We start from the raw sequence: 114,357 nt of genomic DNA, 5'->3' as shown, positions 1-114,357 counted from the left end.
TGAAAGAGAAACCAATGTCGGCGGCCCCTGGCCGAACGGCGTGGTGAAGGTGTTTGTGCCCGAGGGGCTGGACAGGGAATATGTACAGACCGTGCGCGCGACTTTCCGCCGCTGGGAACACTGCGTTCTGGAATATTGGGGCACGCAGCTGATCAAATTCGTTGAAGTAGGCGCGGCGGGTAACGGCGTGGCCACCCTCAATTTCGCCAGCAACTCTGCGGATATTGGGTATTTTCCCGGCGCCAGCACCAAGCTGGGGGTTAATGGCAAAGCCAATATCAAATCGCTGCCCCATGAAGTAGGACATGCTTTGGGGTTGGCTCATGAGCACGAACGCGATGATGCGCCCGAGAGCGTGCTCCACACCTGGGGGGCCAACAAAATGGCGTTGGACGCCTACAAGCTGAACAAGCGCAACAGCACCCGCAAGTTTGAAACCTATAGCACCGACTTCGATCCCAAATCCATCATGATGTATGCGGATCAGGCGGTGGTGCTCCTGGATTCCGTCGACAATACCCGCTACGGCGGTTGCAAGATTGATCCCGGCCATGTGGTCAGCGGCGACTGGAACCCCAGTATGGGCGATCTGGAAGTGCTTGGCCGCATTTATCGGCACTATTCCACGATTTAGATTTCCCGTTGCGCAGCGCGGCGGCCAATGCCTTAACCATCAACCATCAACCATCAACCATCAACCAGCCGCCTTGGCTGCTGCTTCAGATCGTCCGGACTGACTCCCGCTCAATAATCCTGTGCGGGATGATCACGCTCTCGGCTTCCAGGGTTCCGGCGGCTGACATGTCCAACAACATTTCCGTCGCACGGCTGCCCATGGCGAACAGCGGCTGATGTAACGCAGTGAGCGGCGGCGTCGCCATTTCCGCGATGCGGGTGTCGTCGTAAGCGATGATCGACAGGTCATCCGGGGTGCGGAGGCCATGGCGGTGAGCGCAGGACAACGCGCCCATGGCCAATTCGTCGCTGGCGGCGAATACAGCGCTGAACTGGCCTGGTTTGTCCTGCAGTAATCTTTCCATGCACAGCGCGCCGCTGTGAAATCCGAAAGATTCAAATTCCGCCCGAAATCGAATCAGCGATTCATCGACGCTGAGGCCATGGTCTCGCAGCGCTTGAACATAGCCCTCAATGCGGGGTGCGCCGGCGATCAGATCGGCGCGGTCGCCGCTGATCATGGCGATGCGGCGGTGGCCTTTGTCGATGAGATGGCAGACGGCGCTGTAGGCGGCCTGCTTGTCATCCACTTTCACGTAGGGGAAGGGATAGGAGTAGGACAGGGTGGAAATCAGCACGACGGGCAGGTTCAGACTCAACAGCGCTTTGCTTTTCTCCGGCGTCATGTATTCGCTGACCGCGAGCACGCCGTCTACTTGCTTCTCTTTCAGCGTTCGCACGTATTCCTGAGAACGGTCGCCGGAATAATTGGTGTTGCAGACGATCACACTGTAACGCTGCTCTTTCGCCACGGATTCGATTCCTTTGAGGATCTCCGCCGCCAGCATGCCGGAAACGTCCGGTAACATGACCCCGATAGTATGGGTTTTTTTACTGACCAGACCCCGCGCCACTGCGTTGGGACGAAAGCCCATTTCGTCGATGGCGGATAACACTTTTTTGCGCGTGTCGTTGGAGTAACCGCCCAGGCCATTGATCACCCGGGACACGGTGGCGATAGAGACGCCTGTGCGTTTGGCGACGTCTTTGATAGTGGTTTTCATGGCTTTAAATTCGCCTTAAAACATCATGGATTGGGTTTGTTGACGTAAACGTTTACGTTGCCTAGCATCCGCTAAAAATCCCGTAATAAGTATGATTATTCATATTTATATAGAAAATCATGCTTTGTTTGAAACAATTTTAGTTAATCGTTTACGTTCAAGCAGATGAGGTGTAAGCCATGGCGGAGAGTAGTGCAATGCAGGGACAAATGCGGCCTTCGGATTGGAGCGACGGCGGCGTGATCTATCAGATTTATCCGCGCAGTTTTTGCGACTCCAACGGCGATGGCGTCGGGGATTTGAACGGCATTACGGAAAAGCTGGACTATATCGCCAGCCTGGGCGTGGACGCCGTGTGGATTTCGCCATTCTTCAAGTCCCCCATGAAGGACTTCGGCTATGACGTGGCGGACTACTGCGACGTCGACCCCATCTTCGGCACGCTGGCGGATTTTGATCGCATGCTGGCGGCGATGCATGACCGTGGCCTGAAGCTGCTGATCGATCTGGTTCCCTGCCATACTTCTGATGAACATCCCTGGTTTCAGCAAAGCCGCTCTGACCGCAGCAATCCCAAGGCGGACTGGTATGTGTGGCGCGACGCCAAGCCGGACGGCAGTCCTCCCAATAACTGGCGCGCCCACTTCGGCGGACCTTCCTGGACCTGGGACGGTCGCCGCGCCCAGTACTATCTGCATCACTTCCTGCCGGGCCAGCCCAACCTGAATTACCGCAATCCGGCGGTGACGGAAGCCATGCTGGCGCAAGCGGAATTCTGGTTCAAGCGGGGGGTGGACGGCCTGCGCATAGACGCTATCGCCACGTTGGCTTACGACCCTGAATTGAGGGATAACCCGGCGCGGGATCTGGATGATCCATTCAGGCAATCCGCTGCGGCGCGCGCCAACCCGTTTCATTTACAGCACCATCGGCACTCATTCAATCAACATGAGGAGGTGGTGGCGTTCCTGACTCGTCTGCGGGCCTTGGCGGATCGTTATGAAGGTCGTTTTCTGCTCGGCGAGGTAGGCGGTGACGGTATGGCGGTAAGCGCTGAATACACAGCGGGCGAAGACCGTCTGCAGTCCTGTTACAACTTTTCCCTGTTGGGCGCGCCCATCAGCGGCCGGGTGGTGAAGGACATTGTAACGGCGGTGCTGGCGGAGGTGGGGCCCGGCAAGCTGACTTTCGCTGTAGGCAACCACGATGTGATGCGGGTGACATCGCGCTGGGCGGCCGAGGCGTCGCCGGCGCAGCAACAGACTTTGGCGAAAACCGCGCTGACCTTGCTGATGACGCTGCCGGGCAAGGCCTGTGTGTATCAGGGCGAAGAGCTGGGCCTGACGCAGGCGGACCTGCCTTATGAACTATTGCAGGACCCGGAAGGCATTAATGGCTGGCCGCACGCCAAAGGCCGCGACGGCTGCCGCACACCGATGCCCTGGCGCGATGATGTCGCTGGCGGCGGCTTCAGCGTTGGGAAGAGCTGGTTGCCATTGCCTGAAGAACATCTTGCTGCGGCGGCGAATCGTCAGGAAGACGCGGCGGATTCGGTGCTGCGCTATACCCGACAGGCGCTGGCGCTGCGCAAAGGGCGGCCGGAGCTGCGTCGGGGACGTACGGAGCTGCTGAACGCTCCGGATGAGTTGTTTGTCATTTTGAGAAAAGAAGGCGATGGCCAGGTATTAGGAATATTTAACCTGTCGCCTAAGGCGCAGACGTTCGCCTTGCCTGGAAAACGCTGGAGTGAGCCATTACTCGCTTCTGAAGCGACTGTCGCCAATGGCGTCGTCACACTTCCCGCCTTCTCCTGCTGCCTGTTGGAGAATGTGAAATAGTCGGCGCTGAATCCGACATATAGGGTCGTACTGCTTGCGAGGATGAACATACCGCATCACCCGATTCCGCTTCAGAGAGTACATACAGGAGGGAAGCGGGTTGAATGCGGAGAATCAACGCATAAAGGAGGACCCATTATGAAAACCCCGCTGATAGGATTGACGCTCATACTGGAGGCCGGCGCTGTTCTGGCGCAGCCTCTCGCTACAGATATATACGGCCGCCCGCTGGGCGATGATCGCCTGACTCCGCCCATGCTGGCCCCTCGCTTCGCCACCGTCGAAGCCATGAAATTCACCGTCGAAGAAGACTCGGGATTCACGGTCGGCGCCGCCTACAAACCCGGCAAAACCTGGATTGACGCCGTCGGTTTTGGCGACGTGGACGGTGACGGCGACATGGAGTTGGTGGCGGTTTCTTCTTTTTACTTCGATGCAGAAAACGACTACAGCGTTTTCGTCTTTCATCCCACTGTCGCCGGTCTCGGTGAACCCTCCCGCATTGGCTATCAGGCCACCGGCGACCGGAACGGGCTGTCTATCGCCGATCTGGACGGCGACGGCGCAGAAGAGATTATTGTCGGTCATGGTCAGGGCCTGACTGCTCTTAATCATGACGGCGCGGGCGGTTTCCAGGCCTCTCTGGTCGGCTCTGCAGCGGCGGACACACTGGATGCGGTGGATATCAATCGCGATGGTATTCCGGATCTGATCGGGCTGCCCTGGTCCGCGCCGGCGACGCAGTATTTCGGCGCTGGCGACGGCTCCATCGCCTATCAAACCACCCTGGCCACCCATGTCAGCGGTTATAACGATCAGGCGCTGGGAGACTTCAACCACGATGGGGTGATGGATCTGGCGATTATTTCCGGGCAGGGTTCCGGGCCGGATTTTTCACTGCATTTGCATGATGGGGCCGGCGCCTTTACTGCCGCCATGCCTTTCTATCTGGATCTGAACGATAGCGCCAGTGGCGTCGCTTCCGGCGACTTCAATGGCGACGGCCGGGATGATCTGGTTATCGCCAGAGGGCGTAACTCGCCGACGTATCTGTGGGTTTATACGCAGAACTCAGCCGGAGCCATGGATACGGCTGTGAAATTGACCTCTTATGACATTCCAGAAACCCTGCGCGCAGCGGATCTGGACGGCAATGGATACGATGACATCCTGGTTTTACACGGAGGCTGGAACACCTTGGGCGTGTATCTGAATGGACCCGATGGTTTGGGCGAGGAAATCCGCGTGAGCATTCCCTATGCAAGCCACTACGATCCGGAAGGCCTGGCGGTGGCTGACACGGACGGCGACGGCTGTCCGGATATGATCGCCATCGCCGACTACAACCAGGGCGTGGTTCCGGTGACGTTCAAACTCTGTAAAACACCGCCGCAGCCGACTACCGGTTCGTTGGAAGGCAGTATTGGCTGGGAGCCGGTTTACCATGAAGTGACCGTTTCCGGCGGTAAGATTGACGCACAACTGCGCTTCTCCGGCAGACGTAACGATATGGACCTGTACTTGTACAGCCCCGATGGCGCGCTGGTGGCCAGCGCCGCCACCAACGAAGCGCCGGAAAAGCTGAGTTATGACACTGAAGGCGTCGCGGGAACCTACAAATTCAAGATTGTGTCGAGAAAGTCCCGTGTGGCCAACTTCAGCCTGGATTATGTCTATCTACCCTGAGAAGTAAGTCTGCAGGCCGAGCAAAAACCATGAAAAAGGCGGGGTGACCCGCCTTTGTTCGTGTTGCGCCCGGTTGACTGGTTCTAACTCTAAATCAGAGCGACAACCAGTATTTGTCGGGAATATTGCTGGTGGCGTCACTGAGAGATTTGTTCTCCTCAATGCGAAACACCTTGCGACCTTCCATTTTCTGTAACGAATCCTTCACCAGCGGATGATTGTTGAAGAACTCCTGGAAGGCGTCGTAGTGATCCGTGAAGGCGGTGTTCAGTACGTTAATCAGATCCTGACGCTTGGGCGACACGAAATACAGCATGGGGAGTTTGTAGACCACCAGGATTTTGTCGTCCACCAACATATTCTTGTCGCTGCAAACATAATCCGCGCCCAGATTACAGCGTGACGCCAGCTCGCCGTAGGGCTCGATGATGGAGCGGGGGAACAGGTCCGCCCTGCCGCCGTCAATCATTTTAAACAGGTTGTCGAAGGTTGAGTTGGTCTGCATTTTGGTGAAACCGCCGCCCACCAGAATGGGGATGTCGCCCCAGCCCTGGCCTTGCACCACGCTGAACTCTTTTAACTGATCGAAGGTCATGTCTTTGGACAGCTTGGCGCTGGTTTCCTTGTTGGTGATAAACACCCGGTGACCCAGCAGACCGCGTAAAATGGGGAAGCGGACCGGCGGCACGCGTTCTTCTATTTCCGCCGTGGCGCCCAGCCAGTCAATATCGTAAGAACCGTCCTTCAGCAGCATTTCCCGACGGGTCTGCGCGCTGGAAGGTTGGAAGGAGATGAATTTAGCGTCGGTTCCGGTTTGTGCGACAAGAAACTTGAGCAATTCAAGCGCGTATTGATCCAGCGTTGAGCCCTCTCTCAGGGCGACATGACGAATTTCCATCGTCTCTGCGCGGACGGAAACAGTGAAGACAGAGATCAATACAGCGATGAGGAAAGGTCTGATCATAACTGTGCCTCGGCATGGATATTAGATTTGTTTTGGATGTCGGTGAACATTCATAGAAAAGTGTAGCAGGCGCGCTGGCATTGGGCGTTAAACAGAGGGGGAAAGTGGTGAGTTTATATTTATGAACTGGCTATGCGAATGGGGCGCCCGTCGGTTTGGGCGATTGGAAATAGGGAGCAGGGCGGAGCTGACAGCGGGCGTCGCTACCGCTGATAGATAGCTGACGCCATTGATAAGGCCAGTTCAGAATCACGCATAGGCAAACATAGGCGTGTGCCTGAAAGTCTTGTCGTACTCTAATTCAGTCATCAACTTAGCTATATCTGATTCCTCTAAAATTTTTACTATGAGCAACCAGCCGTCTCCGTATGGATTGCCGGCGTCTATGGAAGGATGGTTATTGACGGCAACGATATAGCCGGAAACGGGTATGTAAAAAGGCAGGGCTTCGCCACTCTGGGTTTCAAGCGTCCCAATCTGTTCTCCGGTGACATACACCTTGTTGTAGTCCACATCACAGGACAGTTTTATAGCGCCTTTTAGACCTGATACAAACTCTGTTACGCCAACGATAGCAAAGCTGGCTAGAATGCGGACCCATTCGTGACATGAATAGTATTTTAGTGTGGATAGAGTCCCAGACATGATGTCTCCTGGTCGGTTACAGCATTTAGGGGTATTAAATTGGCAGGTGGGGGGAAAACCTGAGAGAAATGCCGGTAGCGATACCCGAGCGCAAGCGGTAGCAAGATGCCAGTGCAAGGTGCATCTCTTACCCTATGCCTTATTCATGGGAAAAGATATCTTTTGTGTGTTTGTTGATCATATTCTAATGCGGCATTACCTAAGCCTCGGCGAGGGATGAGCATATTTCCGTTGTTTTCTTGAGTCACTGTCTTCTCCTCCCGAGACGTAAGCTTCTGCATTGGGCAAGTCGGCTCTTTTGAACTAACTTTTCTGAAGTGGGGTGTCTCACGACGATCTGTTTTTCAGGAGGAAATCAGCGTGAAAAAACGTTTCCTATTGTGCCTTGTCTGCCTCTCTCAGGCGGCGATGGCGGGTAAGCGCGATGTGGATTCGCTGTTTGAATATCTCCGGATCGATCGCGATATTCCGTTGTATGAAATGCCGCGAGCGGTGCGTCAGCGAATAGAAAGCATTGCCGAGCAAGTAAGGACCAGTCGCGAGGATGGGCTGATCATGGAGCGCAGCAGTTATACAGACCTGAAAGCCTACGTCGAGGATTTGCTGAGCGATTTGGATGTGGGGTCCGGCGCAGTCTATGTTTGCCCGCCTCTGGAGATTTATGCGCAAGGTGATCGGCGCATGCCCGATGGCCGCATACGTCGCGATACAGTTGGACGCATCAGTGTGACCAGCGATTGCCGCTGGTTCGGCGGCGGCGACAATGGGCAGACCGGCTGGCTGGATATCGATAAGTTCTGGAATTGCTCCGGCAATGTGCAGTACGACTACGGACAGGCGTATATTGAAGCGGGGGCAAAGTCAGTCAAGGTCGCGGACACGGAGTATTATTCAGTTTACCCCCTGGAAGAAAGTCACGACGTGGTGGTGTACGGTCAGGTTTCACCCTCTCGCTGCATACGCTGTTGCCCTTGACGCGTCCCGCGCCTTTTACCATCGGAGCGCCTCTGCTCTGGTTGGACGCGCTGCGGCTGAATCTCAGGCGTCCCGCAACAGGCTGGCCGGTTTGATTTGCAGACGCCGCATTAAATAGCGCGCGCCCAAATTCAGCGTGATGGCGCTGACGCTGAATGCGGTGACAAAGCCCAGCCAGATGAGGTCTTCTGAGGGCAGTTTCAGGCGTAGATGCAACAGGGGCAGAGCGATGGCGGAGCCCAGCGCCACGGCGAAGAGAGACGTGATTAACGCCAGCAGGGCGTATTCCATATGCAGACCGCGCTTGATCACCGACATCCTGGCGCCGAGAGAGTGCAATACGGTAGCGTCGTAAACCTGGCGGGCGCGTCCGGCGGCCATGACGCTGGTCAGCACTAATAAGCTGGCGGCGAGACTGACGCCCGCCACTACCGCCAATCCGGCGCCAGCCTTGGCCAGCAGTTCCCGCGCCGTGGTCAGCAGGACGGCGGTGCGTACGGTGATGACATTGGGGGCGATCTGAGCGACATGGTTTTGCGCCGATAACGCGTCAGCGTCACTCATATAGGCGGCCCCCACATAGCGATGAATGAAAGACTCCAAAGCGCCGTCAGCAAGAATGCCTTCAAACCAGAATCGGGTTTGCAGACCCTTTTGGCTGTAGATGGCGGCGACTTCCGCCTCCAGCTCGCGGCCTTCAATCTGAAAACGAATGACGTCGCCCAGTTGCAGACCAAGTTGTCGCGCCTCCCGGTCCTCCATCGCCAGGTTGGGAAGTCCCGCCTCGCTCAGGGGCGCATCGTCCGGCCACCAGGCGCCTTCAACGACGGTAACGTTGTCGATGTTATCGACGGAGTAGCTGAGCTTGTATTCATCCTGCTGAGTGTCGCGCAACCGTTCCAGATCCTGGCTGAAACGTTCGTTCAACGGACTCCCGTTGATGCTGAGAATACGCGACCGCACCAGCGGGGCCATATCAAGACGGGCCTCGTGGGGGCCTTGTATGGCGGCGACCACCTCATCGTACTGATAGGGAAAAACGTCATACAGCACCAACGCGGGAGACTCTTCTGGAATAGTGGCGTGAATGGCCCGCACCAGCGCGGCTACCACCAGTGTAGACGCCACCAGCAACGTCAGCGCGGAGCCCAGTGATAGCAACGACGTCCGTAATGGCGCATTGGGGCGGTGCAGATTGGCGACTGCCAGCCGCAGGGTGAAACGCCCGCTGAGAACGGGATGACGATCCAGCGCCGAGGCGCTGCGTCGCAGCAAGCGCACCAGGATATCCAGCAATATCAACAGCAGCCCAACGACTAAAACGAAGCCGACGCCAAACAAGGGATCGGGCAGTGCGGTGAGCACCAGCGCGATAATCGCTCCGGCGCACAACAGGGTCGCTATTCGCCAGAGGGAGGAGGGGCTGTTAGTTTTGGCGTCGGTCCCTCGAAACAGGGCGGCCGGAGACGCGGCGAGGGCTCTCCCGATAGCGGGCAGGGCGAAGGCGTAGGCGGTAAGTAAACCAAAGGCGAAGGCCGCCAGACTGGGCGCGGCCAACACGCTGGCGGAGGCGGCGATGGGAATTTCCGTCGCTGCGGCTTCCGCGCCAAGCAGGGCCATTGCCCCGCCCAATGTGGCGCCGGCCAGACTGGCTCCGCCCGCCATGATGCCGGTCTGGAGCAGGTAAAGCGCCGCCAGTCTTCCGTTGCGCAAGCCCAGCGCGCGTAAGGTGGCGATGGTCTTCAGTTTGCCCTGCAGATAAGCCTGGATGCTGTTGAATACGCCTAAACCGCCGATGAACAAGGTGCTGAAGCCGATAATGAGCAAGCCGGAGGCGATCTGATCCAGACGTTCGGAGATGCGGCGACTGCGGTCTTCAAAGGTGCGCACCTCCCAGGGTTGCTCAGGAAAGGCCTGATAAAATTGCTCGCGCCAGATCAGCGAGGGCGTGCTGGTGCGAACCCGGTATTCATAATCCACCCGGCTGCCGGGCTGTATCAGGCCGCTTGCCTGCAGCGCGTCCTGGGACAGCAACACCGGCGCGCCCCGCCAATTGGCGTTCAGATTACGATCAGGCTGTTTCAGCGTCAGTGCGCGCACTTCCAGCGTCAGTGAGCCGACTTTGACCTTATCGCCGACGCGGAGGTTGAGTTTGTTCGCCAGACCGGGATCGATCGCCGCTCCCCAGTGTCCATTGGCGAAGGCGGTGACTTGCGCCAAGTCCGCAACCGGCTCCAGGGTCAAATCGCCATAAAGAGGGTAGTTGGCGTCCGTGCTTTGCAGCTCCACCCGCAGGAAAGACCCATCCGGTCCGCCCAGCATCGTGTCGAGTTCCGTCACCAGAGAGATGTCGCCTCTGGTGCGCATCCAGTCCAGTGTCGCCAGCGGCAGCGGCGCATTGCTGTCCACTTCCAGATCACCGCCCAGCAACATGCGGGTATCCGCCAGCAAGGCGGCGCTGATCATACGGTACAGTCCGCCTGACGCCGCCACCAGGGTGACGCCGAGCAGCAGGCAGGCGCAGAATACCCATAGCGACTGACCGCTGGCGCGCAGGTCTCGCCAGGCCAGTTCAAGCAGGAAGCGCATGAGGCTCCTCCACCAGTTTGCCTTCATGCAGGCGCAGCACCCGGCTGCAGCGTTTGGCGATGGCTTCGTCGTGAGTCACCATCAACAGCGTGGCGCCGGCTTCGCGATTGAGATCGAACAAGATGTCGCTGACCTTCTCGCCGGTGTGCAAATCAAGGTTGCCGGTAGGTTCATCCGCCAGCACCAGTTTCGGAGCGTGCACCAGAGCGCGGGCGATGGCGACGCGCTGCTGCTCGCCGCCGGACAACTGCGAGGGATAGTGACTTTCCCGTTGCGCCAGCCCGACTTTCCCCAGCATGTCCCGGGCCCGTTCGCGGGATTGCGGGTGTCCGGCGATATCCAGAGGCAGCGCTACGTTGGCGAGGGCGGTGAGGCTGGGAACCAAATGAAAAGACTGGAAAATGATGCCGAGTTTGTCGCGCCGCATATCCGCCAGACCATCCGCATCCAGCGCCGATAAGACCGCTCCGTCCAGGCGAATTTCACCTCGTTCCGGTTGCTCCAGGCCAGCCAACAGGATCAGCAGGGTTGTCTTCCCGGAGCCGGATGGTCCTATAATGGCTACTGTTTCACCGTCGGCGATGGCGAGGTCCACCCCGGAAAGCACGTTTAAACGGCTGCTCTCCAGCGCATAGGACATGGTCAGATCGTTCAGTTCAATCATCGGTTCACCGGTTGGGATATTGGGGCTGCGGGCTATTTCAGGCGCGCCAGAGGCGGTCCCAGAACAACATAGACCCTAGCGGTAATCACTGACTGACGGGGGCGCGGGCATCGAATAAAAAGCCAAGTCGGCGACTGCGCCCTTTATCTCTGCAGCCATGTTAGTAAAAATAGACCTTACACCTCTAGAGACCAAAATGTTCCTTCTACATACGAGAAACCATCATGGAAATAATTAAGACCCTGGGCGAGTTCATCATCGACCGGCAGAAAGACTACCCGGACGCCAGCGGCGAACTGACCTCGCTGTTTTCCTCCATCCGTCTGGCGGCGAAAATTCTGCACCGTGAAATCAACAAAGCGGGTCTGGCCGATATCACCGGCGCCGCGGGCGACGAAAACGTGCAGGGCGAGCAGCAGCAGAAGCTGGACGTGTACGCCAACGAGCGTTTCAAAAATGCGCTGGCGCAGCGCGGCGTGGTGTGCGGCATCGCGTCTGAGGAAGAGGAACAGTTTGTCCGCTTTGAAGAAACCAAGAACCTGGGCGGCAAATATGTGGTGTTGATCGATCCTCTGGACGGTTCCTCCAACATCGACGTCAACGTGTCCGTTGGCACCATTTTCTCGGTATATCGCAGAGTTTCTCCGGAAGGCGAGCATGTGACCGAAGAGGACTTCCTGCAGCCTGGGCACAAGCAGATCGCCGCGGGTTACATCATCTACGGCTCCTCCACCATGCTGGTGTACACCACCGGCAACGGCGTCAACGGCTTCACCTATGACCCGACCATTGGCGTATTCTGTCTGTCCCACCCGAATCTGCGCATTCCGGAAGACGGCACCATTTATTCCATTAACGAAGGCAACTACATTCACTTCCCTGAAGGGGTGAAGAAGTACATCAAGTTCTGCCAGGAAGAAGACGAGGCCACTCAGCGCCCCTACACTTCTCGTTATATCGGCTCGCTGGTGTCTGACTTCCATCGCAACCTGATCAAGGGCGGCATCTATCTGTACCCCACCTCCAGCCGCTATCCGGAAGGCAAGCTGCGTCTGCTGTACGAATGCAACCCCATGGCGTTCCTGATCGAACAGGCTGGCGGCAAGGCCATCGCCAATCCGGGTCAGCGCATTCTGGATATCGAACCGAAAAAACTGCACCAACGCTGCCCGCTGTTCGTCGGCTCGCCGAAGATGGTGGATAAGCTGGAGCAGTTCATCAGCGAACTGGGCTGATCACGACTACCGCTTCTTGTAAAACGGCCCCAGGCGGGCCGTTTTCTTTTGTGCGGGATTATAGGTACAGGCTGGCGTATCGCTGCGGCGCCGCCAGGGTTTTGAGCATATCTAAAAACACAGTCTTCAGATAGGAAGAGAGCATTCCGTCGCCATGATCGACGGCGTGAAGGGCTCGGGCGTAAGCCGTCAATTCCTGTTGCGTCGCATCGTCGAGTGCGGCGACCTTTTCGTACAGCTTGTCCGCAAGATAGTAAAGCCAGATATTCTCGACACTGTCGTCATCAACCGCGTCGAGTTGCGTTGGGTCGACTTTCTTGGCCCAGGTTTTCGCTTTCGCCGTCAGCCATTTCAACAGCGCGTTGAACTCTTTCTGGGCGTTTTTGGATAAGGTGGCGTACTGACGCCGCTCCTCGGCTTTGGCCAAGTCCAGAGAGGAAGGGGGGAGTTCTTCGAGGCGCGCGCCAGAGTGCTGGAGTAAGGCGACGATGGCTTGATGCCCGCGTTCGGCGGCTTCAGATATCGCGGTGGCGCCGTCTGCGTCCTGCAACTCGGACTGTGCGCCATGGGCTAGCAAAATTTCCACGATGCGGATATGTCCTTTAAAGCAGGCCGCCATTAACGGCGTGCGTCCGCTGCTTTCGGACTGGTTCACCCTGGCTCCGCGTTCCAGTAACAGCGCCGCCATCTCCTCACTGCCTGCGTGGGCGGCGAGCATCAGGGATGTCCAGCCGTCAAGACGGGCGGCGTTGACATCCGCTCCTTGCATCAGCAATCGCGCAGCCAGTTCCGGCAAATGATAGGCGGCGGTTTTCATCAAGGGACTGGTTCCATCATCCATGGTGAGGTTGACGTCCGCGCCAGCCTCCAGCAGACGCTCGACAATCTCAGGATGCCGCCATTCCACCGCCATAGCCAACGCGGTGGCGCCCTGCTTACCCTGGATGTTCACGTCCGCGCCCTGCGTCAGCAGATAGTCGACCATATCGGCGTCGCCAGCGGCGCAGGCGATAATCAACGGGGTGCTACGCTCCGTGGCGGCGAATGGACTGCGCGTATTCAGGTTGAGTTCCGGGTTCTCCTGAAACAGCTGGCGTAGGCCTTGCAGATCCTGCTTCACCGCTGCATGTATCACCGCTTTGACTATATCCACCAGATGACCCCACCTGTTATCTGCTTGATAGGGTCATCAAAGCGGAAAGCGGTCGCCAATGCAATACACCAAAGATCAGCGTTATTTGTATTCGCCTTTGCGGGATTCCTGCAGGTATTTGTCGTAACGGCCATCTGCAATCACCTTCTTCAAGCCGCGATTGAACGCGTCGAGAAGGTGTTGGGCATTAGGCGTTTTCTTGCTGATCAAAACCGAGTATTTGCGTGGCTCCAGGGTTTTGGGGTGGGGGATCAACTTATCTCCAAAGCCGAAACGTGTGATGCTTTCTATGCCGACTTCAGTATCCTCCAGCACGATATCCAGGCGCCCGGCGGCGAGCTTTTTGTAGTTGCCTTCTTCATTGCCGATGCGGTCGATTTTGACTACGCCCTGAGTTTCCAGCTCTTCAATGCCATAGGCGTAGCCGATGATGCCGCCGATTTTATATTTGGCCAGATCTTCCGGCGCACTCCAGTCAATGGGATTGTCTTTGTTATAAAACAAAGAGGTGCCCAGCGTCGCCACGGTATCGGAATAATAAAAATCCTTGGCGCGCTCGTCGTTATAACCCCAAATCAACGTCCCTTCGAACTTGCCTTCTTTGGCGTCCTCATAACCGCGCTTCCAGGGGAGAAATACATAATCCACCTCGATGCCTTCCTCTGCAAATGCATCCTTGACGATCCGGGACATAAATCCGTGATGCTTCAAATTCTCAGACAGATAAGGCGCCCATTCACCGTTCGCCAAAGTAATCTTCTCCGCCTGAGCAAAGGAAGTGATTAGACACAAAACAACACTGACAATTAACGCTTTCATATCATTCTTGCCTAATTCAACGTGCAGTTAGAAAAAGGAAGCCAAAGCGGCCGCCAACCTTCAGCGCCTTAAACTTGGCGTTATTAGGAAAGTATAGACATTAACTGCGAAAGCAGGCGCAGCCACGTCTGAGGCTGAACAAATCCAGCTGCTGGCAAATGAAAGAAGTAGATGTCTGGCCATCAATATGCCTATGAGCAGAGCATTCCCCAGTATTTCAATAGATAAGCGGTTCGAAAAAAGTGTGAAGGGATAGCCAGACGAAAAACGCCATCCTCGTACAAGCATAGGGAGTAACCCCTACTTCCCTGTGCGATAAAAATAACACTTACGAACTTAACAAGGATCTATGGAATGTCAGTTCACAGAATAAATGGAATACCCGAATTTTTCGCATATATGAATACCTGGGCTGGTGCGGATGGCTGGTATGTCGTTGGCGGTTGTGCGGCCTGGATGCATATCGCCAGAGCGCCCAGAAACATGTCCGAAGGCGTGGATGAGTACCGGTCTATCTTCCCCAACGATATTGAAGTGGTGGTGGCGCCTTCAGCCAGGGAGAGGATTATCCAGTCATTGGAGGGCAAAGAATTGGTGGTCGCTGTGGGCAGCTTTGGCGATCTGGCGGTTGACCTGATCGGCGGCGCTCAGGACATGATGGCGGAAAAAGTGAGTGACTGCGTGCATATTGCAGGCGGGAACGTGCTCAATATCGATGACATCATCAGGGCATATGAAGGGTCAGGCAACCCCGCCAAACTGGCAAAACGTAAAAAGCGCATCGCTATGCTGAAATGCATCAAGAACCATCTTGAACTGAATCAAGACAATATCGATAGCCAGAAGCCGGCTAAAACGTTGTTTGAGGAAATGTTTGCGAGGACGAAGGGGTAAGTCGCTTTCCCAGAGAATCTCGCTCATGTTTATGGAGCTTGCGCGATAGCGAGCTCCATACTTCTACAGCATAGCTTTGAGTGGTAATAGACGGGTCGAGCATACTATTAATCCGGCGCCGATATAAGCATGATACAATGCCCGCATGATTATAGATGACGCTCGCTCATTACCTGCCGCCGCGCAGGAAGAAAAAAGAAAACAAGCCGTGCGACTGCGCAAGCAGGGATACAGCTATCACGAAATAGCCGATAAGGTCGGTGTCCATAACCTGACGGTGGGGAAATGGATCAGAGCTTATGAAGCGCAAGGGTTTAGCGGGATTAAGTCAAAGCCCCGCGGACGAGAGCCCGGTTCGGGACAGCGACTGACGCTAACCCAGGAGAACCGGATCAGGCTTTTGATTACCGATAACAGCCCGGATCAGCTCAAGCTGGAGTATGCGCTTTGGACCCGTAAGGCGGTGCAGCAGCTCATTGCGCAGGAGACGGGAGAACAGCTGGCGATCCGAACGGTCGGCAATTATCTGGCCGCCTGGGGTTTCACGCCACAGAAACCGGCGAAAAAAGCGTATGAGCAAAAAGGGACGAGCCAAGGCGGAAGGGGCTGAGATCTATTGGGGTGACGAGACAGGGCTGCGAAGCGACGCCCAGCATGGGCGGGGCTATGCGCCCCAAGGGAAAACGCCGGTGATTCGCCTGAACGCCAGGCGGGAGTCGGTCAATATGATCTCGGCGATCAGCAACCAGGTCAAAGTGAGGTTTCAAATCTATGATGGAACGATGGACGCGGAGCGATTGACAGGGTTCATGAAGCGGCTGATCAAAGACGCCAGACGCAAGGTTTTCCTGATACTGGACAATTTGAGAGTCCATCACGCCAAGGTGGTGAAAGCCTGGCTTGAGGAGAACCGGGACCATATTGAAGTATTCTATTTACCCGCCTATTCCCCGGAATTGAACCCGGACGAATACCTGAATTGTGACTTAAAAGCGGGAGTTCACAGTGGTAAGCCAGCGCGAAAGAAAGGGGACCTCAAAAAGAAAATCCGATCACATACGTGTATGTTGCAAAAGAAACCTGCGAGGGTGAAAAAATACTTTAATAGCCGTCATTGTGGAACTATTTCCGACCCAATCTACAATCAGCTATGATTGAAATGCCGCAGCGACCCAATCGAGTCTATAACCCCGTATGATATTCTAATAAAGTTAGGTCATATTATAGCATTGACTCACTCACCATCCAGACGACAGCCTGTTGAATCAGCGCGGTATTATCTTTGATGCCGAGTTTACGCTTTATGTGCTCTTTATAGGTATCGATGGTTTTGATGCTGAGATTAAGTTTGTGGGCAATTTCTTTGGTTGAAGAGCCTTTGCCAACCATCGTGAAAACTTCCAGTTCTCGTTCAGAAAGAATGCACTCAGGCCTTGAGTCTCCGTTTTCTGCGTTCGCCAGATGACGCTTAGCGATAATATTGGAGAGCTTGGGGCTCATATAAAACCCGCTGTTTAAAAGCTCTCTAATGGCGTTGATAAGACTTCTTGGGGTTTCCTCTTTACAGATATAACCGTTGGCGCCGGCCCTTAAACTTCTTTCGCCGAAGAAACTCTCACTGTGCATCGACGCAACCAGAATCTTTACGGAATGAGAGATCAGCCTCAGCCTTTTGATTAACTCCAGGCCGTTACCGTCGACCAAATTCAGATCTACGATAACAACATCCGGTTCGTATGCTTTAAATAGCTCTAGTGCGCTGTTAATTTCACTGGCTTCGGCGCATACGCTCATATCACCTTCTTTATTGATCAGGCTGGTCAACCCGTCGCGAAATATGGGGTGGTCGTCGACAATCAGCACTTTAGGGGACATTAGTTTATTCTTGCTCAGGTGACTTAATTTCGTTCTATTGGCTTTCCACAACCACTTTAAAGGAAATGTTTAGTGGCAATAACTGAGCTACGTCAATAATGTGCACTCGACGTGAGAACCTTTTCCCTTATTACTTAACACTTCCACGTCGGCCCCGATGACATGAGCGCGGTACTTCATGTTTTCAAGGCCTTTGCCGGACAAGCTGAAGGGTAATCGGGCGGACCTGGAAGTGGACTCCATGCCTGAACCGTCATCTATAACGGAAAGTTTGATAAATTCAGAAGTCTGTTTGATTTTTACTTGGATGAGCTCCGCTTTGGCGTGCTTTATCGCGTTATGCAGCGCTTCCTGGGCAATGCGATAAAGCTGGGTCGCTACGCGAGAGTCCTTGATGGCGACATCATTTGGGCATTCAAGCGTGATCTTTGCGTGACTGTATATCTGGCTGGAATCCACCAACCACTGAAGCGCCTCTTTAAAGTCATTATCATCCATCCGCAGTGGGGACAAATCATTCACAATGGTGTGAATTTCACGCCCTGTCGTTTCCAGTTTTGCGCTCATATCCGCCAATGCTTGAGCGAGGGGCGGAGCGATTTTCTCCAGTTCAGTAGATAGAGAGATGGCTTTTAAAGCGATGCCCACTACGGTTTGTCCTATAGTGTCATGAAGCTCTCGACCGATTCTATTGCGTTCCTCTTCCGTTCGCTGCAACAGAACTTTTTCAAGCTCAACCCGCTCACTCATATCCCGAATGATGCAGGTAAACGCATTTTCTTTATCAATTCTGTTGCTGCTCAGGCTGATAGGAAACAGGTAGCCGCCTTTGCGTCTCGCCGATATGTCCATGACGCATCCAGTGGGGCGGTTATCTATCTGGTGTAGTAATTGGTTGATGTTTCTAAGTAGAGTTTCCGTCTGTTGCGTGGGTATAACCAGAGAGATATTGCCGCCGATGAGTTCATCAGAGGAAAAACCGAACATTTCTGCCGAAGCCGGGTTGACGCTTTCAATCTCGCCCTGATTGTTAATGGTGATAATAGCGTCGGTGGCGGTGTTCAGAATTGTGTTCAGGCGGTTAAAACTCATCTGGATCTGGCGCATTCTTTCTGCTACTAGCGTCTCCAGTTCTTCATTGAGCCTTTTCAACGCCTCCTCAGCCAGTTTTTGGCTGGTGATATCGACCATGACCATAAGGCAGCGGTCTTTGTCAGCGCTAGTGACGCTTTCTACGCGCGTCACGGTTTGAGTGGGTCGCCCTTTTAGCGTTAATTCCGTTGCTTGCTTGAGTCCGGTGGAAAAAACCGCTTGGCGATGCAAATAGTAGGCATCCTGTGAGGCGGGTGAGATAAAGGCGGCGAGGGCGGCTCCAGGCAACTCGTTGCGACGGGCGTCGAACAATTCCGACGCTTTGAAGTTGGCGTCCAGAATTTTCCCTGTCTGATCAATCGTCACATAAGCGATTGGAGCCATGTCATAAAGCTGGAGGTATTGATCTCGGGCATTGGAAAGTTGCAATTGCGTATGCCGCAGCTCTTCGTTTTGAGTTTCCAGCTCAATTTGATGCACCTGGAGTTCATGCACCAGACGCTGCAATGTTGACTCGTCGCCCGGTTCATCGTCGGGCGCAAAAGACTTGGGCGTTTCTGAATGAAATAAGTGCACTGCGTAGTTTTTCAGGCTTTTATTAATTGACCTGAGCGGCGATTTGAGTTTCATAGCTAATTTGTCTCCCTGACATCTTGCCCATTCCTTAATAAATTTGTTTATATGCCATTACCTACATGGCAATGATATTGCCATGTAGGTAATCAGGCGCGTTCATGCGCCTGCGCGGCGGCGAGCCGCGGGATTAATAGTTAGGTCTGATGGTAATTAAGATGTCTCCCGATTCAGGATGTATTCGGCGGCCAGCCAGGCCCAAGACGGTTGAGACGACATCCTCCGAGTTAAGCGAAACTTCCAGATTATTGAAAGGGACGCTGGCCTCTTTCAATTGTTCCAGGGCGGACTTAAGCTCGGCGTGATCCCGGAATGCCTGGACGACGTCATAAATGGACATATGTTCAACACTTGCCCTATCCAGGTTGAAAAGTTCATAAAAGGCGCTGTTCGCAAAGCGAATTGTCAGGTTAGCATCAAGCGCCAGTATGGGGTCCGGCAGCGCATTAACCGCCGCCGTGAGGTAGCTTAATTGCGTCTCGGTTTGTTTTAGGCTACTGATGCCTAAAAAGGTGCAGACCAAACCATTGATGGCGTTGCCTGTAGTGCGATACGGCGCCATTCTCATCGAATACCATTCACCGGAGCTGGTGGCGAACTCGATTTCTATTGGCTCCAGCGTTTTCAATACTTGTCGGCCGTTTACGAGAAGGGTCCGGTAATCGAGATTATTCAACGCCAGTTCACTGATAGGGCGCCCGACATCCCCCTCTCTCAACGTCACTATTTTATTTGCCTGCTCGGTGAAGCGATTAATGCAAAGGTTATCGTCCAGGAAAATAGTGGCGATATCGGTGCTGTTCAATAAGTTTTGCATATCGTCATTGGCTTGTGACAAGGATTCCAGTTTGGACTGAAACTCGTTGTTGACGGTAGAAAGTTCCTCATTGAGAGACTGCATTTCTTCTTTCGATGTTTCCAGCTCCTCATTTGCGCTTTGCAGTTCTTCGTTAACGCTTTGCAATTCTTCATTGGAGGTCTCCAGTTGCTCAACCAGATTCTGGTAAAACAACTGCATCATGCCCAGCTCTTTGCGAAGCCAGACGACCTCGTTGTCTTTCTCAACGCTTTCGGCGATATCTCTATTGGCTGGAATGCCCCAGTCACTCTTGTCTGAAACGATGTCGCCTGGAACGGGGATCGTCTCATTGAGGGGACCGAGCATGACCAGCAGAAGTCCATGTAACGCCGCAGGCTCTTGAATGCGTTCTACGGACAGTTTTACCGACGAAGGTGGCTGAGTGATATTGGCGATACGGTGCACCACGGGACACTCTTCAGCAGCAGCCTGATGCATGGCGGAAACCAGTTCCATACGCAGTCCCGGGCGAGCCATTTCGAGTATGTTGTTGCGGGGGCGTCCCTCATTTGGTTCCAGGTAGGCGCCAGCTTTCCCGTGTATATAACAAATGTCCCCGAGATAATTAATGATGACGCAAACCGGAGCGAACCGGTTAACCAGCATTCTCAAAACCGCACTGGAAAATGAGGGCGTCTCCTGAGCGTAACGCTGGCCAATGCCCAGCCTGTCTACCGTAATATTGCTATTTGGCTCCAACCTTAACCCCATATTCGGCAGGTAGTTGATATCTGGAGAAAGTTTGTGTCTGTATATCTTATGCTTCTTATCCACCGCCTCGAATAACAGAGAAGAGTCGCCGATGGATTCGGATGGCCCCAGCACTAATAAACCTTCCGGAAGCAATGCGTAGTGCATTAATGAAAACAGCTTTCTTTGCATTTCCGAGCGCATGTAAATAAGGAGATTACGGCAGGAAATCAGGTCAATTTTGGTAAAAGGAGGGTCTTTAATAATATTATGAACCGCGAACACCATCATATCGCGGATGGGTTTATTCACCTTGTAGCAATCGCCTTCCAGAGAAAAGTATTTCTGCAATCTTTCGTGGGATATTTCACTTTGGACGTCTTTGTCGTATACCCCTTTGCGTGCGATATTGATAGCGCTGGCGTCAAGATCTGTAGCGAAGATCTGGATACGGGGCGGGAACTCCATCTTCTCCAGTATCTCCGTGATAATAAAGGCCACTGTATAAGCTTCCTCGCCGGTCGAACAGCCGGGCACCCACACACGGAACAAGCCTCCTTCCGACCTTTTGATCAACAACTCCTCCAATGCGCCTTTGGAAAGACTGCTCCAGACGTCGGCGTCGCGGAAAAAGCTGGTCACCCGGATGAGGAACTCTTTAAAAAGCTGGTCCAGTTCCTGAGGCTCCGATTTCAGATAGTTCACATAGCCGTGGGCGGTATGCAGCCGATGACGGTTCATTCGCCGTTCAATACGCCGGTACAGGGTATTGGTTTTGTAAAGGGAAAAGTCGTGTCCTGTGCGCGCCAGCAACAACGCGAAAATCTGCGCCATGACTTCATCTGGAAATTGCGTCGTCAGTTCTTTGTTGGAGACCAACGATTTGCCGATAGCGGTCATGTATTCTTCCAGTACGCCTGGCATGTCTTCTGGAGACAGCACATAGTCCGTCAACCCCGTTGCAATCGCACTGGCCGGCATGCCGGCGAATTCGGCGACGCCCGGATCTTCGGCGATAATCAGTCCCCCTTTTTCCTTGATGCTTCGTAGCCCCAGCGTACCATCGCTTCCGGTGCCCGACAGAATGACGCCAATGGCGTTGTCGCCATATTCTCTGGCGATTGAGTGGAAGAAATAATCGACGGGATGATGCTTTTCGACATTTTTTTCTTCATCGAAAGGCGTAATCACAAACACGCCGTTTTCCACACCCAGCATGCCATTGGAAGGGTTGATGTAGATATGATCCGGCTTCAGCGACTGTCCATTTTGGGCGACATTTATGGGTAATTCCGTCTGGTTGCTCAGGAGCTCCGGTAAGATGCTGACATGACCGGCTTTTTGGTGCGTAATGATGATAAATACAATTCCGGTCCTCGCCGGCATGCCGCTGAACAAACGTTTAAGCGCTTCCAGCCCCCCGGCGGAGGCGCCCACTGCCGCCGCATAAAAAGTCGGTGTTGAATTAGTATCCACACCTGTGGGAGCTGATACGTCTCTATTAAAAGTCATAATCGTTTATTAATTGCTCGCTTCTGCTCAGATATACTTCATAACGCCAATCAAGGTGCGGCCTATAGGGGCATTGTGTGCCGATAAGAACCATAAGTCGATATAATTAGCTGCAACTGTAATAGATTTCCGATTCCAGCAAAGCCGGTCGTTAAATGCAGTAAAATGCTCTGAAAAATGCGCTTTTACCGTGCATAAGACAGATGGGAAGAATGAGTGTTTTATGTTTCAGCACCCGGCTGGACAGAGTGTCACATAAGAGGTCGGCGCGGCGAAGCCTAATGTTTGACCTGGGGCCGCCAAATGCAAGGAGTAAGCACAGATTAACCACGTATATTTATTTAACGAGAGGGGGCGTATTTCTATATATGGATGAAATCAGTACGCTGTTTTTGGCGTTGTTCTTCACCTTATAAAGCATTTCGTCAGCAACTTGAATATATTCTTTCATGGAAACGCCATTGGCTTCGAATACCGCGACGCCAATGCTAATCGTTACTTGCTTTTCCTTGAAAACATCGGACTCTACGGCTCGTCTTATCCGTTCCGCCACTTCAATGGCGACATTGGAGTCCGCATCAGGTAACAGCGCCAAAAATTCATCGCCGCCGTATCGACCGACAATGTCCATTCCCCGCATGCTTTGACCGATAATATGGGCGATTTGAACCAAGACTTCGTCGCCGCCAATATGCCCGAATTCGCTGTTGATCTCGCTAAAGTCATCCACATCCATCATCAGCAGCGCGAAGCACCCGTTTTTTCGCCTGACGCCTTCGATGGTTTTCTCCATCATTTTCATCGCAGCATTACGATTGAACAGTCCGGTTAAACCATCAAGAAGAGACATTTCCATGCATCGAATCAAGACATCTTCAGCCACCAGAATATAGTCAGCGCCATTATTTTTGGGGGATTTATTGGAAAGGTAATCGAGCGCAGCGACAAAAAAGCCAGGATCGCGATCGAGCGCGCAGGTCAGTTCAATTTTATGATGCAGAATGCCATTCCAAAGCTTAATCGAGTCCGTTTCCGAGTAGTGACGCCCCGTGAGATGTTTCATGAGATATTGATGCGCCGAGTACTCAGATCCAACTGTGTGGCGATACAGATTACGCCACTCTTCCCGAGAAATGGCGTCGTTGCCTGTAAGTCCGCGAATCAGGCGCATTGCAACCGCAGTATCCGAAGGGGCTCCAAAGATATTGGCCGATAATTTATTCATTGCTTCCTTCCTGTTCGTGCATCCGTCGCGCGCTCCGTGCAATGAGAACATTATAGTATGGCGTTCCGCCGTATCAGATCAGGGCGCTGGCGGGAATGGCATCGGGGTAGCCCCCATACCTGTACCTGTATAAGCGCCTAACCCAACGGTAAAACGCCGTTATTGGTTGCGAGGAATCTGGCGTAATCGTTCGCGGACAGGGGCCGGCTGAATTGAAAGCCTTGTCCTTCATCACAGAGGTAGCTGCGTAGAATATTAAGTTGTTCAAGCGTTTCCACACCCTCGGCAATGACTTTCTGACCAAGATTTTTCCCCATGCCAATGACCGCGCTGACAATGGTGGCGTCATCTTTTTCCGTTGTCAGATCGCGTACGAAAGACTGATCTATTTTTAGCGTGTCAATTGGCAATCGCTGGAGATAACTCAGGCTTGAATAACCGGTCCCGAAGTCGTCGATGGAGAGGAGTACGCCAATGGATTTTAGCTCGTCTAACACATTAATGGATGACTTTATGTCATGCATGAGGATGCTTTCGGTCAACTCCAGCTTCAGCAATCCGGCGGGCAGCTGGTACTGCGCCAGTATGTCATTGATGCTATCCAGAAAGCCTTTGTTTCTGAACTCCAGCGCCGAGATATTCACTGAAATCGGCGTCGAGCGGCATCCCGAGTCCCGCCAGGCCTTCATCTGACGACATGCTTCGTTCAACACCCAGCGTCCAATTGAAATGATGAGTCCGCACTCCTCTGCGATCGGTATAAACTGAGCCGGTGGAATGAGCCCGCCGCCAGGGTCGCGCCAGCGGATCAGCGCTTCTGCGCCAGTAATTTCTCCGGAAATCAGTTCTACCTGGGGCTGATAGTGCAAGATAAACTCGCCCTCTTTTAAGGCCTGGCGGAGCTTGCTCTCCAGAAGCAGTCGCTTGCTTGCGCGAGCATTCATGTCGGCTCTGAAGAACTGGTAGCTATTACGACCGCTTTTTTTGGCGTGATACATGGCGATGTCCGCATTCTGCATGATGAACGCCATCTCGCTTCCATCATCTGGGTAAACGCTGATGCCGATACTCAGACTAACGTGGAGTTTATGATCGTTGATTAAATGAGGGGCGCAGAACGCCGCTGTCAACTTCTCGGCGACATGGGCGGCGTCTTCCGGTTTGTCCAGTTCGCTTAGCAGTATGACAAACTCGTCGCCGCCATGACGGCTGACTGTGTCTGTCGCACGTACGCAGGCCACCAGTCTCTCAGCAACAGAGCGAAGCAGCTGGTCGCCCACGCCATGCCCCAGAGAATCATTGACCAGTTTGAAAAAGTCCAGGTCAATAAACAGTATGGCTATCTGCTTGGCGTTGCGTTTGGCCTGATTGACGGCGGAGGAAAAGCGCTCCTCCAGTAACGCGCGGTTGGGCAGCCCGGTAAGGGCGTCATGCTGCGCCATATGCGACATTTCCTTGGCCATTGTCCGTTCCGCCGAAACGTCATGAAACACGATAACCGCCCCGGATACTATGTCATCGCCATCGTGAATTGGTGCGATAGAGTCATCAATAAAGAGCTCTACGCCATCACGTCGAACCAGGATGCAATCCTCCGCCATCCGTAATATGCAATTGTTCTCAATAACCTGCCGTATGGGATCGGCTGCATTCGACTGAGGCTGGTCGTTGATTAATGTGAGCACCATGGAGGAGGGCTGGCCCAGAGCGTCTTTGTATGACCAGCCTGTCAGGCTCTCCGCCATCTTATTCAGGTAAATCACATTACCTTGCAGGTCTGTCGCCAGCACAGCGTCCCCTATGGAGTTTAAGATCTGTTGGGCGCGCTTTTCCCCTTTGGCCAGTAAGTTTTCTGCGGCCAGACGAGCAACCAGTAACATTAACGCTCGCGGCAGCCAGTAGGCGTCAACGTGATTCTTGGCGAAAAAGTCAATCCTTTGACGCACTTCAGGCTTCACCAGGGTTTCCGCCGCCTGCTGCTCCTTTGGCGTCGCACACATGATCAAGATAGGAATTCGGGGCGCTATCCCCTGTAGTTGCGCCAGCGCTTTAACGCCTCGGTGAATTAATAAAGACGCGTCCAGCAATATGACATCCGTATTTGAATATTTGTGTTTGAGTGAAGCAGGGGGCGCATGGGTCCAGATGATGTGAAAAGGATATTTGCTGTCGGCATGCAAAATATCCAGAATTCTCCGCGCATCGGCGGCGCATTTTTCTATTAAGAGTACGGTAATGGGTTTGTTGGGAGGATAAGAAGAGTCATTTTCGTCTCCCCGTAACAGAGCGCTGGCCAGTGCGCCGGCGTCGCTTTTAGAGTCGACGCCGGCGGGCTTTTTGGGGGTAGACGCTACAGTCGCTGTCTCTGCCTGCGCCACCAGTAAAAAGTGGGGCTTGGCATGCGATCCAAGTTTGATCGAAGAGTCCTTTGATAAGGTGGACGATTTGGTGGCCTGATGTAGCTTATCCATAATGCGATTCTTTCAGTGGCCCTGTTGGCGCATCATCCATCCAACAAGGCTTCCGTTTTGTTTAAAAGATGTGCGTTATGTTCAGTCTAACTATCGAGGCGATCGATATCGGTACGGTGGCTAACATAGTCGGATTTATCTCCGTGCAGGCGCGTCCCTGCGCCAGAATAGCGCGATGCCAATATCATTTGCGCTGACAAGCGCGCCTGTTTCTCAATCAGGCCACGACGATCTCTCCGTATCTTGGTAAGCCAACATTCTGAAATAACTGTCGGAAAATAGGCCTGATGCTGCCCGCATGAAGGGGACTTTCTCCAATACGCCCCCACCGATTGACGCTCCTGAATACCGCCCCCGTCGATAATGCAGCGATGTCCAACCAGCTCTTATAAGCCTGAATAGGGCACAAATGGCGTGGTTCTATGGTCTTATAGTATTTCAGGCGCTTACGTCCGGTTCCTTTATAGCGGGATATAAACACGGAGATGTGTTCCTTGGAGTTTAAATTAACGTCTTCGACACAAAGTCGGCTAAGTTCTTCATCTTGCAGCCCAAACCAGAAGCTGAGTAGAACAAGCGCTTTATCACGGGTTTGCCGTAGCATACGACGGCGGTCGCCATGCACTTTGGCTTCCATGGCGGTTCTATCCAGCCATTGCGCAAGCTGCGACAACTGCTCGATCTGGATCAGACTCACCTGTCTGTTTCGGTGGGGATGTAACTTCTTTATCCCCTCCAAGGCTTTTTTCACCGTAGACGCCTGTGTTGGATCGGCAAAGCCGTTCCTTTGATGCCATTGAGCGATGTCCGTTAGACTTTTCTTTAGCGTTGCAAGGCTCAGCGTTTCAGCGTTATCGAGCAGATATTTTACGACAGCGCTTGTTGTCATTGGCGTTTGTTTTCTTTCATCCTTGGTTAAAACGCAGCTTGCTTTAGGGCGGCTGGATGGCGTGTTAATTGAGTTGGAGATGGGGTAATAAGATAAATATATCATGGCTATATGACGTGTATGCGTTGTTGAAAGGTTTAGAGGGATGAATAATGGTGAACGCCCACAATATTCAGGCGCTTGTGGGCGTCATATGAAAGCCTTAACAGCCTGTTTTGCCTGGAACATATGGCATTAGTTATTTTCAATAATGAATAGAGCGTTTTTGGAGTTAGGAACTTGATGCTTGAGAAAGACCAATATTCAGGTCAAAACTTGGCTCCAGTCTATATTTCTGGATTGTTTCTATGATTCGCTCCGGGCGTCCCCAGTCAACCCAGTCAAGATTGGTCATGCGTACAGATAAACAGTCAGAGACTGCGCATCTCAAAAAGCTTCGATACATGTCGCTCTTGGAAAGATGATAATAGGCGTGAGAAATAGCTGTTGTTATGTAATCGCTACCTTCTTTATATCTACTAAAGTGGCTGATTACTTTATGAATATGTTCGCAGCGTTCATATAACCCGGTTAGATATTTTGAGCATAATCGCCATAATGTTTTCGCTTTACAGGCAATGATGGATGTATTCCAAAGCGCATTGCGCCGGTATAGTCGATGCACCAGCGAGGATGTTGGACGAGTGTGAATGGCGAGCACTTGAGACAGCTCATGTATTTCACCTTCCATGAGCGGGTCATGATCAGACCGACTGGATGTTTCAAGCCAGCCATAATCCGGGTTGCCCCAGGTGGCTTCCGCGCCAAATAGAATCACCTTGTCCTCGTACCGCTCAGTTAAATCCAGTGTGCGTCTGGCGAGCAAAGAGAAGGCGTTTTCCTGGTGAATGTAATGATCGGAGGGAAGAACGATAATTGACGCGTTCTCATCCTGCGCCAGAATATGGGCCAGCGAAACCATGATGGAAGGCGCGGTGCCGCAGTTTACCGGCTGATACAAAATGCTTCCAGGTGAGTTCCCTTCAAGGTATTCATCAAAGTATTTTTTCTGGCTGACCAAAGTAGTGGTGATAATGTTTTTCCTGAAAACGAGTCGCTCCGCTCTTTCCCATGCCTGGTCCAACAATGTCTTATTTCCGTTGAAGCAGCAGAATTGCTCTGGCCGCTCATGCCCAAACCAGTGAAGGGTATTTTGCTTCATGAATTTGCCGTCGCCGCCGGCTAAAACAATTGCCCAATGATTGTCTCTTTTGGGATGAGTTTTCGTGACGATAGAATCATTTACGATGTTATCCGGATTATAAATACGCATATCCAGTCTCCTTTTAAATTTTTATTCTATAATGCTGGTTAAGGCCCCCTCTTTTTTGACGCATCCTATTACTAAATCAATAAAATCGGTATCAGGATATTGGACATGATGCTATGGGGCATTCCCCTATAACTTATTGAAAATAGTTAATGCGTATATAATATTTGCAAATTGTGTTTTTGTTGCCTAAGACTATTAATTATACAGGATGTTAATAGGGCGGCTCGCAATGAACTTCCGGCTGAGGACTCTTTTATCTATAACGCTTGCCGGTGTGGTTATCGCTACAATAGGAGTTGTGAACTGTATTGTTGACTATAAATCTTCGCAAAGCCTCCGTCGGGAGCTATACCATAAAATTACCAGAGTCTCCTATCAAATGGCGGATAGACTGGATGGGGGCATGTATGAGCGGTTGCGGGACTTGATCAATGTTTCAGCTTTGCCAACAGTGCGTAATTTATACGGGGCTAGATATACTGAACAAATTAATATTCTGGAAACACTGAAGAGGACCTATGAGCCTTATATTTGGTTAGGGTTGACGGATAGAAACGGTATAGTGCTGTGCGCCACAGGAAAGCTGTTGGAGGGGGCGGACGTTTCAGATAAAACCTGGTGGAAGGAAGGTGTACGCGGCCCTTTTGCGAGCGATATCGATGATATTGAAAGCATTGGATTAAACGATATAAGTCAGGCTCACTTGCTCTCGCATCGCTATATCAGTCTGGCGGCGCCAATTCGGGATGCGGAAGGCGCTTCCATTGGTGTAATGGGCGCCTTCATTAGCTGGGGATGGGTTAACTCACTTGCCGAGAGTGTGCTGCAGCACCATAGCCAACAGTTGGAGCTGCTGGTGTTGGCCAGTGACGGCGCAGTGTTATTGGGGCCTCCCGCGCTCATGAACACAAGGCTGATGCTGCCTGAGTCACTGAAAGCCGAAAAAAATGCGTTAGTGGACTTGCCGGACGGAAAACAATACCTGATGGGCTACAGTGAAACCAAAGGATTTCTGGGTGATCCTGGTAAACGCTGGGTGGTGATCGCCAGACAGGAATCCGTTGCGGCGTTGAGACCGATACATAACCTCAGCGAAGCAATTTGGCGCTGGGGAATCGTGGTGTCTGTTTTCTTCGCAATCGTCGGCTGGTTTATCTCGGAATTAATTTCAAGGCCATTGAAAAAACTGGCGATTTTCGCCAATGCTCTCAGGCTCGGTAGTGCGGAATCGGCTTATGGCGTGACCATCCCCGGTCCCAAGGAAATTCAACTGGTGGCCGCCGCAATAGAGGATATGGTGGAACGAATAAGAAGCAGGGAAACGGCGCTTGAAAGGCAGTTCGGTGAAATTGACTTGCTTTATGAAGGCTCGCCAATTGGCATCGCCATGGTTAATCAAGACCTGAGTTGCGTGCGAATGAACAGCAAGCTGGCGGAATGGTGCGGTCTTATAAAAAAAGAAGTTATAGGACGCAAACTCAGTGAGTTTAAGTCAGACCTGATGGCGAGCTATGAAGATACGTTAAAACAGACCATCGCCAGCGATGCGCCGGCTTTTAATGTCGAAGCGTCGCTACGCAAGGCCTGTGACAAGAGCGTCATGCGCAGTTTTGTCGCGACCTGTTTGCCCTTGCGAAGCAGGGGCGGTCACGCCTCCGTGGGCGCAGCGCTGCTTATTTCCGAAATGACGGCGCAAAGAGAAGCGGAATATCTCGCCACTCATGACATGCTAACCGGTCTGGCGAACAGGCGCTTTTTGACCGCATTCCTATTCCAGGAACTCGCGCTGGCGCATCGCAACAGTAAAAAGGTGGCGCTGTTATATCTGGATCTGGATCAGTTCAAAAAAGTCAATGACACCCACGGACACAAGGTTGGCGACGCTCTGCTGAAGGAAGTCGCCCTCCGATTAAAAAGCGTTGTGCGCGAATCCGACATGGTGGCCCGTATCGGTGGCGATGAATTCGCCGTAATCGCTCTCGACCATAATAATCGCAACGATTCTGCGCGTTTGGCCAAGACTATCATCGTCACTTTATCCAAGCCGTATGCTTTTGAAAATATGTTGGTGAGGACGTCGCCCAGTATCGGAATAGCCGTGTATCCAGACAACGCCAATGAGGCGCCCGACCTGATTTGTTGTGCGGACGAGGCGATGTATGAGGCGAAAAAAAATGGGCCGGGGCAGTACCGATACTATGCAAGCCGATATCAACGGCAAAGTGGGTGACGCGGATGGCGACCGTCAGGCCGCCTGTCTGGAAAGATTATTGTTGTAGGACGCGCCGGTTTCCAGCGACCCTTAGCTGTCCAACAGATGTTTGGCGGCAAACGTCAGGCCTTTTGAGTTGACTCTTTTTACGCCATACACATTTTTCGCGATTTCAATAGCTAGCGCTTTTTCCGCTCCGCTTCCAAGGTCGCCGCTCAGCGTCACGACGTGATGGTGGGTTAACACACTGATTTTCGAGCCTGATACACTGTTGCAATACAGCAGTACCGCTTTTACTTTGGCGGTGATCCATATGTCGGACAGGTAATGGCCAAGCTCATCCGAGTATCTCTTGATACTGGCGTCCCCATCTGGTTGCCTGGCTTTTCCGGGGTTAATAATCAGGGCGTTATCGACGCCGATGACGCCCTGAGTGTGAATAGCCACCGCTTTGGCGAATTTTTTGGCGGCTTTGTCGCCAGCGGTTCCTGTCAACGTCACTTTGCCGGCGATAGTGCTTACCTCCGCGGCAATGCTGTCAGCGTAGCGACAGGACAACAATTTTGACTTTACCGCCGCGCTGATTGTGACATCATCAATAATATCCCCATAGCTGCGGTCTTCCATGTGAGGGGTGAGGACCGCGTCCTCGACGACGACAATCTGGTCCTCTACGGTATGGATCCCCTTCACCCCCAGAGCAATTTGCTTCGCCAGATCTTTATTGACCTCTTCATCCACCTTGCCGCTCAAAAGAGCGCAACCTTCGTGAACGGAAACTTTCAGATCAAGCGCGCGTAAGTAGGGACTTAAGGCGAAAGTTGTCCAGATTTGAGTTTCCAAACGTGTCTCATTGATGCGATCAGAAATTGCGCTCACGCTTTTTGTCTTCATCTCTGGAGCGCGCTGCTCAGCTAACTTGTTCATATGGCCTCCTGCGTATACGGCACTGCAATGAATGATGCGGTGCGTAAGACGGAACTATAAAAGTAGAAAACACATCCCGTCGGTACGGCAGCCCACGTAAGCCAGCAGGGCGTTTTCGCGGCCTTCTGTATGCCTCCGTACAGACTGAAGGGCGATATAAAATCAACAATGCAGGTAGGCGCTAAGCGGACTCTTTGCGCTATGTCGTAGCTTGTCAGTACCCAGTACGCACCAGGCAGTATCCGTACTGAAAGTCCGAACCTTTATTATTCATTATGCGTACACAGGAGAGTCGCTATGTTATTACTATTACTACTATGCATCTTGATTGGAATTGTTCTCGGCTTCGGCGCAGGCAAGGTAGCGCGCAGCTCCAATCAGGGGATTTTGATTGATATGGGAACCGGCGCAATCGGCGCCGCTATCGGAGGAGGGGCTTATTCCACTTTTTCGATCGCCGGAGCCGCCTTGTATACCACCTATAGCCTTCTAGCTGCAGCGACCGGAGCAGTTATTTTGCTGCTGGTTTGTCATGGTGTTTACTACGCTATCGCCCATAGCTCAGACCACACAACCCCACCAAAAACGCACTGATCGAAGAAAGCGGATGAACCATCCGCTTTTGTATGCATTCTGGCGGGCGGCGTAGACGTTTCAATGCGTCGCACCGTCAGACTTATCAGCCCTGGTTAAATCTGCGAGGAAGTCGATACCGTCACTGGGCTTGGGATTCATGCCTTTCAGGTATTTTAATAGGTCGCTGTCAGTAGAAAGCACCAGTGTGGAGTTTTCCGCCATAATCGATCGGTAAGCCTGCATGGTGCGGGTAAATTCATAGAAATCCACAGCATCCTTGCTTTGATTGTAAGCACGGGAGTAGATATCGGTGGCTTTGGCGTCAGCAAGGCCTCGAATTTCTTCAACCTGACGATAGGCCTCCGACTGAATCTTATTGAGGTCACGCTCCCGATTGCCGCGGATGCGGGCTGCCTCGCCATTGCCTTCGGAGAGAAAGCGCTCCGCGATCTGGCGTCGTTCGCTGATCATACGATCATAAATTTTGGGACGGACACTTTCGTTGTAATTGATGCGTTTAAAGCGAATGTCCAATAGCTCAATACCAAACACGCGAACTTTTTCCGCGCCCGCCTGAAAGATTTCCGCTTCGACAAGCTGCCGCCCTTTTTGTATCGGAGCCAAGGCGCCCATGTTCAGCTCCTGGCTCGATCCGGTGAGCAGTGTATCGCGCAGTGGCGAGCGATTCTTGGTGGTGCGGATAATTTCGATAAGCTCATGCTTGGCGACGGCGTTACGCGTTTCACTTCCCAGTATGTCGTCGAGACGGGATTGGGCGCTGCGCTCATCCCGCAGTCGCAGAAAATACTGCAGGGGGTCGATAATCCGCCAGCGGGCGTAAAGGTCTACAGAGATATAGAGCTTATCTTTGGTGGGCATGTCGGACGGGCTTCCGTCCCATTCCAGCACCCGCTTATCGATAGGATTGACCTCCTGAATAAAAGGCGCTTTGATTTTCAGTCCCGCGTCAGTAATCGGCGCTCCCACTGGTTTGCCGAATTGTGTGATGATCACTTGCTCAATTTCACTCACCGTGTATAACGAATTGAACAGAGCGCTTCCCCCAACCGCCAACAGCGCCAGGGTGGCGAAATAGGATTTACCTTTCATGGCTGGATACCAATGCCGGATTGTTGAGATTCAGAAGGGGAAGAATGCCGCTACTACCCCCATCGACTATGATCTTGCTGCGGACACCCGGCATCACTTCTTGCAGTGTTTCCAAGTAAATACGTCGCCGGGTGACTTCAGGCGCTTTGCTGTACTCTTTGAATAAGGCGTTGAAGCGGGCGATATCGCCTTCAGCCTCATTAATACGTTTAAGTCTGTAGCCGTCGGCTTCACGAATGCGCTGATCTTTTTGACCTTGCGCCAGGGGGATAACTCTGTTGTATTCCCGACGGGCTTCGTTGATCAGTTTCTCTTTTTCCTGTTGCGCCTGGTTTACCTCATTGAAGGATTGCTGAACTGGCTCCGGCGGATTGATATTTTTCAGTTGGACCTGGTCGATACTAAGGCCCATGACGTATTGAGTCGCAAGCTCTTGCATCTTGATAAGGGCCTGGCTTTCTATCTCCTGGCGGCCAATGGTAATCACTTCGTCCACGGTGCGATCACCCACCACTTCGCGCATGACGGACTCAGAAACATAACGCAGAGTTTCGCTGGGTTCTCGAACCTCAAACAAAAACTTCACAGGATCGGAAATCCGATACTGAACCACCCATTCGACCAGGGCGGCGTTCAGATCGCCAGTGACCATCTGAGTCTCTCGCATAGCGTCCCGCAGATGGGGGCTCTGGTATGGATCGGTGGCGCCCGGAGTTATAAATCCGAACTCCTGCTTTAACTGTCGTTTCACGGGCACAATGGTGGCGGTATCAACTTGAAATGGAATTTTAAAGTGCAATCCGGGAGGGACTTCTTTGAGGTATTTGCCAAAGCGCTGGACAATGGCGACGGAGTCGCTGGGAACGGTGTAATAAGCTGTCCAGCCGCTAACTGTCGCCAGCAGCAGGAATATGGGCAAGAGATAACCGCCCAGTCCGCCCTTTGGCATCATGTCGCCGATGAGGCGTGTGGTCTGATGGAAGTGCTTTTCCACCTCTCTACTGAGTCCCTTGGGCTGCGCCCACGGATCTGGCTCATCGTTTTGGTATGGCCTGGTCATGAGTATACGCCTTCATCAGTTTGGCAAGACTGTTAGCGCAAGACTAAATAAAAAATGGCCTCGGAGTCAGTGCGTTACCGTACATAGCCATTAAGACGGGTCGGGTGAGATGTGTAGATCAGGGAGGGGAATTACGACCGCTGAAATCAATGCTGAAGCTGCACACCGGGGCGTAAGTTTTGCCCCCGTGTGCTTGAGAACAGACGTCAGGCGAGTCTTTGGCGATCTATCAGATGATCGTATCGCCCTCGATGACGCGGACCTTATAACGAGACTGCAACCAGCCTAACTGATTCACCGTCCTTCTTTCCATTAACTGGCCTCGATCCAGCAACCATAATGGAGCTTGCTCCACAATGAGTCAGCGTTGCTTGTCCGCATCTTTAGCGGGCTTGCTTCCCTGAGGGTTCACCGGTTGCTGAGGACGTTGCGGCTGCGCTTTGGGCTGCTGCGGGTGATCCTTTTTCGGTTGATTTGGTTGGGGGTTCATATTGTTACCTATACGGACATAGTCCTGTGTGCTGGTAGGGCGCCACGTCAAAACCTGATGTCTGGGTGGCGGCTTGAGCGCTATTAACGACTGGCTCTAGCCCCATACTGGCGGATTATTGCCTGCGCATCGGTTTGCTAGCGAACATTTGGACGTCATTAAATGAAGAAAATAGGCGGCGTCGCTTTGATGGCGAACCAGGAGCAGGCTTGCGGGTAAGCATCAGGGGGACTTCACTTCCTGAAAGGACACCATGTGCTGCAAGTGTTCATCCCAAAGGCTCGCTTTAAAGCACTCGGCAATGTCTTTTGGAGCAAGTGAGGTGGTTACTGGCGATTGGAGTTCCGGAATGGCCGCCATGGCCTCAGGAAGGCGGTAGAAAGGAATCCTGACGTTGAGATGATGAATGTGATGGTAGCCAATGTTGCCGGTGAACCACTGCATAACTTTATTGAGCTTCATATAACTTGAGGATTCCATCGCCGCCCGATAAAAAGACCATGCTTCGGGTGAAATAATATGCATGCGTTTGAAACTGTGCTGGGCGAAGAAAAGATAGGAGCCCAGCGCACAGGCGACCGTCATGGGGAGTATGACCACGAAAAAAGCGGCATTGAAACTGGCGAACCAACACAGAGCTGCAATCAGACCGGTGTGGACTGATATCGACAGCAGCGAGTCCCAATGCTGCATGGGGTAACGAAGTAATGGCAGCAAACAGATACTGAAAGCAAATACAGTGAGGTAGCCCGCCAGTATTGACAATGGGTGGCGCTCGATACGGTATTTAAGTCGCTCCAGCTTCGAGGCGGCTCGCCACATTTCCGTCGTCATAAGCGGAAATGCCCCTGCGCTGGTCGCATTAATCATGCCCACATGGCCGTGATGATAGTTGTGGCTTTTTTTCCAGGAACGAGTGGGGGTAAGGGCGAACGCCGCGTAGACGTGAAACATAAGCCAGGCCAGACGGGAATTCTGTAGTATGGCGCCATGCATATAATCGTGATAGGTGATGAAGGTCCTGACCATCAGCAATGCTCCCAGCAGCGACAAGATCCCTTGCAACGGCCACCAGGGCGCCAGACCTGCGCAGGTCAACACAACGAACAACAAGATAAAGGTCGTACTGACATGCTTCCAACTCGTCGAAGGGACTTCCCGAGCGAAGGGTTGTGTGGCGATAAGCAGATCCTTTCCCACCCGAATGTCTGCGCTGTGTTCTGGTAGCACTGAGCCATCTTGGGGCAATTCTGACTGCACTGGAAAAGACATATCGCTCTCCTGTGTGCTTCCTGGTTTGGTTAACCCAGTGACTGCGCGTTGAACTGGCTTGCTCCGGGCGCGTTTCAGAGAGAGGCGGTGTGACTGTCGTTCAACGCTATGCAGATGGCTAAAATAATACTCATATCAACGTGCCGGTGATTAAGTCAGGCAACGCCTAAATCAACCGCATTATTGGGAAGGCTATGCGTGAGTAAGCGATCGGTCTCTTTTTTTACCACGGCATAGCATTCACAGCATTGTTTCTCAAGCTCCGCTCGGTTGAGGACGGTGATATGACCGCGGTGGTATTCAATAATGCCTTGCTTTTGCAGCTTGCCGGCGGCCTCTGTCACCCCTTCGCGACGCACCCCCAGCATATTTGCGATGAGTTCCTGAGTCATGGTCAACTTGTTGTCTGAGAGACGGTCCAGGGACAGCAGCAACCAGCGGCATAGCTGCTGATCTATTGAATGATGCCGGTTACAGACGGCGGTTTGCGCCATCTGCGTAATGAGCGCCTGCGTATAGCGCAGCATCAGTTGCAATAGTTCGCTGTGGCGATTGAACTCTTCCATGATCCTTGGTCCCGGCATGCGATAGGCGGAACCGGCGCTTTGTACGATCGCACGGCTGGGCGTGCTTTCGCCGCCCATGAAAACGGCGATGCCGATAAGCCCTTCATTGCCCACTACGGAAATCTCCGCCGACGCGCCGTTCTCCATGACGTAGAGCAGCGAGACGATGGAGTCGGTTGGAAAATAGATGTGACGCATGGCGGCGCCGGATTCATAGAGCACTGCGCCGAGCGGCAGGTCAATCAACTCAAGATGGGGGCGAAGTCGGTTAAGGATGTGGGTGGGGAGGGCGGCTAAGAGGTGGTTCTGTTGTAATCTGGGAAACATATACTCATCCATTTTCATCCATTGGCGTCGATCGAATATAGGGGGCGGCGAATACTGATTCTTATATTGTACATTTCGTTGCTTATTATTGTGCGGGAGACTTTGAAGCTATGGTCTGGATCATTGCGAAAGCTTTTTCATTAACAGTGGCCTTCATGCTAAGCCATTAATGATCTATGGATAATCAGGCGAACTCTGAAAATCTCATCGGGCGCCGCCCCATAGAGACAGACCCTGTTTGCTTTTTGTCAAAGCTGAAACGCCTCCAGGGCTTATTTCCGCGCTGGCAAAGACAGCGCAAGAGGAGGGGAGCTTCAGACCCCTCCTTACTGACTTGAAATCAAAGCGCTAAATCAGGCGACGATTAAGACTTACACTTATCTAAAAAGCCTTTAACCTGCTCATCCGCTTCGTCGCGGGTAAGCGCGTAGCGTTCCTGCACCAGTCCCGCCAATTTCTGCGCATTCCCTTCCGACTTCAATATCTCATCTTCAGTCAACTTGCCCCAGGCGACTTTTGCGGCCCCGACATGTTGATTCCACTTTCCCTTAATAGCGTCAATGCTGGCGGATTGTGTCTGTTGTTGCGGCGTCATCTGTTTCGCCTGCTGGGGGTGTTGTTGCGACCCTTGCGCATTTTTTTGAGATTGACCCTGGGGGGATGATTGTCCCGCTTGCGGAGATGTTTTCTTGTCATCATCCCTGGCGGCGCCTTTACTTGTATTTTGATCGCTTGGCTTGTTCATATTAATCTCCATTTATTCCGACGACTTGCCGGTGTGACAGCCATAATAGAGATTGCTCCAACCTGTAGTCGGTGCGTTAGCGCACCAAAAGCCTTTATTCCAATACGCTGAATTCTCCGCCGTCAGAGTCTGATAGCAGCTACAGGCGGCGGCTTCAAGTCTGTGGCGATCCAGTATGGATATTTCACCGCGTGTATAACGAATCAACTCATTGCATTGCAACGCTTTGGCGGCGATGCTGATGCTGCTTCTACGCACGCCCAGCATCATCGCCAGAAACTCATGGGTAAGGTGAAAATGGTTTTCCTGTGTATGGTCAAGTGCGATCAGGAGCCAGCGAGCCAAACGGGCTTCTACTTTATGGAAGTGAACGCAGGCGGCTTCCTGAGACAACTGTACGATCAGCATGTAAAGGTAATGGTTCAGCGTGCGTCTCAGGCAGGGAGTGTCCTGTAATAGTCTGCGAAACTTGCTGGCGCGCAAGCGCAATCCGATGCCGGCGCGACATACAATGGCCTGAGTCGGCGCAGTGGCGATCCCTAACGCCAGTGTCGCGCCAAACATGCCTTCGTTACCCACCAAACCTATGATCAAAGACTTTTGCTCTTTTACTTTGGCCATCAGGGAAATCAAGCCGGTAAAGGGAAAATATACGTAACGGTAATTCTGGCCAGGGTCGCAAAGTTCGGAGCCTAACGTGAACTTCATAAGTTCACCCTGTTCGATAATTTTATTGCGCTCCCTGCCAGGAAGATGCTGTAGCAAGTGATTGTGGGCGACGCCTGTTGTGGTGGACATGGGAGGATCCTCAGTTTATGAGCAAGGGCCACAGAGGAGAATGGATAGGCTCCGGCAGCCTTGTCATCAGTCTGAAGATAAGCGGCGCGTGTTGTCTGTACGGTGCGGAACAGAATCTAATTTTGTTTTACGCCAGCGCAACGCACACTTTTTGCTCAATAGGAAATACGGCTGGGCCAAACTGGTTATAGATCGCCACATCGGCTGCGTCCCTGCCATAGCCAATCGCCACATAGCCGCCTCGTTTAGACATCTGAGTTGCGTCGAAGGTATACCAGCGTCCGGCAACGAAGGCTTCAAACCAGGCGTGTAACTCCATAGGGCGCAAGGCGTGTAAATACCCCACCACCATGCGGGCGGGAATGCTCAGGCTGCGGCAAAGGGCGACGCCCAGGTGAGCAAGGTCTCTGCATACGCCAATCTGTTTTTGATTCACTTCAATCGCTGACAGCGGCGTTAAGCTGCTTCCTGGTTGAAATTTAATGGTTCTACGTAGCCAGCTTTCAATTTCCGCCACCTGATCGTAGCCGGGGTCCTGATTCAAGGTAATTTCACGCGCCATGTCATTAAAACAGTCAGACTCGCAGTATCGGCTGGGCAACAAGTACTTCAGGACATTGTCGGGCAGGCGTTGGACGTCGATAAAGGCGCCTCCGGGCTCCTCGTCAACATGATCGGAAGTCATGATTCTGGCGGAAGTATGGATTTTAAACGTCCCAGGCGGCGCCACCAGTCTCTGACAAAGATTGCCGTAGTCGTCTGTAAATTCGAAAACGGGAACGCTTGGGAAGAGTAAGTATTCTTCGGAGGCGATCCACTGTTGCGCGCCGCTTCGTGGGCGCAACATTAAGATAAATGGCGTGGGAACTGCGATGTCGAATAGGAGTTCACAGCTTGTTTTTAACCACATTGGCGAGGTCTCCGGGAAGGAGGCTTAAGTGATGTCCGTTACCCGGACATTCACCTCCATTGATGAACCAGGAACGCCAAAAAAGTCGCCCGCGATAGGAGGGATCGATTCTGGCAATCTGGCGACAGCGACAGCGATGTGCTCAGCTCCGACAATCGTTCCCCGGGTGGGGTCAAAGCCTTTCCAGCCGGCGCCGGGAATGAACACCTCCGCCCAGGCGTGCGTGGAGCCCACTTGCATCGACATGCCGTTGACATAGATGTAACCGCTGACGAATCTGGCGGCGAAGCCCAGCCGTCGGGCGGAGGCCATAAAAAGGTTGGCGGAATCCCGACAGGATCCTGAGCCAAGATAGAGGGTGCGTTCCGCGCTCTGAACGCCTTCCTCCTCGCGTTTTCGGTAGGCGATAGTCTGGAAAATGTGGTGGTTTAATCGCAGTAGCAGACTGATGGTCTGAACTGTTTCGCCATGCCGCCACAGCTTGTTGATCCAGTCGGACAGCCCAACGTTATCAGCGCCGCACGCGTCATCGATGTAGGGGGCGAGCACCGCTCTGTCTTCATCCAAATAGTGAAATGGATAGTCGACGGCGTAGTCCGCCACCAGGAAATCAAGGGGAGCGAGATCGTATTTCTGTATGAGGACTTCGCTGTATATTCTCAACCGTTTCACTTTGTCGATAAAACTGGCGACGGAAACGGAATTTCCCTCCACGTCACGATGCCAGCGCAGGGTCGCAGGAGGGGATATATCCAGCCTGGAGGACTCAATCCGCAATTCATGACCCTCTCTGGGGCGCAGCCGCAGTGTATGCGGGTACAACTGTACCAAGCCGGAGAAGGAATAGGTTGTCTCATGCCCGATCTTGTATCGCTTCATACCGAAATACGCCATCCTGTGTGGTGAGGTGAGATCGTCAGAATCGGGCGCCAGCCGTCGTTGCGGACGAGGGGCGGTGAAACCGCAGTATATTAATCCGGCAGGCAAATAGCATCCTTCTATTTGCCTGCAACGACAGGGCCTGCACATGTCAGGCCCTGTCTCACATACAGGTCAGTGCGGTAGCGCACCGACTACCGTCATTCTCGAGTATATGCTCGTCTTTCCAATGTGAAACAGGTAACAGGAGGTGCAGACATGGACAAAAATAAAGTTGAGGCCGAAGACGCTTCGCCAACGGCGGCCGCAAACTCAGAAAGCTCGACAAAAGAGGCTAACAGCTTCATTAAAGACAGCTGGATAACCATGAAGGTTAAATCCTCGTTGTTTCTCGACAAAAAGTCGCCCGGACTCAGCGTCGGAGTGTGCACTAAAGACAGTGTGGTGACGTTAACCGGCCACTTGCACAGCGCCGGTGAACAAATAGCAGCAGTGAAAGCCGCCAAGAGCGTGCGCGGGGTAAAAAAGGTAGAGACGAAAGGCCTGACCTTTGATCCCGATGTCGTCATGAGACATTAGATGCCGAATACCTGGGCAAGAAAACTCTGCTCCTCCCACCCTGTTCAAGGAACGCTTTCCAGAACGCAGGCGGTTACCTCTCAGCACTGAACTCTGGCGGCGTTCTGTAGGAACCTGCGCTTTTTTGTCTGTGACTAAACAAGATGCTGACGGCAAACCAAACCTGACGCCGACATAAGAAGCATGCTTATCGAATAGCGATTATGTACGAGGCGCAAGGCAGTCGCCCCCACCCTTAAAATGGAGACTCTGACATGAAAAGAGTAACTGCATTTCTTTCTGTGACCACATTAACCATAGGACTGGCGAGCTGCGCAAGCCGTACACTGCTCAGCGACCAAGCCGCATACCAACAATATCCCGTTCTACCTGAACTAAACGCACAGTTGACGCAAGGGCGAACTGACGATTTGAACGTATTGTCTCCGCAGCGTTTTAGTATGGCGTCCAAGTCTTATCAGGACGCTCTTGATCGGGGAAAAGCAGGCGATTCCAAAGCGGACAGTATCGCCAGGCAGGGACTGGCGGCGCTGGGCTCAGCCAGGGAAAACGCGCAACTTGCGGCCTATCATCTGGATGAGGTGTTTGCCGCACGCAAGAAAGCCTTAACGGCTAATGCAGATAAAGTGACCCCGGACATCTTTCGCCAGGCTGAAAGCGGCATGGTCAAGCTCACTGGGCTGATCGAAAAAGGTAATCTGGAAGAAGCCAAAGCTGGGCGCGCAGATATAGCCAGGCTGTACTCGAAAGCGGAGTTGGCCGCTTTGAAAGGCAATATCGTGGATCAGGCCCGTGACGCCATCACCGCCGCCAAGCGCAGAGATGTTGATAACCTGGCGCCTAAGACCATGGCGTTGGCGCAAGAAGAATATCAACTTGCCCTAAAGACTCTGGATGCGGATAGAACGGATACGGAAAGAGCGCAGGTTCACGCGCAAAAGGCGCTTTGGAACACGCTGCGGGCTGAGCATATCGCAGATATGATCACTCACTTCGAAGAATCGGATTTCAATGAGGAAGACAAAGTGATTTGGTATCAACAACAGGTAGCCAACATCGTCGCACCCGTGGTGAGCGACGCCTCATTTGATCTGTCTAATAAAGAGTTGGTAAAAGATTTAAATGCGCAATTAGCGGGTATTTTAAGTAAAAATGCTTCATCAGAGGTTGCATTGGAGAGAGCTAATGATAGAGCGCAGACCATGGCCTCAGAAAAAAAGGATATCCTCACTGAGCAAAAGAAAGCGGCGCAACGGGATCAGGCGATTAAGGAAAAGTTCATCGCTATTCAGTCGCTTTTCAGTCAAAAAGAGGCGGAAGTGTATAGGCAGTTGGATAACGTGTTAATACGGGCATACGGCTTTAATTTCCCTTCCGGTGAGAGCGAGATTCAAGGTGAAAACTATATCCTGGTGAATAAAATCATCGAAGCGATTCGTGAATTTCCGGGAGCCGCCATTGTGGTGACGGGCCATACAGATGACCGGGGTAGTACGGATATGAATCAGCTGTTGTCTGGTCAGCGTGCGGAAGTCGTTGCGCGTATTCTGGCTGAAATCGGACGCATACCCGCCCAGAAAATCTCGGCGCAGGGATATGGTGAGCAGCAGCCTGTCGCCAGTAATGAGACCGCTCAGGGCAGGGCCAGCAATCGTCGGGTGGAAGTGCTGATTGTGAATCCCGAGGACCTTGGGCAATAGCCTGGCGCGCGCTTGTTGTCTGGGCGCGCCATCGCCAGCTTGATGGTTGCGACGTCAGCGACGTCCGGCGTCCGCATCCATATCAGGTTGTTTACGTGATGGAACACTGCCGAACACCAGATCCCAGAATACACTGGTTACGCCGAAAAACACCGACTTGCCATCAGATTGGTGGTGCATTGCATGTAAATGTTTGCGACGTCTCAGCCAAGGCCCGTTCGCACGCCAGTGGTGGATGGCGTGATGGGTGACAGAGTAGGCGAGGTAACCGGTTACAATGCCGAACGTTAAAGCGCAGGCTCCCCACCGATCACTGATGATCCAGGCGGGAAGAAAGATCAGCACGAAGATCAGAGAGGCGCTCAATATGGTGGGCGCGCAGATCAGCGCCCTTGGGCGACGATGATGTTCAGCATGCCAGGTGCGAAACAGCGGCATGCCATGGAGGACAAAACGATGCAGCAGGTACTCAATGAGCGTCCATCCCATCAGGCCAACAAATATAAGCATCGCCAGCTCGGGGCGTTGCGGTCGTGGGCTTACTGATGTCAGTGCGATTCCCAGTGCAACGAAGGTAAGGAAATAGAGAACAAAGTCGGCGGCGTAGGCAGTTTTGCTGTGTTCCAATCTAAGTATATTCATAGGAGACCTCAACGCAGTGAGCACAATTGAAACAGCTTCACCTAAAGGGCGATGTCTATCAGACGTTCAGCCGTTCTGTGGCCGCTATTTCATATTGGTGGAGATGGATGTCAGATTAACCAGACCCTGACCTGTCGTCTGTACGGTGGCGTACATCTCTTCAAGACCGCTTAATGAAATGGCGAGGCGGGTGAAATAAGTCTGACGACCTGCGGGCTGGCCATTGTGCAGGTCAGTTAACATCTACATGAAACATCACGGCGCGAAAAAGGGGAGTATCTCTTTGGCAGTGCGCGCATTAAAACAGTGAGGACGCCTCTTATGCTGGTAACTTTTAAAACAGACGCCTATTCCAATGTGAATTTATTCGGGAATATTGCACAAACCTTCCTCAAGATAATGGGACATAGCGGGACCGTACCAGGATCACTTTCAGCCGCCGAAGTACCGGCGGCGCTAGATCGGCTTTCCAGGGCGATAGCAAGCGAGCAGTTCTCACAACCATCCGCGGAGGCCGCAAATGATGACGATGATGAGCCGACAGTGAGTTTGAGAAACCGGGCTCTGCCGCTCATTGAACTGCTAAAGGCGGCCGAAGACGACAACGCCGCCATCATGTGGGAATAATCGCGCCGAAGTGGATTAAGTCTATCGGTTGGGGCTCTGTGCCTCCGCGCAGGCGCATCCATGCGCCTGATGATTAATATGCCAATATCATTGCCATGTTAATAATAAAGTAGCGCTTGAGCCCCGGCTGGAGACAATGGCTCATATTCGATCACTTCAGTTTCATCGCCGCGTTGACAGATTTAACCCCGTCCACATTCCCCGAAACTTTGATGGCCTTGTCGATATCCGCCTGGGAGTTAACAAAACCGCTGAGTTGGACTATGCCTTTGTAGGTTTCAACATTGATTTCCGAGCTCTTCAACGAAGGCTCATTGAAGACCGCCATAATTACCTTCGCGGTCAACACGCTGTCGTCGATATATTCGCCAGTGCTTTCCTGGTTTGAGGTTGTAGAACAACCCACCCAAAAGGCCAACGTCATAGCCAGTAAATAGATGGTAAAGCGTTTTTTAGATGTCATGTTCAGAAGCTCCCGATAAGTAGGGCTGACGTTGTTTAATGTCAGCGGCTAAAAAGATGGTTCATTACGCTCAGACTCAACCTGGCGCTGGGAGTGTTCCTGTCTGCGGCTGTTTGGCCACGACAATATTGCGCCCTACAACCGCTCATTGCGATTCTCCCAGCGCCATCATTTCCCCATAGATGCTACGCCAATGCGCGCGCCTGTCTGTGCGCCGACGAACACAGCTATGAGCACGGTTTTCGAGCGAACTGACGCCTGTACGTTATCGTACCGACAAGGGCGCAGGATGCGTCCATGATGAAAGCTGAAACTAAAACCGGTGACTGGATGTATACAGTCGCTGAGATACGAATTATTCAGGAGGTTTTATGCCAGCCCCACTGTCGCTCATTCAAATGGACGCCTTAATCGCGATGCAGTTGAAAAACGGTGAACACTGGAAAGAGGCGCTATTGAAAGTTTGGGATGAACACGGCGATGACCATAACCCAGTCCTGCGCCACCTACGCGATACGCTGGGAGTAAAAGGACTTCAGCAAATCCATTTCTGATGACGCTATCAGCAGGTTTGAGTAAGCTCAAATCCCGAGGGATACATTTTTTTCTTGATGCCGAATATATATTCGGCTAAAGTGACTCTTATGAAACCTAAAGATGAGAGAAAACTTGAAGCCGTGATTACCGCCACCTGCCGCTTGGCGACAGAACGCGGACTCTTCGGCTTGACCCTGGCTCAGATTGCCAAAGAAGCTGGCATTGGCACCAGTACGCTTTATGTTTATTTCCCAGACAAAGAAACGTTGTTCAATGAAGTCTATCGTCAGGCCAAGAGAGAGGCTCTGGACTTCTACTCCACTGGCATTGACCAAACCCTGCCGCTAAAAAGCAAAGTGCGCAATGTATGGAATAAGATACTCGATCACCGCCTGCAACGCTTTGATAAGGTGACCTTTATGGAACAGTTTGTCGGTTCATCCTTCATGAGCGATGAAAGCCGCGCCTTTGTCGAACGACATGGTGAAGGACTGATACAGATTGTTGTAGAAGGGCAGAAAGAGGAAATCCTAAAACCGATTCCGATTCTTTTTATTAGCTCGCTATTTTTCGGGTCGATCCGCGAAACTGCGCGCCTTATTCGCGCCAGTTCGATCACTGATACCGAAGAAGCCCGTGAGATTGCCTTCCAGCTCTGCTGGGATGGCATACGATCCTAGGTATTTTTTTAACTTATAACCGAATATATATTCGACAAAGAGGAAATATTATGATGACTGAAACTAACCCTGTTGTTCTGATCACCGGCGCCTCAAGCGGAATCGGGCATGCGTCCGCTGTTTTGTTCGCTGAACGGGGCTGGAATGTTGTTGCGACCATGCGTAAACCGGCAGATGGCGGAGAGCTGACTCAAAATCCAAACATTAAAGTGCTTTCGCTTGATGTCACCGACCCTGCCTCGGTGGAGGCCGCTGTGGCCGAAACCCTCAATCAATTCGGACGTATTGATGCGCTCATCAATAATGCCGGTTACGGATTATTCGGACCATTTGAAACCGCCAGTGATGAACAAATCCGCCGCCAGTTCGCGACCAATGTCGATGGCATTTTCACAGTCACGCGGGCGGTTTTGCCGACAATGCGAAATCAGGGGAGTGGCGCCATTATCAATGTTGCTTCGCTAGGCGGGATTATCCCTCTTCCTTTTTTCTCTCTTTATAACGCGACTAAATTCGCCGTGGTTGGATTTACCGAAGCTTTGTCCTATGAGCTCGCTGCATTTGGTATCCGCGCCAAGACCATTGCGCCAGGTGGCGTGGCCACCGATTTTGCCGGTCGCTCCATGGCGCGAACTTTCGGTGACGGAGAGAACCCCTATAGCGCCAATCTTACTAAAGCGCTAACAGCAATGAGTGAGCGTCGCGGTAACTATTCCACACCTGAGACAATTGCCGAGGTTATATACACGGCAGCGACTGATGAGACAGGCAAAGTCATGTATCTCGCAGGACCCGACGCAGAACAGGGGTTTGAATTGCATCGAAGCCTTCCGGAAGAGAAGAGATTAGGGATGATTCGCCAACACGCAGGCTTGTGACGGACACGACCTGACATGACAGAGGAGGATATACGATGAAAGTGGGTATTATCGGCGCTACGGGAATGCTGGGGCATCATACGGGGGCGGCATTGTTGTCGAGAGGTCATGAAATTGTCGTCATTCATCGCAGAGGTTCCGATCTCAGTAAAATCAAAGATCTGCGGTTTGAATCAAGAATTGGTGATCTTCAAAATGCTGAAACTTCTACACGGATCGCTCGTTTCATCTCGACGGGAAAACTCGACAACAGTATTTTTGTTCATAGCGGTCTTATGTGTTGATTGACTTGTTTGGCGACAACAAATCAACCAGATACGCCGCTTCTTTTCAAACTTGCCGAACACCAGATTCAGTTATAACTCGCAGGCGAAGTGAAGCTTTTGCTGGAAAGCAATGACGAAACAGAGGTAACGATTCACGTCACGTCACGTCACGTCACGGATAGGGGAGCGGGAATACCTGCTGGTAAAATTGAAAGTATTTTTGATGAGTTCTACCAGCTCAATAATCCGGAGCGGGATCGTACTAAAGGACTTGGTCTAGGACTCTCTATCGTGAAGCGGCTGACGCAATTAATTGGATCTGAAATAAGCGTGGACTCTCAGTTGAAACAGGGGGCTACGTTTACATTCAGTTTGCCATTGGGTGACCCGAACTTGGTGAAGCAAGAAACTTGCATCGATTATTTCCCCAATCAGAATTTATCCGGCAAGCAGATTCTGCTCATTGATAACGAGGCGGATATCAGACATGCGATGACCAAAGCGCTATCAGCCTGGGGGTGCGATGTATCAAGCTGCCAATCCAAGATGGAGGCGCTTGAACTGTGCAAGGGAGTTATTCCTGACCTGATTATCGCGGACCTTCGACTACGGGAAAATCTTACTGGAATTGACGCCATCAACAGCATTCGAGCCTTACTGAATGGTGAAATTCCAGGACTTCTGATCACCGCCCCGGAGCATCTCAGCGAGGCTGCGCAGAGCGGATATAAGTTACTGCATAAACCATTAAAACCCGCCGAACTGCGCCTGAACCTTTTGCATATATTCAGGGCGACTCCGGCCAGCTCAAAACAAGCTGTTTAGAAAATGGAACCTCCTGGGGCCGCTCAAAACAGACAATCACCCCATATAGCTTCTGAGAAAATTATTGGAAGCTTAGCAGAGGCATTTTACGCTGATCCGACGATGGTCTATTTGTTTCCTGACCATGAGAAGCGAATGTCGCGACTGCAAACCCTTATTTCCGTGATCACGAAGGTCATCATTCAACAGCGAACCATGTACGCGGATCATACTCATCAGAGCGTTTGTCTATGGCAACAGCCCCGCGTTAGCTGGCAAAGTATTTTCTATCAGGAATTACTTTGCGCGACCTTACTCTATCGTTTAGCGCCCGCGGCTAAGCGAATCGTCCAGCTCCACTTCGTACAGCAAAAAAATCGCCCCAAGTATGCGCACTGGTACCTTTTTATGGTTGGCGCTAAACCCGCCGTGCAAGGAAGGGGGCTTGCGACGGGATTGATACAGCCGGTTTTGCAGCATTGCGATCAACAGGGCATATCGGCATATCTTGAGTGCTCAAAAGAGACGATCAGCTTTTATCTCCGGTTTGGCTTTCGGGTGTTTAAGGAAGCAAAAATAAAAAATGAACTCACTTTGTACAGCATGTTGCGAGCGCCAGGGCAGACGCAAGAGCGCATCTGAGATAAGAAATGCGGTGATGGAGTCAGTACAGACGTTTAATAAAAGAGGAGGAGAAAATGGCGCGCCCGAGAGGATTCGAACCTCTGACCTTTGCCTCCGGAGGGCAACGCTCTATCCAGCTGAGCTACGGGCGCTTTAGGGCAGGTTGTAATGTGGAGTCCCTTCGAGACTCAACAAAACAGGGTGCATATGATAGGTAGATTGTCGTTTTCTGTCTATGTCTGAATCGCGTTTGACGCGATTTTTCTTGATTTCTCTTCTTTTATTCCGATCCATGGCGAAGATTCTGGCCATGCGTTGTTATGGCCGTTGGATCTGGTTGTAGATCACCCCCTTCTTTTATTTATGCGTATTTATGCACCACTTTGATAATGGTCAGACGCTTGAGTGGCGCGAATAAGGGCGTCAACAACGATGCCCGTGACTTATCAGGCTGATGGTTCTTACGTTAAATCAGCAGTTTAGGGCGTGGCATATTTTATGCTGAACGATTATAGAAGCCTGTCATTGATGCTGTGGATCGGCGCGCTGAGGGATGGGTGCTTTTTACTGAGCTTAAAACACTACCGTAATAGTAGGAGTGGACAATGCAATCAGGTCTGGTTAGTACTTGGCAAGACGCAACGGCCTCTTTCATCTTTGCCGATAGCCCCGACGCCTCCATCCTCGCAGCTTTGGCGTTAGGAGCGATGGTATATGCGGCGCTGCGTGTCGCCTCCACAAGGCTCGCGCAGAAAAAAGTCTATATCAAACGCCGGGACGATTGAAGCGATCAGGCAGGGCGGGCTTGTTTTCCCCTGCCTTTTTTTAGCCTGCGCCAGTCAACCGTCGCGTTGACCCACGCCCAGCAACAAGGAGTCTAGGGATGGTTGATTTTCAGATGACCCGCGCCGCCGCGCACTTAGGTTTGCAGGTGGTCGCTGTGGCGTTAGAGGATGTGAAAACAGGGACTACACGCCTTATCTGCATGCGCTAAGAAAAGTGAAATTGGCGCAGGCGCTGGCGATGTATCGGGGTTGTGATCTGGACTCTGACCCCCATATTGGCGGCTATCGTCGGTTAAAGGAGTCGGTGGCGCGATCCTGGAAACGCTTCCCGGTCTCTGTGGAAAACCTGATCGGAACCCTGCGGCGCAATGGCGATATTCCGTTAATCAGCCCTGTGGTGGATATCTACAACCTGATGTCTTTGGAGCGAAGAATTTCCATTGGCGCTCATGATATCGACAGGCTGGATGGCGACGTGCGCCTGGATATCACCCGGGGTATAGAGATGTTCGCTCCCTTGGGGAGTGAGGATCAGGCGCGAACGCCAGTAGGGGAGTTTGCCTACCTGGACGCTGCTGACCGGGTGCTGTGCAGGATGGATTGCCGACAATCCAGGGAGACTTGTCTACAGCCGTCGAGCCGTAGGATGTTATTGATTTTTCAGGGGCATGCCGACATGGCCGCGGAGAGTGTACGCGCCGCCGCCAACAGCTGTATCGACCTTATCCTGACCTACTGCGGCGGCGACTGCACGCAACGCTTCGAATGCCTGCATGAATGAGGTTTATGGAGTATTTCCTCGGCGGAAATATATTCCTTTTGGCGCAGTGCAACGGCCCGATATCCACTTTACAATCGACTTATATTCATTGCAGTCCATATTTACAGACACATACTGGAGTAACGCATTCATGGATCTTAGCTGTTTCAAAGCCTATGACATCAGAGGCCGCGTGCCTGACCAGCTGAATAACGATATCGCGGAACGGATTGGCCGCGCCTATGTTGAGGTGACCGGAGCTAAGAAAGTAGTGGTTGGCTATGACATCCGCCTGTCCAGCCCCGCGATGGCTGAAGCCCTGAGCAAGGGGTTGATGGCGGCCGGCGCCGATGTTTACGACATCGGGCTGTGCGGTACAGAGCAGGTGTACTTCGCGACTTTCTATCACAAAATGGACGGCGGCATCATGGTTACCGCCAGCCACAACCCTCAGGATTACAATGGCATGAAGCTGGTTGGCGTGGACTCCCGCCCAATCAGCTCTGATACCGGCCTGCTGGATATCAAAGGCAAAGTGCCGGGCGAATTCAAAGACGCCGAGAAGCCAGGTTCCTATCACAAACTAGACACCCTGGAAGCCTATATCCAGCATCTGCTGACCTATGTCGACGCTTCCGCGTTGAAGCCAATGAAGGTCGTGGTCAACGCGGGCAACGGCGGTGCGGGCTTGGTGATTGACGAGCTGGAAAAACACCTGCCGTTCACTTTCGTCAAAGTGCATCACGAGCCAGACGGCCACTTCCCGCATGGGGTGCCTAACCCTCTGTTGATGGAAAACCGCGACAGCACCCGCTCTGCGCTGCTGGAATCCGGCGCTGATTTTGGCGTGGCCTGGGACGGCGACTATGACCGCTGCTTCCTGTTTGATGAAACCGGACGCTTCATTGAAGGTTACTACATCGTAGGCCTACTGGCGGAACAATTGCTGAGCAAGCATCCTGGCGCTGGCATCATCCACGATCCGCGTCTGGTGTGGAATACCATCGACGTGGTCGAAGCGGCGGGCGGTAAGGCTATTCAGAGCAAAACCGGCCATGCTTTCATCAAGCAACGCATGCGTGATGAAGACGCTGTGTACGGCGGCGAGATGAGCGCGCACCACTATTTCCGTGATTTCGCTTACTGTGACTCTGGAATGATTCCCTGGTTGATGGTGGCGGACCTGATCAGCGCTACCGGCAAGTCGCTGTCCAGCCTGATTGATGATCGCATGAAAAAGTATCCGGCCAGTGGCGAAATCAACCGTACCCTGGAAGATGCGGGCAAAGTGTTGAAAGCAATCGAAGATGAATACGCGCCTGAGGCGAAATCCGTGAACTTCGTGGATGGCCTGAGCGTGGAATTCGATGACTGGCGTTTTAACCTGCGTATGTCCAACACCGAGCCTCTGGTGCGCTTGAATGTGGAATCTCGTGGGGATCAGGCGTTGATGGAAGCGAAGACTGCGGAATTGCTGGCGAAAATCGACAGTATCTGATTCGGCTGAGCTAGCGGTAAAAAGTCAGATACAGAAAAGGCCGGCGTTCTTCGGAGCGCCGGCCTTTTATTTTATGCGTGACCCGTCCTGAATAGATCAGGGAGCGCGTTTCCAGGAAATATCCACCAGCTTGCCGGCTTCAAAGCGCAGGATGAACAGCGTCTTGTTCGGCTGCAGATAAATCCAGCGCTCAATTTTAAACTCCCGGGTTTTATCGTCCGTCAGCCCATAACCGATCAGACTGATGTCGTCCGGCTGGCCGCATTTGGCCTGAACTTCGTAATCCAGATCTGACTCCGAAACCAGATCTTTGCCGCATCGCAACGCCCAGCTGGAAGCGGACACAGAACAAAGTAATAGTGCTAGGAAGAGGCGCTTAACGCCTGATGAGAGGACCATGCTTGAACCACCGCCATAAACCAGATGATATATAAAGAGGCTATCAGCAGATATATGAACACTCGCTGAACAGGCTTCCCGCCAGATGCTTGCTCTTCCGTCTGACCGATGCTCTCCACCCAGCGGATATAAAGATTGCCGCAAAAACCTGAAATCACCAGAAAGCTGGAAATAATAGGTATCAGCCAAAGTCCGGGGGAGACCACTTCGCCTTGTTTCGCCATTTGGGCGAACAGATACATAGAGCCGATCAACGCGGCGAGGGCGACGAATTCTGTGATGATGAGGTGGCGTCTATAAGGAGCGAGGCGCATCAGCGTTACCATGACGTTGCTGGATTGGAGTCTGCGCTGAGGATAATAAGCGCGGCCCCTCCGCTTTTGGCGTCGGGGTAGGCTCGAGCCTTGTGAGCGCGAACAAGTGCGCCCGGTTAAGCGCGTCGGGCATTATAGCGGGGCCGTCATGGCGAATCCACTTTTCGTCCCGAGTCGTAAAATGTAATCAGAAAAGCGCGTCGGGGCGGGCGATAGGCGCGTTTTCAGGCTTTCGCCCGGGAACTGTCATGGATCAAAATGCGCGCCGCAGGCCCCTTGATAACCCGGAGCCTCTGCTTTATTTCTGCGGCGATGCCGTTATAATGCGCCATTAATAATTTTAAGCTGCTGATGAGGATGGGTCGTGAAGACAACCGTGAAAGCGATTACCGCAATGTTGGCGATGGTGTTTGCGGGCACTGTGTGGTCATTAACTCCAGCTGAAGAGAAGATTGCAGAACGCATCAAACCTGTCGGAGAAGTGTGCGTTGAAGGTCAGGAATGTAAAGCCGCTCAGTCCGCTGTAGCTGCCGCTGCGCCGTCCGGCCCACGTGAACCGGCTGATATCTACGGCGGTAAATGTTTCGCCTGTCACGACACTGGCGTCGCCGGCGCGCCTAAGAAAGGCGACGTGGCGGCATGGGCTCCACGTATTGAGCAGGGCATCGATACCCTGGTGAACCATGCGATCAACGGCATCAGAAGCATGCCTCCACGCGGCACCTGTAATGACTGTACTGACGATGAGATTAAAGCCACGGTTGAGTTTATTGTGAGCCAAAGCCAGTAAGCGCTCCTCCGTAGCAAAAGAAACCGCCGCAAGGCGGTTTTTTTTCGCCTGTTGTTTCCTCTTTTTATTCGCCCGTCTTTATTTTCATGGGCGTTCTGCGTGAGACTCCATTCGTATCAATAGGTTAAATGTTCGTCTTTGGGCGGATAAAATTCTATTGAATGCAAAATGAATACAAAATGTATTCAAAAAGGATTTTTTATGTAAATATGATCCTTCGATAGCAATTCAGGTCTCCCTGAACCAACAAGAGGTGCAAACCCAATGAGAATAAGAAGACTCTGTTTATCCTTTCTGCTTTCGTTGTCCGCATCCACTGGCTTCGCCGCCACTAAGTGGGACATGCCTACCCCCTACGCGGACGGGACTCATCACACGCAGAACATTCGTGAATTTGCGGCGGATATTGAAAAAGCCACTGGCGGCGACCTGAAAATCGTGGTCCACTCCGGCGCTTCCCTGTTTAAACATCCTGAAATTTTCCGCGCCGTGCGCACTGGACAGGCTCCCATAGGCGAAGTCTTCATGGGGCTGCTGGGCAATGACGATCCCATCTATAAAGTCGATAACATTCCATTTCTGGTGACCAGCTTCGACGGCGCCAAGAAACTCTATGACGCGAGTCGCCCACATATTGAAAAGAAACTGGAGAAGCAGGGACTTAAGCTGCTTTTCAGCGTACCCTGGCCGCCCCAGGGCATTTACACCAAAGATAAACTGGGCGCTATCGATGACCTGAAAGGTCTGAAAATGCGCGCATACAGCCCATCCACTTCGCGCTTGTCCGTGCTTTTGGGCGCGACGCCCACCACCGTACAGACTCCGGAAATTCCACAGGCGTTCAGCACCGGCATTATCGACGCCATGGTGACCTCTCCTACGACTGGCGTTTCCAGTCAGGCCTGGGATTTTTCCCGTTATTACATGGATAGCCGCGCCTGGATTCCCAAGAACATGGTGTTCGTGAATCTGCGTTCCTTCAAACGTCTGAGCAAGGAACAACAGGATGCAGTGCTGCAAGCGGCCAAAGTGGCGGAAGAGCGCGGCTGGAAAATGGCGGAGCAGGAAACCACTGAGAAAACGGCTGACCTGGCCAAGCATGGCATGAATGTGACTGAACCCACGCAGGCGTTTATCAGTGAGTTCAGCAAAGTCGGTCAGACCATGGCGAAGGAATGGCAGGACGAAGTCGGCGCTGAAGGCGTTGAAATCGTGAAAGGACTCAATGGCGGCTAACATTTTTAGCGCCTGTTCTTTGGGCGGGCTCGTCTGAGTCCGCCACACCCAATAAAAATAAAACCCATAAACGCTGTGGATGATGAAAATGCTGAGATATACGCTCGACTGCCTGTATAAGTCCGGCCTCGTCCTGGCGTCCGTCAGTATGGTGCTGATCTGTCTGTTGATGACGATGCAGATAGTGGGACGCTGGTTTGGTCTGATTGTTCCTTCCGTTGAAGATTTCGTTGGTTACTTCCTGGCCTCGGCCACCTTTTTCGCCCTGGCGTACAGTTTTCGCCACAACAGCCATATCCGCGTGACTTTTCTCACCCGGCAGGTAAAGGGCGTCGCGCAACGTTACGTGGAGCTTTTTAACCTGACCGCGTTGCTGATTCTGGTCGGCTTCATCACCTATGCGGTCGGCGCCTTTGTGTTGGAAACCTATGAATTCAACGACGTCAGCTCGGGCTACATCGCGGTTCCTTTATGGATGCCGCAAAGCGTGATGTTGGCGGGGCTGGCTTTGTTTTTTATCGCTGTGCTGGACGACTGGATCACCGCCCTGCTTAAACGTAAACCCAGCTACGTAGCGGCTCAGGAAGCCGGCGAAGCGGCGGCGGAGTAAGTGTTGATGGATACCTTGCAATTAACGCTTGTGCTGATGGGGGTGTTATTCACCTTCCTGGCGTTTGGCTTCTGGGTTGGCGCAACCCTGTTCACGGTGGCTTTTGTCGCCATGCTGTTTAACGACAACGCGCAGATTGGCGCCATCATGGCGAACACCACCTGGGGCGCTTCTTCCAATTGGACATTGTCCGCCCTGCCTCTCTTTGTCTGGATGGGGGAAATACTGTTCCGAACCCGGCTGTCGGAGGATCTGTTCGAAGGCCTTGCGCCCTGGCTGCGGCGTCTGCCTGGCGGACTGTTGCATGTGAATATTCTGGGATGCGGCATTTTCGCTGCGGTGTCCGGTTCCTCTGCCGCCACCACCGCCACGGTCGGAAAGATGAGTCTGCCGGAACTGAAAAAGCGCGGTTATGACGAGACCATGGCCATCGGCACGCTGGCCGGCTCTGGCACTTTGGGACTGTTGATTCCGCCCTCGATTATTTTGATCGTGTATGGCGTCGCGGCGGAAGTGTCCATTGACCGCCTGTTCATGGCGGGAGCGATTCCCGGCCTGATGCTCATCTGCCTGTTTATGGGCTATACGGCGATCTGGTCTTTGTTGAACCGAGATAAAGTACCGGCGGCGGAAGGCGGAACCGATTTGAAAACCAAGCTGACCGCCTTGAAGCGATTGCTGCCGGTCACCTTGCTGATCGGCTTCGTCATCGGCTCTATCTACGCGGGCGTCGCCACCGCCACGGAAGCGGCTACTCTCGGCGTGCTTGGGTCGTTGGCGTTGACGGCCCTGACCGGGTCGCTGAGTTGGGATATGTTCAAACGCAGCCTGATTGGAGCGGTGTGCACCTCCTGCATGATCACCTTTATTCTCGCAGGCGCTTCTTTTCTTACTGTCGCTATGGCGTTCACCGGCATTCCACGTGAGCTGGCTGAATTCATCGGCGGCCTGCAATTGTCGCCGGCGTTGCTGATCGTCGCGCTGACATTCTTCTTCATTCTGCTCGGCTGCTTTCTCGATGGAATTTCCGTCGTGGTGCTGACGACGTCGGTCATTCTGCCATTGGCGGAAAAGGCCGGATTCGATTTGGTCTGGTTCGGCATCTATTTGGTGCTGGTGGTGGAAATGTCGCAGATCACGCCGCCGGTCGGCTTCAATCTGTTTGTTATCCAATCCCTGACCGGCAGGGATATTTTCAGAGTGGCCCGCTATGCGACGCCGTTTTTCCTGATCCTGGTGGCGGCGGTGGCGCTGCTCAGCAAGTATCCGGAAATTGCGTTGTGGCTGCCGCAGACGCTGAGCAGTCGCGGCTGAGCGGGTTTAGAGATTTTTTGAGGTGACAGACATAATGACAACACAGAATACAAACACGGCGGGTACGGGTAAATGGCGTTTCTGGGTGGACCGGGGCGGCACGTTTACAGACATTGTGGCGCGGAATCCGGCGGGAGAATTGATCACTCATAAACTGCTTTCCGAGAACCCGGCGCAATACCCTGACGCGGTGCTGGAGGGCGTGCGCGTACTCATGGGCGTGCCCCGTGGCGCGCGAGTGCCTGAGCAGGATATCGAAGAAATCAAAATGGGCACCACGGTGGCCACCAATGCGTTACTGGAGCACAAAGGCGAACCAGCCTTGCTGGTGGTGAGCAAAGGCTTCGCCGACGTTCTGCGCATTGGCTATCAAACGCGTCCGGACCTGTTCGCTCTGGATATTCGTTTGCCGGACATGATCTACGCCGAAGTGGCGGAAGTGAATGAACGCATCAATGCGCAAGGCGAAGTGCTGACTCCGCTTGATGTGGCGGGCGCGGAAAAATCGTTGCGCGCGGCATACGAACGTGGCCTGCGCTCCTGCGCTATTGTGTTCATGCACAGTTACGCGTTCCGCGAGCATGAAAGCACAGTCGCGCAGCTGGCCCGGGATATCGGTTTTACCCAGGTGTCGGTGAGCAGTGAGTTGAGTCCACTGATGAAAATCGTCAGTCGGGGCGACACCACGGTGGTGGATGCGTATCTGTCGCCGATTCTTAAACGCTATGTTAATCAGGTGTCTGGACAACTGGGCTCTATGGCCAGCGAGCCGGGACGCTTGATGTTCATGCAGTCCAACGGCGGATTGACCGACGCCCGCGTATTCAATGGCAAAGACGCTATCTTGTCCGGTCCCGCCGGCGGCGTGGTGGGCATGGTGAAAACCGCTGAAGCGGCGGGCTTCGACCAGTTGATCGGTTTCGATATGGGCGGTACGTCCACGGATGTGTGCCATTACCGCGGCGAATATGAGCGCAGCTTCGAAACGGAAGTGGCCGGTTTCCGCCTGCAAACACCGATGATGTCGATTCATACGGTGGCGGCGGGCGGCGGCTCGGTGCTGAAATTTGACGGCTCGCGTTATCGCGTAGGACCGGAATCCGCCGGCGCTTATCCTGGGCCAGCCTGTTATCGCAATGGCGGTCCTCTGACGGTGACCGACTGCAACGTCATGCTTGGCAAACTGCAGGCGGATTATTTCCCGAAAGTGTTTGGTCCTGAAGCCAATCAGTCGCTGGACGCAGAATGCGTACGGGAAAAATTTGCGGCGCTGGCCCAGCAGATTCAGGAACAGACCGGCGATACGCGTACGCCGGAGCAGGTGGCAGAAGGCTTCCTGGCGATTGCGGTGGATAACATGGCGCACGCCATCAAGCATATTTCCACTCAGCGCGGCTATGATGTGCAGGACTACACCCTCTGCTGCTTTGGCGGCGCCGGCGGGCAGCATGCTTGTCTGGTGGCGGACGCCTTAGGAATGAAGCGGGTATTTCTGCATCCCTACGCCGGCGTTTTATCCGCCTTCGGCATGGGACTGGCGGATGTGCGGGAAATAGCGGAAACCACGGTGGAGAAGCCCCTGTCGGACGCGTTGATTGCTGAGTTGACGCCCCTGGTCGAGCGCATGACCCAGGACGCCGCCGCCAGGCTAACGGAACAACGAGTGCCGGCGGCGCGCATTGAGTCCTCCGCGCGGCTGCATATTAAGTATCAAGGTTCCGACACCTCCATTCTGGTGGCGCTGGACGCAGTGGATGCCGTACGTCAGGCGTTTTCTATTGAGCATGAGAAGCGCTTCGGGTTTGTCGTCGCCGATAAAACGCTCATGGTGGAGGCGGTGCAAGTAGAAGTCTCCGGGCGCGGCGATGCGCAAGTGGCGGCGACTGCGCCCTGTCAGGGCGGTGAGTTGACCCCGGATAAAGTCCTGCCGCTGACGACGGGCGGCGAGCAGTATCAGGCTCCTTTTTATGTGCGTGAGAATATTCCCCAGGGACGCGCCATTGATGGCCCTGCGGTGATTGTGGAGAAAATCGGCGCGATCGTAGTGGAGCCAGGCTGGCGTGCGCAGCTGACGGATCGCAATGACGTAGTGTTGGAGCGCGTCGCCGCGCGTCCGCAGCGCCATTCGATAGGCACTGACGCCGACCCGGTGATGCTGGAGATCTTCAATAACCTGTACATGTTCATCGCAGAACAAATGGGGCTGGTGCTGCAAAACACCGCGGTGTCGGTAAACATCAAAGAGCGACTGGATTTCTCCTGCGCGATTTTTGACTCAGAAGGCGAACTGGTAGCCAATGCGCCGCACATGCCGGTGCATCTGGGTTCTATGAGCCACAGCATCAAGACAGTAATGGCGCGCAATGCCGGAACCATGCGTCCCGGCGACGTGTTCATGCTGAATGATCCTTATAACGGCGGCACTCACTTGCCGGATATCACCGTCATCAAGCCTGTGTTCGACAGCGCTGGGGAAAACATCTGTTTCTACGTAGCGTCACGGGGACATCATGCGGATGTGGGCGGCGTGGCTCCGGGCTCCATGCCGTCGGATTCCAGTCATATAGATGAAGAAGGCATTCTGCTGGATAACGTCAAACTGGTGGATGCAGGCGTCTTCCAGGAGAAAGTGACTCGGGACCTGTTCCTGTCCGGTCCTCATCCCGCGCGCAATATCGAGTTCACGATTGCGGATCTGCGCGCCCAGGTGGCGGCGTGTGAGGCGGGAGTGCAGGCGCTGCAGAAAGTGGTGTCCCAGTATGGCCTGGAAGTGGTTCAGGCTTACATGAAGCACGTGCAGGAAAATGCGGAAGAGTGCGTGCGCCGGGTCATTGATGTGTTGTCAGATGGCGAATTCGAATACGCCATGGACGACGGTCATAAGGTGCAAGTGAAAATCCAGGTGGACCGCGACCAGCGCGCGGCGACGGTGGATTTCACCGGCTCCAGTCCGCAGCACCCGCGTAATTACAATGCGCCGCTGGCGGTGGTGCATGCGGCGGTGCTGTATGTGTTCCGCTGTCTGGTCAATGACCAGATTCCGCTCAACGGAGGCTGCCTGCGGCCATTGCAGATTGTTGTTCCGGAAGGCTCCATGCTGAATCCTTGTTATCCCGCGGCAGTCGTAGCGGGCAATGTTGAGGTCTCCCAGCTGGTGGTGGATGCATTGTTTGGCGCGTTGGGCGTGAAAGGCGCTGCCCAGGGCACGATGAACAACCTGACTTGGGGCGATGAAGAGTTCCAGTATTACGAGACTATCTGCGGCGGCGACGGCGCGACGGCCAGCGCTGATGGCGCAGGGCCGGTGCATACGCACATGACCAACTCGCGTCTGACTGACCCGGAAGTGCTTGAGTGGCGTTTCCCGGTATTGCTGGAGGAGTTCAAGGTGCGGCGCGGATCTGGCGGCGATGGCCAGCATCGCGGCGGTGACGGTGTATGTCGCAGCTTGCGATTCCTCAAGCCCATGCAGGTGAGCATTCTTTCCAATCGACGGGAAGTGGCGCCCTATGGCGCATCCGGCGGCAAGCCCGGACAAGTGGGCGTGAACCGGGTGATTCGTCGCAGTGGCGATGTCCAGTCTCTGGGAGCCCAGGTCAGCCTGCAACTGGAAGCGGGAGATCGCCTGCAGATTGAAACCCCCGGAGGCGGTGGTTTCGGCGAGTCGCAAAAGGACTAGACAACGCCTGACGGAGCGGCTTTCGGCGGTGGGATTAGACTTTGCCCTGCGCCGAAAGTATGCTCTGGCCCACATTGGCGCGACCAAGAAGGAAACAACACACACCATGACAAAATCAAGAATCGTCTCCTCCAGCCACCTGCTCAATGAGCGCAGCGTTGAGCTCAGCGAGTTTGAGTACGCATTGATAATGGCTGAAAACACATTCCAACGCTGGTTGGTGCACTGCATGTCCGCGGCAGGCAATAAAGAGCTCAGCACCATCGATATCCTGGTGCTGCATAACGTGTATCACCGCGAGCGTCCCAAGCGCATCGCCGACATCTGTTTCATTCTGCATATCGACGACACTCACACTGTGTCTTACTCCCTGCGCAAGCTGGCGAAAATGGGTCTGGTGACCAGTGAGAAAGTCGGCAAGGAAACCTTTTACTCCGCCACGGAAAGCGGCGCGGAACTCTGCCTAAAGTACCGGGAAGTGCGTAATGACTGTCTGGTGGACACGCTGCTCACCACCGGCATCAGCAATGAAGAAATCGGCGAAGTCGCACGAGTATTGCGCACCCTGACCGGCGTCTACGATCAGGCCGCCAGAGCCGCCGCCTCGCTATAACGCCAGGGGTGAATCGCGAACTGCGACAAAGCGGTCGTTTTCATCCTGGGTCTTTGGGTATGATGCCGGACTGGCAGTTACAATCGGAGAAGGATGATTCAGATGAAGTGCGTCGCCATCAGCGATACCCATGGCATGTATGACAAAATCGACATTCCTGACGGGGATGTGCTGATTCATGCAGGAGATATATTCGGGCAGGGCAAATTAAGAGAAGTCTCGGCGTTTAACGCCTTTCTCGGCGCTTTGCCTCATCGGGTGAAAATCGTCATTGCAGGTAATCATGACTGGTGTTTCGCGCGGGAAGAAGAAGCCTGCCGCGCCCTGTTGACCAATGCAGTGTATTTGCAGGACGAGGCGGTCACCATCGATGGCGTCAAGTTTTACGGCTCTCCCTGGCAACCCTTTTTCCACAACTGGGCGTTTAACTTGCAGCGGGGGCGGGAACTGAAAGCCAAGTGGGATCTGATAGACGCAGACACGGATGTGTTGATTACCCACGGCCCGGCCTTCGGCGTTCATGATCAGACCGTCGGCGGCCTGAGCGTGGGCTGCGAGGAACTGGCCCACGCCATCACGCGCATTCGCCCCCGCTTCCACGTGTGCGGACACATCCATGAAAGCTATGGCGTTGTTGAAAAAGGCGGCTGTACCTATATCAACGCCAGCATCGCCAACCACCGCTTTCAACCGGAAAACGCGCCGGTGGTCTTCGAGGTTTGATGTCAGTTACTTCTTGGCGCTATGCGAGGCCGGATTTTGGCCTTCAGCTCTTGATATATAGGAATATTTACACCTTCTTTTACTTCAAGAGTTACGGCGATCCCGTAAGGAATCTTTTCATCAAGGGAATTAGTCGCATCAGCTTTACACAATACTTGGAGGCGAATGTTCTCGCCATCGTGATATTCTTTCGTAACTTCCTCACCTTCTAAAACTTCATGTTGTACAGTGCCTCGTTGTACTTGGTTATGGTCCGTATCTTGACGCGATACTGCTAAAGGAACTCCTGACCAGTTTGTCCTTCCGGGGGATAGCTCTAACTTGGCTTCCCTCAAGTTACGGTGATTAGTATTAATCGGCGAAAACCAAGCAAGAGTCACGATCAGCCTTCTCCAGTCCTTTCTGTTCGCCATAGAAGGGGGAAGTGGGAAACTATATTCATGTATCTCTTTCTCTCCTATTTCGCCGCAACCAATTACAGTGCCTCTTTGCTCCGTGCAAGAGAGAACTCGTAAAATATCTACTGTGCCATAACCAATGTAGCGAGAAATAATTTCTTTAATTTTCCTGGAATTTGACTTTGTTTTATAAGCTTTTAAAAGTGATGACTTAGATACCTTGTCATGGCAGGCACCATGAACTAATAAAGCTTTTATTAAGACAGATATAAGATCTTCCTTAATTTGATTGTCATAATCGCTTTTCAAGCTTTGAATCACCTCATATAAAAGAGTGCCTCCTCGAGTAGCTAAGGCTGTTGAATTACTTGTGCCACAGGTATAGAGATATCTTGATGTCTCACCAATAGTGCTGCTATCCCAGGCTACCTTTTGTCCTGGTGCTTTTTGAGTAGGGGGAATTGATAGCTTTCCATGATACGAGCTCATATATAATTGCCTACCGCCCGGAAATAACACATCTGGTTTGATAGATCGTCTAAACCCGTGGCCTAATCTCGAAGCTGGGCTAACTATAATTGTGTCTGGGAAAAGGTCTATCCGCCCAGAAGGCTCATACTCACCAGAGTAGTCAAAATGTAGAGCTCCAACAGTAAGAGCATTTATCGATTCTGCTGGTGATAGTAAGCGTCTCTCTGAAAGCTGTGTTTCTATTGCTTTAAGCGTGGCTAGTTGCTTTTTTTCTGTTGTAAGCTTATTGAAGCTTTCGATGTCAATTGGAATATCACCAACAAAATTTCCAGCGCTAATACAAAATAAAATCCGATATTTCCAAGCCAGCCAGTCAAATAGTCTTGCCAACGGACTTGGTGTGTGTGTAAACGGTCGTGAAAGGTCCCCAATAGAAAAGTTTATAATTTTTATGTCCGGAGATATAGGAGGTTCATTGTTGATCCCCTCTATCATTCTACGTACCGCAATATGGATTTTATCTTCGATAAATATATCTTCAGGAACGTACTCGCTTCTCCTGTCAGGGGTGGGTTGCATTATTGGGTGTAAAAGAACTTTTCGCTGTAGCTGTTCTGAAGAAGGCTGATCTAGTTCACCATAGATAACCAACGATGCGATGGAGGTGCCATGCTTTCTTTCTCCTGGTTGATAGAGTGCCTGTAAGTTATCAGGGTCATCAAGGAGTAAGTTTTCTGATAGGGCCTCATGCTTGAGGTTAGGTACACCATCTATAATGGCTGAAATAGGAGGTAAGTTGCACTTTGATTTAGATATGCTCCCATGTATGCCCTCGGCACTTTCAACAGAGGCAAGCTGTTGTCCTGTAGGGCGAAAGTACATTATTCCTGCAAAAATAAATAACTCTATATCCACCTGTTTGTCTGGGCTGTTTGTTTCTTCTAGTAGTTTTTTTATCTGATTGGCTGGAACTTCTGCTTTTAGAGCGTGAAAGTAAATTTCAGGGATATCTATAGGTGGAGCTATTAGGCCTCCGCCAATTTTTTTTAAAAGAGAAGAAATAATTCTTTCGTTTAAACGTCTGCGATCTTGATTTTTCCTATAAAACAACTCTATTTGGAAACTAACTTTTTGCTCAGGAAATATTATGTCGAGATATTGCTCCCATCTTTCCAGCATGCCTGTTTCACTTAAGGTTTCCTCTATACCCCATCTACGTAGATTGATTATGCGGCTAAAAACGTCCCGCCATTTTGTTTGGCCTATTGGTAAGGTGCCTCTTGATTGCCAAGTTGTCCATAACGATAAGAGACGGTTTAGAGCTGCTTCATTTACTAATGACAAAAATAAACGACGCGGAACCATCCTAGCGGTCTTCTTCTTATTCTTGTCGAGAATATAGAAGTCTTCGTCTGGCTCTATATCGTCAAGGTCCCATTCACCTAACCACTCAAGACCGGCCGCTTCAATAGCCTGCTTAAAATCTTCTATTTTTCCTGCAATTTCAATTACTAACACTGCCTCTGGCTCAAGGCCTGAGACAACGTTACTCATCGATGCCTTGTAAAGGCTGAAATCGTTCCGGATCTGTGTAAATTGAGAGGTAAGTCTTTGGACTTGTTTTTGGTGAGGAGGAAAGGACGGCTGGGTTATTGGGAACCCGTTACCTTTTGGAGGCTTAATATTCTTAGCCTTTGGAAAAACAAGTAACGGGAGATTGCCTGCCATATTCTATCTTCCTTGTTTTGCTTCGACTACGTAGTTGTAGGGGCCAACCTTTTTTTCCATTGTTCGAGCCAGACATTTGTAATGCTCTTTGCATTACCTACTTTATTTTCTAGCACAGCACGCCTGACTATGCCAAGGCAAAACTCTTCCACATCCGAAAAATTTGAGCCTAGTAGACTCTTGGCTAATGTCGATGGTGCGTAGCCAAGGTTTACATTAGTCCTATCACAAATTGAGCCAATAAACTGAGCTAACTGGTCCCGAGTTGGAGTTGGGAGTTCTATGCGTAGTTGAAACCGTCTCCAAACAGCACGGTCGAGTAACTCTGGATGATTGCTGGCTGCAATTACAACAACATAATCTGGTAATGCGTCCATTTGTAGAAGCAATGAGCTGACTACTCTCTTAATCTCGCCTGTTTCATGTGTATCACCTCTCTCTTTTCCCAAAGTTTCAAACTCATCAAAAAAAAGTACACATCGTTGTGTTCGGACATAGTCTAGAACTTGTTTTAAGCGATTTGATGTCTCCCCTAGATAACTTCCGACTAGTGTCTCATACCGCACAACAAAAAGCGGGTACATTAGCTCACATGCAACAGCCTCAGCTAACGTTGTCTTGCCGTTGCCGGGAGGGCCGGCCAGTAGGATACGGTTTCTAGCAGACAAATTATGAGCATGTAATAACTCGGCTCTATGCTGCTCTTCAATGAGCTCTTTGAGCTGAGTATATATATTATTAGGTAAAACTATGCTTGAGAGTTCTCTTTCAGGAGGAAGCTCATAAACTAGGTCCTTTGGGAAGCCATTTGCAGTATTTGAACGCATTGCTGGTGTACGTGAGCTGTGAAATACATCTGGTTGTAGGGACTTTGAGAGCCTATCAGCGAGCAAGCGGTGTCCTTTTGAGCGCTCCTCTTTTATTAACTCTTCCGCTGTCTTGCGAAAGCCTATTTGATCATTGTTAGTAGCTGTTTTGAGAAGTCTCACTAAAAGATCAGCCTGCGCCATGAGCTTCTCCAAGTCTGTTGATGAGTGAATTCATCTTATTTGACCAATAGCGGCGTTCGTATGTGAAAATTTGGAGCTTGTACAAAATTCGACCTCTCATACTCCAGTAAAAATTTTATGCTTATGAAGCGACCGTTTTCGGCACAGTTAAGTCATAGAATAACCATGCATAGAAAGTCTTACGATAAACATGTCATCGTTGGCAAAACTTTCTTCTGAGGGGAGGCCCATCTCCACCTCATTTTATTGAATTTATTGGTGTTTGTATGGCACCACTTGTCAATCCCCCAGATCCCGCAATAGCGCATCCAGGGTAGCGCGGCCGCGCGCCTGATTGCGCTCTTCGTTGCGCTGGCCCAGGCCTTCCCATACTAGGTCTTCCTGGGGCATTTCGTCGAGGAAGCGACTGGGGATAGTCTCTATTTTTTCGCCGAACTGCTTGCGCTCGGAGCAGAAGGTCAGACACAACGTGCGTTGAGCGCGGGTGATGCCCACATACATCAGGCGGCGCTCTTCCTCGATCTGGTTGGTCTCGATACTGTTGCGGTGAGGCAGGATGTCCTCCTCCAGTCCCATGATGAAAACATGAGGGAACTCCAGACCTTTGGAGGCGTGCAGAGTCAGCAGGTGGACCTTATCTTCGTCCTCTTCTTCTTTCTGCTGATCCATGATATCCCGCAACAGCAGTTTGCCAATGGCGTCTTTCAGCGTCATCTGCTCGTCCGCCGCGGCGTCGTACTCCAGCATGCGCGCCACCTGATCCAGCAGAATCCACACGTTGGCCATGCGTCGCTCCGCCTGTTGCGGCGAGGTGCTGTTCTGCAGCAGCCATTCTTCATAATCGATGCGGGTGAAAAGCTGCTTCAGCACAGGGACGGCGTCGTGTTCCTCTTCGCACTTCTGCCCAGTGTGCAGGATGATCTCCGAGAACTCGCGCAGGTGATCCAGTGTCTTGCCGGTCAGCACGCTTTCCAAGCCAAACTCGGAGATGGCGGAAAACAGACTGATCTTGCGGGATTCCGCATAAGCAGACAGTTTTTCCAGGGTCACTGGGCCAATTTCCCGCCGCGGTACGTTGACCACCCGCAGGAAAGCGGCGTCGTCATCCGGGTTGGCCAGCAGACGCAGATAAGACATGGCGTCCTTGATTTCGTTGCGGGAGAAAAAGGACGTGCCGCCGCTGATGCGATAGGGAATCTGGTATGCCTGCAGCTTGAGTTCCAGCAGGCGGGACTGGTGATTGCCCCGGTACAGCACAGAGAAGTCCTTGTACTGAGCCCGCTTTTTCAGGCGCATATCAATGATTTCTGAGGCGATGCGCTCCGCTTCCGCTTCTTCGTTACGCACCCGGATGATGCGGATTTCGTCCCCCATGCCCAACTGACTCCACAGGGCTTTTTCGTAAACGTGGGGATTATTGGCGATGAGGACGTTGGCGGCTTTCAAGATACGCGCGGTAGAGCGGTAGTTCTGTTCCAGTTTGACCAGTTTCAGAGTAGGAAAGTCCTTCTGCAGGCGCGCCAGGTTTTCCGGCCGGGCGCCGCGCCAGGCGTAAATGGACTGGTCGTCGTCGCCTACCACCGTGAAGGCCTGCCGCCCCGCCACCAGTTGCTGCACCAGCTCGTATTGGCTGAGGTTGGTGTCCTGATATTCGTCCACCAGCAGATAGCGGATGCGCAGGCGCCACGCGGCCAATATTTCCGGGTGGTTGCGGAACAGCATCACTGGCATCAGGATGAGGTCGTCGAAGTCCACCGCATTGTAGGCGCGCAGATAATGGTCGTAACGTTCGTACAGGCGCGCGGCGGTGAGATCTTCGGCGGTGATCGCCTGCTTGATCGCCTGCGCCGGCGTCAACATGTCGTTTTTCCAGTTGGAGAAGTGCGCCTGCAACTGGTCCACATCCTCTTCCGCCTCCTCGAACTCTTTGAACAGCAAGTCTTTGATAATGGCCTTACAGTCCTGCTGATCGAAAATGGAGAAGCCGGGCTTCAGTCCCACGGCTTTATGTTCCAGGCGAATAATGTTCATTCCCAGGTTGTGGAAGGTTGAGACCGTCAACCCTCTGGCGGCGGGCCCCGAGACCAGCGCGCTGACCCGCTCTTTCATTTCCCGCGCGGCTTTGTTGGTGAATGTCACCGCTGCAATATGCTTGGCTTTAACGCCGCATTCTTCAATCAGATAGGCGATTTTTCGTGTAATTACGCTGGTTTTACCGCTGCCAGCGCCGGCGAGCACCAGTAGGGGGCCGTCGATGTATTTAACGGCTTCACGTTGACGGGGATTGAGTTGCGACACGGTTTGCTCATGGCTGGAAAAAACTGGGCGGCATTTTATCAGACATTCACCGCTCGGTTGATAACGAATGCTTATAACGGGGAAGCGCGCCCGCACAATAATTTCCGAGGCTGACAGGAAAAATTAACGAAAATGGTCTAAATGTTAAGTGTTGTCTCTGAAATTCTAACAATCTATATAAGCTGCAATAACGCCATGGCTAAATTGCCGTAGAAGATGGCGTTAGATGCAAACGTTAACCGCCGCCATGAATAGGTTCTGTCACCACACTGCGTAAAATTGCGGTCGAGGGGATTTATTGCATGAGCGAGCATGTCGGACAATCTCTTATGAATCCGGATCAATCTGGCGTTCGGGCTGTCTCCTGCACTGAAGACAATGTGGATGTGCTGGCGGTGGTGAAGTCGCATTGCGACTTTCTCTGGCTGCAACACCTGACCGCCGCTGAGTCGGATATTCAACTGCACTGGTGCAACAGCATCCCCATGGCCATGGATATATTGCGTAAACGCAAGTTTGATATGGTGCTGTGGGAGGAAAACCAGTTTGACGGCGACAAGGACAGTTTTCTGCGCATTCTTTCCCACCATGCCGACGCCCCGGTGGTGGCGTTGGGCCCCTTCGCCGAGGAGCGGCACGCCCGAGGCCTGATTCTCGCAGGCGCTGCGGATTACCTGTGCAAGTCCTCCCTGAATGCGCCCTTGCTGGTGCGGGCCCTGCGCAGGGCCTGGTATCGCGAGCTGTTCCGTCTGGATTTTGAGATGCGGGAGCAACTGGACAGTCTGACCGGCATCCTGGACCGCGCCCGGTTTTATGATCGCCTGCATCAGGCGATTCTGCGCGCGGAACGGGTCAAGCATCGGGTGGGCCTGATCTTCGTGAATGTGGATGAGTTTCGTACGGTGAATCAGTCCCTGGGGTATCGGGCGGGGGACATTCTGATCAAGATGATGGCGGCGCGCCTGCGGCAGGTGTTGCGGCGCTCGGATTGTCTGGCCAGGGTAGGAGGCGACGAGTTCGCCGTGATCCTTGAGGATGGTCAGGAAAGTTTCAGCCTGATCAATGTAGCCAAGAAAATGGCCAACGTGTTCGAGCAGGCCTTTGTGGTGAATCAGCACCCGGTGAATTTGACCGCTTCCATGGGTATGGCGGTATTCCCGGAGTCCGGCGACAGCGCCGACTTGCTGTTGCGTCGCGCCAATCAGGCGATGTTCGACGCCAAGAAAGAACATGGCGTCAGCTACCGCTTCTTTAATGACCGCATGAACCGGGAACTGGATATGCGTCTGGAGCTGGAAACTGAATTCCGTCAGGCGCTGCGGGGCGATAAGCTGGATCTCTATTATCAGCCCAAGATCGATGTGCGCAGTGGCGAAGTGGTGGGCATGGAAGCGCTGGTGCGTTGGCCTCACCCGCGCCTGGGTGTATTGACCCCGGCGGCCTTTATCGCCGCCGCGGAGCGCAGCAGTCTGATTATTCCCATGGGGTACTGGGTGCTGGAGCGCGCCTGCCGGGATCTCAACATGTTGCAGACCATGGGGTACGACGATCTGGTGTGTGCGGTGAACCTGTCATTTCGCCAGTTCTTCGACCGGCGTTTATCGGAAACAGTCTTTCGCATCATCTATAACGCCAATATCGACACTACCAAGTTCGAGTTTGAGCTGACTGAGTCCGCCATGATGTTTGATCGGGATTACACGCTCAAATGCCTGAAAGAATTGACTCATCTGGGCTTACACTTCGCGCTGGATGACTTCGGAACGGGATATTCCTCGTTTACCAACTTGCGCAACCTGCCTATTTCCACCGTGAAGATAGATAAGTCCTTTATCGAAAACGTCTGCACGATCGCCGAAGACGCCACCCTCGTCAGTGGCATGATCTCGCTGGCGCATAGCCTCTCCATGACCGTTGTCGCTGAAGGCGTAGAGAAGCCTGAGCAGTTGGAATTTCTGCGCCAGCACAATTGCGATCAGGCTCAAGGCTATTGGTTCGCGCGACCACTGCCTTTCCATGAATTCTGCGATTTTATGCAAGTGGCTGGCGACCTGCGCCGCCTGCGCAAGCAGTAATGAGTAAAGGCTGGTCTGTCCAAACCGCATTCCCCCTGTCTGTTTTGGCTCTTCTTGTTTGAGGCCTGATCTATATAATGGGACGCCCGGAATATAAGACCGTCGGCCCTTTCCCCTGTGTCGAAGGCGTCGCCCAAGGCCTGTTGTCACCGCAACGGCCATTGATTGATAAGGAATTTCTTGAGTAAAAGGACGGGGCTGCGCAAGACTTCGACACCGACAGACAATGGGGGAGTGAGCTGGCGAAATTCAGCAGATATTATGCAAAGAACTGAGTAAACAGGTTTTTAATGGAAAAGATTTATCGCGTTATCGCCCAAGAACTCAACGCCAAAACCGAGCAGGTTGCGGCGGCCGTCACGCTGCTAGATGAAGGGGCCACCGTTCCATTTATCTCCCGCTATCGTAAGGAAGTTACTGGTGGTCTTGATGACACCCAGATGCGTCATCTGGAAGATCGCTTACGCTACCTGCGTGAAATGGAAGATCGGCGGCAGACCATCCTGAGCAGCATTGAGGAACAGGGCAAACTCTCCGACGAGTTGCGCGCGCAAATCATCGATGCGGACACCAAGAACCGCCTGGAGGATTTGTATCTCCCATATAAACCGAAGCGCCGCACCAAGGCGCAGATCGCCAAGGAGGCAGGATTGGAGCCTCTGGCGGAGCAGTTGCTGGCTGATCCTTCTCTGGTTCCTGAAACTCTGGCGGAAGGCTTTATCGATGCGGACAAAGGCGTCGCCGACGTTAAAGCCGCGTTGGAAGGCGCACGTTACATCCTGATGGAGCGCTTTGCGGAAGACGCCGAATTGATCGGTCGCCTGCGTGAACACCTTTGGGGGCAGGGCGTACTGAAAGTGGCCGTCGTAGAGGGCAAAGAACAGGACGGCGCTAAATTCCGCGATTACTTTGAACACCAGGAGCCGCTGAAAGGCGTTCCCTCCCATCGCGCGCTGGCGGTGTTCCGGGGCCGCAATGAAGGCGTTCTGAGCTTTCAGATCGTGCTGCCGGACGAGCCTGAATCGCGACTGGAGCCGCACCCCTGTGAAAACATCGTCGCCGCCCACTGGCGCATCAGTGACAAAGGCCGCGCCGCCGCCGGCTGGTTAAAAGACGTGGTGCGCTGGACTTGGCGCGTCAAGCTGCTGACGCAGCTGGAGACAGACCTGATGGGCAGAATTCGCGAGCGTGCGGAAGAAGAGGCCATCAACGTATTCGGCAGTAACCTCAAGGATCTGCTGCTGGCGGCGCCGGCGGGCGCCAAGGCCACCATGGGGTTGGACCCCGGTCTGCGAACAGGCGTTAAAGTGGCGGTGATCGACGCCACCGGTAAGTTTGTTGATCACGCGACCATATATCCTCATGCGCCGAAAAATCAGTGGTCGCAATCCATCGCGCAACTGGCGGCCCTGTGCGCCAAGCACAAAGTGGAACTGGTCAGTATCGGCAATGGCACGGCTTCCAGAGAAACCGACAAGCTGGTTGCTGACTTGATCAAGCAGTTCCCGCAACTGAAGCTGACCAAAATTATGGTCAATGAGTCCGGCGCTTCGATTTATTCCGCCTCCGAATACGCCGCGAAAGAATTCCCCGATTTGGACGTTACCATCCGTGGCGCGGTGTCGATCGCGCGCCGCTTGCAGGACCCGCTGGCCGAACTGGTGAAAATCGATCCAAAATCCATTGGCGTGGGCCAATATCAGCATGACGTCAGCCAGACGCAGCTGGCGCGGACGCTGGATGCGGTGGTGGAGGACTGTGTTAACGCGGTGGGCGTGGACGTGAATACCGCTTCTGCGCCGCTGTTGGCGCGAGTGGCGGGTCTGAATCAGACCCTGGCGGGCAATATTGTGGCCTATCGCGACGCCAAGGGCGCGTTTCTGAATCGCCAGCAACTGCTGAAAGTGCCCCGTTTGGGAGACAAGACCTACGAGCAGGCAGCCGGTTTTCTGCGCATCATGAACGGCGACAACCCGCTGGACGCCTCGGCGGTGCACCCGGAAGCCTATGTGGTGGTAAATAAAATCGCAGAAAAAAACGCCCGGGACTTGCGATCCCTGGTTGGCGACACCACATTCTTACGCAGCCTGAAAGCGAATGACTATGTGGATGAACATTTTGGCGTTCCCACTGTCAAAGATATTCTGGCCGAGCTGGATAAGCCGGGGCGCGATCCGCGCCCTGAATTCAAGTTCGCGCAATACCAGGAAGGCGTTGAAGACATTAAGGACCTTAAGCCCGGTATGGTGCTGGAAGGCGCTGTCACCAACGTGACCAATTTCGGCGCTTTTGTGGATATCGGCGTGCATCAGGATGGCCTGGTGCATATCTCCGCACTGTCGCACAAGTTTATCAAAGACCCCAGGGAAGTGGTCAAAGCGGGCGACATAGTGAAGGTGAAGGTGATTGAAGTGGACGCGGCGCGTAAGCGTATCGCTTTAACCATGCGTCTGGACGACGAAGTGCAAAGCGGCGCCAACGCAGGCGCTCGCGACGCCGGAAGGCAGCCTCAAAAACAAAAGAGGAATGCCGGTAACGAAACCGCTGCCGGAGGCATGGGCTCGTTTGGCGCCTTGTTGTTGAAAGCGCAGAAGCAGCAACCAGGAAAGAAAGGCTAGTATTTTAATATAACTGCCGTGATTCCAGGGACGGTCGCATCTGCGGAGATTTTTGCGCGCTCTCTGCGGATTCCGCCGGGAGCGGCGCGGCGGCGAAGGCGGGGAGAGTGTTCTCTCCTCCAATATTAGTTCCTGGAGCAAGGAATCGTGCATGAGTGAGAAGTTAGCGGCGCGACTGGAAAAGTTGAGACGTCGTCACCCCCAAGCGCTGGCGGATATCTATCGCGGTATAGAAAAGGAAGGTCTGCGCGTCGACAGCAAGGGTTTCATCGCCCAGTCCGACCATCCGCAGGCGTTGGGCTCCGCGTTGACCCACCCGAGTATCACCACGGATTATTCCGAAGCGTTGCTGGAGTTGATCACTCCAGTGACCCGCGAGGTGGATGAACTGCTGACCTCTCTGCAGGAAATACATCAGTTCGTACATGCTAATCTGCCTGAAGGCGAATCCTTGTGGGCGGGCAGTATGCCCAGCCTTCTGGATGGGGATGAAAGCATCCGTATTGCGGAATACGGCGAATCCAATCTGGGCAAGATCAAGCACGTCTACCGACGTGGACTGGCCTATCGCTACGGCCGCATTATGCAGAGCATCGCCGGCGTGCATTTCAATTTCTCTCTGGGAGATGATTTCTGGCGCGCTTACCAAGAGGTGTTAGCGCAAAGCGCACCGCTGCAGGAGTTCAAATCAGAGAGCTATTTCTCATTGATTCGCAATTTCCGCCGCTGGTCCTGGCTGTTAATGTACCTGTTCGGAGCCTCTCCGGCGTTGGACCGCAGTTTCCTGAGCGGCCGCGATCATAAGCTCGATCAATTCGGAACGGATACCTTGGGTTTGCCTCATGCGACCTCTTTGCGGATGAGCGATCTGGGGTATCAGAATAATGCGCAGTCGTCGCTGAAGATCTGTTTTAATCACCTCAACACTTACGTCAAAACCCTGTATGACGCCACCCACACGCCGTTCCCCCGTTACGAGGCGATTGGCTTGCAGCGGGATGGCGAATACATTCAGCTTAACGCCAACCTGTTACAGATCGAGAACGAGTATTACAACACTATCCGGCCCAAGCGCGTGGCTCAGAGCGGTGAGAAACCGATTCAAGCGCTCAAGCGTCGCGGGATCGAATATATAGAAGTGCGCTGTCTTGATCTGGACCCGTTCTCGCCTATCGGCGTGAGCGAGTCGCAAATCCGCTTCCTGGACGCTTTCCTGTTAACCTGTCTGCTATCTGACAGCGCCAAGATCGTGGATGAAGAGTGCTCGATCATTGAAGAAAACTTCCTGACCACGGTTTCCCGTGGGCGCGACACGGACGTTGAACTGGTGCGTTTGCAGCAGAATGATTACATTCAGGGCGGCCTCCAGGAATGGGCGTTGCGTATTCTGGAGCAGGTTGAGTTATGCGCCAGAGAGCTGGACGCCATCAAAGGCGGCGATAGCTACGCCGCGGCCATACGGGACGCCAGGGCGAAAGTGAATGACCCCAGCCTGACGCCATCTGCGCGTACTTATGCGGCGGTATCCAACGGTCAGAGCTACGTTGACTGGACCTTGGCGATGTCGCAGGCGCATCATCAGACATTGACTGCAAATCCGTTGACTCCAGAGCGTATGCAGCACTATGTTCGCGCTGGCGAGCAATCCTGGGCTGATGAAAGAGCGCTGCGGGAAGCGGACAATCTGCCTTTCGACGCCTATTTGAAACAGTATCTGACGTACGTCTAACTATCTCTGATCTGCTTTAAGCATGCCGGGATCGTGAAGGTCCCGGCTTGATTGATCTCTCCATGCCCCGTGCTTCCTGCTTACCCTCGCTGACATTGTCCGACCAGATATCGCGTCAACCAGCGCACAATTCCGCGCCATTCACCTTGTTCTACTCCTTTTGGCGTGCTACTTTTTGCCTGCTGTAACATAAGTTTACAATTTGCTACACTTTTTAGGCATCAGAAGCTTTTTGTTATTGGTGTGTTGGATTATTGTTGTAATGCGACTAGGCCTATTGGTCTAATCCTGGGTCGCGAAGTAGCCAATGAATAAGCTCGCAGCCTGCTGTGGGGATAACTCGATGAGTCATCCACAACGCTTGCGGCGATATAACGATAAAAGCAAATCTGAACCATCAACTTAATTTGGCATGCGAATTGGGAGGCCGGTATGGCCGCAGATCTATCTCTGAATTGGAATCTGGAAACGCTTAACAAGGCTTATCAGCAAGGATACATGGCGGGCGTCCTGGGTATGGAGCGGGTGAAATGTCCGTACCGTGGCGAAGTCGTTATCGCAGCCTGGGAAGCGGGCTGGGAGGACGGCGCCCAAGCCGGCGATAAGAAAGGGAAGGCGAGAACGGCCTGAACCTGTCGATCCGAAGGGTTGCGCCGACGTTGCTAGTGATGGCGACGTCGGAGTCCGGTGTTGAAGCGAATCAGCGTTGCACTACGAAGTTGGTGAACAGCAGATCCTCCGCCATTTTGCCTCCGGACTCTTCCTGCAGGAAATCTTGCAGCGCCTGTAACGCTTCGGCTCGCAACTGTTCCCGGCCATCATTCGAGCCCATCACCTTTTCCGTTTGACGACTGAACATCAACACCAGCAGGTTGCGTAGCGCTGGCATATGGTGTTCCACCGCCGTTGCCGCTGTGCGAGTGTTAACCCGTACGGACACGTCTATTTTCGCGAACTTGAGTTTACTGCTGGGACCGTCGTAATTAAGCACGAACGACGGCTTCAGATCGATATATTGCACCAGGTCATCCTGACCTTCCGCGTACGCGCCGGACGCCGTCGCCAGGGCGATGATCGCCAGCAGAGCAAGCAGACGGAAATCGCGCAGAAACGCGTGCTTAAATACCATGGAAGGCGTCCTCTTGATTAAACTTTGGTTATTTCGAGCCTAGACAAGGCCTTGGAGAGCGTCAAATGGTTTTCGCGTCTTGCAAGCAAAGTTTATTCTCAGCAAAATCGAAAGCCGTTTTGACAAGCTACCCTACCGGGAGAACAGGAGATCTCATGCCCGCATGGCTCACTAACCGAACGATTTACTTCCTGTGTTTTCTGGCGATCGCCGGATTAATGGGATTCGCTTTTTACCTGCAGTACGTGGAAGATCTCGAGCCTTGTCCATTGTGTATGGCGCAGCGCATCGCGTTCGTGCTGGCGGGATTGGTGTTTCTGGCGGCCGCGCTGCATAACCCCAAAAATATGGGAGCCACGGTTTACACGCTGCTGGGCTGGGTGACGACGCTGGGCGGCGCGGCGTTGGCGACGCGTCAGTTATGGTTGCAGAGCCTGCCGGCGGATCAGGTGCCTGCTTGCGGGCCCGGTTTAGAGTATATGTTACAGGCTTTTCCGTTCTCGGAAGTATTGACGATGATGCTGACTGGCACTGGCGAATGCGCTGAGGTGCAGTGGACGTTTTTGGGCTTGAGCATTCCAGGTTGGACGCTGATCGCCTTCATCGGATTTACCGCTGCCTGGGGCTTTACCTGGGTGCGCAGAGCGCGCTGATCGCGGTTTGGTAAAACATTGAAAAAGGAATTCGGTACGCTTGTTTAGCAAACGAGTGATCGCGTATAGTTGGAAGCCACTATTAAAAATACTTATAACACTAACGGCTAGCACAGATAGATAGAGATAAGGGTGAGGTCATGCTGGAAAATTGCCAAAACGCCAAAGAGCGATGGGGTGGCGTCAGTGAAATAATCGACCGCTGGCTTAAGGAAAGGCAAGACCTGATCGTGCGTTACTGCGATCTGGTCGGCAAGAGCAAGTTTGACGATGTGGAATCGGCGGTTAAAAACTTTAAGACGTTCTGTCAGGTGCTGTTGGATTATGTTTCCGCAGGCCACTTTGAGGTGTACGAGCAATTAATCGAAGAAGCCCGCGAGTTTAACGACGGCGGTATGGAGCTGGTGAAGGAGCTGTTTCCAAAGATTCAGTCCACCACTGAAGCGGCGCTGGACTATAACGACCGGTTTGATAAAACGCCGGAAGAATTGTCGGAGTTGAATGCGCTGTTGCCTGAGCTATCCAAACTGGGCGAACGCCTCGAAGAGCGCTTCGAACTGGAAGATATGCTGATCGAAAAGCTGCATAACGCGCACGCTGATCAAGTCGCCTGATCCGCGCCAAGTCATGAAAGCCGGTCGCCACAGGCGGTCGGCTTGTTCTAACCTGTTAATTTTCCACAAATAATTTTGCCTATCTCATAAGGTTGTCTAAACTTCCTTAATCAACCTTGAATTCAGTCTCAACCATCTGACTCAGTATGCGCGCCCCTAGGACTTACCTGTGGAAATCCCTGTCGCTGATTTTATCAGTCTGTTTGCTGCTTTCCGGCTGTGGCGGCAAAGGGCCTGAAAGTTCATTGAAGGTGGCGCAACAAGGGCTGCTCAGCGCGGGGCTCTCGGCTGACGCAGGCTATGCGTTGATCGGTTCGGTTCAGCATGGCGGCAGTTTGTGGGTGCTGGGCAAGAATGAACGGCTCTACAACTGGAATCATAAATCGGGAGAGTTCAGCACCATCCGTGCGGTGGCGATGGCGGACGACGCCAAGCTGGCCATTACTGCTGTGGATGCGGATCTGGTGGTTTGGAATGTGTCGGATGGTCACTCGCTCAACTTCTGGCGGGCGCCGGATAAAGTCTCCAACATCGCCATTGGCCCGAACGATAAATACGCGTTACTTGGCATGCGCAGTAACCAGGCGGTGTATTTTGACCTGCAAAAAGGCCAGTCCCGCTATGAGTTTCCTCACAAAGCGGAAGTGACGTCGGTGGATATTTCCGGTGATAACCGCTGGGCGATAACAGGGTCGGATGACCAGAGCGCGCGTTTGTGGCGATTGGACACGGGCGCATTGGTGCATACCTTTTCTCACTCCAACCAAGTAAAGACCGTCGCGCTTTCCAACGACGGCGCTTTGGCGTTCTCCGCGGCGCAGAGAGAGGACGCCGTTATCTGGGACGCCATCAGCGGCGACGCCAAAGCCAAGCTGTCCTATCGCTATGAGAACTTCACCAGCGCTCGATTTTCTGCGGACGGGCGTCGCTTGTTGCTAGGAACCTTCCGTGGAGATATCTACCTCGTAGACGCTGTGAATGGCAATGAAATCGGATACTGGTCCGCCAAGGCAAGGCGGATATGGGGCCCCGCAAGCAGCGGGGCGGTGTTGGACATGGCGTTCGCCGCTAATGGAGAGGTGATCGCCATAACGTCCGACGGCATGCTGGAGCGGTTTAAGCTCTAAGGCGGGTCACCTGACAAGGATGGATTGGACGCCTTTTACCACATCCTCCGGCTCAGCCCGCTTGGGAATTTCGATACCCTTTTGCGCAGCGGGTCGCGCGGCTATTTCCTGCACCCAACGAGTCAGGTGGAGAAAGTCAGCGATATCTACGCCAGACCAGTTATGCGTGCGTACCCAGGCCCAGTTGGCGATATCGGCGATGGAGTAGTCGCCCGCCAGGAATTGGTTCTCCGCCAAATGCCCATCCATTACGCCGAAAAGACGCTTTACTTCATTCTGATAGCGATCAATGGCGGGCTGCAGTTTTTCCGGGAAGTAGCGGAAGAATACGTTAGCCTGTCCCATCATGGGGCCAATGCCCCCCATCTGAAACATCAGCCACTGTAGCACCTGAGACCGCTTTTTCGCTTCCGTAGGGTAAAACTTGCCGGACTTTTCGCCCAGATAAACCAGGATGGCGCCGGACTCAAAGACGACAAAGTCATCGTTATCCCGGTCAACGATGGTAGGGATACGCCCGTTGGGGTTCAGCTTCAGGTATTCCGGCTGTTTCTGCACGCCGGAGCTCAAATCTATTGCGATCACATTGTAGGGAAGAGCCATCTCTTCCAGGGCGATGCTGATCTTATGCCCATTAGGGGTGGCAGCGGTATACAGGTCTATCATGAGGTTGCTCCTTATGCGTCGCTCACGCGGCGACGTTCGCTATTTAAGCTTTGCTGGACGGCCGCGCCGCGACTGAGTCATACCAGCGTTGCAAATGAGTGTGCTCCGGTTGAATTCGCTGCTGAATCACTTTGGCGAAGTCTACCGTACAGAATGCGCTGATATCGGCGATGCTGAAGTAATCACCGGCCAGATAGGCGTTATGCTCAAAATGGTTGTTCAACAGATTGAAAAACTTGCCTGACTTCTCGCGACATAGCTCGCCCCATTCGGGAACCTGACGCTTGAGTCCTTTGAAATAGTCGGACGTGTTCTGGAAACACATGCCGGTGGGAAACATGAAATAGAAGTCGCAGCGCCTGATCCACATCTCGACGATCGCTTTTTCTTTCGCGTCTCGCCCAAACAGCGGCGGCTCAGGTTGAATCTCTTCGAAGTAGCGGCAGATGGCGATGGACTCCGACAAATGGGAACCGTCGTCCAGCTCCAGTACCGGGAGCAATCCCAAGGCATTCTTCTGTTTAAACTCAGGGCTGTGCTGCTCTCCTTTCTGAATGTCGACTTCGACATACTCCATCGCAATGTCTTTTTCCGCCAGGAAAATTCTTACTCTACGAGGATTGGGCGCGATCCGTGCCTGATATATTTTCATTGTTTCGCCTTTTATTTTTGACTGATCGTTTAGAAATATAGATTTTTTCTAAATGTTCAGTCAAGAACTGTTTATAATACAGACAACCTTTGTTTGCTAATCCGCATAAGAGCCTGAGAAATCAGAAGAGATTAATGGGAAGACCTACCGCATTTGACCCACAAGAAAAACTGCATATCGCCATGAAGCTGTTCTGGCGGCAGGGTTTCGAAGCCACTTCATTACAGCAGTTATGTGACGAGCTGGAATTGAACCGCTTCAGCATTTACAACACCTTTGGCGATAAGCGCGCCCTGTTTCATTTAACGCTCGATCACTACTTGAATACGGTTATTCGACGTATCGCTGCGCCCTTATTGCATGACGACGCTGAGCTGGAAGCGGTTGTGGAGTATTTGGCGGGGTTGAGCGCTGGGCTTTGCAGCGAAGGCGGCCGGGTAGGCTGTTATGTTCAGAATGCGGGCTCTGAGATGGGAGGCGTGGACGATCTAGTGCAGAAAAAAGTAGATGACTGGCTGCGCCAACTGGAGATGTTATTAGCCCAGGCTTTGATCCGCGCGCAGCATAATAACGGCTTGCGTGGGGACATTGATGCGGAAGCCGCCGCCTGTTATCTGGTTAGCGTCACGCAAGGGCTTATTGCATTGCGTCGCACCTGCAGCAGACAGTGTCGGGTGGAGAACGCATTCAAATTCCTGATGCAGGAAGTAAGAGGATGGGCGGCATAGCGCCGCTTAATGTGGTTAATAATTGAACGCCTGTTCATGGGGTAAGCGGCGGGTGGAATTTGTTGGCGCAAGTTCAGTTAGCATTCAGGTTGACTGCATTAATCTGAACCCATCAGATAAGCGCAAGGAGATTCACTCATGAAAATCAAAACACTGGCCGTCGCGGCTCTTTCAGTTACCCTGGCCACACCGGCATTCGCCGGCGGTCGTCACCACCGCGGCGGTGCTGAATTCGATTACGCCAAAGTGGTGGACGTGGAGCCTATCACTAAATCCGTAGAACATCGCACGCCTCGCGAGTCCTGCTGGACTGAGCAGGTGCGTCACGACGCGCCGCGTCAGTCCTCCGACTCATATACTGGCACTATTCTTGGCGGCGTCATCGGCGGAGCCATCGGTAACGCGGTAGGGCACAAGAAACGCAATAAGCAGGTCGGAACCGCAGTAGGCGCGATACTGGGCGCGTCCATTGGACATGACATATCTAACCGGGGTTCAACATCTTATTCCGAGTCTTACTACACCAATGAAAGACGTTGTGAAACCACCTACGACGTGGAATATGTGCAGGAGACTATGGGATACTGGGTGACCTATAAGTATCAGGGACGCGAATACCGCACCCGCATGGACCAGTACCCGGGTGATCGCATTCGTATCAGAGTGACTGTGGAGCCCGCCTGATTGGTTGGCGGGCGGCCCTCTACGAGAAGCTGAACCATGACCAGAACATTGCTCTTAACATCCATTTTACTGACAGCCTGGCTACATACGCCGGCTGCGTTGGCCGCCCCGGCCTTCGGTTATTCACCCTCGCAAGCGGACACCTTGTTGCTGGCGGACGTGAGTGAGCAGGACGCCGCCAGTCTGGTGCGTCAGGTAAGTGGGGGACGAGTGCTGAAGGTCGAGTCCCAGGGCGATGTCTATCGGGTGAAAGTTTTGCTTCCTAACGGAGTGGTGAAAACCTACGTAGTTGAGCGCAGCTCGGGAAGAGTCAGCTGACAGAGCATCGCCTCCGATAAAGCGACAGGGTTTAGGAAGTTAGCGGGAATCAAGCATGCGAATACTATTGGTCGAAGACGAAGCGTTGTTACGTGGCCAATTACGGGACGAACTGGTTAAACATGGCTACGCCGTAGACACGGCGGAAGACGGCGAGGTCGCCGCTTATCTGGGTAAAGAAAACCCTTATGACCTTGCCGTCGTAGACCTGGGCTTGCCCAAACGCACCGGCCTGGAGGTGATCCAGGAGTGGCGCGGCATGGGCAAAGAGTTCCCCATTCTCATCCTTACCGCGCGCGGTCACTGGCAGGATAAAGTCAGTGGCCTGGAAGCCGGCGCTGACGATTATCTGGTGAAGCCTTTTCACGTCGCTGAATTGATGGCGCGGCTGGGCGCCTTACTGAGACGCTCTTCCGGGTTCAGCAGTCCAGTGATTCAAGCCGGTCCCATGACCCTGGATACCCGCGCCAAGCTGGTGCAAATCGACGGCACCGCTCTGGAGCTGACCGCCTATGAATACAACACGCTTGAATATCTGGTGCATCGCGCCGGTCAGGCCGTGTCCAAAACCGAATTGACGGAGCATTTGTACGCGCAGGATTTTGATCGTGACAGCAATGTCATAGAGGTTTTTATCGGTCGCTTGCGCAAAAAGCTGGACCCGGATGGGGTCAACAAACCGATTACCACCTTGCGCGGCCAGGGCTACCGGTTTAACTGGTCGCCACAGAAGACTGCCTGATCACTGTGCGGCGGCTCTCACTTCGCACCCGCTTCTGGCTGCTCACCCTGGTTATTCCCTTTTTTGTGGTATCGGCGGGTTGGGTGGTCTATGTCGCTTATCAGGAAAGTCTGGAGCGGGCGCATATCGACCGACTCAGCGCCCACCTTTATTTATTACTGGCGGCGGCGGAGCCTTCTGGCGACAGCCTGCAACTGCCGGACGAACTTCAGGAGAGTCGCTTTAATCAGGCCCAGTCGGGTCTGGTCGCCGTTGTGCGTAACAGCGACGGCTTTATCGTCTGGCAGTCCCGCTCCAGTCTGGGCCTCCCGCAGACTTTACCCTGGTTAGCGCCGGAGACTGAGCCGGGCCGGATTTCCCATCGTCGCGTAGACGCCAAACCGGGCTATCTGCAGGTGCAACTGCCCGCGTTGTTCGCGGTGGATAGCGGTCTCGTTGAAAACGGCTTTCGTCGCTATGTTTTTGAGGTTTGGCAGCAAGCGTCTTTGCTGGAACAGGAATCTCGTTCTTTCACCACCACGCTTTCTATCGGACTGGTGATTGTCACCATCGCCTTGTGCGCCATCGTTGCTTTGTTTCTGGGCTGGGCGTTGCGGCCTTTGCAAAACGTGACCAGAGAACTGGGGGCGATAGAAAAAGGCGAAATGGATACGCTGTCGGAAAACTACCCCAAAGAAATCGCCGCGCTGACTCACGCGCTGAATACTGTCCTGGATGTGGAGCGACGCCAACGGGAACGTTATCGCAATAGCCTTGGAGATCTGGCGCATAGTCTGAAGACGCCGCTGGCGGTGTTGCGCGGCGCCATTGAGATGAATGAAGAAGAGCGCCGGCGCACTTTGGGTGAGCAGGTGGCGCGTATGGATGACGTCGTGACTTACCAGCTCAAGCGAGCCAGCGCCGGGGGGGAGGGGGTCTGGCATAAACCGACGCCTATCCTGCCCCTGGTTAATCGCGTCACCTCCGTTTTACAGAAAGTCTATGCTGATCGAGGCATGTATTGTGAAATCAACGTGCCCGAAGATGTGGCGTTTCTCGCGGATGAAGCGGACTTGATGGAGATGCTGGGGAATCTGATTGATAACGCTTTTAAATACGGCGATGCGGAAGTGTCTATTCAAGGTTCTGGCGAAGTGGACGGTTTCGTGACGCTATCGATCAGCAATGATGGCCCCGGTATTCCCGAGCAAGACTGGGACAAAGCGCTACAGCGCGGCGTGCGCTTGGATAGCCGCCCGATTGGTCAGGGCATTGGGCTGTCCGTTGTGCGCGAACTGGTGGAAAGCTATCGTGGCGAACTGAAGCTGGCTTCGGGCGTCAGCGATGGCGTGACGATTGAAATGATCATGCCCGGGCGGGTTGTTAGTTGAGACGTTGATCGGCTATAACATGGCGGCGTAAACGGAATAATTAATGGTTGTATAGCTAGAATCAATCATGATTTTAGTTTTAATAAAATTTATTACTTATCGGGTTGGGCTTATCATCTTTTTAACCACTTTAAGTAATCAGGAAGGAGACGACCATGTCGGATATCAATATCGGATTAACTGAAAACGCCCGTCAGAATATCGCGCACTCATTGTCTAGGTTGCTGGCGGACAGCTACACCCTGTACCTGAAAACACAGAACTTTCACTGGAACGTCACCGGCCCCCGGTTTCAGGAAGTACATGCCCTGACGGAAATGCACTACACGGATTTGGCGGCCGCCATTGACGCTATCGCCGAACGTATTCGCGCATTGGGCGAATACGCTCCCGGTAGTTACTCCAGCTACCAGAAGCTGGCGACGCTGAAGGAAGAGGCCGGCGTGCCTGCGGCGAATGAGATGCTGGCGGTGCTGGCGAAAGACCACGAGCAGATTGCACGGAATATCCGCGAGGCGTTGCCAGCAGCTCAGGAGGCGACGGACGAAAGCTCTGCGTCGCTGCTTTCAGATCGCTTGAGCGTGCATGAGAAGACTGCCTGGATGTTGCGCAGCATGGTTTGATCGCACAGCTCCTCTCTCTGCTTCCAGTGAGAGGAGCCTCCCTCCCTCTTCCTACGCCCCATTCTCGTCCCCCCGGAAGGATAAATTTTCGTCTGACAGGTGATATTACTTAACGCCATATCATGGGCGGCTGTCTTGCGCTGAGCACTTTTGGCGGACGTCAGCCCGCGCCTTAGGTCGAGAATAAAAACGGGGAAGCACTCATGCAGTTGAACAAAGCGGCGGCGTTACTGTCGTTCAGCGTTTTAGTGGCCGGATGCAGCGGCGGCGGAGGCGGAAGCAGCCCAGGCGGCTCCACGCCCGCCGAACCCAGTTATCAGCCATACGCCTGTAATCAGGAAATTTACGAACAAGCCAAAGGATTACGCATCTATCAGGTGATGGTGGAGTCGTTTATTGACGGCGATCTGAACGCCAATTACGGCGCAGGCTATGGAAGCAGTCATCATCGTGGTGACTTGCAGGGAATTACCGACTCCCTGGACTACATCAAAAATCTGGGCATGAACGCTATCTGGTTGACCCCGGTGTTTCACAGCTCTCCCATCTCTGGGCAGGATGAATGGGCGGACCGCCTCGACGCGACGGGCTATTTCACCAGCGATTACTTTTCCATAGATCCTAATTTCGGCACGATGGCGCAAGCCAGGGAGCTGGTGGAGCAGGCGCACGCGCGAGGCATTTATGTCTTCTTTGACGGCGTCTTCGGGCATTTTAAGAGTAATGCCGGCGACTTCCCTTCACCACAGGGACTTGCGGTCAGCGCTAATGGCGTCGCCCAGGCGAGTACGGGGAGAGAAGCGGTTTATCCCAACGATTTGGATTTTTTCAAGGAAGTCGCCGCCTATTGGGTGAAAGGGTTGAAAATTGATGGATGGCGCTTGGATCAGGCTTACCAGGTTCCAACCGGCGCATGGGGAGAGATCCGCAAGTCTGTGGAAGACGCCTCCAAAAGCGTGACTTACACCATGAACGGAGAGCAGGTGAACCCGCTGGGATATATGGTGGGAGAAATCTGGAAAGGCGAGGCGGAAATCGCTGCGCAGGCGTACGGCTCTACAGCACAACCTGGTTTGTGCTCTTCTTTTGACTTCCCTATGCGCTATCGACTTGTCCAGGCGTTGGGAGTGGAGGAAAGCGGACATCACTCCGCCGCCGTTTCGACGCTCAAGGAAGGATACGGCACACAGGCGGTCTATCCGGCGCATGCGCTCCCCAACGGCTTTCTGACCAATCATGATCTGGTGCGTTTTGGCGACTTGCTGCAACGGGGCAAAATCGCCAACCCAGGGGAGGATCGTTATGCCGATCTACACAAAGCGGCCTACAGCTTCCTTGCCGCCTACACCGGCCCTATTACCTTGTACTACGGAGACGAAATAGGCGATGAAGTGGCCGGCTTCTCGGATCGCGTTGCATGCGAATCCGATAATGGCGCGGGCGCAAAAGCAGGTTTGTGCGATGATCATGTCTCGCGCTCCAGCGCCAAGGTGGAAGGTTTGCCTAGCGGGGAAGAGGGCGCGCTATTCGCGGCTGACGCGACACAAACGGCAATACGCGACTACATTCGCGACCTGATGGCGATGCGCGCCGCCCACCCAGCCCTGTACGCGGGGACGCGGGAGTCTGTTAATCATGGCCAGTCCGGCAAAGTCTATGTCGATCGCAAGCAGGCGGGTAGTGAAGTCGTGTTATATCTACTGAATATTACTGGCGATCCCGTCACTGTTGAGCTGGAAGGAACGACTGTGGGCAGTAATGGGAGCTTGAAAGATCTGATGAGCGCAGAGGACATCGCACTTCTGTCCGGTTACCACAGTATCCCGGTTGGGCCTTACAGTGCGCGCTTTATGCTGGTGACTGCGCCCACGCTCTAAACGATAAAGGCTTAATCTTTATCAGAAAGGAAAGGGTAAACCGGCGCGCATTGCGGTCCGGTTTACCCATTAGAGATTTTACTCTTCCAGGTAGGTGTAGCCGGTGAGGCCCGCCTTCAGCTCTTGCAGGTAGTCCTGCTTCTGCTGCTCCTGCAAATCCGACGCCGCCATTTTGTCTTCGAAGGCGCGCAATAATTGCTCCGGCTCGAAGTTAACATAGCGCAGCACTTTGTCGACTGTGTCTCCGCTGATGGGGTGTTGCAGAGACAGGTCGCCCTGCTCATCCAGGCAAACGTCTACGGAGTCGGTATCACCGAACAAATTGTGCATGTCGCCAAGAATTTCCTGATAAGCGCCCACCAGGAAAAAGCCGAGAAGGAAAGGTTGATCCTTTTCCGGCTCAGGAATCGGCAATGTGGTTTCAATGCCGTGGCTGTCCACGTATTGGTCTATGCGTCCGTCGGAGTCGCAGGTAATGTCCTGAATGACCCCGCGTCGTGTTGGACGCTTGTTCAGACCGCTTAGCGGGAGTATCGGGAAGATCTGGTCAATGCCCCAGATATCCGGCAGAGACTGGAACAGGGAAAAATTCACGAACAGTTTGTCCGCCAGCTTCTCGTTCAACTCGTCATAAATTTCCCGGTGCGCGCGGATTTCAGGCTGCAGATGCTCGCGAATATACAGGCACAACGCCTGATAAATAGTCTCGGCCTGCGCCCGGTCGTCCAGGCTCAGTACGCCATGGATAAACAGCGTTTGCGCTTCCTGCAGGGCATGCGCCGCGTCATGGTAAATCTCGATGACGGAACGGCGGTTGTTGCGATCCTTCAGCGCCTCTAAGTCTTGCCATAAGTCGCGGACCACAGACGGAGAGTCCGCAGTCGGCTGTTTGACCGCATCTGGCTGCGCAACGCTTTCTCTGTCGATAACATCGGTAATCAACACAGCGTGATGTGCGGTGATGGCGCGACCTGACTCGGTAATTACGTTGGGATGAGGGATGCCTTCGCGGTCGCACTCTTCTTTGATCGTACGCAGAACGTGAAAGGCGTACTCATGCACGCTGTAGTTAACCGAACAGGCGCTGCGGGAGCGGGTGCCTTCATAGTCAATGCCCAGACCACCGCCGACGTCGACGATTTTTACGTCAGCGCCCTGGCGGCGAAGCTCGCCATAAAAACGCGCGCACTCACGCAATCCTGTCTGAATATCCCGGATATTGGCGATCTGTGACCCCAGGTGGAAGTGCAGTAACTGTAGAGATTCCAGTGCGTTGGCCTGTTTCAGCGTGTCCAGCACCTGCAGGATCTGCACGGAAGACAGGCCGAATTTCGACTTCTCGCCGCCGGTATTCTGCCAGTTGCCTTTGCCGATAGAGGCCAGACGGGCGCGTACGCCAATTCGCGGCGTTACGCCCATGTTACGGCTTTCTTCCATCACGTAAGTCAGTTCGTTCAGCTTTTCAACGACGATGTAGACCTTGTAGCCCATCTGCTGGCCCAGCAAGGCGAGACGAATGAACTCACGGTCTTTGTAGCCATTACAGACAATAGTGGCGCCGGGGTTGCTCATGGCCAGGACGGCGATCAGCTCCGGCTTGCTGCCAGCTTCCAGGCCGATCTGGCCATTGGCGGCGGCGGGTTGCGCAGCGACGATTTCTTCAATGACGCGGCGTTGCTGGTTCACTTTGACCGGATAGACCGCGGTATAGCGACCTGAATAGGCCAGCTGTTCGGCGGCGCGGTTAAACGCCTCGCATAAATGGTTGACCCTGTGATGCAGAATATCCGCAAAACGCACCAATACCGGCAACCCAAGATTGGCGGCGCGGACTTGTGTGGCGAGCGCTTTCAGACTGACGCTGGCGTTATGTTCTGAACCTTTGGGGCGGATGATAACGTCGCCATCGGCGTCAACATCTATATAACCATCTCCCCAGAAAGGGATGTTGTAGGTGGACAGTGCGTGATCGCGGGTCCAATCTTCCATCAATGCGTCTCCTCGGCAATATGCCCCCGGATAAAGTGTTAAGGTTATCGTCAAGGGCCGGCATTTTAAAGCAAGCGGAATCCTTAGCGTTAATAAGTTATGGGCTTTGTATTGCTCTGCGTTTCCTGGCTATCTGGAAACGCTGGCGAATCCCAAAATAATGCTGTGATCTTCGCGCCTTACGCCTACAATATGCTGCTTTAGCCGCAGGCGCATCGCGCCGACAATAATTAACAGAATCATTGGGAGAACATAATGAGCGAGCAGATCCCCGGGTGGTTTACCGAAATCTTTCAGGACCAGGGCACCGGGTTTTCCCTCAAAGTAAAAAGTAAACTGCACGAAGAGCAGAGCCAGTATCAAAAGATTGAAATCTTTGAGACGGAAACCTTCGGTAATCTGATGGTGTTGGACGGTTGCGTCATGTTGACTGACCGTGACAATTTCCTCTACCACGAAATGATGACCCACCCCGCGCTGTTTACTCATCAGGCGCCGAAGAAAGTCGTAATTGTTGGCGGCGGCGATTGCGGCACATTGAAGGAAGTGCTCAAACACCCTGGCGTTGAAGAAGCCTGGCAAGTTGAAATTGACGAGCGCGTCACCCGCGTCGCAGAGAAGTATTTTCCTGACCTGTGCATCGCTAACAGCGACCCGCGCGCCAACTTCTTCTTCGGCGACGGCATCAAGTGGATCGCCGATGCGCCGCTGGAGTCCATCGACCTGATTATCGTCGACTCCACCGACCCGGTCGGACCAGCAGAAGGTCTGTTCGCCGTTGATTTCTACCGCAACTGTTTCATGGCGTTGCGCGAGGGCGGCATGATCGTGCAGCAGACGGAATCCCCTTTATTGCACACGTCGAGCATCATCAAGAAAGTGCATGAAGATATGCGTCAGGCTGGTTTTGACGGAGTCAGAACGCTGCCGTTCCCGCAGCCTGTGTATCCTACCGGCTGGTGGAGCTGCACCATGGCGGGTAAAGGTAAGAAGCTGGAATTCTTCCGTGAAGAAGATGCGGCTGAGCGTCCTTTCGTCACTCGCTATTACAATGCGGAAGTGCATAAAGCCGCCTTGGCCCTGCCTGAATTCATGAAGAATGAACTTGACTTAGATTAGTCCGAACGTTTATTTCTATACATCTGTATTTTAATGCTTAAGGCCAGATACCATAAGGGAATCCGGCCTTCCGAAAAGGGTGCGAACCTACCTTTGTCCAATAGACGTACTTTTTTCGGGCGCACTAACATGCAAACCATAACTCCTGTCAAGAAACGGCAATACAGCCGGTATATGGTTGGCAGGCTATTGGACGTGATATAGAAATCGGAGTTAACTGCGTGCACGCAATAGCAGAAAACCATGGAGTGAAAGCTTCATATACGAAAGAAGAACTTCAAGCCTGCGGACAGGGACGGTTATTTGGCGAAGGCGCTGCGAAACTTCCCGTAGACCAGATGTTGATGGTCGACCGGGTGTCTCAAATCTCCGCAGAAGGCGGAGCATACGGTCACGGGGTCGTGCGTGCGCAGTTGGATATCAATCCGGATCTGTGGTTTTTCAAATGTCATTTCGTCGGCGATCCGGTCATGCCAGGTTGCCTCGGACTGGACGCCATGTGGCAGCTGGTAGGCTTTTTCCTGGCGTGGAAAGGTCACAAAGGATTGGGCCGGGCGCTGGGGGTCGGCGAGGTTAAGTTCACCGGTCAGGTGTTGCCGTCCGCAAAATCCGTCGAGTATGTTCTCGATATCAAAAGAGTAATCGCTCGTAAGTTAATTATGGCCTTGGCTGATGGAACCGTGTATGTCGACGGTAAAGCCATTTATACTGCCAAGGATTTACGAGTGGGCTTGTTTGACCCCGCCGCTATGAGCGGTGCGGAAATCAAATAAGTTATCCTTTGCAAATGTAAGAGGTTTCTGAATGAAACGCGCCGTCATAACCGGAATGGGAATCGTATCCTGCTTGGGCAACTCCAAAGAGGAGGTGGCTGAGTCACTGAAAGCTGGCCGCTCAGGCATTCGGTTTAACGAAAGCTACAAAGAAGCGGGCTTGAGAAGTCAGGTCAGTGGCAGCGTCCAGATCGATTTCGCTGAACACATCGACCGCAAGCATCTGCGCTTCATGGGCGACGCGGCAGCGTACGCCTATATCGCTATGAATCAGGCCATCACAGACGCCAAGATAGACGAAGAGCTGTTGAGCAGCACTCGCACCGGCATCGTGATGGGCTCTGGCGGAGCCTCCACCAGTAACGTCGTCGAATCCGTCGATATTCTGCGTGAGAAAGGCGTCAAGCGTGTGGGACCTTATCGCGTACCCCGCACCATGAACAGTTCTGTAAACGCCTGTTTGTCCACCGCGTTCAAAATTCGCGGCGTTAACTACTCCATTACTTCCGCTTGCGCGACCGCCGCTCACTGTATCGGTCACGCCTGGGAACAAATTCAGTTGGGCAAGCAAGACGTCGTATTCGCTGGCGGCGGTGAAGAAGAGCATTGGAGCCTGGCGGTTCTATTCGACGCTATGGGCGCGTTGTCCAGCAAGTACAACGACGACCCTTCCCGCGCTTCACGTCCATACTGCTCCACCCGTGATGGCTTTGTCATCGCTGGCGGCGGCGCGGTTGTCGTCGTAGAAGAGCTGGAGCATGCGCTGCGTCGCGGCGCGCCGATCTACGCTGAGTTGGTGGGCTACGGCGCCACTTCCGATGGCGAAGACATGGTGGCTCCATCTGGAGAAGGCGCTGTACGCTGTATCCATCAGGCGCTGTCTACCGTAAACACGCCAGTGGATTACGTCAATACTCACGGCACCAGTACGCCAGTCGGCGATATTATTGAGTTGAAAGCGGTAAAAGAAGCCTTTGGCGACAACCTGCCGCGCATCAGTTCTACTAAATCACTGTCCGGCCACTCTTTGGGCGTTGCTGGCGTACACGAAGCAATCTACTGCTTGTTGATGATGGAAGGCGGTTTCATCGCGCCATCTCGTCACATTGAGGCGCTGGACGAGAGAGCCGCTGGCTTCCCGATCGTGACCGAGCCTACCGATGCGGAACTGAATACCGTTCTGAGCAACAGCTTTGGTTTCGGTGGCACCAACGCCTGTCTGGCTTTCAGCAAATACAAAGGCTGATCCAGTTCTGCGTGTCTAGTCCTGAAATAGGTTTCAACTATATTCAGGACGGGACAGCGAAAGAATAAAAAGCCTGCGCCTGGCGCGGGCTTTTTTATGCCTGTTTTCTGGTATTTTCATCTAACCCGGTTGGCATCTCCTTGATTGTGATGTAAAAAACATCACGCGCATAGCAGAGATACAAATAGAAGATGTTGGTCACAGTTCGAATCTGTGCAGGATGCTTATGTTTGCTATGCTGTTAGTTAAGCGTCATCCATTCAATTTCTAAAGGGTCTCATGCGGAAAGGTTCTCTATTTCTGGCGGGTGTTCTTTTTGCCTGCGGTGTCGGCGCGGAACAGGCGCAAACTTCGCTGGCGTTGTCTGAATCCGCATATATGGCTCCCCTGGTGGATAAAGTTCAGGTAAAGAAAGCGTCCAGACTTTTGATTCTATTGAAAGAAGGGAAGCCTTTGCGGGTGTATCCGATCGCTTTGGGCGATAAGCCGCTGGGACATAAACAGTTCGAAGGGGATGAGCGAACGCCTGAAGGCACTTACTCTCTTGATTGGCGTAACCCTAACAGCGCGTTTCACAAGTCCATTCACGTCTCTTATCCAAATGATCAGGACGTTGAATTCGCGAAGAGCCAGGGGCGCGAGCCGGGCGGGATGATTATGATCCATGGCTGGCCCAATGGTTTCAATCATGACCGTGACAGTATCTGGCTTTACGAGTTTGATTGGACGGATGGATGTATCGCCGTCAACAATCAGGCGATGGATGAGATCTGGTCTTTGGTGCCGGACGGCACGCCTATTGAAATTCTGCCGTAGGTCAGCGCACGGCCATTAACCGTGCTTCAGCTTCAACGCTAACACGGTGGACGCCAGCGCTAATGTCAGAGTATTAGCGATAATAATCGGCCACGCTACCATCATGATCCCATAAAGCAGCCACAGAAAGACGCCCAACGTGAAAATGCTATACATGCCGAGCGAGATGCCGGATGTGTTTTTCGTTTTCAACGTTTGTCTGACCTGAGGCAGGAACGCCAGTGTGGTGAGAAGCGCCGCCAGTGTGCCGATGATGGATGCTAACATCTTATTAACCCTATAGAATTGCGCGCATTTTAATCACGCTGTCCAGCAGCGTAACTAGGGGAAAATATGTACGCCCCGTCGTTATGGATGGGGGCGCAGACTTCTAATAACACCGTATCCTGCTCACACGAAAAAGGGCCGCCAAATGGCAGCCCTCTTTGAAGCCGATTTGAGAGATCAGTCGCGGGTGAATTCAGGATAGGCTTCCATCCCACATTCCGCCAGATCTACGCCTTCGTACTCTTCTTCTTCGCTGACGCGGATGCCCATGATCACTTTAATCAGGCCCCACACCACCAAGCTGGTTGCGAATACCCATACGAAGATGGTGAGCGCGCCAGCTAGCTGAGCCATGAAGCTAACGTCAGTTGTGAAGGGAACCACCAGAAGTCCCAGTAGACCGCAAGCGCCGTGTACAGAAATCGCGCCAACAGGATCGTCGATTTTCAGTTTGTCCAGGGTCACGATGGAGAATACAACCAGCACGCCAGCCACTACGCCAATCAGTGATGAGGCGACGGGAGAGGGTGCGTCTGGATTAGCAGTGATCGCCACCAGACCTGCCAGGGCGCCGTTGAGAAGCATGGTCAGGTCCGCTTTGCCGAACAGCAGACGGGCGGTGATCAGGGCTGCTATCGCGCCAGTAGCCGCTGCCGCGTTAGTGTTCAGGAATACGATAGCCACGGAGTTGGCGTTGCCGATATCGCCTAGTTTCAGTACGGAGCCGCCGTTGAAGCCGAACCAGCCCATCCACAGGATGAAAGTGCCCAGTGTCGCCAAAGGCAGGTTGGCGCCAGGAATAGCGTTAACCTGTCCGTTAGGGCCATATTTGCCTTTACGTGGGCCAAGCAGCAATACGCCAGCCAGAGCCGCCGCCGCACCGGCCAAGTGAACAATGCCGGAACCGGCGAAGTCTTTGAAGCCCATATCGCCCAGGCTGTACAGACCAAATACGGCGTTACCGCCCCAAGTCCAAGAACCTTCCATCGGATAGATAAATGCAGTCATCACCACGGCGAAAGCCAGGAACGCCCACAGTTTCATTCGCTCGGCGACGGCGCCGGACACGATGGACATGGCGGTCGCCACAAATACGACCTGGAAGAAGAAGTCAGAAGCGCCGGAATAGATAGCGCCTCCTGTGAAGCCGCCTTCGCGCTCAGCGAATGACTTCAGGGTGTCATCGACATAGGTCTCGCCGGGCATGATAGCGCTTAGGAAATATCCGCCGCTGCCATACATGATTTCATAGCCGCAGATCAGATACATGATGCAGGCGATGGCGTAGAGCGCGACGTTTTTGGTAAGAATTTCAGTGGTGTTTTTGGCGCGCACCAACCCGGATTCCAACATGGCGAAACCGGCGGCCATCCACATGACCAATGCGCCCATCACAAGAAAATAGAAGGTATCTAATGCATATTGTAAGTGAAAAACATTGTTTTCCATGAAAAGCCCTCCGCACTAGGCTTGTCAGTTACCAGTTGTTGTTAGTTTTGGTTAAATCGCGTCTGTACCAGTCTCGCCGGTCCTTATGCGGATGGCTTGTTGCAGATCCACCACAAAAATTTTGCCGTCGCCGATTTTGCCGGTGTTGGCGGCTTTGGTGATGGCTTCTACGACTTGATCGAGCAAGTCATCGCCGATAGCGACTTCGATTTTCACCTTGGGGAGAAAGTCGACGACATACTCTGCGCCACGGTACAGCTCTGTGTGGCCCTTCTGACGACCGAACCCTTTTACTTCGGTCACGGTTACGCCCTGAACGCCAATCTCGGAGAGTGCTTCACGCACATCATCCAGCTTGAATGGCTTGATAATGGCAGTTACCAGTTTCATTTTTTTCTCCTTTGTATCTACCCGCCTGTTATAGAAATCGCACAATCAGCAAGCTCAACCACGCACAAAAATATGTGCGGAATTTGTGCGTGATGTAGCATCTGCTGTGCCAATGATAAAAAATTTATTTAAAACAGTTAACTAGATGAATATTTCTTACCTTGTGGAAAAGTCAGGGCACAATTATAGCGCAGCACGCCCCTGTTTGAGGTTAAATGGCGCCCGTGGCTGGTGCGCATTTAAAAAAATGCACAAAATTCGTGCAAAAAAGCAGAGAGAGAACGTTATAAACGGGATTTGCTGTCACATTCTGTTCAGTTCTACAGCCAATGGCGGGAAACGGGGAGGATTCCATAAACAAACCAGGAACGCCGTGGTACAATCGCCGCTCCGAAAAACGGAGGACTTTCCATGTCGGTATCACCAGTAGATTTGCTTAACGCGTTCAACCAGCATTTTGGCCAGTTTCTGCCGGATGTTGCTAAATCGGCGCATGAAGATGTGCAGCAGCAAGCCAAGGCGGCTTTATCCAGCATCATCTCCAAGCTGGATCTGGTGACCCGGGAAGAGTTCGACGTGCAATTGGAAGTATTGCGCCGCACCAGAGAGAAACTGGACAGTCTGGAAAAACGCGTGGTTGAACTGGAAGCGGCTTTGCAAGCCAAGAGTGAGCAAGGCGAACAAGCCTAACGGACTTTTTTATTAACCGGCGATGAGAATTCTGTCGCCGGTCTCGTTTTAATACCTACATATTAAGCGCCTCAGGAACGAGGCTGAATTTATCCAAGGAGGGAGTATGTCACTCGCAATCGTCAATACGCGCGCCAAACTTGGCGTGGAAGCGCCGCTGGTAAAAGTCGAAGCCCACCTGTCAAACGGCTTGCCGGCCCTGTCTATCGTTGGGCTTCCTGAAGCCGCAGTCAAAGAAAGTAAAGATCGAGTCAGGAGCGCGTTACTCAACAGCGGTTTTGAATTTCCCGCCCGTCGCATCACAATCAATCTCGCCCCCGCAGATCTTCCTAAAGAGGGAGGTCGTTATGATCTTGCTATCGCCGTTGGCGTTCTGGCGGCGTCAGGGCAATTGCCGGATGAAGCGCTTGCCGGATATGAATTTTACGGTGAACTGGCGCTTTCTGGAGAACTACGGCCAGTGGCCGGTATGTTGCCCGCCGCGCTTCGCTGCGCCCAGGCTGGCGCAAAAATTATGTTGCCGCCGCAAAACGCTCAGGAAGCCAGTCTGGTGTCTGCGTTGGAAGTCTATGCGCCCGCCACCCTGGGGCAGTTGGCCGCCTTTCTGCTGGGACATGAACGCATGACGCCGATACGCCAGCAGGAGCGCGCAGCGCCAAGGTGCAAAGCGCCAGATATGGCGGACATCAAGGGCCAGTTTCAAGCAAAACGAGCGTTGGAAATTGCCGCAGCGGGCAATCACAATATGTTGATGTTCGGCCCGCCGGGAACGGGGAAAACCATGCTGGCGTCGCGTCTGGTGGGCATCTTACCCGAGCTGACGGAAATGGAAGCGCTGGAAACCGCGGCGGTTAATTCCGTGGCGGGCATTAGTCTGGATATGACACAGTGGCGACAGCGGCGTTTCAGGGCTCCGCATCATACGGCATCTGCGGTTGCGCTGGTCGGCGGCGGCTCAAATCCCAAACCTGGAGAAATCTCATTGGCGCATAATAGTGTGTTATTTCTCGACGAATTGCCGGAATTTGATCGAAAAGTGTTGGAAGTATTGCGAGAGCCGATGGAGTCGGGAGAAATTGTGATTTCCCGAGCCGCACAGCAGACTACTTTTCCCGCCCGTTTTCAGCTCATCGCTGCGATGAACCCATGCCCTTGTGGCTATTCCGGCCACCCTGAAGTGGCCTGCAAGTGCACCGAAGTGCAGGTAAGTCGCTATCGACAAAAGATTTCCGGCCCTTTGTTAGATCGTTTTGACTTGCATGTCGAGGTGCCCGCTGTCGCTATCAACGAGCTGCAACGCGCCGGCAGGTCAGAAAACAGCGCTCAAATTGCTTCGCGGGTAAACACCGCCAGACAGACGCAACTGGCCCGGGCAGGCTGCGCCAACCAATATCTGCAGGGTGAGCCCCTGGAACAACACTGTCAGTTGGGAGAAAAAGAGCGACAGTTGCTGGAGCGGGCCCTGCAAAGGCTTGGTTTATCCGCTAGAGCCTACCACCGGGTTCTGCGGGTGGCGAGAACTATCGCTGATTTATCTGGCTCCCCCCATATCCAGGCGGCGCACTTACTAGAGTCGCTCAGCTTTCGCGCTTTAGACCGGCGCAGGGAGCCCCAGAATGAGATGCCGCAGGCGAATTAAACGTTGGAGCTTCCGGGAGATTAACGCTTTTGTGGGGAAAATGGAGGCAAGTGGTTGAATTTCCTGCCAATAAGCGAGCCTCATAAAAAGAGGAGCCCAAGGGGGCTCCTAAATGGGGTTTAGGAAGACAATTTCGATCGCTTCAGATCGAATTTGCTTGACTGGGTGCATAGGCATGGCCCAGTCAATTAAATTGTACAAAAAATGCTCTAGTCTATCTATAAAGGAAAGGCGCCAGGAATGTAAACGCTTGTGAACTGAGAGCGTAAAAAGGCGTCTCGGGCCGGTTTCTGCGGGGGCGAAGAGGGTCAGGTGCCGGTATGATAGGAACTGCTGTTTATCCATGTCTCCAACTCCCTGTCGGTGGCGCTTTTCAGGCGTTTCAGGCCTGCTTTGACGTATTGTTTGGTTTGGAATACGAGCTGGCTGCTGTCGCTGAAGAACTGATCCGCAAGTAGTCCCTCTCCTGTGCGTCCGGGCGTCAGCTCGTCAGTAATGCGCTGTTCAATGCCCAGCCAGATATCCCCCAGCTTGTACCAGGGCTGTCCAGCCTGCAGCAGCTCGTCCACGTCATACTGGCCGCTGATGTGGTGGCTGGATTGCGTGAAGTAGCGCGATAGAAAGCCAAGCCGGTCGACAAAGGCCTTCTCCTTCGCTCCTGACGCCAGGCAGTGAGTGCCGATACCGCGAATCTGGGCGGCGGTTTCCATCAGCTCAGGCAATTCATTCAAAGACAGACGCGCGACGGGTTGATGGGACATGTCCAGATGTTCAAACAGAGGGCCGTTCAGAAAGTCCTTGTATAGCTTCAATAGCTGCTGAATCAGGTGGGTATGCAACTCGAAATTATGAAAGGCGCTATCCTGACGCCAGTGGTAATTCACCGTGAACCACTCCGCGCACAGGCTCTGCCAGCCCTCATCGGAGATCAATTCTCCCCGGAGCCGCTGCACTTCCTGTAAGTCTTTGAGTACATAGGGTTTGATGGCGGCAAGGCGAATTTCGAAGAAATCGTCGCCTCCCAGTATGGCCAGCGTGGCGCCGCGATGCTGCTGAATATGGGTGATCAATTCCAGCAGTTGCTGGCATAGCTCCAGGCAGCGCTGCCGGGCTTGGTGCCGTTCATAGGCTTGGCGGACTTTAGAAATAGATATGTTCATCTTCCATTTTAATTATTAGCTCTATGGTTGATGTTTCCGGTACTGCAATAGCCGGGGTTACTATCTCCAGCCCAAGCAATATAAAGGCCAAGGAGTCTCTTGATCTGGTCGCCGTTCATGGAGCGTTAGATCATCTATCTTTAAAGCTTAGCTTAAAGCCCATGGTTTCGGGTGGCTAAGACCAATGCTTTTGTTTTGGCTTCTGCGAGGCGCCTGACCAAAGTTGTGCGTTGCTCATCCAGTGGAAATGAAATGCGCTTATGTTTTGCTCCATTTTGGTGCGATCTGGTGAGGCAAGGAAGCTGAAGTACCCTGATGGCGCAAGAATAGGGGAGGTTTCGGTGCGTTATTGCCGGGACTATTTGTGCTGAGCTGAGGCGGACGCACATGAAAAATGAGGCGATAAGTCGTTGCGTGTTTTTTATACGGAGCCTATCATTCCAGCCCCTGTTTTCCGATGATGGCGATAGCGTTTCCCTCATTGGTGTGACCAGACTTTCCTGAAGCAGTTAGAGTAACGATTTAGAGTAGCTATGGATAATCAACATTTACGCCCCATTCGCAGTTTTGTTATTCGAGGTGGGCGTATGACGACCTCCCAGCAAAAAGCGTTTGACCGCTTATGGCCGGAAAAAGGTCTGGCTGTGGAAAACGGCCTGCTGGACTTGGAAAGCGCGTTCGGCCGCCGCTCGACGGTAGTACTGGAGATCGGTTTCGGTATGGGGCGGTCGCTGGCGGAAATGGCCGCCAATGAGCCCGATGCCGATTTCATTGGCGTTGAAGTACACAAGCCGGGCGTCGGCGCCTTATTGCGACATATGGAGGAACAGTCCCTGGAGAATATCCGTATTTTCTGGGATGACGCTAACGAGGTGATTGATAAATGCCTGCCGGACGCTTCGCTTGATCGCGTGCAACTGTTCTTTCCCGATCCTTGGCATAAGAAACGTCACAATAAGCGCCGGATTGTGCAGTTGGAGTTTGTACAGCGAATTCGCGCCAAGCTGAAGAGCGGAGGCGTATTCCATATGGCGACGGATTGGGAGCCTTATGCTGAGCACATGATGGAGATCATGAGCGAAGCGCCGGGAATGGAGAATATTGCGGGAGTGGGGCAGTTTTCACCGCGCCCTGACACTCGCCCCGTCACCAAATTTGAGAAACGTGGCGAGCGCTTGGGACACGGCGTTTGGGATCTCATGTTCCGTCGCGTCGACTGACATTGCGCAAGGGGCGTTACGAGCGCCCCTGGTTTCAGTTGGATTTCACCGTCGCTTCCCGGTTGATTCTGATACGCAGGAAGTGCATCAGGCGAGTCAGCAGAAAACCAACCCCTGTGATCAGCAAAAGAAACTTCAGGCTGGCGAAATAATAGGCCGCGGCAGTCAGCTGGGGATAGAGCCAGCCACCCAGTACAAAGCCTAAAGCGAAGTTCTCAACAGCATCGCACATCCCTGCAATCAAAAAGCCCACTGTAAACAAATGCTTGAGGTCGCTGTCCGCGCCCCGCGACAATGCGCAAAGCAGCACGGTGTAGGCGACCAGAAAGGGAAAGTCCAGAATCAGGCTCCAAGTCGCCCAGAACTGTCCCTCACGACCCCATGAGTTGAGGATGAGTTCTGCTCGGAATGGATTTTTGGCCAGTTCGAAACTGACGAAGCCCCAGGGCGCGACGTCGTTTTGCAGGTGAGGGTGTATCCAGAAAATCAGTCCGCCAAAAAGAACAGTGGCGGCGAGACTGAAAGCAATGCGGTTTTTCTGCGACGGGTGAGGGTCGTCCATAGGTAGAAACCTGTATTATCCGGGGAGTGTCCAGTGTAAAACAAAGCTGTCGAGTTGGGCTAGTCCATAAAATGAGTTAAAACAGCGTTTAAGTGGCGATAGCCTAATTCTGTGCACTGTAGTCTGTCAGCCTGCAGCCAGCCTTTTTGTCGCGCTTCGCTCAGTTGCGGCTCCAATAGAGAGACGCCAACGCCAGTGCGTCGCAGCAGGAGTTCTTCCTCCACGCCTTCCCGTAATCTTAGCGCATTCATCAGAAAGTCCACGCCAGCCTCATGGGCCGGCGTTATCTCTTCCCCCGCCGTATAGTTGTCGATGCGGCTGAGATAATGCTGCGGCAAGCGGGTTTTCCAATAGCGGATAACATCCCCGGAAGTTCCTGTCAGTTTGCCGTGAGCGCCGGCGCCAATGGCCAGGTAGTCGCCAAAACGCCAGTAATTGAGATTGTGTCTGGACTCTTTTCCTGTTTGGGCGAAGGCGGAAATTTCATACTGGTTATAACCAGCTTGAGCTAAACGTTCGCAGCCGTTCTCATGGATTTCCCAGAGGGTATCGTCCTCCGGTAATTGGGGCGGATGGCGGTAAAACTCGGTATTCGGTTCAATGGTCAGTTGATACCAGGACAGATGTGTGGGGCTCAGGCTAATCGCTGTGTCCAGGTCCTCCATTGCATGCTGAAGGGATTGTCCCGGTAGTCCGTGCATCAGATCCAGATTAAAGTTATCGAATCCCGCCTGGCGGGCTTTGTGCACGGCGCGGATGGCGTCCTCGCCGTTATGTATGCGGCCAAGCGTCGTCAGTAACTCAGGCTGGAAGCTCTGTACGCCCAGAGACAGGCGATTAACGCCGCCTTGAAACAGGTCTTTAAACTTAGCCTCGTCGACAGTTCCTGGATTGGCTTCCAGCGTGATCTCAATGTCGTCATGGAAGCCCAGTCGCCGGCGCGCGCCATCAATAATCGACGCGATAATGTCGGGGGAGAGCAGGCTTGGGGTGCCGCCGCCAAAGAAAATGGAGCCAAGTGTTCTTTTCCCGCTGGTCTGTTCCAGACGGAAGATTTCTGTATCCAGATCGCTTAAGAGCGCCTGTAGATATTCCCGTTCAGGCAGCTCTGATCGGGCGGTGTGAGAATTAAAGTCGCAATATGGGCATTTACGCACGCACCAGGGGATGTGAACGTAAAGCGCCAGGGGCGGCGTATGCAGCCCCGGCGTCAAAATATCAGCCATACAGGCGAGTCAACTCCGCAACCAGTTGCGCCATCGCCTGGCCGCGATGGCTGAGGGCGTTTTTCTGCTCCGGTGTTAATTCCGCAGAAGTGCACTGTCGGTCAGACAGCCAGAACAGTGGGTCGTAGCCGAATCCGCCGCCGCCGCTCGCCTGCTCTGCAATAGAGCCCTCCCAGGCGCCGTGACAAATAATCGGGACTGGGTCGGATTCGTGACGCATAAAGGCGAGTACGCAGTGAAAGCGCGCGGTTCTGGCGCCAGTAGGCGTATTCGCCAGCAACTGCAGCAGCTTGGCGTTATTATCCTGATCCGAGGCGCTTTCGCCCGCAAAGCGTGCGGAATAGATGCCTGGCGCGCCTTGTAAGGCGTCCACTTCCAGGCCGGAATCGTCCGCCAGAGCCGGCAGGCCGGAGACGGCCGCCGCATGACGGGCTTTAAGAATGGCGTTTTCGATGAAAGTCTGTCCGGTTTCCTCAATAGAGGGAATGTTCAGTTCTTTCTGAGAGACGACAGTGATGTCGAGGGCGCCGAGCAATCGGTTCAGCTCTTTGATTTTGCCGGCGTTATTGCTGGCTAGTACGATCTTTTGCATGATTTAAGATAAGTCTAGGTGCGTCGGATAACTGTTCCCGGGAATTATTCCGGGAACAGTTCTTGATTAAAGCGCAGAGAAAAGGGCCCCTGATTGGGATCAGCCTGAATTTCCAACTGGAAGGTCAATACTTCTCCCTGGCTGTACCAGAATTCAGCGATTTGATAGAGCGCTTCGCCTTCATTGATCCGGCGGAACTCCAGGTCTCTGCTTTGCTGCACGGGGTTGTTCACCTTGCCGCGGATAAACGCGGAGACGGCGCGCAGGGAGCCATCTTCCTGCTTTTTCAGCACGGAAATATTCACAAAGCCGGTGGACTTACTGCGAGGCAGCTCATAACGGGTCGCCACGTCAGGGTCTAAGATGGTGGTGGGAAGAGCGATATAGTGTATTTCATAATCGCCGAAAACTTCTTTTTGCTCAGCCAGAGCCGAGCGACTGGCCAACGCCAGTAAAATTAAAACGAAAGCGCAGCTGTAAATAGAGCGAAAGAGTTTTGCGAATGTTTTCATACGAGCCTCACCGTGTAACGTGGTAGATAGCGATCTGTCCCAATAAGTTTGGCCAAAGCTGATTCAGCCAGTTGGTCCGATGCTCGTCGTCCACTACGGTCCTGTGCAGAATATGGATGTTCTTTTGGTAGCACAGCTCCTCAAAATCCTTGAATGTGCACAAGTGGATGTTGGGCGTGTTGTACCAAGTATAGGGTAAGGTCCTGGATACCGGCATCTGGCCTTTGCGGGCCAGATAGTAGCGCAGTCGCCAGTAGCCGAAATTGGGGAAGGTGATGATGCATTCCTTGGCCAGGCGCAGCATTTCATCCAACAGCACATCCGGCTGTCTGACCGCCTGTAGCGCCTGAGTCATCACCACCATGTCGAAACTTTTGTCCTTGAAGTTGCTCAGGCCTTTACTGTCCAGGTCCTGTTCAATGACGTTGACGCCTTTGCGCAGGCACTCCGTGATATTCTCACTGCTGATTTCCAGACCATAGCCGCGCACTTGCTTATGGGTTTGCAGATAGTCCAAAAGCGTTCCGTCGCCGCAACCAAGGTCGAGCACTTCGGTGCCGGGCTGGACCCAGTCTTTGATAATGGATAGATCAGCGCGCATGGGAGATCTCCTTCGCCACGCGACCCATAAAGCCATAGAAAACATCCATATAGCGTTGGGTCGGTATCAAAAATGCGTCATGGCCATGAGGGGAGTCCACCTCTGCGTAGCTGACGGACTTCTTGGCTTCCACCATCGCGTTGACCAATTCTTCTGAACGATCAGGAGGGAAGCGCCAGTCGGTGGTGAAGGACACCACCAGATATTTGCATTTGGCTGGCTCCAGGGCCTTGCTGAGGTCGCCATCGTGCGCCCGCGCCGGGTCAAAATAGTCCAGGGCGCGGGTCATGAGCAGATAGGTGTTGGCGTCGAAGTTCTTGGAAAAGCGTTCGCCCTGGTAGTGCAGATAGCTTTCTACTTCAAACTGTACGTCCAGCAAGCCGAACTTCAGTGTTTGGGCGCGCAGGTCGCGGCCGAACTTCTCACCCATGGAAGCGTTGGAAAGATAGGTGATGTGCCCAACCATTCGCGCCAGCATCAAGCCTTTATCTGGATAGGTGGTGTGCTCGCCATAGCGGCCTTCATGGAAGTTCGGGTCAGATGTAATGGCCTTTCTGGCCACTTCATTGAATGCGATGTTCTGTGCGGACAAACGTGGCGTGGAGGCGATTACCGCGGCGTTATGAACGCGCTCGGGGTATTCGATGGACCATTGCAGCGCTTGCATGCCGCCTAAACTGCCGCCGATCACCGCCGCCCAGTGTGGAATATTGAGGCGATCAGCGAGCATGGCCTGGCTGCGAACCCAGTCCTGTACGGTGACGACCGGGAAGTCAGGACCGTAGGCGTTGCCGGTTTCCGGATTAATTGACGCCGGGCCAGTGGAGCCTGCGCAGCCGCCCAGGTTGTTCAGACTGATGACAAAGAACTTATTCGTATCTATGGGTTTGCCGGGGCCTATACAGGAATCCCACCAGCCTGGCTTGCTGTCTTCCATGGAATGATAACCCGCAGCGTGATGATGGCCGCTGAGGGCGTGACAGATCAGCACCGCGTTGGAGCGGTCTGCGTTCAACTCCCCGTAGGTTTCGTACATCAGTTGAAAGCTGTTCAACTGCTTGCCGCATTCCAGGGTGAGAGGAATATCGAATTGAGCGACTTGCGGCGTGACGATCCCGACAGAGTCAGGTGGGATGACCTCTGGCATTAGTGCGTACTATTCCTTTCAAAAACACATGCTAAGTGGCGCAGTCTATTAATCAATCCAGCGGATAGCAATAACCAACCCAGGATGGCGAGGGAGAATAAGAAAACGGGAGACAGCAGGCGGAGTAAGATGCGCCGCGCGAGCTGGACTCACGCGGCGGATGATGGGGCGTATCAGCGTTGCATGCCGGGAAGGCTGACCACCTTCTGCGTGAGCATTTGTGGAGCGGGGCGACGCAGCTTGCGCTGTATCTGTTCCGCTTCCTGAATCTCCTGATTGATTTCCTCCATCATGCTCACAATGCGCTTCACCTGGCTGCGGGTGTCTTTGGCGGTTTTCGCCAAGTCTTTCAGACGACGAATCTGGTGCTCCAGCAATTGCTTTTGCTCAATGGTGTGCTGCAATATCGGCAATAGCGCCTCTTGAGGCCAACGGTCCGATTCCTTGTGAATTTCTTCATACAGGCGTCGAGCTTCGCTGACGATAACCGTAAAGAAACGCTTCACCACCACCGTCTGCTCGGAAACCAGAGTACGCGGATTGCGGCGGAATTTATCCGCGCGCATCTTCAACCCTTCCAGCTCCCGGATTTGCTTGGTAATGGTAAATGGCGCGGGGCGTAGATGGCTTGAGCGCGCATCATTGGCGTAGCGCTGATAGATAGAGCCCACCATTTTCTGAGCCAGCCTGGCTTCATGGTTGAGGTTGCTGATGTCGTTTTCGATTGCATGGAAGAAGCCCGCCATGGCGCGGCCCATGCCAATCGTCGTCCAGCTGTTGATCAGCTCATCACGCGTCTTTTTGGCGTGGGATTCGAAATGCTCCAGATTCACCAGATTATTCAGAATCATTGCCTGCGACTTCATCAGGCGACGACTGGAGCGCAGCGTAAACAGCTTTTTGTAATAAAAGTTGTAGTCGTCCTGAGTTTTGTCAGTCAGTTCGCGCAGGAAATCCGCGCTGACGCCTTTGCTTTCGTACTCTTCCAGCTTCTCCTGATAGGTGGAGTAACGGGATTGCAAAATGGCCTGGCTGGTCTGCAGCATACCCAGCACGTCGTTCACCACATTGTGGGTGATTAGCCGTTCTTTCTGGCCCAGAATGCGGTCGGTAAGCAGCGCCTCCAAGTCGTCGAGGCGGCTGCTGCGCAGCTTCTGCTCATCGCCCTTGATGCGTCCGACCAGCGCCTGTTTGGCGGAGAGCAGCAGCACTTCTTCCGGCTTAAGGCCCAGTTGGTCGGCGGTTTTAGACTGCACCTTGGCGATAGCCTTGTTGGTGTGTTCCTCGCCCTGAATATCGTCCCAGAGTACGTCGATCTTGTTGAGCACCGCAAAACGACCGGCGCGGTGATCGGAGTGTTCGGTGAAGATGTGGTTGGTCCAGATCTCCATATCGCTGGCGGTAACGCCAGTGTCCGCGCCGAGCATAAAGATGACGGCGTGGGCGTTAGGAATCATGCTGACGGTCAGTTCTGGTTCGGAGCCCAAGGCGTTGAGCCCAGGGGTGTCCAATATGCGCAGCCCCTGCTGCAGCATGGGGTTTTCCAAGCTGATCAGCGCATGGCGCCATGCTGGAATGATCGCCATGCCTGGGCGGCTGGGGTCGCGTTCCAGTGAGCCTAGCTCAAAGCCCAAACGGCGGGCTTCTTCAAAACTGACTGTACGCGTGCGCGCCACTTGGTCCAGCGACTCGCGCATGGATTCCGGCGTAGTCATGTCCAGAGGGTAATAAACCCAGTGCTCCTGGCTGCGCTTGTAATCCGCCAGGGACTTTTCTTCGCTACGGGTCTCTATGGGCAGCAGCTTGAGGTAAGAGCCTCCGTCGCGATCATAGAACAGCTCGGTAGGACACATGGTGGTGCGCCCGGCCTGAGAAGGCAGCATGCGCTGACCATACTCGGCGAAAAACAGAGCGTTGATCAGTTCGGTCTTGCCACGGGAGAACTCGCCGACGAAAGCGATAGTGAGGTTGTCCTCATGCAGTAGCTGAGCGCAGCGCTGCAGTTTCAGCTCCAGATCGTCGGAGTTCAGCTGATTGGTGCGCAGCCAGCTTTGATAATGGGCGATCTCCCGGATCAGGGTGTTCTTCCACTGGTGATAGGCTTCGACGTGATAACTTAGTCCACTGCTCATATTGTTGTTTCTCGCTCTGACCCTAAGGTTGCCATTATATGGGATTCCGTTGGCGCTGCTGTGTCCGTGTTGGCGACTGCGAATGATGAAAATTTGTTCAGGTTCGATTTTGTATCGGGTAGCTTTGGAAAATCAAGCGTTTATATTGCGAAAAGGACATCAAACCGTCATGTAACGGTTTGTTGTCATATGTAGGGTTTTAGTAGCTTTGGGACGTCCGTCAAGTTTTGCACGCGAATGCGCTTTTGACGGCTGCTTTCACCGGCGAGAATTTGCACATCTTGTTGCTTGACGCCGCAGAGTTTGGCGAGAAAACGGACAAGCTGCTGATTGGCGCGACCCTCTATAGGCGGAGCGCTTATTTTGATTTTCAGTGCGTCGCCATGAATGCCGACGATCTCATCTTTTTTGGCTCCCGGCTGTAAATGACAATGCAGAATGAGCGTTTGCTCATCCTGCAGGCTGACGCAGCGCGGTGTGGCCGGATCAGGCAATGGACAGCGCCCGGCTAATCACGAACAGCAGCAGTAATACGACCATGGGCGACAGGTCCAGTCCGCCAATTGGCGGCATGATTTTGCGCACGGGACGCATCAACGGCTCGGTAATCTGATGGACGAGCTGTGCGCCTGGGTGATAGCTGCCCGGAGACACCCAGCTGATAATGACCATGATAAAGATGGCGAACTGATAGATGTTAATGACGCTTTTAATCATCATCAGTACGGCGCTCGTCACAATGAGTCCCAGCTTGGCGACGATGAGAGACAAGGGAATCAAGTGGACGACGATAATCAGGATGATTGAAAGCAGTAGCGCCAGCACCAGTGAGGCGAAATCCAGGCCTTTCCAGCCAGGAATGACTTTTCTGAGCGGCAACAGCAACGGGTTGGTGGCCTTGACCACGAACTGGCTGATCGGGTTGTAGAAATCCGCCCGGGAAACCTGGAGGATAAACCGCATCAGCACCACGCTTATGTAGAACATCCCGATGTAATATGTGACTTCTAACAAAATTTGTAACATAGGCTTTATGTCCGTCTGGAAGTTGCTCTAGCCGCCTGCAAGAAAAAACAATTCACTCACGACCGTCAAGAAGATTATTCCGGTGCGCGCTCTCCACTTAATTCATAGGATCTCTCCCAAGCTTTGCGGATAGCGGTTTTCACCATCGCTTTCATATCCTGCTCCTCAAAGCTTTTGATCGCTTGTTCCGTCGTGCCGCCGGGAGACATGACGCGCTTTTTCAGTTGCGCGGGGGACTCATCACTACGCGTCGCCAGCTCGGCGGCGCCGCGCATGGTTTGAATCGCCAATGTTCGGGCGCTGGTCGGGTCCAGACCCAGCGAGGCGGCAGCCTCTTCCATCGCTTCCATAAACATGAAGCAGTAAGCAGGACCGCTTCCGGATAAAGCCGTGACGGTGTGTATGTCCTCTTGTTTCGACGTCCAGGCGACAATGCCGACTGCGCTGAACAGGTTGTCTGCAATCTCCCGCTGGGCGTCGCTGACGCGGGGATTGGCGTACAGCCCGCTGGCGCCCAGGTGCACCTGGGCCGGCGTATTTGGCATGCAGCGCACTACTGGCAGGTCACCTCCCAACCAGGTTTCAATTTGCTCGCAGGAAACGCCTGCGGCGATGCTGACGATGAGAGGGCGACGCTGTTGTACGGCCTTCGCCAATCCCTCGCAGACCACCTGCATGACCTGTGGCTTTACGCACAGGATCAGCGCGTCGCAGTCCGCCATGAATTGCTGGTTGTCCGTGCTGGTCGCGATGCCGAACGCGTCTGCGGCTTCTTTTAACTCATGCTCGGCAGGCGCGGTCGCGGCCAGTCGGTTCGCCGGGTAGCCATTGGCTATCAGGCCTCCAAGTATCGCTCGGGCCATATTGCCGGCGCCGATGAAGGTAAGCTGTGGGTGTTCTTTCATAGTGTTCTCTTTGCGGATACGACTATCGCCAACTGTCTTAATAATGTTTGTGATGGCGGATTTAAAGTGCAGGCGGATAAAATCCGCTGATTTCGCTGCATTTTAGTAGTTTCTGGCGCCAAAGATGGCGGAGCCGATGCGAACGATGGTGGAGCCGGCGGCTATGGCCGCCTCCATGTCATCGGACATCCCCATAGATAGAGTGTCTACACTATCGAAGCGGCTTTGCAGCGCAGCAAAATGGCGACTCAACTCCTTGAAGGTGGCGGCCAGCGCTTCTTCATCCTGAGTCGGGTCAGGAATACACATCAGGCCTCTCAGGCGCAGGCCGGGCAGAGCGCTGATAGTGTCCGCCAGAGAGGCGACCTCATCTGGCGATACGCCCGACTTGCTGCTTTCGTCATTAATGTTGACCTGAATACAGACGTTTAGCGGGGGCGTCCCTTCTGGGCGCTGTTCTGACAGACGGCGGGCGATTTTCTCCCGGTCCACGGTATGCACCCATTGGAATAACTCCGCCACCAGGCGGGTCTTATTGGACTGCAATGGGCCGATGAAATGCCAAGTGATGGAGAGGTCGCTTAACTGGGCGATTTTATCCTGGGCTTCCTGCAGGTAATTTTCGCCGAAATCTCTCAGTCCCGCGTCATACGCGGCCCGAACGACATCGGCCGGCTTGGTTTTGCTGACTGCGAGCAACGTCACGGAATCCGCCGGCCGGGCCGCGGATTTTGTTGCATTTTGTATTCTTTGGCTTACTGTTTTGATGTTGTCTGCTATGCTGAACATATTATTTCTATCAATAGCTTAGGCTGCGTCGAAACGCGCAGATTGTAACCAACCCGCCGACAAAATTCAGTTCCTTCCGTCGTCGTGGGGAGGTGGCGCTGTTTGAGGGCCGCCGGAAGGCTGCATGTCATTATAAGGTTCAAAGCGGGGATTCCTAATGGACATTACCGAGTTGCTTGCGTTCTCTGCTAAGCAGGGCGCTTCCGACTTACACCTATCTGCCGGGTTGCCTCCCATGATACGCGTCGACGGGGATGTCAGGCGAATTAACCTGCCCGCGATGGAGCATAAAGAAGTACACGCGCTGATTTACGATATCATGAACGATAAACAGCGTAAGGATTTCGAAGAATTTCTGGAAACGGATTTCTCGTTCGAAGTTCCCGGGGTCGCCCGTTTCCGGGTTAACGCCTTCAACCAGAACCGCGGCGCAGGGGCTGTATTCCGGACCATCCCCTCCAAAGTGCTGACGATGGAAGACTTGGGTATGGGGCAGGTGTTCAAGGATATCGCTCTGAAGCCTCGCGGACTCTGTCTGGTCACAGGACCGACCGGTTCCGGTAAGAGTACGACGCTGGCGGCGATGATCGACTTTATCAACGACACCCGTTACGACCACATTCTCACTATCGAAGACCCTATCGAGTTCGTGCACGAAAGTAAGAAGTGTCTGGTGAACCAGCGCGAAGTGCACCGTGATACGTTAGGGTTCAGTGAAGCGCTGCGTTCAGCCCTGCGGGAAGACCCGGATATTATCCTGGTTGGTGAGATGCGGGACTTGGAAACCATCCGTCTGGCGCTGACTGCTGCGGAAACCGGACACTTGGTATTCGGCACCCTGCACACCACCTCCGCCGCGAAAACCATTGACCGGGTGGTCGACGTGTTTCCCGCGGAAGAAAAAGCCATGGTAAGATCAATGCTCTCCGAATCGTTGCAGGCGGTCGTCTCGCAGACCCTTCTGAAGAAGGTCGGCGGCGGTCGTGTGGCGGCCCATGAAATCATGATCGGTACGCCGGCGATTCGTAACCTGATACGCGAAGACAAAGTCGCCCAGATGTACTCGTCTATCCAGACCGGCGCCGCGTTGGGTATGCAGACCCTTGACCAGTGTCTGCACAATTTGATTTCTAAAGGGCTGATCAGCCGCGAAGCCGCGCGCGAAAAAGCCAAAATGCCGGAGAATTTCTGACGCCGCGACCTTATCCCGGTGTATGCCGGTCGCTGTAGCGTTATTACCATTGGGGTGTTGTGATGGATTTCGACAAGCTGTTAAAAATCATGGTGGAAAAGGGGGCTTCGGACCTCTTTATCACAGCTGGGGTGCCGCCCAGCATCAAAGTTCACGGCCGTATGGTGCCAATCACCAAGTCGCCGCTGTCTCCCGAGCAGACGCGGGAAACCGTGTTTTCCATTATGTCGGAAAAGCAGCGTGCGGATTTTGAAGTCGCGCATGAGTGCAACTTTGCAATCAGCGCCCGCGGCATCGGCCGTTTCCGGGTCAGCGCCTTTTACCAGCGCAATCTGTGCGGGATGGTGTTGCGTCGAATTGAGACCAATATCCCTAAGCTGGACGACCTGCATCTGCCGGAGGTTATCAAGTCGCTGTCGATGACCAAGCGGGGCCTGATTATCTTCGTCGGCGCCACCGGCACGGGTAAGTCTACGTCGCTGGCTGCGATGATTGGCCACCGGAATCGCAACAGCAAAGGGCACATCATTTCCATCGAGGACCCTATCGAATATATCCATCAGCACCACGGTTGCATCATTACGCAACGGGAAGTAGGGCTGGATACGGATTCGTTCGAAGTGGCCCTGAAGAACACGTTGCGGCAGGCTCCCGACGTCATCATGATCGGGGAGGTGCGCTCGGCCGACACTATGGAATACGCGGTGACCTTCGCGGAAACCGGTCACTTGTGTTTGGCGACCTTGCACGCCAACAACGCCAACCAGGCGCTGGACCGGATCATCAACTTTTTCCCGCCTGAGCAACATAACCAGGTGTGGATGGACTTGTCCTTGAACCTGAAGGCCATTGTGGCGCAGCAATTGGTGCCGACTCCTGACGGCAAAGGGCGTCGGGCGATTGTTGAGATCCTCATCAACTCGCCGCTGGCCGCTGACTTGATCCGTAAAGGGGAAGTGCACAAGTTGAAAGAGCTGATGACCAAGTCGTCGGAACTGGGCATGCAGACTTTCGATCAGGCGCTATACCGCGCTTACGCTGCGGGAGAGATCACCTACGAAGACGCGTTGTCTCATGCGGACTCCGCGAACGACCTGCGTCTGATGATCAAACTGGGCGCAGACAGCAATATTTCCAAGCTGCAAGGCGCAGCCAGCAGTCTGTCATTGAGCGACGACCAGGATTATTAATCGCTGAATATCGCTTTTTGCAGCGGGTAGAAAAACGGCGGGGTCCTCAAAGGCCCCGCCGTTTTGCGTTTCAGGCAGTGTTAGTGCGCTTCATCCCAGTTATTGCCGGCGCCGGCTTCCACCAGTAGCGGCACATTCAATTCCGCGGCGGAAGACATAATCTGCGTTAGCTTTTCCTTAACTGATTCGACGGCGCTTTCCTCTACTTCCAGGATCAACTCATCATGCACCTGCATGATCATCTTCGCCGGCGGCGCGTCCTTACCTTCCAACCAGGCGTCCACCGCCAACATGGCGCGTTTGATGATGTCCGCAGCCGTACCCTGCATGGGGGCGTTGATAGCAGTGCGCTCCGCCGCCTGTTGCAGATTGCGATTGCCGGAGCGAATGTCCGACAAATACAGGCGACGTCCGAACAAGGTCTCGACGTAGCCAGTATCCTGAGCTTCCGCGCGAATGCGGTTCATGTAATTCAACACGCCCGGATAACGCTCGAAGTATTTGTCGATATAGCTCTGGGCCTCACCACGCTCAACGTGGATCTGGCGGGCCAGACCGAAGGCGGACATGCCGTAAATCAGGCCAAAGTTGATGGCTTTGGCTTTGCGACGTTGCTCTGAGCTGACCTCGTCGAACGCAACGTTGAAGACTTCCGCCGCTGTCGCCTGATGCACGTCCAGACCCTCGGAGAAGGCTTTTAAAAGCCCTTCGTCCCCTGACAGGTGAGCCATGATGCGCAGCTCAATCTGCGAGTAGTCGGCGGAGATCAGCTTGCAGCCTTTGGGGGCGATAAAGGCTTGTCGGATGCGACGTCCCTGCTCATTGCGCACGGGGATGTTCTGCAGATTGGGGTCGCTCGACGACAAGCGTCCGGTGGCGGCCACTGCCTGCTGATAGGACGTGTGCACCCGGCCAGTACGCGGATTGATCATTTCCGGCAGCTTGTCAGTGTAGGTCGACTTCAGCTTGGAGAGCCCGCGATACTCCAGAATGACGCGAGGCAGCTCATACTTCTCCGCCAGCTCCTGTAACACCGGCTCGGCGGTGGAAGGTTGACCCTTCGGCGTTTTCTTGATGATGTCGAAGCCGAGCTTCTCGTAGAAAATCTCCTGCAACTGCTTGGGCGATCCGAGATTGAATTTCTGACCGGCTTTTTCATAAGCTTCTTCTTCCAGCTCCAGCATGCGCTCAGCCAATTCCTGACTGTGGGTGCGCAAACGCTGGCTGTCCACCAAGGCGCCGCGATGCTCCATCCGCATCAATACAGGAATCAGCGGGAGTTCGATTTCGCGATAAACCTGCTCTAAACGTCCTTCTTTCTTTAGTTTCGGGTTCAGAGCGTGATGCAATTGCAGGGTGATGTCCGCATCTTCAGCGGCGTAAGGGCCGGCTTGCTCCAGGCTGATTTGATTGAAGGTCAGCTGTTTCGCCCCTTTGCCTGCGATATCTTCAAAGTGAATGGTGTCCCGGCCCAGGTGTTTGGAGGCCAGGGTATCCATATCATGACGATTGGCGGTGGAGTTCAGTACATAGGACTCCAGCATGGTGTCTTCAGCGATGCCGTTGAGCTGTACGCCATGGTTGGCCAGTACGTGGGCGTCGTATTTCAGGTTTTGACCAATCTTACGATATGCCGGGTCCTCCAGCAGGGGCTTGAGCGCAGCCAGAACTTTATCGCGCTCCAGCTGTTCCGGCGCCCCCATGTAGTCATGCGCTACGGGCACGTAAGCCGCTTTTCCAGGCTCGATCGCGAAGGACACGCCGACGATTTCCGCCTCCATATAATTGAGGCTGGTTGTCTCTGTGTCGAAGCTGAATGTTTTGGCGTCAGTCAGCGCTTTGATCCAGTGGTCAAACTGATCCTGCTCTGTCACAACCTGGTAATCCTGCTCAACACTTTGCGCGGGGGAGGCGCTGGTTTCGGGTGTGGCGGCCTGTGCTGAGGGCGATGCGTCCAGATCTTTGATCCAGGTTCTGAATTCCAGCTCTGTAAACCAGGTTCGCAGCGCTTCTGTATCGACGGGGTTGGGGAAAACCTCCTCCAATGTGAAAGGCAACTCGACATCGGTCTTGATGGTGGCGAGGTCTTTTGACAGCGGTAACTGTTCCAGGCTGCTGCGCAGACTTTCGCCAATTTTGCCCTTTACCTCATCCGCCCGCTCCATCACATGCGTCAGTGAGCCGAACTCACCGAGCCATTTGACCGCAGTTTTGGGGCCGCATTTGTTCACTCCGGGGATGTTGTCTACGGTATCGCCAATAAGAGCCAGATAATCCACGATCAATTCCGGCGGCACGCCAAACTTCTCAACGACCCCTTCTCTGTCCATGGTGGTGTCCGTCATAGTGTTGACGAGGGTGACGTGAGGGCTCACTAACTGGGCCATATCTTTATCGCCCGTGGAAATTACCGCATCCAGCCCTTTTGTAGTTGCTTCATGGGCCAGCGTGCCTATAACATCGTCGGCCTCTACGCCTTCTATGATCAGTAAAGGCAGCCCCATAGCGCGGACAATGTCGTACAACGGCTCAATCTGGCAGGCGAGATCCTCGGGCATAGGGGGCCGGTTGGCCTTGTAATCGGGGTACATCTCGTGGCGAAAGTTCTTGCCCTTGGCGTCGAAAACGGCGACCACTTGGCTCGCCGGATAATCTTTTTGCAACTTCCGAAGCATGGATATGACGCCTCTGATGGCGCCAGTAGGCTGTCCTTTAGAGTTTCTGAGCTCTTTCAGGTTGGGAACGTGGTAGGCGCGAAACAGATACGAGGAGCCGTCTACCAGGACGACAGGCGCTGAACGGTTTTCTTTACTCATAGATGGTACTGGTTTTAAATGGTTGTATGGGCTCGGAATAAGCGTATCCCGCAGGATCGGCTAATCCCCGAAAATGGGCCCGGAAGAGGGCTGACGGAGCTGCCGGGACTACCCGGCGAATTAGCCCCAGGCGCTGCCTGACTAAACAAATGTGTAGGTTACCAAAAAACAGCGTGTAGGTTACCAATGAGTTTTTGGATACGTAAAGTTTTGCTCGCGTTAATTATTCTTCCTTTGGCGGCCCCAACGCTGGCGGAAGATTCTGCGGCGGAGCCGGAAGTGCAGATTCGTTATGGCGAAAAGGAAACCCATTACGAGTATCGGGTGAACGGCGAACTGGTGCAGATCAAGGTCGTCCCCAAAATCGGGCCGGAATATTATCTGGTGCCTTCCGATACGGGCGAATGGGTGCAATCGGAAAAGCCGCGGATACTGGTTCCGAGCTGGAAGCTTCTGGAATGGTAAGTTTTCGATAGGCGATATCTATTTGGCGGTCCAGGCGCGAATGCGTTTGAAATTAAGTTTTAGAAGTAGTGATAAGGCGGGTTAATGGCGGTTTTTACGAGAGTGTCTCCAGAGCAATTGCAGACGTTGCTGGAATCTTATTTCGATGCGCCTGAAGTGACGGAATTTCAAGGTATTGCGGCGGGGATAGAAAACACCAACTACTTTGTCAGCGTAATAAGCGGCGGTGAAGAAACCCGCTGGGTGCTGACAATCTTTGAGATGGTGACCGCCGAAGAGCTCCCGGTTTTCATTGATCTGATGCAAGGACTGGCGCAGCAGGGCTTTCCCGCGCCGGCGCCCCATCCTATGTTGGATGGTTCATCCCTGGCCTATATAGAAGGCAAACCGTGTGTGCTGGCGCCTAGAATTGCCGGCGGTCATCTGGATACTCCCACTCTTGATCAGTGCGCCATTGCTGGCGATTTGCTTGGCGCTATGCATTTGGCCTCCCGGTCTGCGCCCGGTCGTCGTGAAGTGGTGCGTACAGTGGGGTGGATGCAGTCTCATCGGGATGATCTGGCTTCTCACATTAAGCCGGATGAACTGGCGTTGTTGAATGCGGAAATTGAGCATTTCCAGCAACAGGCGGATATTTGGGCGCAATGTCCAAACGGCTGGATTCACGGCGATCTGTTTGTCGATAACGTCATGTTCGATGGCGACAAAGTGAGCGGCGTTATCGACTTTTATCATGCTTGCCACGATTGCTGGCTGTTTGATCTCGCCGTCGCTTGTAATGATTGGTGCTGTGATGCGGAAGGGCATTACGATCAGGAGAAGTTGAGCGCTTTTGTTGAAGCTTACGACAACAAGCGCCCTTTGAGTGATCTCGAAAAAAGTCAATGGAGCGATGCGCTGCGGGTTGGTGCATTGCGGTTCTGGATTTCCCGCCTGATCAGTCAATACGGCAAAGGCTATCAGCATGAGGCTGAAAGAGGGAATACGCTGAAAAACCCAGATGAGATGAAGGCTAAATTACTGTCCGCGCATAAAATAGCCGCCCTGTAGGCGGCTATCGAAACTCTTGGCGTTGCTGGGGGTGAGTAAAACTATCCGTTATTCAGAGTGGCGGTGACTTCCTGAGAGTAGTCGCTCGCCACGCCATCATAATCAATCACTCTTACCTTAAAACCGTATTTGCCCGAAGCGAACCCCGACAGCTTCAATGAGGTGACGCCAACGTCATCTATCACTACGCGCCCATCGTCGCCTTCGGAAAGGTTGCGATAGGCCACTTCGTATGCGGCAATTTCGCTAAGGGCGAGGGAAGAGCCGTCTTCACGAGTCCAGGGCGTGTTCCAGGAAAGAGTTTTGGGCGTAATCGGCCCTTGTACTCCCGCGCTGGGGTTAGACGACGAAGAGTCATCTCCCTGTGTAGCGTCTCCGCTATGTGCGGCGCTTTTTGGGGAGTCTCCACTTATCGAGTCGGACAGGTTGCAACCGGAACCCGTCGCAACAACGGTTCCTAAAAACAAAAATGCAATAAGCTTCCGGGCGCGAAGCAAGGTTTCGCTGCCAAGCAATTCTATCTTCATGGCGATTTTAAGAAGTCTTTCGGATAAACGGCTTAATAATTGTCAAAACATCTGACTTTCTAGTTTTTAGAAAGGAACTGATTGCTCAGTAAAGTCGACATTCGGACGCGACGCTATCTTTTTATGATCAATTCGTGACTAACTACCCACAAAAATATAATTCGACTTGGATTTGATAGCCATACTTCCATGTGGCTAGGCTTAAAGGTCTATCACGTTAAAGGTGAGCGGCTAGAGGTTTCGCATGAGTAAGCTGAAGTCTAGGCGACTCGGTGCGTTTTCCGGCAATGCCAGACGAATGCGATGTCCTGAGCCGGGGGCGACGTCAATATTTTGTCCGTTTTTATTTTCCATTTTTTTGACAATAAAATTCATATTTCCACTTGGTGTCATAATTTCGACGGAGTCTCCAATGGATATTTTGTTTTTTACGTCAATCAAGGCCTGGCCATTTTCTGGAGAGTATTCCAATACTTCGCCGACGAATTGTTGTTTGCCGGACAGTGACGTGCCATTTGCGTAATTCTGATACTCGTCATGCACATGGCGTCGGTAAAAGCCCTCGGTATAGCCCCGGTGCGCGAGCTTCTCCAGATCGTCCATCAGCGCCATGTTAAACGGTGCGCCAGCCACAGCGTCATCAATAGCCTGGCGGTATGCTTGCGTCGTTCTGGCGACGTAATAATGAGATTTGGTGCGCCCCTCGATTTTTAAAGAGTGCACGCCGATACGACACAATCGCTCCACATGTTGCACGGCGCGAAGGTCTTTGGAGTTCATAATGTAAGTGCCATGTTCGTCTTCAAAGGCGGGCATCAGCTGATCTGGTCGACCATCTTCCTGCAACAGAAACATTTCTGAGGTGACTCCGCCATCGCCCAGCGTCGAGCTGCATGATTGAGATTGCGCTGGCTCCCAGGTCTGTGGAGTGATATTGCCTGCGTCATCCTGGGTTGCTGGAATGGCGTTGTATTTCCAGCGGCAGGCATTTGTACAAGTACCTTGATTAGGGTCGCGCTTATTGATGTAGCCGGACAATAGGCAGCGCCCAGAGTAAGCGATGCACAGGGCTCCATGCACAAAAACTTCCAGCTCCATCTGCGGGGACTTTTCCTTGATCTCCGCGACTTCCTCCAAAGACAACTCCCGCGACAGTATTACCCGCTCCAGCCCTTGTCGGCGCCAGAACTCTACAGCGGCATAGT

At 53.2% G+C, this 114,357-nt stretch carries 106 protein-coding genes, 1 tRNA gene and 1 pseudogene (2 of these 108 only partly in view); 53 read left to right on the top strand and 55 right to left on the bottom strand.

The window, feature by feature from the left end:
• Positions 1-634, top strand: the 3' portion of a protein-coding gene (locus EUZ85_RS30930; RefSeq protein WP_127973916.1) for a M12 family metallopeptidase. 71 nt of this gene lie to the left of the window's left edge; only the last 634 of its 705 coding nucleotides appear in the window; its start codon lies off the left edge, out of view; its stop codon occupies positions 632-634.
• Positions 635-719: 85 nt separating this feature from the next.
• Here EUZ85_RS30930 and EUZ85_RS30925 read toward each other — a convergent pair whose 3' ends face one another.
• Positions 720-1,739, bottom strand: a complete 1,020-nt coding sequence (locus tag EUZ85_RS30925) for a LacI family DNA-binding transcriptional regulator (protein ID WP_127973915.1) — start codon at positions 1,737-1,739, stop codon at positions 720-722.
• Positions 1,740-1,918: 179 nt separating this feature from the next.
• Here EUZ85_RS30925 and EUZ85_RS30920 point away from each other — a divergent pair, with 179 nt between their 5' ends.
• Together EUZ85_RS30920 and EUZ85_RS30915 are read left to right on the top strand one after the other, a co-directional pair.
• Entirely contained in the window at positions 1,919-3,577 is a 1,659-nt protein-coding gene (locus EUZ85_RS30920; RefSeq protein WP_127973914.1) for an alpha-amylase family glycosyl hydrolase, read from the top strand.
• Between the two features lie 138 nt (positions 3,578-3,715).
• Entirely contained in the window at positions 3,716-5,263 is a 1,548-nt protein-coding gene (locus EUZ85_RS30915; protein WP_164887404.1) for a VCBS repeat-containing protein, read from the top strand.
• A gap of 94 nt (positions 5,264-5,357) precedes the next feature.
• On the opposite strand, the gene EUZ85_RS30910 is transcribed toward EUZ85_RS30915, so the two are convergent.
• Complete coding sequence (locus tag EUZ85_RS30910) at positions 5,358-6,227, bottom strand: hypothetical protein (RefSeq protein ID WP_127973912.1); 870 nt, start codon at positions 6,225-6,227, stop codon at positions 5,358-5,360.
• A gap of 249 nt (positions 6,228-6,476) precedes the next feature.
• Positions 6,477-6,872 (bottom strand): hypothetical protein, encoded by a 396-nt coding sequence (locus EUZ85_RS30905; protein WP_127973911.1) that lies wholly within the window; start codon positions 6,870-6,872, stop codon positions 6,477-6,479.
• A gap of 360 nt (positions 6,873-7,232) precedes the next feature.
• On the opposite strand from EUZ85_RS30905, the gene EUZ85_RS30900 reads away from it, so the two are divergent.
• Positions 7,233-7,847, top strand: coding sequence for a hypothetical protein (locus tag EUZ85_RS30900; RefSeq protein WP_127973910.1), 615 nt, complete (start codon positions 7,233-7,235; stop codon positions 7,845-7,847).
• A 63-nt stretch (positions 7,848-7,910) separates the two neighbouring features.
• On the opposite strand, the gene EUZ85_RS30895 is transcribed toward EUZ85_RS30900, so the two are convergent.
• A complete protein-coding gene (locus EUZ85_RS30895) occupies positions 7,911-10,436 on the bottom strand; it encodes an ABC transporter permease (RefSeq protein WP_241566910.1) in 2,526 nt (841 codons plus the stop codon).
• Positions 10,420-11,100 (bottom strand): ABC transporter ATP-binding protein, encoded by a 681-nt coding sequence (locus EUZ85_RS30890; RefSeq protein ID WP_127973908.1) that lies wholly within the window; start codon positions 11,098-11,100, stop codon positions 10,420-10,422. Before EUZ85_RS30890 ends, EUZ85_RS30895 begins: the two co-directional genes overlap by 17 nt.
• Before the next feature lie 224 nt (positions 11,101-11,324).
• Between EUZ85_RS30890 and fbp the strand changes: the two genes are divergently transcribed.
• Positions 11,325-12,335 carry a class 1 fructose-bisphosphatase gene (gene fbp / locus EUZ85_RS30885; protein WP_127973907.1) on the top strand — a complete coding sequence of 337 codons (1,011 nt, stop codon included), beginning with the start codon at positions 11,325-11,327 and terminating at the stop codon, positions 12,333-12,335.
• Between the two features lie 58 nt (positions 12,336-12,393).
• On the opposite strand, the gene EUZ85_RS30880 is transcribed toward fbp, so the two are convergent.
• A complete protein-coding gene (locus EUZ85_RS30880) occupies positions 12,394-13,488 on the bottom strand; it encodes an ankyrin repeat domain-containing protein (protein WP_164887403.1) in 1,095 nt (364 codons plus the stop codon).
• Positions 13,489-13,569: 81 nt separating this feature from the next.
• Positions 13,570-14,307 carry an ABC transporter substrate-binding protein gene (locus EUZ85_RS30875; RefSeq protein WP_127973905.1) on the bottom strand — a complete coding sequence of 246 codons (738 nt, stop codon included), beginning with the start codon at positions 14,305-14,307 and terminating at the stop codon, positions 13,570-13,572.
• Positions 14,308-14,706: 399 nt separating this feature from the next.
• Between EUZ85_RS30875 and EUZ85_RS30870 the strand changes: the two genes are divergently transcribed.
• Together EUZ85_RS30870 and EUZ85_RS32090 are read left to right on the top strand one after the other, a co-directional pair.
• Complete coding sequence (locus EUZ85_RS30870) at positions 14,707-15,201, top strand: hypothetical protein (RefSeq protein ID WP_127973904.1); 495 nt, start codon at positions 14,707-14,709, stop codon at positions 15,199-15,201.
• Positions 15,202-15,346: 145 nt separating this feature from the next.
• Positions 15,347-16,355 (top strand): annotated as a pseudogene (locus EUZ85_RS32090) (IS630 family transposase).
• A 67-nt stretch (positions 16,356-16,422) separates the two neighbouring features.
• Here EUZ85_RS32090 and EUZ85_RS30860 read toward each other — a convergent pair.
• From EUZ85_RS30860 to EUZ85_RS30830, 7 genes are all read right to left on the bottom strand, one after another.
• Positions 16,423-17,064 (bottom strand): response regulator transcription factor, encoded by a 642-nt coding sequence (locus tag EUZ85_RS30860; protein ID WP_164887402.1) that lies wholly within the window; start codon positions 17,062-17,064, stop codon positions 16,423-16,425.
• Between the two features lie 99 nt (positions 17,065-17,163).
• Complete coding sequence (locus tag EUZ85_RS30855) at positions 17,164-18,798, bottom strand: PAS domain S-box protein (RefSeq protein ID WP_127973902.1); 1,635 nt, start codon at positions 18,796-18,798, stop codon at positions 17,164-17,166.
• Positions 18,799-18,931: 133 nt separating this feature from the next.
• A complete protein-coding gene (locus tag EUZ85_RS30850; RefSeq protein ID WP_127973901.1) occupies positions 18,932-21,862 on the bottom strand; it encodes a chemotaxis protein CheB in 2,931 nt (976 codons plus the stop codon).
• Positions 21,863-22,199: 337 nt separating this feature from the next.
• The gene (locus EUZ85_RS30845; RefSeq protein ID WP_164887401.1) at positions 22,200-23,087 is read right to left on the bottom strand and encodes a GGDEF domain-containing protein; all 888 of its coding nucleotides are present in this window, start codon (positions 23,085-23,087) and stop codon (positions 22,200-22,202) included.
• 137 nt (positions 23,088-23,224) lie between these two features.
• Entirely contained in the window at positions 23,225-25,558 is a 2,334-nt protein-coding gene (locus EUZ85_RS30840; protein ID WP_127973899.1) for a bifunctional diguanylate cyclase/phosphodiesterase, read from the bottom strand.
• 217 nt (positions 25,559-25,775) lie between these two features.
• Positions 25,776-26,447 carry a hypothetical protein gene (locus EUZ85_RS30835; RefSeq protein WP_127973898.1) on the bottom strand — a complete coding sequence of 224 codons (672 nt, stop codon included), beginning with the start codon at positions 26,445-26,447 and terminating at the stop codon, positions 25,776-25,778.
• Between the two features lie 271 nt (positions 26,448-26,718).
• The gene (locus tag EUZ85_RS30830) at positions 26,719-27,759 is read right to left on the bottom strand and encodes a sugar phosphate nucleotidyltransferase (RefSeq protein ID WP_127973897.1); all 1,041 of its coding nucleotides are present in this window, start codon (positions 27,757-27,759) and stop codon (positions 26,719-26,721) included.
• A gap of 379 nt (positions 27,760-28,138) precedes the next feature.
• Between EUZ85_RS30830 and EUZ85_RS30825 the strand changes: the two genes are divergently transcribed.
• Positions 28,139-29,989 carry a diguanylate cyclase domain-containing protein gene (locus tag EUZ85_RS30825; protein ID WP_241566906.1) on the top strand — a complete coding sequence of 617 codons (1,851 nt, stop codon included), beginning with the start codon at positions 28,139-28,141 and terminating at the stop codon, positions 29,987-29,989.
• Between the two features lie 72 nt (positions 29,990-30,061).
• Here the strand turns inward: EUZ85_RS30825 and EUZ85_RS30820 are convergent, their stop codons facing one another.
• Positions 30,062-30,898: a BON domain-containing protein gene (locus tag EUZ85_RS30820; RefSeq protein WP_127973895.1), complete on the bottom strand. Its 837-nt coding sequence runs from the start codon at positions 30,896-30,898 to the stop codon at positions 30,062-30,064.
• A 297-nt stretch (positions 30,899-31,195) separates the two neighbouring features.
• Between EUZ85_RS30820 and EUZ85_RS30815 the strand changes: the two genes are divergently transcribed.
• Positions 31,196-31,492, top strand: a complete 297-nt coding sequence (locus EUZ85_RS30815) for a hypothetical protein (protein WP_127973894.1) — start codon at positions 31,196-31,198, stop codon at positions 31,490-31,492.
• Positions 31,493-31,552: 60 nt separating this feature from the next.
• On the opposite strand, the gene hflC is transcribed toward EUZ85_RS30815, so the two are convergent.
• The 9 genes from hflC to EUZ85_RS30775 form a co-directional block, all read right to left on the bottom strand.
• Complete coding sequence (hflC, locus tag EUZ85_RS30810; protein WP_127973893.1) at positions 31,553-32,584, bottom strand: protease modulator HflC; 1,032 nt, start codon at positions 32,582-32,584, stop codon at positions 31,553-31,555.
• Entirely contained in the window at positions 32,574-33,644 is a 1,071-nt protein-coding gene (hflK, locus tag EUZ85_RS30805; protein ID WP_127973892.1) for an FtsH protease activity modulator HflK, read from the bottom strand. The genes hflC and hflK overlap by 11 nt, the downstream gene beginning before the upstream one ends.
• A gap of 361 nt (positions 33,645-34,005) precedes the next feature.
• Positions 34,006-34,134 carry a hypothetical protein gene (locus tag EUZ85_RS31885; protein WP_255509304.1) on the bottom strand — a complete coding sequence of 43 codons (129 nt, stop codon included), beginning with the start codon at positions 34,132-34,134 and terminating at the stop codon, positions 34,006-34,008.
• 222 nt (positions 34,135-34,356) lie between these two features.
• Positions 34,357-35,406 carry a fatty acid desaturase gene (locus EUZ85_RS30800; RefSeq protein WP_127973891.1) on the bottom strand — a complete coding sequence of 350 codons (1,050 nt, stop codon included), beginning with the start codon at positions 35,404-35,406 and terminating at the stop codon, positions 34,357-34,359.
• A 155-nt stretch (positions 35,407-35,561) separates the two neighbouring features.
• A complete protein-coding gene (locus tag EUZ85_RS30795) occupies positions 35,562-36,299 on the bottom strand; it encodes a Crp/Fnr family transcriptional regulator (protein WP_127973890.1) in 738 nt (245 codons plus the stop codon).
• A gap of 364 nt (positions 36,300-36,663) precedes the next feature.
• Positions 36,664-37,044, bottom strand: a complete 381-nt coding sequence (locus EUZ85_RS31785) for a CsbD family protein (protein ID WP_241566905.1) — start codon at positions 37,042-37,044, stop codon at positions 36,664-36,666.
• Between the two features lie 12 nt (positions 37,045-37,056).
• Entirely contained in the window at positions 37,057-37,842 is a 786-nt protein-coding gene (locus EUZ85_RS30785) for a Crp/Fnr family transcriptional regulator (RefSeq protein ID WP_127973889.1), read from the bottom strand.
• Between the two features lie 127 nt (positions 37,843-37,969).
• Positions 37,970-38,752: a transglutaminase family protein gene (locus EUZ85_RS30780; RefSeq protein WP_127973888.1), complete on the bottom strand. Its 783-nt coding sequence runs from the start codon at positions 38,750-38,752 to the stop codon at positions 37,970-37,972.
• 24 nt (positions 38,753-38,776) lie between these two features.
• Positions 38,777-39,631, bottom strand: coding sequence for a transglutaminase family protein (locus tag EUZ85_RS30775; protein WP_127973887.1), 855 nt, complete (start codon positions 39,629-39,631; stop codon positions 38,777-38,779).
• Between the two features lie 258 nt (positions 39,632-39,889).
• Between EUZ85_RS30775 and EUZ85_RS30770 the strand changes: the two genes are divergently transcribed.
• Positions 39,890-40,210, top strand: a complete 321-nt coding sequence (locus tag EUZ85_RS30770; RefSeq protein ID WP_011397173.1) for a BON domain-containing protein — start codon at positions 39,890-39,892, stop codon at positions 40,208-40,210.
• Between the two features lie 254 nt (positions 40,211-40,464).
• Complete coding sequence (locus EUZ85_RS30765; protein ID WP_127973886.1) at positions 40,465-41,910, top strand: OmpA family protein; 1,446 nt, start codon at positions 40,465-40,467, stop codon at positions 41,908-41,910.
• Between the two features lie 54 nt (positions 41,911-41,964).
• On the opposite strand, the gene EUZ85_RS30760 is transcribed toward EUZ85_RS30765, so the two are convergent.
• Both EUZ85_RS30760 and EUZ85_RS31310 read right to left on the bottom strand, forming a co-directional pair.
• Positions 41,965-42,552 (bottom strand): sterol desaturase family protein, encoded by a 588-nt coding sequence (locus tag EUZ85_RS30760; protein ID WP_127973885.1) that lies wholly within the window; start codon positions 42,550-42,552, stop codon positions 41,965-41,967.
• 84 nt (positions 42,553-42,636) lie between these two features.
• Entirely contained in the window at positions 42,637-42,795 is a 159-nt protein-coding gene (locus EUZ85_RS31310; protein ID WP_164887400.1) for a hypothetical protein, read from the bottom strand.
• A gap of 78 nt (positions 42,796-42,873) precedes the next feature.
• On the opposite strand from EUZ85_RS31310, the gene EUZ85_RS30755 reads away from it, so the two are divergent.
• Positions 42,874-43,179 carry a DUF1840 domain-containing protein gene (locus tag EUZ85_RS30755; RefSeq protein ID WP_127973884.1) on the top strand — a complete coding sequence of 102 codons (306 nt, stop codon included), beginning with the start codon at positions 42,874-42,876 and terminating at the stop codon, positions 43,177-43,179.
• Between the two features lie 151 nt (positions 43,180-43,330).
• Here EUZ85_RS30755 and EUZ85_RS30750 read toward each other — a convergent pair whose 3' ends face one another.
• Positions 43,331-43,642: a BON domain-containing protein gene (locus EUZ85_RS30750; protein WP_127973883.1), complete on the bottom strand. Its 312-nt coding sequence runs from the start codon at positions 43,640-43,642 to the stop codon at positions 43,331-43,333.
• A 371-nt stretch (positions 43,643-44,013) separates the two neighbouring features.
• Here EUZ85_RS30750 and EUZ85_RS30745 point away from each other — a divergent pair, with 371 nt between their 5' ends.
• The 6 genes from EUZ85_RS30745 to EUZ85_RS30720 all read left to right on the top strand — a co-directional run bounded on the left by EUZ85_RS30745 (position 44,014) and on the right by EUZ85_RS30720 (position 47,449).
• Positions 44,014-44,196 carry a hypothetical protein gene (locus EUZ85_RS30745; RefSeq protein ID WP_127973882.1) on the top strand — a complete coding sequence of 61 codons (183 nt, stop codon included), beginning with the start codon at positions 44,014-44,016 and terminating at the stop codon, positions 44,194-44,196.
• 90 nt (positions 44,197-44,286) lie between these two features.
• The gene (locus EUZ85_RS30740) at positions 44,287-44,859 is read left to right on the top strand and encodes a TetR/AcrR family transcriptional regulator (RefSeq protein ID WP_164887399.1); all 573 of its coding nucleotides are present in this window, start codon (positions 44,287-44,289) and stop codon (positions 44,857-44,859) included.
• 50 nt (positions 44,860-44,909) lie between these two features.
• Positions 44,910-45,737, top strand: a complete 828-nt coding sequence (locus tag EUZ85_RS30735) for an SDR family oxidoreductase (RefSeq protein WP_206617974.1) — start codon at positions 44,910-44,912, stop codon at positions 45,735-45,737.
• Between the two features lie 35 nt (positions 45,738-45,772).
• On the top strand, positions 45,773-46,021 hold the full coding sequence (locus tag EUZ85_RS30730; protein ID WP_127973880.1) for an NAD-dependent epimerase/dehydratase family protein: 249 nt from the start codon (positions 45,773-45,775) through the stop codon (positions 46,019-46,021).
• Between the two features lie 90 nt (positions 46,022-46,111).
• On the top strand, positions 46,112-46,828 hold the full coding sequence (locus tag EUZ85_RS30725) for a hybrid sensor histidine kinase/response regulator (protein WP_127973879.1): 717 nt from the start codon (positions 46,112-46,114) through the stop codon (positions 46,826-46,828).
• Between the two features lie 135 nt (positions 46,829-46,963).
• Positions 46,964-47,449, top strand: a complete 486-nt coding sequence (locus tag EUZ85_RS30720) for a GNAT family N-acetyltransferase (protein ID WP_164887398.1) — start codon at positions 46,964-46,966, stop codon at positions 47,447-47,449.
• A gap of 57 nt (positions 47,450-47,506) precedes the next feature.
• Here the strand turns inward: EUZ85_RS30720 and EUZ85_RS30715 are convergent.
• Positions 47,507-47,583 (bottom strand) — tRNA-Arg (locus EUZ85_RS30715).
• Positions 47,584-48,036: 453 nt separating this feature from the next.
• Between EUZ85_RS30715 and EUZ85_RS30710 the strand changes: the two genes are divergently transcribed.
• The 3 genes from EUZ85_RS30710 to EUZ85_RS30700 all read left to right on the top strand — a co-directional run bounded on the left by EUZ85_RS30710 (position 48,037) and on the right by EUZ85_RS30700 (position 50,474).
• Complete coding sequence (locus EUZ85_RS30710) at positions 48,037-48,216, top strand: hypothetical protein (RefSeq protein ID WP_127973877.1); 180 nt, start codon at positions 48,037-48,039, stop codon at positions 48,214-48,216.
• A gap of 214 nt (positions 48,217-48,430) precedes the next feature.
• Positions 48,431-48,997 carry a B3/4 domain-containing protein gene (locus EUZ85_RS30705; protein WP_127973876.1) on the top strand — a complete coding sequence of 189 codons (567 nt, stop codon included), beginning with the start codon at positions 48,431-48,433 and terminating at the stop codon, positions 48,995-48,997.
• Between the two features lie 130 nt (positions 48,998-49,127).
• Entirely contained in the window at positions 49,128-50,474 is a 1,347-nt protein-coding gene (locus EUZ85_RS30700) for a phosphomannomutase (protein ID WP_127973875.1), read from the top strand.
• A gap of 96 nt (positions 50,475-50,570) precedes the next feature.
• Here EUZ85_RS30700 and EUZ85_RS30695 read toward each other — a convergent pair whose 3' ends face one another.
• Positions 50,571-50,819 carry a DUF2845 domain-containing protein gene (locus tag EUZ85_RS30695; protein ID WP_241566904.1) on the bottom strand — a complete coding sequence of 83 codons (249 nt, stop codon included), beginning with the start codon at positions 50,817-50,819 and terminating at the stop codon, positions 50,571-50,573.
• Between the two features lie 17 nt (positions 50,820-50,836).
• Entirely contained in the window at positions 50,837-51,199 is a 363-nt protein-coding gene (locus EUZ85_RS30690; protein ID WP_127973873.1) for a hypothetical protein, read from the bottom strand.
• A 352-nt stretch (positions 51,200-51,551) separates the two neighbouring features.
• On the opposite strand from EUZ85_RS30690, the gene EUZ85_RS30685 reads away from it, so the two are divergent.
• The 7 genes from EUZ85_RS30685 (at position 51,552) to EUZ85_RS30655 (ending at position 60,152) form a co-directional block, all read left to right on the top strand.
• On the top strand, positions 51,552-51,977 hold the full coding sequence (locus EUZ85_RS30685; RefSeq protein ID WP_127973872.1) for a cytochrome c5 family protein: 426 nt from the start codon (positions 51,552-51,554) through the stop codon (positions 51,975-51,977).
• Positions 51,978-52,241: 264 nt separating this feature from the next.
• Complete coding sequence (locus EUZ85_RS30680; protein ID WP_127973871.1) at positions 52,242-53,213, top strand: TRAP transporter substrate-binding protein; 972 nt, start codon at positions 52,242-52,244, stop codon at positions 53,211-53,213.
• An 88-nt stretch (positions 53,214-53,301) separates the two neighbouring features.
• Positions 53,302-53,823 carry a TRAP transporter small permease gene (locus tag EUZ85_RS30675; RefSeq protein ID WP_241566903.1) on the top strand — a complete coding sequence of 174 codons (522 nt, stop codon included), beginning with the start codon at positions 53,302-53,304 and terminating at the stop codon, positions 53,821-53,823.
• A gap of 6 nt (positions 53,824-53,829) precedes the next feature.
• Positions 53,830-55,137, top strand: coding sequence for a TRAP transporter large permease (locus EUZ85_RS30670; RefSeq protein WP_127973870.1), 1,308 nt, complete (start codon positions 53,830-53,832; stop codon positions 55,135-55,137).
• Positions 55,138-55,171: 34 nt separating this feature from the next.
• Positions 55,172-58,816, top strand: a complete 3,645-nt coding sequence (locus EUZ85_RS30665; protein WP_127973869.1) for a hydantoinase B/oxoprolinase family protein — start codon at positions 55,172-55,174, stop codon at positions 58,814-58,816.
• 106 nt (positions 58,817-58,922) lie between these two features.
• Positions 58,923-59,429: a winged helix DNA-binding protein gene (locus EUZ85_RS30660; RefSeq protein WP_011400127.1), complete on the top strand. Its 507-nt coding sequence runs from the start codon at positions 58,923-58,925 to the stop codon at positions 59,427-59,429.
• Positions 59,430-59,522: 93 nt separating this feature from the next.
• On the top strand, positions 59,523-60,152 hold the full coding sequence (locus EUZ85_RS30655) for a metallophosphatase domain-containing protein (protein ID WP_241566902.1): 630 nt from the start codon (positions 59,523-59,525) through the stop codon (positions 60,150-60,152).
• 2 nt (positions 60,153-60,154) lie between these two features.
• Here the strand turns inward: EUZ85_RS30655 and EUZ85_RS30650 are convergent, their stop codons facing one another.
• The 3 genes from EUZ85_RS30650 to rep all read right to left on the bottom strand — a co-directional run bounded on the left by EUZ85_RS30650 (position 60,155) and on the right by rep (position 66,057).
• Positions 60,155-62,749 carry a S8 family peptidase gene (locus tag EUZ85_RS30650; RefSeq protein WP_127973867.1) on the bottom strand — a complete coding sequence of 865 codons (2,595 nt, stop codon included), beginning with the start codon at positions 62,747-62,749 and terminating at the stop codon, positions 60,155-60,157.
• Between the two features lie 26 nt (positions 62,750-62,775).
• Positions 62,776-63,759, bottom strand: coding sequence for an ATP-binding protein (locus tag EUZ85_RS30645; RefSeq protein WP_127973866.1), 984 nt, complete (start codon positions 63,757-63,759; stop codon positions 62,776-62,778).
• 279 nt (positions 63,760-64,038) lie between these two features.
• Complete coding sequence (gene rep / locus EUZ85_RS30640; protein WP_127973865.1) at positions 64,039-66,057, bottom strand: DNA helicase Rep; 2,019 nt, start codon at positions 66,055-66,057, stop codon at positions 64,039-64,041.
• A gap of 302 nt (positions 66,058-66,359) precedes the next feature.
• On the opposite strand from rep, the gene EUZ85_RS30635 reads away from it, so the two are divergent.
• The 4 genes from EUZ85_RS30635 to rmf all read left to right on the top strand — a co-directional run bounded on the left by EUZ85_RS30635 (position 66,360) and on the right by rmf (position 73,109).
• Entirely contained in the window at positions 66,360-68,132 is a 1,773-nt protein-coding gene (locus EUZ85_RS30635; RefSeq protein WP_127973864.1) for a bifunctional diguanylate cyclase/phosphodiesterase, read from the top strand.
• Between the two features lie 290 nt (positions 68,133-68,422).
• A complete protein-coding gene (locus EUZ85_RS30630) occupies positions 68,423-70,750 on the top strand; it encodes a Tex family protein (protein WP_127973863.1) in 2,328 nt (775 codons plus the stop codon).
• Positions 70,751-70,901: 151 nt separating this feature from the next.
• Positions 70,902-72,479, top strand: coding sequence for a glutamate--cysteine ligase (gene gshA / locus EUZ85_RS30625; protein WP_127973862.1), 1,578 nt, complete (start codon positions 70,902-70,904; stop codon positions 72,477-72,479).
• A 432-nt stretch (positions 72,480-72,911) separates the two neighbouring features.
• Positions 72,912-73,109, top strand: a complete 198-nt coding sequence (rmf, locus tag EUZ85_RS30620; RefSeq protein WP_011400118.1) for a ribosome modulation factor — start codon at positions 72,912-72,914, stop codon at positions 73,107-73,109.
• A gap of 70 nt (positions 73,110-73,179) precedes the next feature.
• On the opposite strand, the gene EUZ85_RS30615 is transcribed toward rmf, so the two are convergent.
• Positions 73,180-73,608, bottom strand: a complete 429-nt coding sequence (locus EUZ85_RS30615; RefSeq protein ID WP_127973861.1) for a flagellar basal body-associated FliL family protein — start codon at positions 73,606-73,608, stop codon at positions 73,180-73,182.
• 155 nt (positions 73,609-73,763) lie between these two features.
• Here EUZ85_RS30615 and EUZ85_RS30610 point away from each other — a divergent pair, with 155 nt between their 5' ends.
• The 3 genes from EUZ85_RS30610 (at position 73,764) to EUZ85_RS30600 (ending at position 76,002) form a co-directional block, all read left to right on the top strand.
• On the top strand, positions 73,764-74,261 hold the full coding sequence (locus EUZ85_RS30610; protein WP_127973860.1) for a disulfide bond formation protein B: 498 nt from the start codon (positions 73,764-73,766) through the stop codon (positions 74,259-74,261).
• A gap of 140 nt (positions 74,262-74,401) precedes the next feature.
• Positions 74,402-74,875 carry a sigma D regulator gene (gene rsd, locus EUZ85_RS30605; protein ID WP_127973859.1) on the top strand — a complete coding sequence of 158 codons (474 nt, stop codon included), beginning with the start codon at positions 74,402-74,404 and terminating at the stop codon, positions 74,873-74,875.
• Between the two features lie 146 nt (positions 74,876-75,021).
• Entirely contained in the window at positions 75,022-76,002 is a 981-nt protein-coding gene (locus tag EUZ85_RS30600; RefSeq protein ID WP_127973858.1) for a WD40 repeat domain-containing protein, read from the top strand.
• Between the two features lie 6 nt (positions 76,003-76,008).
• Here the strand turns inward: EUZ85_RS30600 and EUZ85_RS30595 are convergent, their stop codons facing one another.
• A complete protein-coding gene (locus EUZ85_RS30595; protein ID WP_127973857.1) occupies positions 76,009-76,668 on the bottom strand; it encodes a glutathione S-transferase family protein in 660 nt (219 codons plus the stop codon).
• Between the two features lie 43 nt (positions 76,669-76,711).
• Positions 76,712-77,320, bottom strand: a complete 609-nt coding sequence (locus tag EUZ85_RS30590; protein WP_127973856.1) for a glutathione S-transferase family protein — start codon at positions 77,318-77,320, stop codon at positions 76,712-76,714.
• 134 nt (positions 77,321-77,454) lie between these two features.
• On the opposite strand from EUZ85_RS30590, the gene EUZ85_RS30585 reads away from it, so the two are divergent.
• The 7 genes from EUZ85_RS30585 to EUZ85_RS30555 all read left to right on the top strand — a co-directional run bounded on the left by EUZ85_RS30585 (position 77,455) and on the right by EUZ85_RS30555 (position 83,662).
• Entirely contained in the window at positions 77,455-78,048 is a 594-nt protein-coding gene (locus EUZ85_RS30585; RefSeq protein WP_127973855.1) for a TetR/AcrR family transcriptional regulator, read from the top strand.
• A gap of 138 nt (positions 78,049-78,186) precedes the next feature.
• Positions 78,187-78,732 carry a glycine zipper 2TM domain-containing protein gene (locus EUZ85_RS30580; RefSeq protein ID WP_127973854.1) on the top strand — a complete coding sequence of 182 codons (546 nt, stop codon included), beginning with the start codon at positions 78,187-78,189 and terminating at the stop codon, positions 78,730-78,732.
• 36 nt (positions 78,733-78,768) lie between these two features.
• Positions 78,769-79,050 carry a PepSY domain-containing protein gene (locus EUZ85_RS30575; protein WP_011400108.1) on the top strand — a complete coding sequence of 94 codons (282 nt, stop codon included), beginning with the start codon at positions 78,769-78,771 and terminating at the stop codon, positions 79,048-79,050.
• Between the two features lie 55 nt (positions 79,051-79,105).
• A complete protein-coding gene (locus tag EUZ85_RS30570) occupies positions 79,106-79,792 on the top strand; it encodes a response regulator transcription factor (RefSeq protein ID WP_127973853.1) in 687 nt (228 codons plus the stop codon).
• A gap of 5 nt (positions 79,793-79,797) precedes the next feature.
• Positions 79,798-81,162 (top strand): ATP-binding protein, encoded by a 1,365-nt coding sequence (locus EUZ85_RS30565; protein ID WP_127973852.1) that lies wholly within the window; start codon positions 79,798-79,800, stop codon positions 81,160-81,162.
• Positions 81,163-81,317: 155 nt separating this feature from the next.
• Complete coding sequence (locus EUZ85_RS30560; protein ID WP_127973851.1) at positions 81,318-81,785, top strand: Dps family protein; 468 nt, start codon at positions 81,318-81,320, stop codon at positions 81,783-81,785.
• Positions 81,786-81,988: 203 nt separating this feature from the next.
• Positions 81,989-83,662 carry an alpha-amylase family protein gene (locus EUZ85_RS30555; protein WP_127973850.1) on the top strand — a complete coding sequence of 558 codons (1,674 nt, stop codon included), beginning with the start codon at positions 81,989-81,991 and terminating at the stop codon, positions 83,660-83,662.
• 78 nt (positions 83,663-83,740) lie between these two features.
• On the opposite strand, the gene speA is transcribed toward EUZ85_RS30555, so the two are convergent.
• On the bottom strand, positions 83,741-85,651 hold the full coding sequence (speA, locus tag EUZ85_RS30550; RefSeq protein ID WP_127973849.1) for a biosynthetic arginine decarboxylase: 1,911 nt from the start codon (positions 85,649-85,651) through the stop codon (positions 83,741-83,743).
• Positions 85,652-85,906: 255 nt separating this feature from the next.
• On the opposite strand from speA, the gene speE reads away from it, so the two are divergent.
• From speE to EUZ85_RS30530, 4 genes are all read left to right on the top strand, one after another.
• Positions 85,907-86,770: a polyamine aminopropyltransferase gene (gene speE / locus EUZ85_RS30545; protein ID WP_127973848.1), complete on the top strand. Its 864-nt coding sequence runs from the start codon at positions 85,907-85,909 to the stop codon at positions 86,768-86,770.
• Positions 86,771-86,991: 221 nt separating this feature from the next.
• Positions 86,992-87,543 carry a bifunctional 3-hydroxydecanoyl-ACP dehydratase/trans-2-decenoyl-ACP isomerase gene (gene fabA / locus EUZ85_RS30540; protein ID WP_127973847.1) on the top strand — a complete coding sequence of 184 codons (552 nt, stop codon included), beginning with the start codon at positions 86,992-86,994 and terminating at the stop codon, positions 87,541-87,543.
• A gap of 31 nt (positions 87,544-87,574) precedes the next feature.
• Positions 87,575-88,789: a beta-ketoacyl-ACP synthase I gene (gene fabB / locus EUZ85_RS30535; RefSeq protein WP_127973846.1), complete on the top strand. Its 1,215-nt coding sequence runs from the start codon at positions 87,575-87,577 to the stop codon at positions 88,787-88,789.
• A gap of 279 nt (positions 88,790-89,068) precedes the next feature.
• Positions 89,069-89,605: a murein L,D-transpeptidase family protein gene (locus EUZ85_RS30530; protein WP_127973845.1), complete on the top strand. Its 537-nt coding sequence runs from the start codon at positions 89,069-89,071 to the stop codon at positions 89,603-89,605.
• Positions 89,606-89,620: 15 nt separating this feature from the next.
• On the opposite strand, the gene EUZ85_RS30525 is transcribed toward EUZ85_RS30530, so the two are convergent.
• From EUZ85_RS30525 to glnK, 3 genes are all read right to left on the bottom strand, one after another.
• The gene (locus EUZ85_RS30525) at positions 89,621-89,872 is read right to left on the bottom strand and encodes a SemiSWEET transporter (RefSeq protein ID WP_127973844.1); all 252 of its coding nucleotides are present in this window, start codon (positions 89,870-89,872) and stop codon (positions 89,621-89,623) included.
• A 177-nt stretch (positions 89,873-90,049) separates the two neighbouring features.
• Complete coding sequence (locus EUZ85_RS30520; RefSeq protein ID WP_127973843.1) at positions 90,050-91,321, bottom strand: ammonium transporter; 1,272 nt, start codon at positions 91,319-91,321, stop codon at positions 90,050-90,052.
• A 51-nt stretch (positions 91,322-91,372) separates the two neighbouring features.
• Positions 91,373-91,711, bottom strand: coding sequence for a P-II family nitrogen regulator (gene glnK / locus EUZ85_RS30515; RefSeq protein ID WP_011400096.1), 339 nt, complete (start codon positions 91,709-91,711; stop codon positions 91,373-91,375).
• Positions 91,712-92,122: 411 nt separating this feature from the next.
• Here glnK and EUZ85_RS30510 point away from each other — a divergent pair, with 411 nt between their 5' ends.
• Both EUZ85_RS30510 and EUZ85_RS30505 read left to right on the top strand, forming a co-directional pair.
• Positions 92,123-92,401, top strand: a complete 279-nt coding sequence (locus EUZ85_RS30510; RefSeq protein ID WP_127973842.1) for an accessory factor UbiK family protein — start codon at positions 92,123-92,125, stop codon at positions 92,399-92,401.
• Between the two features lie 106 nt (positions 92,402-92,507).
• Positions 92,508-94,040 (top strand): YifB family Mg chelatase-like AAA ATPase, encoded by a 1,533-nt coding sequence (locus EUZ85_RS30505; RefSeq protein ID WP_127973841.1) that lies wholly within the window; start codon positions 92,508-92,510, stop codon positions 94,038-94,040.
• A 308-nt stretch (positions 94,041-94,348) separates the two neighbouring features.
• Here the strand turns inward: EUZ85_RS30505 and EUZ85_RS30500 are convergent, their stop codons facing one another.
• The gene (locus EUZ85_RS30500; protein ID WP_127973840.1) at positions 94,349-95,200 is read right to left on the bottom strand and encodes a hypothetical protein; all 852 of its coding nucleotides are present in this window, start codon (positions 95,198-95,200) and stop codon (positions 94,349-94,351) included.
• Positions 95,201-95,733: 533 nt separating this feature from the next.
• On the opposite strand from EUZ85_RS30500, the gene trmB reads away from it, so the two are divergent.
• A complete protein-coding gene (gene trmB / locus EUZ85_RS30495; RefSeq protein ID WP_127973839.1) occupies positions 95,734-96,420 on the top strand; it encodes a tRNA (guanosine(46)-N7)-methyltransferase TrmB in 687 nt (228 codons plus the stop codon).
• A 34-nt stretch (positions 96,421-96,454) separates the two neighbouring features.
• On the opposite strand, the gene EUZ85_RS30490 is transcribed toward trmB, so the two are convergent.
• The 11 genes from EUZ85_RS30490 to EUZ85_RS30440 form a co-directional block, all read right to left on the bottom strand.
• Positions 96,455-96,982 carry a hypothetical protein gene (locus tag EUZ85_RS30490; protein WP_127973838.1) on the bottom strand — a complete coding sequence of 176 codons (528 nt, stop codon included), beginning with the start codon at positions 96,980-96,982 and terminating at the stop codon, positions 96,455-96,457.
• Positions 96,983-97,041: 59 nt separating this feature from the next.
• Positions 97,042-98,208: a radical SAM family heme chaperone HemW gene (gene hemW, locus EUZ85_RS30485; protein ID WP_127973837.1), complete on the bottom strand. Its 1,167-nt coding sequence runs from the start codon at positions 98,206-98,208 to the stop codon at positions 97,042-97,044.
• A complete protein-coding gene (locus EUZ85_RS30480) occupies positions 98,201-98,800 on the bottom strand; it encodes an XTP/dITP diphosphatase (protein ID WP_127973836.1) in 600 nt (199 codons plus the stop codon). The genes hemW and EUZ85_RS30480 overlap by 8 nt, the downstream gene beginning before the upstream one ends.
• Before the next feature lie 44 nt (positions 98,801-98,844).
• Positions 98,845-99,312 (bottom strand): DUF4426 domain-containing protein, encoded by a 468-nt coding sequence (locus tag EUZ85_RS30475; RefSeq protein WP_241566901.1) that lies wholly within the window; start codon positions 99,310-99,312, stop codon positions 98,845-98,847.
• 7 nt (positions 99,313-99,319) lie between these two features.
• Positions 99,320-99,913 (bottom strand): methionine biosynthesis protein MetW, encoded by a 594-nt coding sequence (metW, locus tag EUZ85_RS30470; RefSeq protein WP_127973835.1) that lies wholly within the window; start codon positions 99,911-99,913, stop codon positions 99,320-99,322.
• A complete protein-coding gene (locus EUZ85_RS30465; RefSeq protein ID WP_127973834.1) occupies positions 99,903-101,060 on the bottom strand; it encodes a homoserine O-acetyltransferase in 1,158 nt (385 codons plus the stop codon). The genes metW and EUZ85_RS30465 overlap by 11 nt, the downstream gene beginning before the upstream one ends.
• 173 nt (positions 101,061-101,233) lie before the next feature.
• Positions 101,234-103,192, bottom strand: coding sequence for a dynamin family protein (locus EUZ85_RS30460; protein ID WP_127973833.1), 1,959 nt, complete (start codon positions 103,190-103,192; stop codon positions 101,234-101,236).
• 185 nt (positions 103,193-103,377) lie between these two features.
• Entirely contained in the window at positions 103,378-103,686 is a 309-nt protein-coding gene (locus tag EUZ85_RS30455) for a DUF167 family protein (protein WP_127973832.1), read from the bottom strand.
• Entirely contained in the window at positions 103,679-104,218 is a 540-nt protein-coding gene (locus EUZ85_RS30450) for a YggT family protein (RefSeq protein ID WP_127973831.1), read from the bottom strand. The genes EUZ85_RS30455 and EUZ85_RS30450 overlap by 8 nt, the downstream gene beginning before the upstream one ends.
• A 74-nt stretch (positions 104,219-104,292) precedes the next feature.
• Positions 104,293-105,123 (bottom strand): pyrroline-5-carboxylate reductase, encoded by an 831-nt coding sequence (proC, locus tag EUZ85_RS30445; RefSeq protein ID WP_127973830.1) that lies wholly within the window; start codon positions 105,121-105,123, stop codon positions 104,293-104,295.
• Positions 105,124-105,225: 102 nt separating this feature from the next.
• The gene (locus EUZ85_RS30440) at positions 105,226-105,912 is read right to left on the bottom strand and encodes a YggS family pyridoxal phosphate-dependent enzyme (RefSeq protein ID WP_127973829.1); all 687 of its coding nucleotides are present in this window, start codon (positions 105,910-105,912) and stop codon (positions 105,226-105,228) included.
• A 157-nt stretch (positions 105,913-106,069) separates the two neighbouring features.
• Here EUZ85_RS30440 and EUZ85_RS30435 point away from each other — a divergent pair, with 157 nt between their 5' ends.
• Together EUZ85_RS30435 and EUZ85_RS30430 are read left to right on the top strand one after the other, a co-directional pair.
• Positions 106,070-107,104 carry a type IV pilus twitching motility protein PilT gene (locus EUZ85_RS30435; RefSeq protein WP_011400052.1) on the top strand — a complete coding sequence of 345 codons (1,035 nt, stop codon included), beginning with the start codon at positions 106,070-106,072 and terminating at the stop codon, positions 107,102-107,104.
• A gap of 62 nt (positions 107,105-107,166) precedes the next feature.
• Positions 107,167-108,294, top strand: coding sequence for a PilT/PilU family type 4a pilus ATPase (locus tag EUZ85_RS30430; protein ID WP_127973828.1), 1,128 nt, complete (start codon positions 107,167-107,169; stop codon positions 108,292-108,294).
• Positions 108,295-108,374: 80 nt separating this feature from the next.
• Here EUZ85_RS30430 and polA read toward each other — a convergent pair whose 3' ends face one another.
• Positions 108,375-111,110 (bottom strand): DNA polymerase I, encoded by a 2,736-nt coding sequence (gene polA, locus EUZ85_RS30425; RefSeq protein ID WP_127973827.1) that lies wholly within the window; start codon positions 111,108-111,110, stop codon positions 108,375-108,377.
• Positions 111,111-111,296: 186 nt separating this feature from the next.
• Here polA and EUZ85_RS30420 point away from each other — a divergent pair, with 186 nt between their 5' ends.
• Both EUZ85_RS30420 and EUZ85_RS30415 read left to right on the top strand, forming a co-directional pair.
• The gene (locus EUZ85_RS30420; protein ID WP_127973826.1) at positions 111,297-111,575 is read left to right on the top strand and encodes a DUF2782 domain-containing protein; all 279 of its coding nucleotides are present in this window, start codon (positions 111,297-111,299) and stop codon (positions 111,573-111,575) included.
• An 84-nt stretch (positions 111,576-111,659) separates the two neighbouring features.
• Positions 111,660-112,625, top strand: coding sequence for a homoserine kinase (locus tag EUZ85_RS30415; RefSeq protein WP_127973825.1), 966 nt, complete (start codon positions 111,660-111,662; stop codon positions 112,623-112,625).
• Between the two features lie 41 nt (positions 112,626-112,666).
• On the opposite strand, the gene EUZ85_RS30410 is transcribed toward EUZ85_RS30415, so the two are convergent.
• A complete protein-coding gene (locus tag EUZ85_RS30410) occupies positions 112,667-113,152 on the bottom strand; it encodes a fibronectin type III domain-containing protein (protein ID WP_127973824.1) in 486 nt (161 codons plus the stop codon).
• 231 nt (positions 113,153-113,383) lie between these two features.
• Positions 113,384-114,357 carry the 3' portion of a tRNA 5-hydroxyuridine modification protein YegQ gene (gene yegQ, locus EUZ85_RS30405; protein ID WP_127973823.1) on the bottom strand. Its footprint extends 367 nt past the window's final position, so only the last 974 of its 1,341 coding nucleotides appear in the window; its start codon lies off the right edge, out of view; it ends in the stop codon at positions 113,384-113,386.

Origin of the sequence: Hahella sp. KA22, from assembly GCF_004135205.1 — a bacterium.
In the GTDB taxonomy this organism is placed as follows: domain Bacteria; phylum Pseudomonadota; class Gammaproteobacteria; order Pseudomonadales; family Oleiphilaceae; genus Hahella.
This window is presented reverse-complemented; position numbering and strand designations above follow the sequence as displayed.

Excerpts from the sequence above, each read along its gene's own strand:
- EUZ85_RS30925 (WP_127973915.1), bottom strand. The coding sequence starts at position 1,739 with ATGAAAACCACTATCAAAGACGTCGCCAAACGCACAGGCGTCTCTATC.
- EUZ85_RS30920 (WP_127973914.1), top strand. The coding sequence starts at position 1,919 with ATGGCGGAGAGTAGTGCAATGCAGGGACAAATGCGGCCTTCGGATTGG.
- EUZ85_RS30915 (WP_164887404.1), top strand. The coding sequence starts at position 3,716 with ATGAAAACCCCGCTGATAGGATTGACGCTCATACTGGAGGCCGGCGCT.
- EUZ85_RS30910 (WP_127973912.1), bottom strand. The coding sequence starts at position 6,227 with ATGATCAGACCTTTCCTCATCGCTGTATTGATCTCTGTCTTCACTGTT.
- EUZ85_RS30905 (WP_127973911.1), bottom strand. The coding sequence starts at position 6,872 with ATGTCTGGGACTCTATCCACACTAAAATACTATTCATGTCACGAATGG.
- EUZ85_RS30895 (WP_241566910.1), bottom strand. The coding sequence starts at position 10,436 with ATGCGCTTCCTGCTTGAACTGGCCTGGCGAGACCTGCGCGCCAGCGGT.
- EUZ85_RS30890 (WP_127973908.1), bottom strand. The coding sequence starts at position 11,100 with ATGATTGAACTGAACGATCTGACCATGTCCTATGCGCTGGAGAGCAGC.
- fbp (WP_127973907.1), top strand. The coding sequence starts at position 11,325 with ATGGAAATAATTAAGACCCTGGGCGAGTTCATCATCGACCGGCAGAAA.
- EUZ85_RS30875 (WP_127973905.1), bottom strand. The coding sequence starts at position 14,307 with ATGAAAGCGTTAATTGTCAGTGTTGTTTTGTGTCTAATCACTTCCTTT.
- EUZ85_RS30870 (WP_127973904.1), top strand. The coding sequence starts at position 14,707 with ATGAATACCTGGGCTGGTGCGGATGGCTGGTATGTCGTTGGCGGTTGT.
- EUZ85_RS30855 (WP_127973902.1), bottom strand. The coding sequence starts at position 18,798 with ATGAAACTCAAATCGCCGCTCAGGTCAATTAATAAAAGCCTGAAAAAC.
- EUZ85_RS30850 (WP_127973901.1), bottom strand. The coding sequence starts at position 21,862 with ATGACTTTTAATAGAGACGTATCAGCTCCCACAGGTGTGGATACTAAT.
- EUZ85_RS30845 (WP_164887401.1), bottom strand. The coding sequence starts at position 23,087 with ATGAATAAATTATCGGCCAATATCTTTGGAGCCCCTTCGGATACTGCG.
- EUZ85_RS30840 (WP_127973899.1), bottom strand. The coding sequence starts at position 25,558 with ATGGATAAGCTACATCAGGCCACCAAATCGTCCACCTTATCAAAGGAC.
- EUZ85_RS30835 (WP_127973898.1), bottom strand. The coding sequence starts at position 26,447 with ATGACAACAAGCGCTGTCGTAAAATATCTGCTCGATAACGCTGAAACG.
- EUZ85_RS30830 (WP_127973897.1), bottom strand. The coding sequence starts at position 27,759 with ATGCGTATTTATAATCCGGATAACATCGTAAATGATTCTATCGTCACG.
- EUZ85_RS30825 (WP_241566906.1), top strand. The coding sequence starts at position 28,139 with ATGGCGGATAGACTGGATGGGGGCATGTATGAGCGGTTGCGGGACTTG.
- EUZ85_RS30820 (WP_127973895.1), bottom strand. The coding sequence starts at position 30,898 with ATGAACAAGTTAGCTGAGCAGCGCGCTCCAGAGATGAAGACAAAAAGC.
- EUZ85_RS30815 (WP_127973894.1), top strand. The coding sequence starts at position 31,196 with ATGTTATTACTATTACTACTATGCATCTTGATTGGAATTGTTCTCGGC.
- hflC (WP_127973893.1), bottom strand. The coding sequence starts at position 32,584 with ATGAAAGGTAAATCCTATTTCGCCACCCTGGCGCTGTTGGCGGTTGGG.
- hflK (WP_127973892.1), bottom strand. The coding sequence starts at position 33,644 with ATGACCAGGCCATACCAAAACGATGAGCCAGATCCGTGGGCGCAGCCC.
- EUZ85_RS31885 (WP_255509304.1), bottom strand. The coding sequence starts at position 34,134 with ATGAACCCCCAACCAAATCAACCGAAAAAGGATCACCCGCAGCAGCCC.
- EUZ85_RS30800 (WP_127973891.1), bottom strand. The coding sequence starts at position 35,406 with ATGTCTTTTCCAGTGCAGTCAGAATTGCCCCAAGATGGCTCAGTGCTA.
- EUZ85_RS30795 (WP_127973890.1), bottom strand. The coding sequence starts at position 36,299 with ATGTTTCCCAGATTACAACAGAACCACCTCTTAGCCGCCCTCCCCACC.
- EUZ85_RS31785 (WP_241566905.1), bottom strand. The coding sequence starts at position 37,044 with ATGAACAAGCCAAGCGATCAAAATACAAGTAAAGGCGCCGCCAGGGAT.
- EUZ85_RS30785 (WP_127973889.1), bottom strand. The coding sequence starts at position 37,842 with ATGTCCACCACAACAGGCGTCGCCCACAATCACTTGCTACAGCATCTT.
- EUZ85_RS30780 (WP_127973888.1), bottom strand. The coding sequence starts at position 38,752 with ATGTGGTTAAAAACAAGCTGTGAACTCCTATTCGACATCGCAGTTCCC.
- EUZ85_RS30775 (WP_127973887.1), bottom strand. The coding sequence starts at position 39,631 with ATGAAGCGATACAAGATCGGGCATGAGACAACCTATTCCTTCTCCGGC.
- EUZ85_RS30770 (WP_011397173.1), top strand. The coding sequence starts at position 39,890 with ATGGACAAAAATAAAGTTGAGGCCGAAGACGCTTCGCCAACGGCGGCC.
- EUZ85_RS30765 (WP_127973886.1), top strand. The coding sequence starts at position 40,465 with ATGAAAAGAGTAACTGCATTTCTTTCTGTGACCACATTAACCATAGGA.
- EUZ85_RS30760 (WP_127973885.1), bottom strand. The coding sequence starts at position 42,552 with ATGAATATACTTAGATTGGAACACAGCAAAACTGCCTACGCCGCCGAC.
- EUZ85_RS31310 (WP_164887400.1), bottom strand. The coding sequence starts at position 42,795 with ATGTTAACTGACCTGCACAATGGCCAGCCCGCAGGTCGTCAGACTTAT.
- EUZ85_RS30755 (WP_127973884.1), top strand. The coding sequence starts at position 42,874 with ATGCTGGTAACTTTTAAAACAGACGCCTATTCCAATGTGAATTTATTC.
- EUZ85_RS30750 (WP_127973883.1), bottom strand. The coding sequence starts at position 43,642 with ATGACATCTAAAAAACGCTTTACCATCTATTTACTGGCTATGACGTTG.
- EUZ85_RS30745 (WP_127973882.1), top strand. The coding sequence starts at position 44,014 with ATGCCAGCCCCACTGTCGCTCATTCAAATGGACGCCTTAATCGCGATG.
- EUZ85_RS30740 (WP_164887399.1), top strand. The coding sequence starts at position 44,287 with ATGAAACCTAAAGATGAGAGAAAACTTGAAGCCGTGATTACCGCCACC.
- EUZ85_RS30735 (WP_206617974.1), top strand. The coding sequence starts at position 44,910 with ATGATGACTGAAACTAACCCTGTTGTTCTGATCACCGGCGCCTCAAGC.
- EUZ85_RS30730 (WP_127973880.1), top strand. The coding sequence starts at position 45,773 with ATGAAAGTGGGTATTATCGGCGCTACGGGAATGCTGGGGCATCATACG.
- EUZ85_RS30720 (WP_164887398.1), top strand. The coding sequence starts at position 46,964 with ATGTCGCGACTGCAAACCCTTATTTCCGTGATCACGAAGGTCATCATT.
- EUZ85_RS30710 (WP_127973877.1), top strand. The coding sequence starts at position 48,037 with ATGCAATCAGGTCTGGTTAGTACTTGGCAAGACGCAACGGCCTCTTTC.
- EUZ85_RS30700 (WP_127973875.1), top strand. The coding sequence starts at position 49,128 with ATGGATCTTAGCTGTTTCAAAGCCTATGACATCAGAGGCCGCGTGCCT.
- EUZ85_RS30690 (WP_127973873.1), bottom strand. The coding sequence starts at position 51,199 with ATGGTAACGCTGATGCGCCTCGCTCCTTATAGACGCCACCTCATCATC.
- EUZ85_RS30680 (WP_127973871.1), top strand. The coding sequence starts at position 52,242 with ATGAGAATAAGAAGACTCTGTTTATCCTTTCTGCTTTCGTTGTCCGCA.
- EUZ85_RS30675 (WP_241566903.1), top strand. The coding sequence starts at position 53,302 with ATGCTGAGATATACGCTCGACTGCCTGTATAAGTCCGGCCTCGTCCTG.
- EUZ85_RS30670 (WP_127973870.1), top strand. The coding sequence starts at position 53,830 with ATGGATACCTTGCAATTAACGCTTGTGCTGATGGGGGTGTTATTCACC.
- EUZ85_RS30665 (WP_127973869.1), top strand. The coding sequence starts at position 55,172 with ATGACAACACAGAATACAAACACGGCGGGTACGGGTAAATGGCGTTTC.
- EUZ85_RS30660 (WP_011400127.1), top strand. The coding sequence starts at position 58,923 with ATGACAAAATCAAGAATCGTCTCCTCCAGCCACCTGCTCAATGAGCGC.
- EUZ85_RS30655 (WP_241566902.1), top strand. The coding sequence starts at position 59,523 with ATGATTCAGATGAAGTGCGTCGCCATCAGCGATACCCATGGCATGTAT.
- EUZ85_RS30650 (WP_127973867.1), bottom strand. The coding sequence starts at position 62,749 with ATGGCAGGCAATCTCCCGTTACTTGTTTTTCCAAAGGCTAAGAATATT.
- EUZ85_RS30645 (WP_127973866.1), bottom strand. The coding sequence starts at position 63,759 with ATGGCGCAGGCTGATCTTTTAGTGAGACTTCTCAAAACAGCTACTAAC.
- EUZ85_RS30635 (WP_127973864.1), top strand. The coding sequence starts at position 66,360 with ATGAGCGAGCATGTCGGACAATCTCTTATGAATCCGGATCAATCTGGC.
- EUZ85_RS30630 (WP_127973863.1), top strand. The coding sequence starts at position 68,423 with ATGGAAAAGATTTATCGCGTTATCGCCCAAGAACTCAACGCCAAAACC.
- gshA (WP_127973862.1), top strand. The coding sequence starts at position 70,902 with ATGAGTGAGAAGTTAGCGGCGCGACTGGAAAAGTTGAGACGTCGTCAC.
- rmf (WP_011400118.1), top strand. The coding sequence starts at position 72,912 with ATGGCCGCAGATCTATCTCTGAATTGGAATCTGGAAACGCTTAACAAG.
- EUZ85_RS30615 (WP_127973861.1), bottom strand. The coding sequence starts at position 73,608 with ATGGTATTTAAGCACGCGTTTCTGCGCGATTTCCGTCTGCTTGCTCTG.
- EUZ85_RS30610 (WP_127973860.1), top strand. The coding sequence starts at position 73,764 with ATGCCCGCATGGCTCACTAACCGAACGATTTACTTCCTGTGTTTTCTG.
- rsd (WP_127973859.1), top strand. The coding sequence starts at position 74,402 with ATGCTGGAAAATTGCCAAAACGCCAAAGAGCGATGGGGTGGCGTCAGT.
- EUZ85_RS30600 (WP_127973858.1), top strand. The coding sequence starts at position 75,022 with ATGCGCGCCCCTAGGACTTACCTGTGGAAATCCCTGTCGCTGATTTTA.
- EUZ85_RS30595 (WP_127973857.1), bottom strand. The coding sequence starts at position 76,668 with ATGATAGACCTGTATACCGCTGCCACCCCTAATGGGCATAAGATCAGC.
- EUZ85_RS30590 (WP_127973856.1), bottom strand. The coding sequence starts at position 77,320 with ATGAAAATATATCAGGCACGGATCGCGCCCAATCCTCGTAGAGTAAGA.
- EUZ85_RS30585 (WP_127973855.1), top strand. The coding sequence starts at position 77,455 with ATGGGAAGACCTACCGCATTTGACCCACAAGAAAAACTGCATATCGCC.
- EUZ85_RS30580 (WP_127973854.1), top strand. The coding sequence starts at position 78,187 with ATGAAAATCAAAACACTGGCCGTCGCGGCTCTTTCAGTTACCCTGGCC.
- EUZ85_RS30575 (WP_011400108.1), top strand. The coding sequence starts at position 78,769 with ATGACCAGAACATTGCTCTTAACATCCATTTTACTGACAGCCTGGCTA.
- EUZ85_RS30570 (WP_127973853.1), top strand. The coding sequence starts at position 79,106 with ATGCGAATACTATTGGTCGAAGACGAAGCGTTGTTACGTGGCCAATTA.
- EUZ85_RS30560 (WP_127973851.1), top strand. The coding sequence starts at position 81,318 with ATGTCGGATATCAATATCGGATTAACTGAAAACGCCCGTCAGAATATC.
- EUZ85_RS30555 (WP_127973850.1), top strand. The coding sequence starts at position 81,989 with ATGCAGTTGAACAAAGCGGCGGCGTTACTGTCGTTCAGCGTTTTAGTG.
- speA (WP_127973849.1), bottom strand. The coding sequence starts at position 85,651 with ATGGAAGATTGGACCCGCGATCACGCACTGTCCACCTACAACATCCCT.
- speE (WP_127973848.1), top strand. The coding sequence starts at position 85,907 with ATGAGCGAGCAGATCCCCGGGTGGTTTACCGAAATCTTTCAGGACCAG.
- fabB (WP_127973846.1), top strand. The coding sequence starts at position 87,575 with ATGAAACGCGCCGTCATAACCGGAATGGGAATCGTATCCTGCTTGGGC.
- EUZ85_RS30530 (WP_127973845.1), top strand. The coding sequence starts at position 89,069 with ATGCGGAAAGGTTCTCTATTTCTGGCGGGTGTTCTTTTTGCCTGCGGT.
- EUZ85_RS30525 (WP_127973844.1), bottom strand. The coding sequence starts at position 89,872 with ATGTTAGCATCCATCATCGGCACACTGGCGGCGCTTCTCACCACACTG.
- EUZ85_RS30520 (WP_127973843.1), bottom strand. The coding sequence starts at position 91,321 with ATGGAAAACAATGTTTTTCACTTACAATATGCATTAGATACCTTCTAT.
- glnK (WP_011400096.1), bottom strand. The coding sequence starts at position 91,711 with ATGAAACTGGTAACTGCCATTATCAAGCCATTCAAGCTGGATGATGTG.
- EUZ85_RS30510 (WP_127973842.1), top strand. The coding sequence starts at position 92,123 with ATGTCGGTATCACCAGTAGATTTGCTTAACGCGTTCAACCAGCATTTT.
- EUZ85_RS30505 (WP_127973841.1), top strand. The coding sequence starts at position 92,508 with ATGTCACTCGCAATCGTCAATACGCGCGCCAAACTTGGCGTGGAAGCG.
- EUZ85_RS30500 (WP_127973840.1), bottom strand. The coding sequence starts at position 95,200 with ATGAACATATCTATTTCTAAAGTCCGCCAAGCCTATGAACGGCACCAA.
- trmB (WP_127973839.1), top strand. The coding sequence starts at position 95,734 with ATGGATAATCAACATTTACGCCCCATTCGCAGTTTTGTTATTCGAGGT.
- EUZ85_RS30490 (WP_127973838.1), bottom strand. The coding sequence starts at position 96,982 with ATGGACGACCCTCACCCGTCGCAGAAAAACCGCATTGCTTTCAGTCTC.
- hemW (WP_127973837.1), bottom strand. The coding sequence starts at position 98,208 with ATGGCTGATATTTTGACGCCGGGGCTGCATACGCCGCCCCTGGCGCTT.
- EUZ85_RS30480 (WP_127973836.1), bottom strand. The coding sequence starts at position 98,800 with ATGCAAAAGATCGTACTAGCCAGCAATAACGCCGGCAAAATCAAAGAG.
- EUZ85_RS30475 (WP_241566901.1), bottom strand. The coding sequence starts at position 99,312 with ATGAAAACATTCGCAAAACTCTTTCGCTCTATTTACAGCTGCGCTTTC.
- metW (WP_127973835.1), bottom strand. The coding sequence starts at position 99,913 with ATGCGCGCTGATCTATCCATTATCAAAGACTGGGTCCAGCCCGGCACC.
- EUZ85_RS30465 (WP_127973834.1), bottom strand. The coding sequence starts at position 101,060 with ATGCCAGAGGTCATCCCACCTGACTCTGTCGGGATCGTCACGCCGCAA.
- EUZ85_RS30460 (WP_127973833.1), bottom strand. The coding sequence starts at position 103,192 with ATGAGCAGTGGACTAAGTTATCACGTCGAAGCCTATCACCAGTGGAAG.
- EUZ85_RS30450 (WP_127973831.1), bottom strand. The coding sequence starts at position 104,218 with ATGTTACAAATTTTGTTAGAAGTCACATATTACATCGGGATGTTCTAC.
- proC (WP_127973830.1), bottom strand. The coding sequence starts at position 105,123 with ATGAAAGAACACCCACAGCTTACCTTCATCGGCGCCGGCAATATGGCC.
- EUZ85_RS30440 (WP_127973829.1), bottom strand. The coding sequence starts at position 105,912 with ATGTTCAGCATAGCAGACAACATCAAAACAGTAAGCCAAAGAATACAA.
- EUZ85_RS30435 (WP_011400052.1), top strand. The coding sequence starts at position 106,070 with ATGGACATTACCGAGTTGCTTGCGTTCTCTGCTAAGCAGGGCGCTTCC.
- EUZ85_RS30430 (WP_127973828.1), top strand. The coding sequence starts at position 107,167 with ATGGATTTCGACAAGCTGTTAAAAATCATGGTGGAAAAGGGGGCTTCG.
- polA (WP_127973827.1), bottom strand. The coding sequence starts at position 111,110 with ATGAGTAAAGAAAACCGTTCAGCGCCTGTCGTCCTGGTAGACGGCTCC.
- EUZ85_RS30420 (WP_127973826.1), top strand. The coding sequence starts at position 111,297 with ATGAGTTTTTGGATACGTAAAGTTTTGCTCGCGTTAATTATTCTTCCT.
- EUZ85_RS30415 (WP_127973825.1), top strand. The coding sequence starts at position 111,660 with ATGGCGGTTTTTACGAGAGTGTCTCCAGAGCAATTGCAGACGTTGCTG.
- EUZ85_RS30410 (WP_127973824.1), bottom strand. The coding sequence starts at position 113,152 with ATGAAGATAGAATTGCTTGGCAGCGAAACCTTGCTTCGCGCCCGGAAG.